The 115,343-nt window shown below is 39.4% G+C and carries 104 protein-coding genes, 1 other RNA gene and 1 pseudogene (2 of these 106 cut by a window edge); 39 read left to right on the forward strand and 67 right to left on the reverse strand.

Annotated features, from left to right (window positions below; translation table 11 throughout):
* From G7074_RS00255 to G7074_RS00265, 3 genes are all read left to right on the forward strand, one after another.
* Window positions 1-1,881, forward strand: partial view of a PQQ-dependent sugar dehydrogenase gene (locus G7074_RS00255; RefSeq protein ID WP_124558660.1) — the 3' portion only. It extends 822 nt beyond the left edge of the window; only the last 1,881 of its 2,703 coding nucleotides appear in the window; the start codon falls outside the window, past its left edge; its stop codon occupies window positions 1,879-1,881.
* 115 nt (window positions 1,882-1,996) lie between these two features.
* Window positions 1,997-2,632 (forward strand): HAD family phosphatase, encoded by a 636-nt coding sequence (locus G7074_RS00260; protein ID WP_124558661.1) that lies wholly within the window; start codon window positions 1,997-1,999, stop codon window positions 2,630-2,632.
* An 8-nt stretch (window positions 2,633-2,640) separates the two neighbouring features.
* Complete coding sequence (locus G7074_RS00265; RefSeq protein ID WP_124558662.1) at window positions 2,641-2,961, forward strand: DUF962 domain-containing protein; 321 nt, start codon at window positions 2,641-2,643, stop codon at window positions 2,959-2,961.
* Between the two features lie 199 nt (window positions 2,962-3,160).
* On the opposite strand, the gene G7074_RS00270 is transcribed toward G7074_RS00265, so the two are convergent.
* A complete protein-coding gene (locus G7074_RS00270; RefSeq protein ID WP_124558663.1) occupies window positions 3,161-4,345 on the reverse strand; it encodes a proline dehydrogenase family protein in 1,185 nt (394 codons plus the stop codon).
* A 94-nt stretch (window positions 4,346-4,439) separates the two neighbouring features.
* On the opposite strand from G7074_RS00270, the gene G7074_RS00275 reads away from it, so the two are divergent.
* The 10 genes from G7074_RS00275 to G7074_RS00320 all read left to right on the forward strand — a co-directional run bounded on the left by G7074_RS00275 (window position 4,440) and on the right by G7074_RS00320 (window position 14,063).
* The gene (locus tag G7074_RS00275; RefSeq protein ID WP_124558664.1) at window positions 4,440-4,646 is read left to right on the forward strand and encodes an RNA-binding S4 domain-containing protein; all 207 of its coding nucleotides are present in this window, start codon (window positions 4,440-4,442) and stop codon (window positions 4,644-4,646) included.
* The gene (aroB, locus tag G7074_RS00280) at window positions 4,646-5,701 is read left to right on the forward strand and encodes a 3-dehydroquinate synthase (protein ID WP_124558665.1); all 1,056 of its coding nucleotides are present in this window, start codon (window positions 4,646-4,648) and stop codon (window positions 5,699-5,701) included. The genes G7074_RS00275 and aroB overlap by 1 nt, the downstream gene beginning before the upstream one ends.
* Before the next feature lies 1 nt (window position 5,702).
* The gene (locus G7074_RS00285) at window positions 5,703-6,647 is read left to right on the forward strand and encodes a sterol desaturase family protein (RefSeq protein ID WP_124558666.1); all 945 of its coding nucleotides are present in this window, start codon (window positions 5,703-5,705) and stop codon (window positions 6,645-6,647) included.
* Window positions 6,648-6,723: 76 nt separating this feature from the next.
* The gene (locus G7074_RS00290; protein WP_124558667.1) at window positions 6,724-7,332 is read left to right on the forward strand and encodes a hypothetical protein; all 609 of its coding nucleotides are present in this window, start codon (window positions 6,724-6,726) and stop codon (window positions 7,330-7,332) included.
* A 364-nt stretch (window positions 7,333-7,696) separates the two neighbouring features.
* Window positions 7,697-8,530, forward strand: coding sequence for a prephenate dehydratase (locus tag G7074_RS00295; RefSeq protein WP_090771471.1), 834 nt, complete (start codon window positions 7,697-7,699; stop codon window positions 8,528-8,530).
* Between the two features lie 131 nt (window positions 8,531-8,661).
* Entirely contained in the window at window positions 8,662-9,801 is a 1,140-nt protein-coding gene (locus G7074_RS00300) for a chorismate mutase (RefSeq protein WP_124558668.1), read from the forward strand.
* Between the two features lie 213 nt (window positions 9,802-10,014).
* On the forward strand, window positions 10,015-11,304 hold the full coding sequence (aroA, locus tag G7074_RS00305) for a 3-phosphoshikimate 1-carboxyvinyltransferase (protein ID WP_124558669.1): 1,290 nt from the start codon (window positions 10,015-10,017) through the stop codon (window positions 11,302-11,304).
* A 165-nt stretch (window positions 11,305-11,469) separates the two neighbouring features.
* Window positions 11,470-12,567 (forward strand): chorismate synthase, encoded by a 1,098-nt coding sequence (gene aroC, locus G7074_RS00310; protein WP_124558670.1) that lies wholly within the window; start codon window positions 11,470-11,472, stop codon window positions 12,565-12,567.
* Window positions 12,568-12,571: 4 nt separating this feature from the next.
* Window positions 12,572-13,183, forward strand: coding sequence for a DUF1684 domain-containing protein (locus G7074_RS00315; protein WP_233603808.1), 612 nt, complete (start codon window positions 12,572-12,574; stop codon window positions 13,181-13,183).
* Between the two features lie 127 nt (window positions 13,184-13,310).
* Window positions 13,311-14,063: a LytTR family DNA-binding domain-containing protein gene (locus G7074_RS00320; protein WP_124558671.1), complete on the forward strand. Its 753-nt coding sequence runs from the start codon at window positions 13,311-13,313 to the stop codon at window positions 14,061-14,063.
* Here G7074_RS00320 and G7074_RS00325 read toward each other — a convergent pair whose 3' ends face one another.
* Together G7074_RS00325 and G7074_RS00330 are read right to left on the reverse strand one after the other, a co-directional pair.
* A complete protein-coding gene (locus G7074_RS00325; protein WP_158673987.1) occupies window positions 14,064-16,352 on the reverse strand; it encodes a tetratricopeptide repeat protein in 2,289 nt (762 codons plus the stop codon).
* Window positions 16,353-16,658: 306 nt separating this feature from the next.
* Entirely contained in the window at window positions 16,659-19,079 is a 2,421-nt protein-coding gene (locus tag G7074_RS00330; RefSeq protein ID WP_124558673.1) for a thiamine pyrophosphate-dependent enzyme, read from the reverse strand.
* Window positions 19,080-19,249: 170 nt separating this feature from the next.
* Between G7074_RS00330 and G7074_RS00335 the strand changes: the two genes are divergently transcribed.
* The 6 genes and pseudogenes from G7074_RS00335 (at window position 19,250) to G7074_RS00355 (ending at window position 23,451) form a co-directional block, all read left to right on the forward strand.
* Window positions 19,250-19,642: a DUF1573 domain-containing protein gene (locus G7074_RS00335; RefSeq protein ID WP_124558674.1), complete on the forward strand. Its 393-nt coding sequence runs from the start codon at window positions 19,250-19,252 to the stop codon at window positions 19,640-19,642.
* A 63-nt stretch (window positions 19,643-19,705) separates the two neighbouring features.
* Window positions 19,706-20,904 (forward strand): annotated as a pseudogene (locus G7074_RS00340) (pyridoxal phosphate-dependent aminotransferase).
* 121 nt (window positions 20,905-21,025) lie between these two features.
* Window positions 21,026-21,393: a transfer-messenger RNA gene (gene ssrA, locus G7074_RS00345) on the forward strand.
* Window positions 21,394-21,901: 508 nt separating this feature from the next.
* Window positions 21,902-22,297, forward strand: coding sequence for a phage integrase SAM-like domain-containing protein (locus G7074_RS26850; protein WP_240916421.1), 396 nt, complete (start codon window positions 21,902-21,904; stop codon window positions 22,295-22,297).
* 77 nt (window positions 22,298-22,374) lie between these two features.
* Entirely contained in the window at window positions 22,375-22,872 is a 498-nt protein-coding gene (locus G7074_RS26855) for a site-specific integrase (protein ID WP_240916422.1), read from the forward strand.
* 33 nt (window positions 22,873-22,905) lie between these two features.
* Window positions 22,906-23,451 (forward strand): ORF6N domain-containing protein, encoded by a 546-nt coding sequence (locus G7074_RS00355; RefSeq protein ID WP_166205979.1) that lies wholly within the window; start codon window positions 22,906-22,908, stop codon window positions 23,449-23,451.
* A gap of 66 nt (window positions 23,452-23,517) precedes the next feature.
* Here the strand turns inward: G7074_RS00355 and G7074_RS00360 are convergent, their stop codons facing one another.
* From G7074_RS00360 to G7074_RS00370, 3 genes are all read right to left on the reverse strand, one after another.
* Window positions 23,518-25,584 carry a hypothetical protein gene (locus G7074_RS00360; protein WP_166205982.1) on the reverse strand — a complete coding sequence of 689 codons (2,067 nt, stop codon included), beginning with the start codon at window positions 25,582-25,584 and terminating at the stop codon, window positions 23,518-23,520.
* Entirely contained in the window at window positions 25,485-26,630 is a 1,146-nt protein-coding gene (locus G7074_RS00365) for a hypothetical protein (RefSeq protein ID WP_166205985.1), read from the reverse strand. Before G7074_RS00365 ends, G7074_RS00360 begins: the two co-directional genes overlap by 100 nt.
* Window positions 26,631-26,948: 318 nt before the next feature.
* The gene (locus tag G7074_RS00370; RefSeq protein WP_166205925.1) at window positions 26,949-27,128 is read right to left on the reverse strand and encodes a hypothetical protein; all 180 of its coding nucleotides are present in this window, start codon (window positions 27,126-27,128) and stop codon (window positions 26,949-26,951) included.
* Here G7074_RS00370 and G7074_RS27770 point away from each other — a divergent pair.
* Window positions 27,093-27,590, forward strand: a complete 498-nt coding sequence (locus G7074_RS27770) for an outer membrane beta-barrel protein (RefSeq protein WP_370526632.1) — start codon at window positions 27,093-27,095, stop codon at window positions 27,588-27,590. The genes G7074_RS00370 and G7074_RS27770 overlap by 36 nt on opposite strands.
* 686 nt (window positions 27,591-28,276) lie before the next feature.
* On the opposite strand, the gene G7074_RS00380 is transcribed toward G7074_RS27770, so the two are convergent.
* Together G7074_RS00380 and G7074_RS00385 are read right to left on the reverse strand one after the other, a co-directional pair.
* Window positions 28,277-28,456: a histone H1 gene (locus G7074_RS00380; protein WP_086546878.1), complete on the reverse strand. Its 180-nt coding sequence runs from the start codon at window positions 28,454-28,456 to the stop codon at window positions 28,277-28,279.
* Window positions 28,457-28,559: 103 nt separating this feature from the next.
* Window positions 28,560-28,889: a hypothetical protein gene (locus G7074_RS00385; RefSeq protein WP_166205991.1), complete on the reverse strand. Its 330-nt coding sequence runs from the start codon at window positions 28,887-28,889 to the stop codon at window positions 28,560-28,562.
* A gap of 627 nt (window positions 28,890-29,516) precedes the next feature.
* Here G7074_RS00385 and G7074_RS00390 point away from each other — a divergent pair.
* Window positions 29,517-29,825, forward strand: a complete 309-nt coding sequence (locus G7074_RS00390; RefSeq protein ID WP_166205994.1) for a hypothetical protein — start codon at window positions 29,517-29,519, stop codon at window positions 29,823-29,825.
* Window positions 29,826-30,111: 286 nt separating this feature from the next.
* On the opposite strand, the gene G7074_RS27775 is transcribed toward G7074_RS00390, so the two are convergent.
* Window positions 30,112-30,234 carry a hypothetical protein gene (locus tag G7074_RS27775; protein WP_370526584.1) on the reverse strand — a complete coding sequence of 41 codons (123 nt, stop codon included), beginning with the start codon at window positions 30,232-30,234 and terminating at the stop codon, window positions 30,112-30,114.
* Window positions 30,235-30,457: 223 nt separating this feature from the next.
* Between G7074_RS27775 and G7074_RS00400 the strand changes: the two genes are divergently transcribed.
* Both G7074_RS00400 and G7074_RS00405 read left to right on the forward strand, forming a co-directional pair.
* A complete protein-coding gene (locus G7074_RS00400) occupies window positions 30,458-31,252 on the forward strand; it encodes a heparin lyase I family protein (RefSeq protein ID WP_166205997.1) in 795 nt (264 codons plus the stop codon).
* 520 nt (window positions 31,253-31,772) lie between these two features.
* Window positions 31,773-32,651, forward strand: coding sequence for an AraC family transcriptional regulator (locus G7074_RS00405; protein WP_166206000.1), 879 nt, complete (start codon window positions 31,773-31,775; stop codon window positions 32,649-32,651).
* 243 nt (window positions 32,652-32,894) lie between these two features.
* On the opposite strand, the gene G7074_RS00410 is transcribed toward G7074_RS00405, so the two are convergent.
* From G7074_RS00410 to G7074_RS00480, 17 genes are all read right to left on the reverse strand, one after another.
* Window positions 32,895-34,022, reverse strand: a complete 1,128-nt coding sequence (locus tag G7074_RS00410; RefSeq protein ID WP_166206003.1) for a glycoside hydrolase family 105 protein — start codon at window positions 34,020-34,022, stop codon at window positions 32,895-32,897.
* Between the two features lie 187 nt (window positions 34,023-34,209).
* Window positions 34,210-35,742, reverse strand: coding sequence for a DUF4955 domain-containing protein (locus G7074_RS00415; RefSeq protein WP_240916423.1), 1,533 nt, complete (start codon window positions 35,740-35,742; stop codon window positions 34,210-34,212).
* Between the two features lie 9 nt (window positions 35,743-35,751).
* Window positions 35,752-37,191, reverse strand: a complete 1,440-nt coding sequence (locus G7074_RS00420; RefSeq protein WP_166206006.1) for an alpha-L-fucosidase — start codon at window positions 37,189-37,191, stop codon at window positions 35,752-35,754.
* A 151-nt stretch (window positions 37,192-37,342) separates the two neighbouring features.
* Window positions 37,343-37,687, reverse strand: coding sequence for a cupin domain-containing protein (locus G7074_RS00425; protein WP_166206008.1), 345 nt, complete (start codon window positions 37,685-37,687; stop codon window positions 37,343-37,345).
* A gap of 52 nt (window positions 37,688-37,739) precedes the next feature.
* Window positions 37,740-39,233 carry a polysaccharide lyase 6 family protein gene (locus G7074_RS00430; RefSeq protein WP_166206011.1) on the reverse strand — a complete coding sequence of 498 codons (1,494 nt, stop codon included), beginning with the start codon at window positions 39,231-39,233 and terminating at the stop codon, window positions 37,740-37,742.
* Between the two features lie 72 nt (window positions 39,234-39,305).
* The gene (locus G7074_RS00435) at window positions 39,306-40,637 is read right to left on the reverse strand and encodes a polysaccharide lyase 6 family protein (protein ID WP_166206014.1); all 1,332 of its coding nucleotides are present in this window, start codon (window positions 40,635-40,637) and stop codon (window positions 39,306-39,308) included.
* A gap of 30 nt (window positions 40,638-40,667) precedes the next feature.
* Window positions 40,668-41,870, reverse strand: a complete 1,203-nt coding sequence (locus G7074_RS00440) for a glycoside hydrolase family 88 protein (RefSeq protein WP_205944129.1) — start codon at window positions 41,868-41,870, stop codon at window positions 40,668-40,670.
* On the reverse strand, window positions 41,870-43,741 hold the full coding sequence (locus G7074_RS00445) for an alpha-L-fucosidase (protein WP_166206017.1): 1,872 nt from the start codon (window positions 43,739-43,741) through the stop codon (window positions 41,870-41,872). Before G7074_RS00445 ends, G7074_RS00440 begins: the two co-directional genes overlap by 1 nt.
* Complete coding sequence (locus G7074_RS00450; RefSeq protein WP_240916424.1) at window positions 43,732-44,856, reverse strand: alginate lyase family protein; 1,125 nt, start codon at window positions 44,854-44,856, stop codon at window positions 43,732-43,734. The genes G7074_RS00445 and G7074_RS00450 overlap by 10 nt, the downstream gene beginning before the upstream one ends.
* 34 nt (window positions 44,857-44,890) lie before the next feature.
* A complete protein-coding gene (locus tag G7074_RS00455) occupies window positions 44,891-46,357 on the reverse strand; it encodes a TIM-barrel domain-containing protein (protein ID WP_240916425.1) in 1,467 nt (488 codons plus the stop codon).
* 17 nt (window positions 46,358-46,374) lie between these two features.
* Window positions 46,375-47,058 (reverse strand): hypothetical protein, encoded by a 684-nt coding sequence (locus G7074_RS26860; RefSeq protein ID WP_240916426.1) that lies wholly within the window; start codon window positions 47,056-47,058, stop codon window positions 46,375-46,377.
* A 125-nt stretch (window positions 47,059-47,183) separates the two neighbouring features.
* Window positions 47,184-47,969, reverse strand: a complete 786-nt coding sequence (locus G7074_RS00460; protein ID WP_166206023.1) for a hypothetical protein — start codon at window positions 47,967-47,969, stop codon at window positions 47,184-47,186.
* Between the two features lie 54 nt (window positions 47,970-48,023).
* Complete coding sequence (locus G7074_RS00465; protein ID WP_166206026.1) at window positions 48,024-49,583, reverse strand: RagB/SusD family nutrient uptake outer membrane protein; 1,560 nt, start codon at window positions 49,581-49,583, stop codon at window positions 48,024-48,026.
* A gap of 9 nt (window positions 49,584-49,592) precedes the next feature.
* Complete coding sequence (locus tag G7074_RS00470; protein WP_240916427.1) at window positions 49,593-52,655, reverse strand: SusC/RagA family TonB-linked outer membrane protein; 3,063 nt, start codon at window positions 52,653-52,655, stop codon at window positions 49,593-49,595.
* Between the two features lie 607 nt (window positions 52,656-53,262).
* Window positions 53,263-55,371, reverse strand: a complete 2,109-nt coding sequence (locus tag G7074_RS00475; RefSeq protein ID WP_255456761.1) for a glycoside hydrolase N-terminal domain-containing protein — start codon at window positions 55,369-55,371, stop codon at window positions 53,263-53,265.
* Complete coding sequence (locus G7074_RS27460) at window positions 55,353-55,667, reverse strand: glycoside hydrolase N-terminal domain-containing protein (protein WP_255456762.1); 315 nt, start codon at window positions 55,665-55,667, stop codon at window positions 55,353-55,355. Before G7074_RS27460 ends, G7074_RS00475 begins: the two co-directional genes overlap by 19 nt.
* Before the next feature lie 274 nt (window positions 55,668-55,941).
* Window positions 55,942-57,468: a sialate O-acetylesterase gene (locus tag G7074_RS00480; protein WP_166206032.1), complete on the reverse strand. Its 1,527-nt coding sequence runs from the start codon at window positions 57,466-57,468 to the stop codon at window positions 55,942-55,944.
* Window positions 57,469-58,268: 800 nt separating this feature from the next.
* Here G7074_RS00480 and G7074_RS00485 point away from each other — a divergent pair.
* The gene (locus tag G7074_RS00485; RefSeq protein ID WP_166206035.1) at window positions 58,269-58,607 is read left to right on the forward strand and encodes a hypothetical protein; all 339 of its coding nucleotides are present in this window, start codon (window positions 58,269-58,271) and stop codon (window positions 58,605-58,607) included.
* An 808-nt stretch (window positions 58,608-59,415) separates the two neighbouring features.
* Here G7074_RS00485 and G7074_RS00490 read toward each other — a convergent pair.
* From G7074_RS00490 to G7074_RS00500, 3 genes are all read right to left on the reverse strand, one after another.
* Complete coding sequence (locus G7074_RS00490) at window positions 59,416-59,937, reverse strand: hypothetical protein (RefSeq protein WP_166206038.1); 522 nt, start codon at window positions 59,935-59,937, stop codon at window positions 59,416-59,418.
* Window positions 59,938-60,308: 371 nt separating this feature from the next.
* Window positions 60,309-60,704, reverse strand: coding sequence for an FG-GAP repeat protein (locus tag G7074_RS00495; protein WP_166206040.1), 396 nt, complete (start codon window positions 60,702-60,704; stop codon window positions 60,309-60,311).
* A gap of 46 nt (window positions 60,705-60,750) precedes the next feature.
* A complete protein-coding gene (locus tag G7074_RS00500) occupies window positions 60,751-60,987 on the reverse strand; it encodes a hypothetical protein (protein ID WP_166206042.1) in 237 nt (78 codons plus the stop codon).
* 367 nt (window positions 60,988-61,354) lie between these two features.
* Between G7074_RS00500 and G7074_RS00505 the strand changes: the two genes are divergently transcribed.
* Complete coding sequence (locus tag G7074_RS00505; protein ID WP_166206044.1) at window positions 61,355-61,993, forward strand: response regulator transcription factor; 639 nt, start codon at window positions 61,355-61,357, stop codon at window positions 61,991-61,993.
* A 154-nt stretch (window positions 61,994-62,147) separates the two neighbouring features.
* On the forward strand, window positions 62,148-64,013 hold the full coding sequence (locus G7074_RS00510; protein WP_166206046.1) for a sensor histidine kinase: 1,866 nt from the start codon (window positions 62,148-62,150) through the stop codon (window positions 64,011-64,013).
* Window positions 64,014-64,581: 568 nt separating this feature from the next.
* Here G7074_RS00510 and G7074_RS00515 read toward each other — a convergent pair.
* The 6 genes from G7074_RS00515 to G7074_RS00540 form a co-directional block, all read right to left on the reverse strand.
* Window positions 64,582-65,595: a TlpA disulfide reductase family protein gene (locus tag G7074_RS00515; protein WP_205944130.1), complete on the reverse strand. Its 1,014-nt coding sequence runs from the start codon at window positions 65,593-65,595 to the stop codon at window positions 64,582-64,584.
* Between the two features lie 19 nt (window positions 65,596-65,614).
* Entirely contained in the window at window positions 65,615-66,766 is a 1,152-nt protein-coding gene (locus tag G7074_RS00520) for a TlpA disulfide reductase family protein (protein WP_166206048.1), read from the reverse strand.
* A 12-nt stretch (window positions 66,767-66,778) separates the two neighbouring features.
* Window positions 66,779-68,206, reverse strand: coding sequence for a RagB/SusD family nutrient uptake outer membrane protein (locus G7074_RS00525; RefSeq protein ID WP_166206050.1), 1,428 nt, complete (start codon window positions 68,204-68,206; stop codon window positions 66,779-66,781).
* Window positions 68,207-68,224: 18 nt separating this feature from the next.
* Complete coding sequence (locus G7074_RS00530) at window positions 68,225-71,704, reverse strand: TonB-dependent receptor (RefSeq protein ID WP_240916428.1); 3,480 nt, start codon at window positions 71,702-71,704, stop codon at window positions 68,225-68,227.
* A 295-nt stretch (window positions 71,705-71,999) separates the two neighbouring features.
* Window positions 72,000-72,623: a FecR family protein gene (locus G7074_RS00535; RefSeq protein ID WP_370526633.1), complete on the reverse strand. Its 624-nt coding sequence runs from the start codon at window positions 72,621-72,623 to the stop codon at window positions 72,000-72,002.
* A complete protein-coding gene (locus G7074_RS00540) occupies window positions 72,593-73,174 on the reverse strand; it encodes a hypothetical protein (protein ID WP_166206055.1) in 582 nt (193 codons plus the stop codon). The genes G7074_RS00535 and G7074_RS00540 overlap by 31 nt, the downstream gene beginning before the upstream one ends.
* A 114-nt stretch (window positions 73,175-73,288) precedes the next feature.
* Here G7074_RS00540 and G7074_RS00545 point away from each other — a divergent pair, with 114 nt between their 5' ends.
* Window positions 73,289-73,888, forward strand: a complete 600-nt coding sequence (locus tag G7074_RS00545; protein WP_166206058.1) for an RNA polymerase sigma factor — start codon at window positions 73,289-73,291, stop codon at window positions 73,886-73,888.
* A gap of 156 nt (window positions 73,889-74,044) precedes the next feature.
* Here the strand turns inward: G7074_RS00545 and G7074_RS00550 are convergent, their stop codons facing one another.
* The 3 genes from G7074_RS00550 to G7074_RS00560 form a co-directional block, all read right to left on the reverse strand.
* Complete coding sequence (locus G7074_RS00550) at window positions 74,045-74,686, reverse strand: hypothetical protein (protein ID WP_166206061.1); 642 nt, start codon at window positions 74,684-74,686, stop codon at window positions 74,045-74,047.
* A gap of 472 nt (window positions 74,687-75,158) precedes the next feature.
* The gene (locus tag G7074_RS00555) at window positions 75,159-75,347 is read right to left on the reverse strand and encodes a hypothetical protein (protein ID WP_166206064.1); all 189 of its coding nucleotides are present in this window, start codon (window positions 75,345-75,347) and stop codon (window positions 75,159-75,161) included.
* A gap of 3 nt (window positions 75,348-75,350) precedes the next feature.
* On the reverse strand, window positions 75,351-76,619 hold the full coding sequence (locus tag G7074_RS00560) for a glucose-1-phosphate adenylyltransferase (protein ID WP_166206067.1): 1,269 nt from the start codon (window positions 76,617-76,619) through the stop codon (window positions 75,351-75,353).
* Between the two features lie 658 nt (window positions 76,620-77,277).
* Between G7074_RS00560 and G7074_RS00565 the strand changes: the two genes are divergently transcribed.
* Window positions 77,278-77,919, forward strand: coding sequence for a TetR/AcrR family transcriptional regulator (locus tag G7074_RS00565; protein ID WP_166206070.1), 642 nt, complete (start codon window positions 77,278-77,280; stop codon window positions 77,917-77,919).
* A gap of 218 nt (window positions 77,920-78,137) precedes the next feature.
* Here G7074_RS00565 and G7074_RS00570 read toward each other — a convergent pair whose 3' ends face one another.
* On the reverse strand, window positions 78,138-78,335 hold the full coding sequence (locus G7074_RS00570; RefSeq protein WP_166206073.1) for a hypothetical protein: 198 nt from the start codon (window positions 78,333-78,335) through the stop codon (window positions 78,138-78,140).
* A gap of 278 nt (window positions 78,336-78,613) precedes the next feature.
* On the opposite strand from G7074_RS00570, the gene G7074_RS00575 reads away from it, so the two are divergent.
* Both G7074_RS00575 and G7074_RS00580 read left to right on the forward strand, forming a co-directional pair.
* Window positions 78,614-79,123, forward strand: coding sequence for a DUF2004 domain-containing protein (locus tag G7074_RS00575; protein ID WP_166206076.1), 510 nt, complete (start codon window positions 78,614-78,616; stop codon window positions 79,121-79,123).
* Window positions 79,124-79,204: 81 nt separating this feature from the next.
* On the forward strand, window positions 79,205-79,735 hold the full coding sequence (locus tag G7074_RS00580) for a hypothetical protein (protein ID WP_166206079.1): 531 nt from the start codon (window positions 79,205-79,207) through the stop codon (window positions 79,733-79,735).
* A 240-nt stretch (window positions 79,736-79,975) separates the two neighbouring features.
* Here the strand turns inward: G7074_RS00580 and G7074_RS00585 are convergent, their stop codons facing one another.
* From G7074_RS00585 to G7074_RS00640, 13 genes are all read right to left on the reverse strand, one after another.
* Window positions 79,976-80,968, reverse strand: coding sequence for a transglutaminase family protein (locus tag G7074_RS00585; protein WP_166206082.1), 993 nt, complete (start codon window positions 80,966-80,968; stop codon window positions 79,976-79,978).
* Between the two features lie 17 nt (window positions 80,969-80,985).
* A complete protein-coding gene (locus G7074_RS00590; protein WP_166206085.1) occupies window positions 80,986-81,921 on the reverse strand; it encodes an alpha-E domain-containing protein in 936 nt (311 codons plus the stop codon).
* Window positions 81,922-81,933: 12 nt separating this feature from the next.
* Entirely contained in the window at window positions 81,934-83,376 is a 1,443-nt protein-coding gene (locus G7074_RS00595) for a circularly permuted type 2 ATP-grasp protein (protein WP_166206088.1), read from the reverse strand.
* A 354-nt stretch (window positions 83,377-83,730) separates the two neighbouring features.
* A complete protein-coding gene (locus tag G7074_RS27780) occupies window positions 83,731-84,063 on the reverse strand; it encodes a LacI family DNA-binding transcriptional regulator (protein ID WP_166206091.1) in 333 nt (110 codons plus the stop codon).
* A gap of 142 nt (window positions 84,064-84,205) precedes the next feature.
* Window positions 84,206-84,715: a hypothetical protein gene (locus G7074_RS26440; protein ID WP_205944131.1), complete on the reverse strand. Its 510-nt coding sequence runs from the start codon at window positions 84,713-84,715 to the stop codon at window positions 84,206-84,208.
* Window positions 84,712-85,836: a family 16 glycosylhydrolase gene (locus G7074_RS00605; protein WP_205944132.1), complete on the reverse strand. Its 1,125-nt coding sequence runs from the start codon at window positions 85,834-85,836 to the stop codon at window positions 84,712-84,714. Before G7074_RS00605 ends, G7074_RS26440 begins: the two co-directional genes overlap by 4 nt.
* The gene (locus tag G7074_RS00610) at window positions 85,802-87,319 is read right to left on the reverse strand and encodes a RagB/SusD family nutrient uptake outer membrane protein (protein ID WP_240916430.1); all 1,518 of its coding nucleotides are present in this window, start codon (window positions 87,317-87,319) and stop codon (window positions 85,802-85,804) included. Before G7074_RS00610 ends, G7074_RS00605 begins: the two co-directional genes overlap by 35 nt.
* Window positions 87,320-87,335: 16 nt before the next feature.
* Entirely contained in the window at window positions 87,336-88,856 is a 1,521-nt protein-coding gene (locus tag G7074_RS00615) for a SusC/RagA family TonB-linked outer membrane protein (protein ID WP_166206094.1), read from the reverse strand.
* Window positions 88,853-89,845: a TonB-dependent receptor plug domain-containing protein gene (locus G7074_RS27465; protein WP_166206097.1), complete on the reverse strand. Its 993-nt coding sequence runs from the start codon at window positions 89,843-89,845 to the stop codon at window positions 88,853-88,855. The genes G7074_RS00615 and G7074_RS27465 overlap by 4 nt, the downstream gene beginning before the upstream one ends.
* A complete protein-coding gene (locus G7074_RS27470; protein WP_166206100.1) occupies window positions 89,842-90,813 on the reverse strand; it encodes a SusC/RagA family TonB-linked outer membrane protein in 972 nt (323 codons plus the stop codon). The genes G7074_RS27465 and G7074_RS27470 overlap by 4 nt, the downstream gene beginning before the upstream one ends.
* Window positions 90,814-90,997: 184 nt before the next feature.
* Window positions 90,998-92,149 (reverse strand): FecR family protein, encoded by a 1,152-nt coding sequence (locus tag G7074_RS00630; protein WP_166206103.1) that lies wholly within the window; start codon window positions 92,147-92,149, stop codon window positions 90,998-91,000.
* Window positions 92,150-92,234: 85 nt separating this feature from the next.
* Window positions 92,235-92,795, reverse strand: coding sequence for a sigma-70 family RNA polymerase sigma factor (locus G7074_RS00635; RefSeq protein ID WP_166206106.1), 561 nt, complete (start codon window positions 92,793-92,795; stop codon window positions 92,235-92,237).
* 555 nt (window positions 92,796-93,350) lie between these two features.
* Window positions 93,351-94,220, reverse strand: coding sequence for a pirin family protein (locus G7074_RS00640; RefSeq protein ID WP_166206109.1), 870 nt, complete (start codon window positions 94,218-94,220; stop codon window positions 93,351-93,353).
* Between the two features lie 178 nt (window positions 94,221-94,398).
* On the opposite strand from G7074_RS00640, the gene G7074_RS00645 reads away from it, so the two are divergent.
* From G7074_RS00645 to G7074_RS00655, 3 genes are read left to right on the forward strand one after another with little or no spacing between them, the layout of a single operon-like run.
* Window positions 94,399-95,004: an NADPH-dependent F420 reductase gene (locus tag G7074_RS00645; protein WP_124561123.1), complete on the forward strand. Its 606-nt coding sequence runs from the start codon at window positions 94,399-94,401 to the stop codon at window positions 95,002-95,004.
* Window positions 95,005-95,763, forward strand: coding sequence for an SDR family NAD(P)-dependent oxidoreductase (locus tag G7074_RS00650; protein WP_166206112.1), 759 nt, complete (start codon window positions 95,005-95,007; stop codon window positions 95,761-95,763).
* 12 nt (window positions 95,764-95,775) lie between these two features.
* Entirely contained in the window at window positions 95,776-96,321 is a 546-nt protein-coding gene (locus tag G7074_RS00655) for an ester cyclase (protein ID WP_166206114.1), read from the forward strand.
* A gap of 54 nt (window positions 96,322-96,375) precedes the next feature.
* Here G7074_RS00655 and G7074_RS00660 read toward each other — a convergent pair whose 3' ends face one another.
* Entirely contained in the window at window positions 96,376-96,960 is a 585-nt protein-coding gene (locus G7074_RS00660; protein ID WP_166206117.1) for a Crp/Fnr family transcriptional regulator, read from the reverse strand.
* A gap of 282 nt (window positions 96,961-97,242) precedes the next feature.
* Between G7074_RS00660 and G7074_RS00665 the strand changes: the two genes are divergently transcribed.
* Window positions 97,243-97,896, forward strand: a complete 654-nt coding sequence (locus tag G7074_RS00665) for a hydrolase (protein ID WP_166206120.1) — start codon at window positions 97,243-97,245, stop codon at window positions 97,894-97,896.
* Between the two features lie 61 nt (window positions 97,897-97,957).
* Here the strand turns inward: G7074_RS00665 and G7074_RS00670 are convergent, their stop codons facing one another.
* From G7074_RS00670 to G7074_RS00690, 5 genes are all read right to left on the reverse strand, one after another.
* Window positions 97,958-98,776, reverse strand: a complete 819-nt coding sequence (locus G7074_RS00670; RefSeq protein WP_166206123.1) for an AraC family transcriptional regulator — start codon at window positions 98,774-98,776, stop codon at window positions 97,958-97,960.
* A gap of 143 nt (window positions 98,777-98,919) precedes the next feature.
* Entirely contained in the window at window positions 98,920-99,648 is a 729-nt protein-coding gene (locus tag G7074_RS00675; RefSeq protein ID WP_166206126.1) for an SDR family NAD(P)-dependent oxidoreductase, read from the reverse strand.
* Window positions 99,649-99,658: 10 nt separating this feature from the next.
* Window positions 99,659-100,651, reverse strand: coding sequence for an SDR family NAD(P)-dependent oxidoreductase (locus tag G7074_RS00680; RefSeq protein WP_166206129.1), 993 nt, complete (start codon window positions 100,649-100,651; stop codon window positions 99,659-99,661).
* A 341-nt stretch (window positions 100,652-100,992) separates the two neighbouring features.
* The gene (locus G7074_RS00685) at window positions 100,993-101,511 is read right to left on the reverse strand and encodes a hypothetical protein (protein ID WP_166206131.1); all 519 of its coding nucleotides are present in this window, start codon (window positions 101,509-101,511) and stop codon (window positions 100,993-100,995) included.
* Between the two features lie 56 nt (window positions 101,512-101,567).
* Window positions 101,568-102,452, reverse strand: coding sequence for a hypothetical protein (locus G7074_RS00690; protein ID WP_166206134.1), 885 nt, complete (start codon window positions 102,450-102,452; stop codon window positions 101,568-101,570).
* A gap of 196 nt (window positions 102,453-102,648) precedes the next feature.
* Between G7074_RS00690 and G7074_RS00695 the strand changes: the two genes are divergently transcribed.
* Entirely contained in the window at window positions 102,649-102,879 is a 231-nt protein-coding gene (locus G7074_RS00695; protein ID WP_124561133.1) for a hypothetical protein, read from the forward strand.
* Between the two features lie 551 nt (window positions 102,880-103,430).
* Complete coding sequence (locus tag G7074_RS00700) at window positions 103,431-103,802, forward strand: response regulator (RefSeq protein WP_124561134.1); 372 nt, start codon at window positions 103,431-103,433, stop codon at window positions 103,800-103,802.
* Between the two features lie 294 nt (window positions 103,803-104,096).
* On the opposite strand, the gene G7074_RS00705 is transcribed toward G7074_RS00700, so the two are convergent.
* The 9 genes from G7074_RS00705 to G7074_RS00745 all read right to left on the reverse strand — a co-directional run bounded on the left by G7074_RS00705 (window position 104,097) and on the right by G7074_RS00745 (window position 112,525).
* Window positions 104,097-104,408, reverse strand: a complete 312-nt coding sequence (locus tag G7074_RS00705) for a hypothetical protein (RefSeq protein ID WP_124561135.1) — start codon at window positions 104,406-104,408, stop codon at window positions 104,097-104,099.
* Window positions 104,409-104,622: 214 nt separating this feature from the next.
* Window positions 104,623-104,838, reverse strand: coding sequence for a hypothetical protein (locus G7074_RS00710; RefSeq protein WP_124561136.1), 216 nt, complete (start codon window positions 104,836-104,838; stop codon window positions 104,623-104,625).
* Window positions 104,835-105,062 (reverse strand): hypothetical protein, encoded by a 228-nt coding sequence (locus G7074_RS00715; RefSeq protein ID WP_124561137.1) that lies wholly within the window; start codon window positions 105,060-105,062, stop codon window positions 104,835-104,837. Before G7074_RS00715 ends, G7074_RS00710 begins: the two co-directional genes overlap by 4 nt.
* Entirely contained in the window at window positions 105,037-106,368 is a 1,332-nt protein-coding gene (locus tag G7074_RS00720; RefSeq protein ID WP_166206136.1) for a hypothetical protein, read from the reverse strand. The genes G7074_RS00715 and G7074_RS00720 overlap by 26 nt, the downstream gene beginning before the upstream one ends.
* A 12-nt stretch (window positions 106,369-106,380) precedes the next feature.
* Entirely contained in the window at window positions 106,381-108,522 is a 2,142-nt protein-coding gene (locus tag G7074_RS00725) for a tetratricopeptide repeat protein (RefSeq protein ID WP_166206139.1), read from the reverse strand.
* Window positions 108,523-108,600: 78 nt separating this feature from the next.
* A complete protein-coding gene (locus G7074_RS00730; RefSeq protein ID WP_166206142.1) occupies window positions 108,601-109,977 on the reverse strand; it encodes a hypothetical protein in 1,377 nt (458 codons plus the stop codon).
* 195 nt (window positions 109,978-110,172) lie between these two features.
* A complete protein-coding gene (locus tag G7074_RS00735) occupies window positions 110,173-111,138 on the reverse strand; it encodes a hypothetical protein (RefSeq protein WP_166206145.1) in 966 nt (321 codons plus the stop codon).
* 60 nt (window positions 111,139-111,198) lie between these two features.
* Complete coding sequence (locus G7074_RS00740; RefSeq protein WP_166206148.1) at window positions 111,199-111,816, reverse strand: hypothetical protein; 618 nt, start codon at window positions 111,814-111,816, stop codon at window positions 111,199-111,201.
* Window positions 111,817-111,901: 85 nt separating this feature from the next.
* The gene (locus G7074_RS00745) at window positions 111,902-112,525 is read right to left on the reverse strand and encodes a hypothetical protein (RefSeq protein WP_166206150.1); all 624 of its coding nucleotides are present in this window, start codon (window positions 112,523-112,525) and stop codon (window positions 111,902-111,904) included.
* A gap of 289 nt (window positions 112,526-112,814) precedes the next feature.
* On the opposite strand from G7074_RS00745, the gene G7074_RS00750 reads away from it, so the two are divergent.
* The 3 genes in view from G7074_RS00750 to G7074_RS00760 are tightly spaced (at most 47 nt apart) and all read left to right on the forward strand, a layout consistent with a single transcriptional unit that may run on beyond the window.
* Window positions 112,815-113,267, forward strand: coding sequence for a hypothetical protein (locus G7074_RS00750; RefSeq protein ID WP_166206153.1), 453 nt, complete (start codon window positions 112,815-112,817; stop codon window positions 113,265-113,267).
* Window positions 113,268-113,314: 47 nt separating this feature from the next.
* A complete protein-coding gene (locus G7074_RS00755) occupies window positions 113,315-114,757 on the forward strand; it encodes a sensor histidine kinase (protein WP_166206155.1) in 1,443 nt (480 codons plus the stop codon).
* Window positions 114,758-114,763: 6 nt separating this feature from the next.
* A protein-coding gene (locus G7074_RS00760; protein WP_124561145.1) for a response regulator transcription factor crosses the window boundary here: on the forward strand, window positions 114,764-115,343 show its 5' portion. It continues 35 nt past the right edge of the window; 580 of the gene's 615 nt are visible here — the first part of the coding sequence; the start codon lies at window positions 114,764-114,766; its stop codon lies off the right edge, out of view.

Here is a 115,343-nt window from a genome sequence, read left to right on the forward strand (position 1 = left end):
CGCATTTCTGTTGATCAGAAAACCAACTTTTTATACTGGGGTGAAGTTGGTCCGGATGCCAGTGATGACGATGCATTAAGAGGCCCGAGAGGCTACGATGAAGTTAACCAGGCCCGTAAAGCCGGTAATTTTGGCTGGCCTTTATTTATTGGAAATAACTATGCATACAAAGCTTACGATTTTACCAATGGTGCAAACGGCGATGCTTTCAATCCTGCGACGCCGATTAACAATTCGCCAAACAATACAGGCTTAACCCAGCTTCCACCTACCCAACCAGCATTTATCTGGTATCCTTATGGCTTATCTAGCGAATTTCCGCAGGTTGGTGCCGGTGGGCGTACAGCTATGGCCGGTCCGGTTTATTATACTAAGCCCAATTCGCCTTATCCTGCTTATTACAACGGAAAATTGATTATTTACGAATGGGTACGTGGTTGGGTAAAAGCAGTAACCATGGATGCTGCCGGCAATTACATCAGTATGGAGCCTTTCTTGTCTAAAGTTTCGTTAGCTGCACCAATTGATATGGAACTGGGTCCGGATGGGAAACTGTATATCCTGGAATACGGAAAAGGCTGGTTCTCTAAAAACCCCGATGCAGCCATTACCCGTATAGATTACATGAAAGGAAACCGTCCGCCAAGTGTAGAAAGTTTAGATATAGCAAAAACAAGTGGTTTATTACCTTATAAATTAACAGCTACTGTTAAGGCTAAAGATCCGGATGGTGATGCGCTTAGCTACGTGTGGAACCTGGGTAAAGGAATTACTAAAACTACAACTACACCAACATTGCAATATACTTTTACCAAAGCTGGCGAATACCCGGTAAGCGTAACCGTTATGGATAAAAGTAAAGCTGCTGCCAAAAGCCAGGTTATCCCGGTTTTTGCAGGCAACGAGCATCCGGCTGTTGATATACTTTTAGCCGGAAACAAAAGTTTTTACTTCCCAAACAAAGTGATAGATTATAAAGTGCTGGTAAACGATAAAGGTGCAAAAGTTAATAATAGCCGTATTTACATCTCAAACACCTACACCCAGGGAACTGATATGGCTGGTGCGCAACTGGGTCACCAACAAGCCGCACAAACAGTAGTTGGAAAAGCATTGATGTTAAAGTCAGATTGCAGCACCTGCCATAAAGAATCGGCAGTTTCAATTGGCCCTGCCTTTGAAAGAGTTGCCGCAAAATATAAAAATGATAGTAAGGCCGTTGATTATCTGGCTTCGAAAGTAATTGGTGGCAGTCACGGTGTTTGGGGCGAGGTGCCTATGCCGGCACACAGTGCCATGAAAGAGGCTGAGGTTAAAAAGATTACCGAGTGGATTATGACTTTGGGCAACAAGGAAACGATTTCAGCCTCACTACCCACTTCTGGTAAGATTGTTCCTCCTGCTACCGTTGATAAAAAGAAATCGGTAATGACACTTAAAGCAAGTTATACTGATGCAGGTGCAAAAGGATTAAAGCCTTTAACCACTACCAACTTAATTAACCTGAGAAGCAGTGTAATTGATGCCGAGGACATTAAAGAAGTTAAAGGCTTTGAAAAGAAGGATATTTATGGTGGCGAAAAACTTGTCTTAACCCGCGATAATGGCTGGTTAGCTTTAAAAGACATCGATTTAACCGGTATTGCAAGTTTTGGTTTTTCATTTGCAAACTTAGCACCTGGCACCGAAGGTGAAATTGAAATCAGACTTGATAGTAAAGATGGGGCCGTAGTCGGGAAATCTACATTTACCAAAGCTGTACCTGTAAATCTGCTCACCGATGGAAAGCTTCACTCCCTTTATTTTATATTTAAGGGTGTAAAATCTGAAGATAAAAATAATAAGCTCGTTATTCAATCTGTAATAGTCGAGCCAAAATAAACAGCAAGCCCGGAACAACATCAAAAAGGTTTCGGGCTTTTTTATTGTAAAAAGATAGTCGTGTGTACACTTCTTTAACACAGCAATAATATCTTTGCAGCAAATTTGGTAGCACATGCAAAATATTAAAAACATCATTTTTGATTACGGCAACGTAATATTCGATATAGATTTTAGAATCGCACAGGCATCTTTCCAAAAACTGGGCATTACCGATGTAGAAACCTTTTTTGCACATAAGGCCCACAACAGTTTATTTGATGATTTTGAAACCGGAGCCATTTCTCCGGCCGAATTCAGAGCAGGTATCAGGGCGGCCGCCAACCAACCTCAACTTACCGACCAGCAGATTGATGATGCGTGGAACAGCTTATTGATTGGTACCATACAACAAAACCACGATTTACTGTTAGAGGTTAAATCAAAATACCGTACGTTTTTGCTAAGCAACAATAACGAAATCCACTACGATTGGATTATCAACTACCTGCAGGCTGCTTTTAAAATCAACAATTACGACGATTATTTCGAAAAGGCATATTTTTCGCAGCACATGAAACTGCGCAAGCCAAACACCAATATTTTCGAACAGGTATTAAAAGAGAACAACTTAAACCCAGCCGAAACCTTGTTTATAGATGATAGTCCGCAACATATTGAAGGCGCTAAAAAAGTAGGTTTAAATACTTTGTTAATGACCGAAAAACCAGCGCAATTAGCCTCGTTTCTAAAAACAAACGGAATTTTGTAAATTAGGTTATGGCAGAAAAAAAGTTTACATCGCTTAAAGAGTTCTACCCTTTTTACTTATCGGAGCATACCAACACTACTTCGCGTGTGCTGCATTTTATAGGTACCAGCTTAGTGGTATTGGCTTTCTTAGCAGGCTTTCTCTTTCACAACTGGCGTTTCTTCCTGTTAATGCCTTTAGTGGGCTATAGTTTTGCCTGGGTTGGTCATTTCTTTTTCGAGAAGAATAAACCGGCTACCTTTCAATATCCGGGGTATAGCCTGGCCAGTGATTTTATTCTTTTTTATGATCTGTTAACCGGACAACAATCTTTTGTGGTAAAGAAATAGTTTCAGTTGGCAATGTCTAAAACTGCACAAAACTGAAAACCATCAACTGCTAACCGTAAATTATTACATAAAAACTGCTAATTGTTGGCAATTTCCAGTTCAAAAAAAACAGTTGGCAATTTTCATCTGGAAGTGTGTAAAACCACCCAAAACTGAAAACTACCAACTGCTTGCTGTAAATTGTCAACCGAAAACTGAACTACAGTCTTCTTCTTTTTAATTCTCTTTCAATCAAGCCAAGCTCTCTACTGGTTTGGCCGGCAACAGATGTGTTTTCCTGAGCCCTTCTGAACAAATAAGGCATTACGGCTTTAATTGGCCCGTAAGGTACATATTTAGCTACATTGTAATCCGAATCGGCAAGGTTAAAACTTAAATTATCGCTCATGCCAAGCAATTGTGCAAAGTACACGTGCGGGTGGTTATGGGCGATATTTTTTTCTTCCAGTAAATAGGTTAACAAACGGCTGCTATCTTCGTTATGTGTTCCTGCAACAATGGCAATCTCCTCAATATGATCTACACAATAGCGTAACGATTCGTTATAATCATGGTCAGACGCGGCTTTATCTGGCTGTATCGGCGAAGCATAACCCATCTCGGCAGCGCGTTTGCGTTCTTTTTCCATATAGGCACCGCGCACCATTTTAACACCTAAAATAAAACCATCGGCTTTCGCAATTAAATGGTCGGCTTTCATATCAGCCAGTTTATCGTGGCGGTACATCTGATAAGTGTTATACACAATAATGCGTTCGCGATTAAATTTACGCATCATGTCCAATGCCAGTGCATCAATGGTATCCTGAATCCAGGTTTCTTCTGCATCAATCATAATTGGCACACCTTTCTCGAAAGCGGTTTTGCATATTTTTTCGCAGCGTACTTTTACCTTTTCATACTCAGCCTCTTCAGTTGCTGTAGGGGTTTCTTTTGCATCTAACTTTTGTAACAGGGCAAAACGACCAATCCCGGTAATCTTAAATACCGTAATTGGAATTTTAACATCACCATCGGCACGAACAATGGTACGGATAATTTCGGCACATGTTTCATCAAATACCAGCTCTTCTTCTTCACCTTCAACAGAGTAATCTAAAATAGTACCAACACCACCCTTATGTAACTGATCTATTGCTTTATCGCACTCGGCAATGGTTTCGCCACCACAAAACTGCTGAAAAATGGTTGCTTTAATCGCACCTTGAATGGGTAGTCCGATATTCAAAAAGAAATTGGTAATGGCCGGACCAACTTTGGTTAGAAAATTATTGGCGATGATTTTAAAAAGCCAGTATGCTTTTTTTAATTCTGTATTGCTTTTTTGACGGAACGCAACTTCCGTATTATCGAAATTTGGTTGCTTATTGGGGGATGAATCCATTTTTTATCTATAATTAAGTCAGATTGGTGCAAAATTATAAAAAGCATTGATTGTTAAAACTAAAAAGGTTTAAATAATCGTATTTTTGCAGAAAATGATACAATTCAAATTAGAAGGCGAATTTATTCCATTAATTCAGTTGTTAAAGGCTACCGGATTGGTTGGAAGCGGCGGCGATGCCCAGGCCGTTGTTACAGATGGTTTAGTAAAATGTAACGGAGAGGTAGATTACCGCAAACGTTATAAGGTTAGAGTTGGCGATATTATTACTTTTGGAGAAAATAAAATAGAAGTTATTTAATGGAACCACTAACCAGCGCAGGCCACTCCGTTTATTTCGAAAGTAATTTAGCTGCTTTAAAAGTACTTTTAGAAAGCAATAAATACAGCAAAGTTTTTGTACTTGCTGATGAACATACCAGTGAAATATGCTTACCGCTTTTTCAATCGCTTTTGGATTTTTCTGAATTTGACCTGATTGAAACTTCGGCAGGCGAAGAAAATAAAAACATCGATTTCTGTATCGGTATCTGGAAAACCCTATTGGATTTTGAAGCCGACCGCAAAAGTTTAATGATTAACCTTGGTGGTGGTGTAATTACCGATATGGGTGGTTTTATTGCCTCTACATACAAACGCGGAATCGATTTTGTTAATATTCCCACTACCCTACTTTCGCAGGTTGATGCCTCTGTAGGTGGTAAAACCGGCATCGATATCGACAATGTAAAAAACATGGTAGGTACCTTTACCCTGCCACAAATGGTTTTTATCGAAACCGGCTTTTTAAAAACGCTGCCACAACGCGAACTTTTATCGGGTTTTGCAGAAATGATTAAACATGGTTTAATTTACGATAAACCTTATTACGAAAAATTAAAAGGAAGCAATTATTTAACACCTGCTGCAGAAGACATTTACCGCTCGGTAGAAATTAAGAACGAGGTGGTAACCATCGATCCTCATGAAAAAAATCTGCGTAAGATTTTAAATTTTGGCCATACCATTGGTCATGCCATTGAGGGGTACTCACTCGCTAACGACGAAAATCCGTTAACTCACGGTGAGGCTATTGCCATTGGTTTTGTGTGCGAAGCTGCACTTTCGATTAATAACAGTACCCTTACCACAGAAGAGCTAGAAGATATTAGCAGATATATCTTATCGTTATACCCTAAATACCACATCAAAAAAGAAAGCTACGATACGCTTTTAGATCTAATGAAAAGTGATAAAAAGAACGAAGATGGCAATATTTTGTTCTCTTTACTGGAAACAACAGGCAAATGCGCGTTTAACTGCCGTGCTACCAAAGCCGATATTTTAAGCAGTTTAGATTATTATAACAGTTTATAGCATGAAATTTACCGGAAGTGATATTTCTGTCATCGGGCTTTTTGGTTTCGTAATCGTTTTAACCCTGGTTGAAATGTATTTCAGTTACCTGCACGACAGAAAATTATATACCAAACGCGATACCTGGACCAATATTTACCTGATGACAGCAGCTATTGTAATTAATTTAGCTACTAAAACGGGTACCTTTTTCTTATTGCAATATTGCTATCAGTTCCGTTTGTTCCAAATTAGTAATGTTTGGGTTTACTGGCTGGTGTTAATCCTGGCACAGGATTTCCTTTATTGGTTTCTGCATACAGTTGGCCATTATGTGCGCTTTTTCTGGGCCATGCACGTTACCCACCATTCATCAGAGCATTTTAACTTAACCACAGGTTTCCGTTCTACAGTTTTCGAACCTTTGTACCGGGTATTCTTTTATCTGCCACTGGCCTTTATGGGCTTTACAGCGGTCGATATTCTTTTTGCCTACCTGGTTACCCAAATTTACGGCAACCTGGTTCATACCCAATACAATATCAAATTCCCAAAATGGTACGAGTATATTTTCGTAACACCATCGCATCACCGGGTACACCACGCCAGCAATGTGCGTTACCTCGATAAAAATATGGGTATGGTTTTAATCCTTTGGGACAGATGGTTTGGAACCTTTCAGGCAGAATTACCAGAAGATGAGGTGAAATATGGCTTAACTACCCAACCTACTGATACAGGACCTGTAAACATCATTTTCCATGAGTTTATCGCCTTAACTGCTGATGTTAAAAAGGCACCAACCTTTGTGGATAAAGTGAAATACATTTTCAATCCGCCCGGATGGAGTCATGATGGAAGCACCAAAATTGCGAAAATTATGCAACAGGAGCTGCGCGATACAGAAGAATTTGAAAAATCTAAAAAATTAAAGTCAGAACAACCCGAATTAAGTTCTGCAATATAATTACTACTCAAACCCTGCATTTTTTTTAATCTGCAGGGTTTGTTATTTTTTAGCATATTAGCATAAATCTACGCTCATGAAAAAATATGCATTCTTACTCTTAGCAACTTTCTTTTCTCTTTGCCTATTTGCTCAGGAGCCAAAGTATTTCGATGTAAACCATAAAGAAATTAGTAAAGCTACTTTTGATGAAAAACGTTCGACCAATACTGTGCTTGATATCCCGGGCGATTCCATCAACCACCATAAACTGATTAACAGAGAGGAAAAGGGGAAAATAAATGATAGAACTCAGCTGTTATCCTTTTTAGAAACTGCTTCGAACAGAAAAATCGATCCTGCAAAACCAATTGTAATTATTTACTACCCTTGTCAGGACACCTGCAATTCTACAGGCAACCCGCAGTTCGTAATTGCCGCAAATAATACGTTAAAAAAAGATTTACAGAATCAAGTTAAAACAGTGCCACTCTATGTATATAAAACGGATACAGGCTTAGATAAATTCGGAAAAGCGATAAACTGGATTAAAGACCCTGAACAGATTGTTGAAAAGCATTTTTTTAAGCACCACTACCCTTGCGGCAGCTTTGTGGTTATATCAAAAAGTGGAGACTACATCAGCTACTTTGGAGAATACGCGAATAGTTACCTCGTTGAAGTTGCAAAAAAACTAAATGAATAAGTTTTACCGGATAGCAGGCCGGATTTAATGTATCTCCTTTCCTCATGCCATTCTATAGCTTCTATTGTTTATTAGCCAAACCAGCTTATCTAACGAATTTATACCATGTACCAAAACGGTCTAAAATCAAAAAAATTAAATTTTATTAAAAATATTTTCAATTTCCTATTGACAAATTAAATTTTGTTACTACATTTGGCTCAACGAAAAAAAAGAAATGAAGAATTTTAACACATATTACTTTGGTTACTTTTACTATTTTAGTGAGAGCCGGGGCTAATATGCAAAAAGATATATAAAAAATATTAAAATGTATAAAAAAGTCCCGGCAAACAGCCGGGACTTTTTTTGTTTAACGCAAAAAATGGAAACGACAAAACGAGTAGCAATTCAGGGTATTAAGGCCTCTTTTCATGAAGAAGCAGCCTACAAGTTCTTTGGTAAAAGCATTGAAACTGTAGAATGTAATTCATTTAAAGAAACCTGCGATAAGCTTGAAAAAAATGAAGCAGATTTCGTGGTTATGGCTATCGAAAACTCCATTGCAGGTAGTTTATTGCCAAATTACACTTTAATCCGCGATTATGGTTTCTCGGTTGTTGGCGAGGTTTACTTACCCATCCAATTGCACTTAATGGCCTTGCCGGGTGTAAAATTCGAAGATATTAAAGTGGTAACCTCACACCCTATCGCTATCCGTCAATGCATCGATTTCTTCTACGATTATCCACACATTAAAATTGTAGAAAGCAACGATACTGCTGCCTGTGCCAAACGCATCCAGGAAGAAAAACTGACAGATACAATGGCAATCGCAAATAACTTAGCTGCTGAACTTTACGGTTTAAACATTTTAGAGCGTCGTGTTGAATCGAACAAGAAAAACTACACCCGTTTTCTGATCCTGAAAAAAGATAAAACAGACGAAGGCAAAAAAATAAACAAAGCTTCTATCTGTTTCCAAGTTGGGCACAAAGCCGGCTCGCTGGCCACCGTGTTAAACATCTTTGCAGAACAGGATGTAAGCTTAACAAAAATACAATCTATGCCGGTGCTGGGCAAAAGAAACGAATATTACTTTTACGTCGATTTAGAATGGCCAAGCACCGATAAATACGATAAGGCAGTAAGGAAAGCCTTAAAATACACATCGAACTTTAATATTCTTGGCGAATACCAAAAGAACGATAAAGTATAAAAAGTCGGGAGTCCGAAGTCAGGAGCCCAAAGACAGAATAGCAGAACAGTAAAACTTGTAACAATAAAATAATTAAAATATAACTCCGGACTTCCGACAAGGGACCCCGGACTTTAAACACCCCCATCATCATGAAACTAAATTTAAACATCCAGCCATTAAACACCTGGTTAAACGTAAACAACGAACCGTTAATCATTTCTGGACCATGCAGTGCAGAAACTGAAGAGCAATTATTAACTACTGCACACTTACTGGCTGCAACTGGTAAAGTATCAGTTTTAAGGGCTGGTATCTGGAAGCCACGCACACGTCCGGGAGAATTTGAAGGTATTGGCAGCATTGGTTTAGAGTGGTTAAAACGTGCTAAAGCAGAAACTGGTTTACCAACAGCAGTTGAAGTTGCAAATGCAAAACACGTTGAAGAAGCTTTAGCTGCAGGTGTTGATATCCTTTGGATTGGTGCTCGTTCTACTGTAAACCCTTTCACCGTACAGGAAATTGCTGATGCTTTAAAAGGGCATGATGTTCCGGTATTGATTAAAAACCCGGTTAATCCTGATTTACAATTATGGATTGGTGCAATTGAGCGTATCAATGGCGCAGGTATTACTAAAATTGGTGCAATCCACCGTGGATTCTCTTCGTTCGAGAAAAGCTCTTTCCGTAACGAACCAATGTGGGAACTTGCTATCCAGTTAAAAACACTTTGCCCTGATTTACCAATCATCAACGATCCAAGCCACATTTGCGGTAACCGTGAGTTAATCCCTTACATCTCGCAAAAAGCATTAGATTTAGATATGCAAGGCTTAATGATCGAATCTCACGTTGATCCATCAGTAGCCTGGACAGATGCTAAACAACAAGTTACACCTGCTGCTTTATCAGAATTGGTAGACCGTTTAACCGTGCGCGAACCAGAAGTAGCAAACGAAGCTTCTGCTGATAAATTAGCTGAATTACGTAAATCGATCGATAAAATTGATGATATCTTATTGCAGAAATTAGGTGAGCGTATGGCTATTGTAGCTAAAATTGGTGAATTTAAACGCGATAACCAGGTAACTATTTTACAGGTTAACCGTTGGGATGCCATTATTCAAAAAGGTCAGGCATTTGCAAAAGCTTTAAAATTAGACTTAAACTTTACCGAAAAGTTCTTAGAATTGGTACACGGTGAGTCGATCCGTAAGCAAACTGAAATTATGAATGCTGGTAAAGCTGAGCAAGGTATAGCTGCAGAGCAACATACTGAAGTTAAAGCCTAAGAAAGGCCGAAGGTTGGAAGGCTGAAGGTGGAGGGATTAACCAAAACGGAAAGCTGAAAGACTAAAGCCAGAAGTCTGGCAATAATATCATAAAGTGCATGTTGGAGGGATTTACAATAACTTTCGACAAACAATATGATGTTAAGAAACAAATATAGTGTAGTGTCAGATGTTTCCATCTGACACTTACATTTGAGCATAAAACAGAATAAAATGTCAAAAAATGCCTTAGTTTCTTTTAAAGGAACCAAGAATATTAATACGGAAATCCAATTAACAGGCTCTAAAAGCGAATGCAACCGGGCGTTAATTATAAGCGCTTTAAGCAAAAAACTGGTTAAAGTAGAAAACTTATCTAACGCAGCTGATACAGTTACCTTAAATGGCATCCTGAATAAGTTGGGAGTTGAGAGTGGTGATTTGGGAGGAGACTCCAAACTGAAAACTGCAAACTCCGAACTGGTTGACGTTGGCCCTGCAGGAACTGCAATGCGTTTTCTTTCGGCCTATCTTTCGGCTAAAAACGGTAATTTCTTGCTAACCGGGACCGAGCGCATGAAACAACGCCCGATCGGTATTTTGGCAGAAGCATTAAAAACAATTGGTGCCGATATTTCTTATGCTGAAGCCGAAGGCTTTCCTCCTTTGAATATTGTTGGCCCGTTGAATCAAAAAGCAGCTGAAGTTAAAATTAAAGGCGATATCAGTAGTCAGTATATTTCTGCATTGTTGATGATTGCCCCTGTGTTACCACAAGGCTTAACTTTAGAAATTGAGGGCGAGCTTACTTCTAAGCCTTATGTAGATATGACTTTAGATATGCTTGCAGAAGTGGGTATAGCACACAGCTGGACAGGCAATTTGATTTCGATAAAACCACAGGCTTTTAAACCGGCTACACTCGTGGTAGAACCCGATTGGAGCGCAGCATCATACTGGTACAGCATTGCTGCATTAGCAGATGAGGCAGAAATCGGCTTACCAGCGTTAAAAGATAAAAGCTTACAAGGCGATAGTCAGATCCAGAAAATTATGAAGATTTTTGGCATCGCAACCAGCAAAACAGAAAAAGGGATTTCGATCAGTAACCTGGGTTTATCATTAGATACCAATCAGGTACTAGACCTTAAAACCTGCCCTGATTTAGCGCAAACTATTGTAGTTATTGCAGCTGCATTAGGCAAAAACATGTCTTTTACCGGACTAGAAACCTTAAAAATCAAAGAAACCGACCGCATTGCTGCTTTACAAAATGAATTGGCTAAAATTGGTGTTACTTTAACAGAAGATAACCTGGTTTATACCTTAAATACCGATAACCTTCATTTCCCTGATAAAATTACCATTGCAACCTACGAGGACCACCGTATGGCGATGGCTTTTGCTCCACTTGCCTTACTCATCAATGAAGTAGAGATTGAAGAAATGCAGGTAGTGGAAAAATCTTATCCATATTACTGGGAGGATTTGAAAAAAGCGGGGTTTGAGGTACAAGAGATTTAAGATACCAGATTTGAGACGTGAGATATGAGGCTATTAAAATTCTCACATTACAGATTTCAATTCAAACACCTAAAGTAAAATAATTAAACTTAAAAAACTGAAGCTTAGCTATGAGAACCGAAATATTTCTCAAATCTCATATCTAGCTTCTCACATCTAAAATATATGGCAGGTAACTCTTTCGGACAACTATTTCGTATTACTACTTTTGGCGAATCTCATGGCGTAGCCATTGGGGTAATTATCGATGGCTGTCCGGCGCAACTCAATATTGATATGGATTTTATCCAATCAGAACTGGATAAACGCAAACCAGGTCAATCGAAAATTACAACGCAAAGAAAGGAAAGCGATACTGTTCAGGTATTATCGGGTATTTTTGAGGGAAAAAGTACCGGAACGCCAATTGCCTTACTTATTCCAAACGAAGATCAGCGTTCTAAAGATTATGGTCACAATGTTGATGTGTACCGTCCGAGTCATGCTGATTATGTTTACGATGCCAAATACGGTATCCGCGATCACCGCGGTGGCGGCCGTTCATCGGCACGCGAAACTGCTGCCCGCGTAGCCGCAGGTGCAATTGCCAAATTGTTCTTAAAACAACAAGGGATTGAAATATTTGCTCACGTAACAGCTGTGGGTACAATTGAAGCACCAAACCTGGAAAGCAACGATTTATCAGCTTTACTTCAAATCAGAGAAGAAAATATTGTGCGCTGTGCCGATCCAGCGACGGCATACGAAATGATCGAATTTATTGATGCCATCCGCAAAGATGGAGATACCGTTGGTGGAAAAATTAGCTGTGTGGTAAAAGGATGTCCGGCTGGACTGGGCGAACCGGTTTTTGATAAACTGCATGCCGATTTAGGCAAAGCCATGCTGAGCATTAATGCTGTACATGGTTTCGAGTATGGTTCTGGCTTTGCTGGCAGCGAGTTAAGAGGTTCGCAGCACAACGATATCCCTCAGCCTAAAGCAGCTGATTCGAAAGTATTTAAAACCACTACCAATTATGCAGGTGGTATTTTAGGTGGTATTTCGAACGGAATGGATATTACTTTTAAAGTGGCTTTTAAACCGGTTGCTACCATTATGCACAATCAGCAAACGATTAATGCCGCGGGCGAAGCAGCTGAAATTAAAGGCAAGGGCCGCCACGATCCTTGTGTAGTGCCCCGTGCTGTAGTTATTGTAGAAGCGATGGCTGCACTGGTTTTAGCCGATCAGTTTTTGAGAAATAAAGTAAGTACCCTTTAATCCTATGATAAGATTCCTGCCTGTTCTGCTCGTTTTCATTAGCTTAAATGCCTTTGCTCAAAGTTATACCGAAAAAATTGCAAAGCACCGGGAAGCTTATAAACAGGATTTTATTACTGATAGCCGTTCTCCCCTAAAGAAAAAAGACCTGGAAAACCTCCATTTCTACGATGCCGATAGTAATTATAAAGTTCTAGCGGATGTGGCGCTGCTTCAAAACGAAAAAGTTTTTAAAATGCCTACCTACGATGGTACCAGCAGCGATTATTTTAGGTACGCACATGTCAGTTTCAGCTTAAAAGGTAAAAAACTGCAAATGACTTTATATAAAAGTGTTGCACTCTCAGCCAATCCGGTTTATAAAGACCATCTTTTTTTGCCTTTTACCGATGAAACCAACCGTAAAACCACTTATGGTGGAGGCAGGTATATTGATCTGGATACCAAAGCAATCGAGAACAATAAAATAGAAATAGACTTTAATAAGGCCTATAATCCTTATTGTGCCTACAGTGATGGCTACCGCTGTCCGGTGCCGCCCGAAGAAAATGACTTACAACTGGCTGTAGCCGCCGGCGAAAAGTTATATACAGGCGAAAAGAAACATCAAAAATAAAATTTACCACAGCAAATCATCTAAAATAATTGATGCTATTGTATGATAATCCACATTTTAGTGTAAATTACAAACTTTAAGCATCAATTTCTGTTCTTATAACCAAATACACTTAATCTATCCCTAAATGACGTACAACTGCTTAATTGTTGATGACAACGAAATAGAAAGAGATGCCATAGAAATGCACCTCAAAAAGATCCCTTCGTTAAACATATTAGCAGTTTGCAGTAACGGTATAGAGGCCTCACAAATTTTAACTTCAACAAAGGTTGATATTGTTTATTCGGATATTGATATGCCAGAACTTTCGGGCATGGATTTGCTAAAAAGCCTAAAAAAACAACCTTTATTTATATTTATTACTTCTTTTAGTGAGTATGCTGCCGAAAGTTTTAACCTGGATGCTTTAGATTTTATTGTAAAGCCAGCTACGTTTGAACGCATACTTAAAGCCACCAATAAGGCAATTGAATACCTCGAGCTTAAAAAATTGGTTGGAATGGACACTCTGCATGATGAGCAGCCGGCCAGTGAAGAAGACGATCACTTCTTTTTCAGAGAAACAAAAGGCATTACGAAATTAAAGTACGACGATGTGATTTACATCGAAAGTATGGGCGATTTTTCCAAGCTGTTTACTAGTATAGATAAACATGTGATTCTCGTTAGTTTAAAAAACTTGGAGAAACAATTGCCAGCTAAACTTTTTGCGCGCGTGCACAAGCAATACATCATCAACATTAACCATATTGCAACCCTAACCAACCATGAGGTACATTTAGACCACAATTTTACCGTGCCAATCAGTGCAACAAACAGGCAGGAATTGCTGGAGAAATCGATTGATAAGAAAATCCTTTCGCGTTTTTTAAAATAGTTATTTACCCAGTAAAATTTTAAAGAAACTTCCTCCTGTAGGATTGATACCAGCACTGATTTTCCCGTTCATGAGGGCAATAAACGTTCTGCAGAGTAGTAAACCCAGTCCTGTTCCTTTTTCTTTATTGGTACCCGGTGTACTTACCCCGCCGCCAAGATAACCAGGTTTATTAAAGTGGTCTATTTGAACCGGTGTTAAACCAATGCCATTATCGGTAATTTTAATCTCTAAATGATTGTTCCCATAGACCGAGCTAACCTCAATTGCACCACCGTTCGGTGTAAATTTAATGGCATTATTAACAATGTTGCGGATTACGAGGCTAAGCATGTTTGCATCGGCCATACAAGTGGTTTCGGCAGGGATTAAATTTTGTAAATTCAGTTCCTTTTGATTGGCCTGATCCTGTAGCGACCAAATTACTTCATTTACCAAACCTTGAATATCCAGTGCTTCTAAACAAGGATTAAAACCGTGCATTTGACTGGCAGCCCAGTTTAGGAGGTTTTCCATCATGGTAGAGGTATAGGTTAAATTATTCTTCAGCGATGCAGCATAACGGTTTAACTTTTGTTGTTCAATGTTTCCGCCTTCAAGCAATTGCATAAATGAAATAAGGGAATTAACTGGCGCACGCATGTCATGGCTTACCACACTAAAAATGCGGTCTTTTACCTTACTTAACTGCTCGAGTTCTCGTTTTTGGTTATTGATGATTTTGTTAAGCCGCGTTGTTTTGCGCTGGTTGAAAAAGATTACAACTGCAATAATCAGGATTAAAGTAAAGGCAATGGTTAGCAATAGTTTTACTCGCTCATCGAGCTTAATTTGTTGTCGCTGTTTGCTAATCTCCTTATCTTTTACCTCTGCAGCTATCTGTGCCTGAAACCTAACCTTTTCAAACTTACTCTCCTGTGCCAAACGCTGAATATCCAGATCGGCTTTTGCTTTTTGAAATGTAAGCAAATCTAGAGCCTTTTCTTTATCGCTCAGTGCCAGTTGCTGCCGTTTTAATACCAACTCTTGTTGCTGCCTTTTTAACTCCCCCTCTGTAATTTTTTGTTTGAGCAGGTAATCGCGTTCCTTAACTCCAAAATCGAGTTGCATCTGCCTTCTGGTAATTTCCTTTTCTTTTTCCTGGTCGAAAATTTTATCTCTTGCCCCAATATATTGCCTGTAATAAGCTAAGGCCTTATTGTAATCTTTCTGTTTTTCATACACAGCACTTAAACCTAAACAAGATTCTTTTTCTATATCCAGCAATCTATTTTCTTCGGCAATTTTTAAGCTGTGGTTAAGCAAAACAATGGCATTTCCTAAATCATTTTCCTTTTGGTAATAATTGCCAAGTGCGTATAAACTGGATGCATAACTTTCCTGATCTTCTCCATCTCTGCTCAGCTCAACCGATTTCTGGTAAGATTTTAAAGCCTGTTCCTGCTGCCCTATCGAACTGTATAAATCGGCCAGATTTCGTTTAACACTGGCTACTAAACCAACATCAGCAATTGTTTCTGATACCTTTAACGACTTATTGTAATATTCTAAGGCCAGTTTCACTTTTTGGCCAGGTAAAACCTTCATTTCCGTCAATTCGCGGTCTGATGCTTCGAAATAGTTTGTACCAATTAAACCATAAACAACAGCAACGCCACGCGAATTTTCACCTTCCTGCGCAAATACTTTTAGTGCCATTTTGAGGTATACCAGTGCCTGACTCTGATTGCCCAGACTTTGATAAATGCCCGAGATATTGGTATAACAGCTGGCCATATCGGTTTCATTACCGAGTTTTTCGTAAATGGCAATTGCCTTTTGGTTAACTTCTAAAGCTTTAACATAATCGGGAATACTGCCATATAGCGCGCCTAGATTAAGATAAGTACCAGCAGTCATATCCAAATTCCCAATGGACGCAAATTCGGTAACAGCAGTTAAATAATTTTCTTCTGCTTTTTGATAATTGGACTTACCATGATACATTAAGCCCCTGCGGTAGTAGGCCATGGCCGAAAACTTCTTCAGATTTTTTTCATGCGATAGCTGAATACTTTTGTTTAGAAACTCTTCTGCTTTATCTACATTTTTCATTCGCATGTACTGGCGGTACACTTCGGTCAGGATTTTTATTTTAGAAGAATCGGTCTTTAAATTTTTTTCGTTTAGGTTTAAAAGGCTATCGAGTTTTTTTTGCGAAACATTGGTTTGTGCAAAGCTTGTTAAGCCCAGAAATAAGAACAAAGTAAATGCAATACCTATCTTATACGAATAAGTTTTATTAATCAACCGATTGAAAACAAGACATTTACTCATCCTATAATAAAAACTGGTGATTATTTATTAAGGATAAACAAAAAACTTGCATCATGCAGCAATCTCCAATGGGGATGACTTGGGACATACTGAAATAACAAAAATAGGGTTTGGTATATAAATGTATATAAAAATCCGATCATTCAGTAATCGAATGCTTACTCCATACCTAAAAAAAACACCATATTTATTCCATACAGGAATACAATAAATGTAATAAAATGATTGCCAGCTATTTAATAAAAAACTAGAACCTTTAAAGCAATTCAATAAATAGCTTTAAAAAAGAGCCGGATATTTATTTGGATTGGCATCGTGCATCATCTGGTAAATGGTTTCAATTACATCATCAACCGAAGGTTTGCTAAAATAATCGCCATCTGAACCAAAAGGCGGACGATGTGCTTTTGCCGATAATGTTTTTGGCTGTCCATCCAGATGAAAATAACCCTTTTGTTCTTCGAGTACCTTTTGCAGGATATATGCTGAAGCACCTCCAGGTACATCCTCATCTACAACCAATAATTTACTGGTTTTAGCCAAAGAGTTAACACAAACATGGCTGATATCGAAAGGCAAAAGTGTTTGAGGGTCAATAATTTCGACAGAAATACCTAAAAGAGCCAATTCTTCGGCAGCTTCCTGCACAATTTTTAAAGATGAGCCGTAAGAAATTACGGTAATATCGGTACCCTCTTCAAGTACCTCTGCTTTACCTAGTGGCACAGTAAATTCGCCAACGTTAACAGGTAATTTCTCTTTTAAACGATAACCGTTCAAACATTCGATTACCACTGCAGGCTCGTCTGCCCTAAATAAAGTGTTATACATACCTGCAGCCTGCGTCATGTTGCGCGGTACGCAAAGGTGCAAACCTCTTAACGAGCCCAATAACATCCCAATCGGAGAACCGGAGTGCCAGATTCCTTCGAGCCTATGGCCACGGGTACGTACAATAACCGGGGCTTTTTGAATGCCTTTTGTACGGTAAGATAGCGATGCTAAATCATCACTCAATACATTTAAGGCAAATATTAAATAATCTAAATACTGTATTTCGGCAATTGGTTTTAAACCACGCAGTGCCAGGCCTATGCCCTGCCCCATAATGGTCATTTCCCTTATTCCGGTATCAGTAATCCTTAGCTCGCCATATTTGGCCTGCAAACCGGCAAAGCCTTGATTCACATCACCTATATTTCCCAAATCTTCACCAAAAGCCACCAAACGCTGGTCGCGGGCAAAGTTTTCGTTAAAGCAGGCATTCAGCACTTCCCTTCCATCAATCATTTTAGAAAACTCGTCATACATTGCATCCACTACAGGAATCATATCGGGACTTTCCATCCCATCGGTATGCAGTTTAGAGTTATAACGGTCGAAATTAAGTGGCTCCTGTTTCTTGTACCAGGTTAAAAGTTCATCTCGCTCCGGCGAATTAACTTTTGCTGATGAGCGGATTGCTTTACGTACGGCAGTAAAAACCTCTCTGCGCTGGGCATCGGCGGTTGCAGCTAATGTAGCCGCAACCTTAGCCAGTTCAGGTTGGTGTTTGGCCATTGCACTCACTAAATCTACCGCCTGTTTTTGTTCAGGCCTTATACTATCCAGGAACTCGTTCCAGGCTTCCTTTTGAGCATTGCGTACAAAAAGTTTGGCTTCTTTTTCAATTTCAAGAATTTCTTCTTCGGTAGCCACTGCCGAATCGAGCATCCAGCCACGCATCTTCAAAATGCAATCGTGTTCGGTTTCCCAGTCAAGACGTTCTTTCGATTTATACCTTTCATGCGAGCCAGAAGTAGAATGGCCCTGAGGTTGCGTAAGTTCTGTAACATGAATTAAAACCGGCACATGCTCGTCTCTGCAAACGTTAATGGCTTTTTCATAAACTTCGCAAAGGGCAGGATAATCCCAGCCTTTTACTTTATAAATTTCATATCCTGGTTTTTCAGTATCACGCTGAAAACCTTTTAAAACTTCAGAAATATCTTCTTTAGTGGTTTGATATTTTGCAGGAACGGAAATACCGTAGGCATCATCCCAGATAGAAATCGCCATGGGCACCTGTAGCACTCCCGCAGCATTAATGGCTTCAAAAAATACCCCTTCTGATGTAGAGGCATTGCCTATGGTACCAAAAGCTACTTCGTTTCCGTTAACAGAAAAGTGCTTTAAATAATCGAGTTCTTTATTCTCCCTGAATAATTTAGAGGCATAAGCTAAACCAACCAAACGGGCCATTTGGCCACCTGTTGGTGAAATATCTGAAGAACAATTTTTAATTTGAGTTAAATCATTCCAGGTGCCATCTTCGTTAATAGACTGGGTTGCAAAGTGACAATTCATTTGCCTGCCACCCGAAAAAGGATCGGCGCCATTAGCCGGATTAGCATAAAGCTGTGCAAAGAATTCTTTAATTGTTGAAATACCTGTAGCAAATGCAAAGGTTTGATCGCGGTAATAGCCCGAACGCCAATCTCCGTTCTTAAACGCTTTCGCCATCGCTACCTGCGGTACTTCCTTACCATCGCCAAAAATGCCAAATTTAGCCTTGCCAGTTAACACTTCCCTTCGTCCTAAAACACTGGCCTGCCTGCTTTCAACAGCTATCCTGTAGTCGTTTATCACGATTGATTTAAAATCGTTAAAACTTAATTCAGCAGCATCAATAGCATTGGTAATCAATTTTTCATTCTGCATAGTAATCAAAGATTGGTTGCGGCAAATATAGACAAAATTAAAAGTTTGCCTTTATCCTCTTATGTAAAATTATATATGGAATAGTAAAATATAATTGGAATAGTTTTTGTTTTAATTTGAAAACATTAAATTTGTTTTAGTAATTTAAAAATAAAATACACCCTCATAACATGAAAAAGATCTTAGTATTATTCGCTTTTGTTTTAGGTTTTGGTATTGCTGCTAATGCACAAACTAAACCTGCAGAATTTAAGTTTGAGTCAGAAACACATGATTTTGGTAAAATTGTTTTAAACAAACCAGTAACTTACGATTTTAAATATACCAACGTTGGTGAAGAACCATTAATTATCAGCAAAGCTGAAGCAAGTTGCGGCTGTACAGTTCCAAAATACACTTCTACTCCACTTAAGAAAGGTGAAACTGGTGTAATTTCGGTAACTTTCAATGCTGCCGCTGGTCCATCTACTTTCTCTAAAGCAGTAACCATTACTTCAAATGCAAAAACACCGGTTAAAGTACTTTACATTAAAGGCGAAACCGTTGCCCCAGCATCAAAGTAATTTTTTAAACGATATTATTTAAAAAAGTCCCGATTTTCATCGGGACTTTTTTATTTTTGTGCCATGCCAAAAATTTCACAAAAAGGCGTGCAGATGCCTGCATCGCCCATTAGAAAGTTAACACCATTTGCTGATAAAGCTAAAAAAGATGGTAAAAAGGTTTACCATTTAAATATTGGCCAGCCAGATATTGAAACACCGGAAGGGATGTTAAATGCCATTAAAAACATTGACTTTAATGTTTGGGCCTATACGCCATCAGAAGGTACCCTTGCTTACCGCTTAAAACTTACCGAATACTATAATAAACTGGGCTATAACATTAGCCCCGAAAATATACTGGTAACGGTTGGTGGCTCAGAAGCCATTACCATTGCCATGCAAACCTGTGTAAATGAAGGCGATGAAATTATTATCCCGAGCCTTTTTATGCCAATTACAATGGCTTTGCCTGCATGAGTAATGTGGTAGTAAAACCTATTTTATCGTATATTGAAAATGGTTTTGCTTTACCGCCAATTGCAGAATTTGAAAAGCTGATTACTGAAAAAACCAAAGCGATTATTATCTGCAATCCGAATAACCCAACCGGTTATTTATATTCGAGAGAAGAGCTTGAAGCTTTAAAAACGCTTTGTGTAAAATACGACCTATTCTTATTCTCAGACGAGGCTTACCGCGAATTCTGTTATGATGGAAGAGAATTTATTTCTCCGATGCATCTAGATGGTCTTGATGAAAATGTGGTGATTATGGATACTGTTTCTAAGCGTTACAGTGCCTGTGGTGCCCGTTTAGGCTGTTTAATTACGAAAAACAAAGCGGTAATTGCTTCGGGATTAAAATTTGCACAAGCGAGGTTAAGTCCGGGTATGGTAGAGCAAATTGCCGGCGCAGCTGCTGTTGATACACCTGACAGCTATTTTCAAAAAGTAAATACCGAATATACTTTACGCCGTAATACTTTGGTGAACCGTTTAAACAACATCGATGGTGTGTACTGTCCTAATCCGGGTGGCGCGTTTTATGTGGTGGCCAAGTTCCCGATTGATGATGCAGATCAATTCTGCCAGTGGATTTTAGAAGAATTTAGCCACAATAACCAAACGGTGATGATGGCGCCAGCTACAGGCTTCTATTCTACACCGGGATCGGGTAAAAATGAGGTGCGTATGGCCTATGTATTGAATACAGACGATTTAAATGCCGCAATGGATTGTTTAGAAATCGCCTTACAGCAATACCCTGGAAGACAAGCATAATCAAAAGGTTAACTGTTGTGTTGTTCCAACAATTAACCAATTTAAACAATTAACCAGTTAACCAATAAATTTGTATATTTGTAGTTCTATTCTGCAATTGATAATTGCAAAACTGAATACCGGGGCCGTTCTTGGATTTGACAGGGTGGCGAAGGTTATGTTAGCATGCAGTGCGTTGTTCGGAGAGCACTTAAAGTGAACGATCACATTTTAGTTGGCGAAAATACTTACGCCTTAGCTGCCTAGTTTAGAACTACGCTTAGCTTTTGTCCCTCTAACTGCTGCATTGTTGGGTTAGAATCTGGGGCATCGAAACAACAAAGCTGGCTTTAAGGAGATGCGACTTAAAGTGAGATAAAGTATCTAAGGATTTAAATAAGGTCGGTTTTCAGCCGGTTTATTTCCCGAAAATCAATTGAAAAATAAGCATGTAGAAGGTATAATTTATCTCACAACTGGACAAGGGTTCGACTCCCTTCGGCTCCACTGGAATCAGTATCAAAAACCACTGAAAAACACTAAAAGCCTGCAAACCAGCAATTTGCAGGCTTTTCTTTTTTAGTATTTAGTAGCTTTTTTGACCAAAAAACGCATATGCGAGGTGAGTCAAGCGGTGAGTCGGTCTACGAAAATTTCGGACTCACCGCTTTAGGGGTTAACACATTGTTAACCAACTAGTTTACCTGGTACACATCTTGACTTTTTTTGACTGCAATCTTAACTTTATTTCACCTTTTAAGATTACTTTTATGAAAAGAAATTTCAGTTTACTTTTCTTTCTGAAGAAAGGAAAAACGGATCAAGAGGGTACATCCTCCATCTACATGAGGATTACAATCGAAAAAAAAAACGCGTTGATCTTGCTACGGGCAAACAATGCCCGGATGCAGAGTGGCTCAATGGCAAGATAGTAGGATATTCCTCACAGGCTAAAATCATTAACCTGTACCTAAGACAGTTAGAATCTAAAATTCATGAATCCCACAGGAACCTGATCATGCTGGGAGAACAGGTAACGGCCAAAAGTCTTGCGGATGATTTTTTAGGTAAAGATCGAAAAATAAAAAAACTCACTGAAGTTTTCGAAGAACACAACAGGGAAATGGCAGCGCTTATCGATATTGAATTTGCACCAACGACACTGCTGCGCTACCAGACCGCCTTAAGACACTTGAAACAATACCTGAAAGAAAAACACAAAATTAAAGATATTGATATTAGAAAAATTGATCACAAATTTATAACCGACTATGAATTCTTTTTGAGGACCATTAGAAAATGTAACAACAACTCGGCAGTAAAATACATCAAAAATCTTAAAAAAGTAATCAAACGTTGCCTGGCAAACGGGTGGTTATTACGAGACCCTTCGCCAATTTCAAAATCAAACTAATCGAACGGCCTTGCCTCTCGGAAGAAGAGGTAACTTCTTTAGAAATCAGGGATTTTAATAACGAACGATTAAACCGGGTGAGGGACATATTCTTATTCAGTTGCTACACCGGACTTGCCTACATTGACATCTACCAATTGAAAAGATCTGAAATCATAGATAAAAATGGAGACGAGAAGTGGATAAGTATCAACAGGCAAAAAACCGGCACAGCAACCCGTGTACCCTTACTACCTAAAGCAATAGCATTACTCATAAAATACGAAAACCATCCGCAATGCATCGATCAGAACAAGGCTTTTCCAGTTAGCACCAATCAAAAGATGAATGCCTACCTTAAAGAAATTGCTGATATATGTGGCATCAAAATTCCACTATCCTACCACATTGCCAGGCATACTTTTGCCACAACGATTACTCTTCAAAACGGAGTACCTATTGAAACGGTAAGTAAAATGTTAGGGCATAAAGATATCAGAACGACACAGCATTACGCAAAGACACTGGATATAAAAGTTGGAAGAGATATGGCCGCTCTTCGAGAAAAAAATTGCCCCAACATCAGTGAAATCTAGCGTTATAACCTATAACTACACCATAACAAAATAATGAAAAATAATTCAGATAGCCAGATAATTACTGAGGAAACAGTAACTGGTAAAATATATCATATACGAGATCAAAAAGTGATGTTGGAAACTGACCTTGCTGAATTATACCAGGTAGATACCAAGCAATTGAAAAGACAAGTAAAAAGGAATCTGATTAGATTCCCTGAGGATTTCATGTTTGAACTTACGCTGGATGAACAAAAAGTTTTAAGGTGCCAATTTGGCACCTTAAAGCGTGGTCACCATTCAAAATATGGAATAATGGCTTTTACAGAACAAGGGGTTGCAATGCTTTCAAGTGTATTAAATAGTGAAACAGCAATCCTCGTTAACATTGAGATTATCAGAACTTTTACAAAGATCATACGTCGACTGTTGGAATCAAGCACATTGAAAGCTGAAATAGAAAGGATCAAAAATCGATTAAATGATCACGATAAAAACATTGAAATTGTTTTCAGCTATCTCGATGAACTCATTAACCCAGTTCCACCGGAGCCTCAAAAACGTAGGAGGATCGGGTTTAGACCTGATATTTTATAAAAAATACTGGGGAGTAGAATAAATTTCCACTCCCCAATTTTATCCCAATTGTCAGTAATTATACTATTAGACTTCCTTATGGAAAAATTCAAAGTCTAACTCAATTTTAGAACATTCAGACAGATCCAAGCCGTTATTATTCTCAAGGTTACCATCTACAGTAAGTTCCCAAACAGCGAATGGACTAATTTCCATATATGGTTGAACACCATCAATTTCATAACTTCCAACCATGTTGGAAAATTTCATTTTTTTTTCTTCACCAATAGTATAATAAAAAGTTTTCACCACGGGGTAATGACTAAAATTGATTTCATTTTTTGTATTTGCTTTGATAAACTTCGAGTTTCCCATGTGCTTTAATTTTAGAAACAGAAGGTTAGTATCTGTTTTAACGTTATCTAAACGTAGTTTGATCGTTTTCACAAAAACCTCGGAAAAGTCTGCCAGAAAGTTATTTTTCGTATCAATTCTGAAAATCAGGGTGTGCACTTTCTGGTCGTCCCCGTTAATAAATTTTTGAAATGAAATTTTATAATCTTCCTTTCTTATTTCAACAGGCTTCAAAGTTTCTTTAAGTTCCCTCCCATACCCTTCAGTGATTAAATAATCCAAAAGAAGGCTTGAATTCTTCATAATTCCATCGTTAAGGAATAACTCAAGATCCTTTTTATAATATTGAGAAAGAAACGGCCTATTGGTCAGCGTAAAATAGGATATTGATTTATTTTGGATATAAAGTAATTTTAGGAAATATAACTTTGCTGTAGAGTATGAATCAATTAGCAAGCTTTGGTCACTGTAAGAAAGCGAAGTCTGATCATCCATGAAATTAATCTTTTTCAGGATAAGATTGCTATCCTTCAATGACTGTATTTTGGAAATATTCAGACAGATATTTAAGAAGTATGAAGTATATTCTATTCTTTTCTGATTTGTAATATCGCAAAAATCAATGAATGATAAAACTTCATTCTGGTAAATCCTTGCTTCATCGAATTCCAAAACAAATGATTTCATCTGCTCCAAAAATTCCTTTTTATTGAATTCCTCTGCATTGTTTGCATCAAAATGTATTGATATCAATTCATCCTTTTTTTCAAGGCTATTGTATTGCCCCACCACATCAGATAATTTATTGATACTTGAGATAAAATCATTTCCCTTTCCCTGGATTCCCCTCACCCTATTTACAATTGAATTCTCTCCGCCATCATTAAAAACAGAATTCCAACTGTCAAGATCAAACCCAGGTTCATTTTCACCGATCAGGTCAGAAAAGTCAGATAATATTGATTTTGAATCAGAAAGAAGTGAAGTGAACGCTCCAACTGTCCCCACGCCGCTGTATATTGCAACCCCGATACTCACTAATTTGGTAACAGTATTTAACATATTGGCAAGATTACAATCATCTTTGGCAGATCTAACCGCCCTCTTGAAGAATTCTTCTTTTTCCAGTATGCTATTTCTATAAACTGAAATCCGGTTTTGCCTCTGCCCGATTTCTACATTTAATTTTTCAGCAGTTGAGATCAGTTCTGTATTTTCAACAATGAGTTTAATCCAGCTCTGTTCGTTAGAATTTATTATTTCTTGGGATTTGGCCTTAAATACTACTTTATCCTGGGTATTGCTTAGAATCTCATTTATTTTGTTTTTAAAATCCTTGAGAGGAACATATAACTTTTCTATTTCGTCCCCTATAAAGCTAGAACCAAGGATATTAATATGGTTACTTGTATATCCGAAGAAATCAAGGCTCTGGTTAATTTGGTTAAAATAAATCCTTGCCCTATCAAATAGTGGCAGATAGAACGTCTGGGGTTCCTGACGGAGATACCTTGAAATATCCATACAGTCCAGATACTGAAATCCTGATTTTTTTATTGTAGAACAAATTTCGATGATCCATTCTAAAATTTGTCTTGCCTGGTCAATGTTGTTATTGATATACTGGTACTCGGCTTCGAGCAACATAATCCTAAAGTAGGACGTAGGAAGTTTTGAAGCTATGGTAAGATTATCGTCATTTAAAACAAAAATTCCCGAAATTCCTTCGCTGCCGGTATTTCCATCACTCCCATATTCACCATATTCCTGTGACCTATCAATCCCTGAAGGATGCGGCATTTTCCTTCCTGGTCAAAGTTATCTGTTATGTAGTTTTTTATTTCTTCCGAATTCCTACATATATTATAATTGCCTTCATCAAAACTGTAACCTCCGCCCCAGGGATTTTTATATTCAAACTTACTCTTAACAATCCGCTCGAAATTAGTTAGGGTCATTTCCGCAGCAACAAACATAAAATACTTACTAACGCCACCTATACCTCCATGTGTCCGTCTGAAATTATTTGTTTTGTCATCAAGATACTTCCCTCCCTTTCCCCCTGTCCCACCTTTCCCAGGTTTACTTTCTATTACAATATCTGAAGATGAATGATTATAGACATCAATCCTGCCTCCATTTCCCCCATTGCCTCCATCAGCTCCTTTGCCACCATTACCCGGTCTAGTCCCGTCTTCTCCTTTGAATATGGAGAATCTAATATAATCCTTTACATAAGCGCCCCCAAACTCACCTTCTATGTACTGGCCTGAATACAATATTGATTGTTGTTCTAATTTTTTATAGGTTGGAAAGGATAGGGCGTTGCGTCCATCTAGACCGAAATCACCATTTTGTCCATCATTTCCATTTCCACCGTTTGTTATAATCTTAAGCTGACCGGAAATGTTTTCTGAATAGATTTCGACATTACCTCCATTTTGTCCATTTATATCATAAAGTATGCCATCAGGTCTTTTGTTATCTGCATCATCTCCATCCGGGTTGTCTCCATTTTTATCCTTCCGTGATCCTTTCTGTAGAGCCTTTTCCAAGGCATCATTACCTGAAGTATCTATTATCGCGTTATTATTTGCATAAATATTCCTACAAAAGATCAATAGATCAGCCCCATGAACCTGAAACGTTCCGTCGATATACAAATTATAACATAGGAAAACTATCTTCTGTTTAATTCCTTTTTTGATTGATTCAGCTTTCGTGGAAAGGTCGATATTGTTTAGCCTTAAATTAAATTCTTGAATCAATAGTTCGTTGTCAAGGAAGCTGTCAATTTGAATTTCTTCATTGTGTAGATAATCATCTGTCTTGATAATTGCTGGCATAGTCTTTTTGGTTAGAGTGTTAATAAATTGCAGACCAGATATTTGCGATGGTGGTCGGTAGATCACAACAAATACACTGTAGGTTTCTGGCCTATTTGCTTAATTAATATAAATATAATTTTTATTTTAAAAATCTGACCGAGAAGCCTTATTCAGCTCAAACTTTTTATTAGGATCCCTATTTAACCATTTAAGTGAGAAAGTCATTCAGGTAAACATGATATGATAATCATATACACCTCGGAGGCAGTTTGTCTCCAAGGTAAATATTAGGTGAACAAAAAATATTCCGTCAGTATCGAACATTAAAAATCATTGTTAAGTGAAGATTCTTCGACCAAGTTCAATAGCTGCCAGCACCACACTGGATCTTGCTGAACCGATGCCTTTAAACCTTGATAAGTCAGCATGTTTCATGCCAGCCAAACCTTTCAGGTCGGCCCCACTCGTTTTAAAGATCTCATTGCCAATCTTGTCTTCACGGGAAATTATAAGCATATAACAGATGCGATTTCAACTTTTGATACAACAAATGTAAGCAACGTACGTATCCGGACTTATCGCAATCTAGCCAGCCGAAACGATTATAACGGCAACCTATCTATAAATTTCTATCTTTTGCCGCGCTTTACTGTTCAGTTATTCACAAACCACATTTTTGGAGCATTTAAGGTTAGCGAAAAAAAATCCACAAGTGCTTACCGCTGGTCAAACGGGCTCACCCTGGGTTTTACACCCGTGCCGAATATCAGATTAGGCGCAAACTCGAGTATCAGCGGGGGTTCAAGTTTTCAATCCAAAACAAAAGCACAAATTAACACCGGTTTATCCGCTACCTACATTAAAAGCAAACTAAATTTCAGCCTATCCATTAATAACCTTCATCAACCTTATTTTAATAACTATAACTGGATATACGGATATGGCTACCAAACCTCCAGCCAAAGTAGGAGCAGGTGAATAGCAGGTAATTTAAGCATCAATTATAGCTTTGGTAAGCCAGCTAAAACAACTGGGGCTACAGGAAAGGAAATCAAAAAAGATGATATGTAAATGCCTGGTTATAGCGCGCTATTTAAAGGTCAACTACAGCCTTAATTTTTAGTATAAAGGCTCATTCAACCACGATAAAAATATCTACTCCAGCATTTTACCCATCTTGGGAGTGCCCTCAGTAAACTTCCAAATTATAAGTATCTGATGATACCTCTTATTCTTAAAAACCTATCGCTACATCTGTAACCCATTAACTGAAGGAATACTGATGAGAACGAAAAATAAAAGCTTACCGTTTATGTTTATTTGGTATTCGATTAATTCCATGTAGTAAAATTGGCGGATTCAATTTGGCAATAAATACCGGGAACTTATCAACCTAGGTTATGCGTGCCTGCTCTTATCTTCGCAACAGGGATAGCAGCGGATACCTGCTCTGTGGTTAAGGCCCGCCTGCGTATGGGCAGATAGCTCGGCAGTTGCCCAAACAATATAAAAAGCTACCATCAAAATTTAAATTAACCGTGCATCAATAAAAAACATATAAAGTTGCTGGGGGCTCCGCCCCAATATGATGAATAAAACAGTTTGTCAAATAAAAAAGCCACTGATTTCTACCAGTGGCTTAATTTCCCAAAACAGTCTCCTGTTTATTTTGCGCTGTTTTTTTTCTCGGTAACCTCAGCCCTGATCTCCTGGGCCAGGTTTTTAAGATCCTGCATCGCCTTACGTACGCGTGTACCAGCTGCTGCGTTTCCACCATCATAAAATTTCGTTACATCGGCTTCTACTGAAGCAATTACTTCTTTTACCTGTTTGAATTTGTCCATAACTGTTTTTTAAAGGTCCAAAAGACCTGGATATTAAATTATTTTATCTGGAAAAATCTTATTCCAGCCCCAAAACTAAACATTTCAGTGATAAAGCAAAGAACTATTGAAAATCCAGATACCCCGCATCACTGCTTACCCCTATCGCGTTTGCCCTCCAGAGGATAAAGCCCATCCTTCCACAGCATTCTGCAACAAAGTACTCGATATCTGCGGGCACGTCATTTACGATGCGGTAACGGATCTTGTATTTCGGGGTATAACTGATATAAACCACCAGGTCATCATCTGAAAACCCCCTCCCCGATAAAGCCTTAAAATGCACTTCCTGAAGATCCTTTGCAGTACGAACCAGTCGGTCGTTCATTACTTTAGCCAATGCTTTCTCGGGCTTAAAATCTGTCTCTAAAATCGCCAGTACAGTTACGGTCATAAGGCAAAAATATACTGAAAGGTGAAATTATCAAGCCCTGGAATATAAGCATCTGAAAATGAGTGACAATATTTTTCATGGTGCCTTTCCTTTGGATTACTTACCGCATTTTCAGCAGATCAACCCTATTTATTGTATAATCCTTTTAGCGACCCCAATGATTTCCCCGGTAAAAATTGACATCCTTTGGGACAACGGTCTACACTAAGCTATTCAATAGTATAAAATATCTAGTTTTATATTCAGCGTATTATTTAAGCAGTAATTATAAAAAGTGAAAACAACAAAAAACTAAACTGGCTAAAACATGAAAAAGTCCAATTAAAAACTTCATTAAAACATTATTTTCCAGCGCTAAAAACCTCGCGGGCTTTTTTACGTATTATATCCGGTAAGGATTGAGAGCCTTACATCAACAGTCAGTTGAGCGCATTAATTTGGGGATAATCATTAATTTGATTGTCCCTTTTTTTATCCTTAGAACTTATTTGGCTTCGGGAGCCTTTAACGAAGACTTCAACAAACGCTGCAAATCCTTCTTCCCGACAAAAAATTTAGACTGAGCTTGAGTGTTTGCTAAACGCCCTGAACTTTTTATATTTATCAAGTCTAAACTGACCTTTCAACATGAGAATAGAAGAATCGAGTGAATATGTTAAGGCAAGGGCTGTATTGCTTGCCGAATACTTTAGCCCGCGCGGCTGGGTGGTTACCGCGGGTAAGAATAATTGCATATTGATATATGTGCAAGATGAAAAACTATCCGAATGCAATTCCGATAAGCTAATGGAAATAATTGCCGAATCTGATTATTACGTCAAGTCGACGGTCTTGAGAACAAGCGGAGTTACCTACAGGTTTTATCTTAAAGGTGATTTCTTAAAAAGCCTGGACGTATTTCCAACCGGCAAGTTTGATGTTTATAATGATGACTAAGCCGGTCAAAATACCAATTACATAGAAGATGGTCTAAGGGAAAAAGCGGAAATCCTATCTCGAAATTCCGCTTTTTTCTTATTATGTGACCAAACAATTTGGTAGATGTATTCTATAGACAATTTTACTGTTGAAATGTTTTAAAAAAGTGCAGATTTGTCCGGAGCATCTCAATCCACTTCCTTTTTTGTGTTACCATCGGGATTATACGGTCAGCACTTGTTGGGTCTTGTGCTGATTACCGTTGGCTTCGTCTACCGCTTTCTACATTATTAAAAGGTTACGACTAAATGTATCCAGATAAGAACTGCAATACACATTGTAATGGCCCGTCATTGGTAATGACCGAAAAATTGGTTCCAGATTCAAAATTCCTTACGGATATCTTTACACATAGTACATTTCTCACATCTTCCGCTTTTTCAGCACAATGAAATCTGAAATTAGATAAAGTGTGATGACCTGATATTTAAATAGTGTGAAATTTCTTTTAAATTCCATTGTTCCTGGCCTGTTTTCCGTGTTCCGACAGATTGATGCTAATCCGGTTGATTATTTAGCCTATATCGCAGAATAATGACCTGATTTAAGCCCTTAAATTTAGTAAATCACTAACTAAATATAATAACTTCATGAAAACACTTAAACCAGTAATGCTCGCGCTTACCTGCGCCGCCGTAATGCAGTATAGCTGCAAAAAGCAAACAACAGCTGAAATCCCAACAGAGCTGATCAAAAATACCGGAAAGATGCAGAACACTGCCTCGGGTGGGGTACAGATCATGTCAGTGCTCTTTAATGGAGATGCTTCGAATGGGTCTGCAAACGTCTGGAAAGACATCAATATTGAAGGTACAGGAACCGTAACTACGGTGAATGACGAGACAGGAACCCTTACCTGGAAATTTCTGAAACCTGCAAATAGCCACAGAACCGAGGGACATGGAGCCAAGAACTATGAAGCCCAGGATGGAGATGAAATATACATTGGCTGGACCAGCAAAATCTATATGCCAACCAGTTTAAAAACAGAGGCCATATTTCAATGGAAATCATATCCCACAGCAGGATCGCTACAAAACCATCCTTTGATGCTCAGGACCAATGCGGGAAATCTGGAGCTCCAGCACTTTGATGATAACCACGTGGCGACCGTCCCATGGTCAACTACACTGGCAGTGAATACCTGGCTCAAATTCGTTATCCGGATGAAAGTATCCCGGGATCCTGCTGTCGGTTATATCGAATTCTGGTACAACGGGGTTAAACAGACCCTTTCAAATGGGAGTCAGCGGTTATATTGCAGAACCTTAGATGTAGACTACTGTGACCCGAAATGGGGTGTTTATGGTGGTGATGCTTCACAGGCTACCCATTTTGTCAAAAAAATACGGATAGCGACCAGCTATGCCGATGCGGCTCAATAAGGCCATAAGATAACCAACGACAAAATGTTAACAGCATCTTGTCATTGGTTATCATCTATCATTTTGGTGAACCCTTAAGGTTATACTAATCTTCACATAAAGAAAGAAGTAGATTCAGCAGGAATAATGGGAAGCCATGCATGATCAATTTCAGCTAAACATGCCGTAATTCGGCGTTAAGGCATCTATTACGGCTTTAATTAACCGTGATCGTATCCAGGTTAACCCCATACAGGACACCATAAAAATCAGAGATAAAGTTACAGGGACAATTGCAGTGATATATATTCTGAATATATGGGCTGGCTTTTCATTTTCCAATCTACACCAATTAATATCGGCATACCTCTCAGTCCCGGAGACTGTTTTTAAAGCTCACCATTGCTTAATCAACATAGAGAGGGGCATTTGCACATTTGATTTATTGGAAATTTAGATTATTCAACTATATTAACAGTATTTCAAATCAATATATTATTTTGCTGTATATTTAATTGACCAAATATATACGAATACTACTATGAAACCACAATTATTAAAAGTTTCAACTGGCCCTGCACAATCGTTTAGCGTAAGAAGAGACCTGGTCCCATATATGAATAATAAGTGGCATTATCATCCTGAGGTAGAACTTATACATCTCAAGAAAGGCGTAGGAACACAGTTTGTCGGAGACAGTATCAAAAGCTTTAGATCAGGAGACATTGTACTAGTTGGTGCCCACCTGGCACATTATTGGAGATTTGACGATGTTTACCTAAAAAACCCCTCGAAAGCCAGTGCCGACGTTAGGGTTGCACATTTTAGTGAAAACTTTTGGGGAGATCAGTTCCTCAACCTACCGGAGAACAAGCCTATTAAAACATTATTGGAAAGTAGCAGAAGGGGCATTCAGGTGAATGGTAAGATTAAAAAACACGTGGCTGACCTGCTTGAAGAAATGGTAACTTCGGAAAGTAACAACCGCATTATATTATTAATGGAAGCACTTAACCTGATCGCTAACTCCAATCAAACCGTCAAACTCTCCTCCATTGGTTTTAAACAGGCTTATAATGAGACCGAGAATATAAAGATCAACGCGATTTATGAATACACGTTGGAAAACTTCAGGAGAAAAATACAATTAGAGGAGATTGCAAATGTGGCTGTGATCAGTCCAAATTCCTTCTGCAGGTACTTTAAGTCAAAAACCGGCAAAACATATTCCAGGTTTTTAACTGAAATAAAGGTTGGCCACGCCTGTAGACTACTAATAGAAAACAAACTTAACATCAAACAGTTATGCTACGAAAGCGGCTTTAATAATATGGCAAGCTTCCATAAATATTTTAAGATGAACACAGGAAAAAGCCCATTAAGTTATCAGAAAGAGTTCATTACTCAACGTGCCAGTTAATCCATATTTTAGCCCCGGTTCCGGAATATATTTAGGGATTTCAGGGTCAACCCATAAGGATAAACTTATTACAGAGCTGATGGAGGCGGATCCCCTAAAAGTCTGGGGCTCTGCTTCCATTACTACCTTCAAGTTAAAAACCTGCATGATTGCTATAATTTTCATTAAAGAATATAGCATGAAGGCAAAGGGATGATTCATCCCCTTCAATTTAGTGCTGCTTTCATCACCTTCTATCGATCATCAGTCTATCAATGCGGCAGCTGTCCATAAAATTGGTGCCTGACCATGCAGATCCCCTATTACCCTTTTTCTATCCAGATAATACTGTTTATCATTTTTCTTATTTGTACCCTCACAAACGTCTTTTATATCCCCATTTACATCAAGATAAGCAACCAGGCCCAACCATGCTTTTCTTACAGCAGCCCCATATTTTTTTTCATCCAACCAACCTTTTTTAACGCCTACCACCATGGCATAGGTAAACATTCCTGTTGATGAGCTTTCCTCCCAGCAAGCAGGTTCATCTATCAATTGCCTCCATAAACCGGATGGCGCCTGGTATTTTAATAAAGAAGCCATCATTGTTTGGTAGCCTTTCATAATGCGGGAACGGTCTGGATTATTTTTTGGCAAGGATGATAACAATTCGGCCATACCGGCCGCCATCCATCCATTTCCTCTGGCCCAAAAGAAAGGAACATCTGGTGCGTGGAAAAACAAACCGTTCTGTTTCTGAAGTGAATCCAGGTACAGCACCATTTCCTTTGCAGCCCGATCGATATACTTTTTATCATTCGTTGCCCTATAAGCCTGGGTCTGCAAGGTGGTGATCATAAACATGTCATCTATCCACATACGGGTATGCCAGGTAAAACCATTGTTAAAGGCATTCAACTGTTCAGGTGTCACCTTTACATCCTCTCCTGGTTTCATCCACTGTTTATCAGCGATATCCTGACCTATCTCCTTATATTTTATCTGGCCGGTTTGTATATACAACTGAAGCGGTACAGAACCAAAAACTGCATAATCCACATTGGTAACCGGTGGAATCATAGCAGCTTCCTGCTTAAACATGGGCTCGAACCTTTTGATCAGATCACTTTCCAAACTACGGTTAGCGGATGCCTTTGCAAACTTCAACGCACCATACCAGGCACAACTTTCTGCGTAAGTAATTACCCTGGGAGGCGTTGGCTTATTGAAATTGGTGTGTGGAGTTGCTACAAACCTTGCAGCGACCCAGCTACCTATTTCTTCAGGTGAGCTGCCCTTTGGCCAATTCTTTAAGCTGGCAGACTGAGCAGAAGCTATTGCGGGGAAAGCCAATAGCAATCCTACGATTACAATTATATTTTTTTTCATTAGCATATATGTTTCTATTCACTTCATACCATAAACAGCATCTGATGATTTATACAGTTTACCTGCCTGGTGATCCAATCAGTTTTTTTGTTTCGGATATTCATTATTGTGCCCGGCTTATCTTCATTTGCCCTATAAGCAATATAAACACAGGCTACTTGCGTTCATCATAACCGACCTGAACAAGCTATTCAGCGACATTCCTGCCGGTTAAGCGCAATTGAAGCTGTGCTTCGAACAAAGACCGGGGCAATACTTCATGGCCTTGGGATTCATTTATTCCCACATTTTCAAAAGTTACTTTCCGATCAGATTGAAAACCTACTAAAAAAGGGAGTGCAATGGAATAATTCCTCCTTCTGGCCATATCCCAGAAATTATAATGTTGTTCATTCACAGATTGGTGCCTAAAATTCCATAGCACGAGATATTTAGCATGATGGGGATGCCCTGGTTCAGGTCCTCCCAGGTTATAAAAAACCCCTCCCTGGATATCATCGTACAAAGTTGCAAAAGGCTGTCCGGAGTGGATATCGATATTTTGATCTGTTCCCAAAGTGCATTGTGTAATTACCGTATTTACCGCACTATAACCCGTTCCGGCACCATGATGTTGTGCATTATTGAAATGACAGTTTTTGATCAAAACCCCGTAACCAGTACGGGCATGAACTGAAGCATGGCCTTTTTTTCCGGTAAAATCCACATTCAGTACACTGACCTGATACCCGGAACGGATGAATAAACCTTCGTTCCAATCCTGGAATTCACAATTGCGCACCCAGCTATTTTTCACATATTCCATTCCCACTGCTTCATAGGCATAATCGTGTACCGCGTTCTTATGGTGAACAAATTCCTCAGGGTAAGTTTTCCAGTTACTGGTAAATCTGATATCTTCTATGCCACATTCCTCTATCGCATTGTAATTTAAAAGCTCGAAAGCCGCACTCTTGACCAGGACAAGGTCAAAATGGATAGGATTTTTAAACTTCACCTTATTCCCTTGAATTTTTTCAATGGTATGGATTTCATAGATCAGCATTCCACCATTTTCACCTTGCAGCCTTGTCCATTCCTGCTTTAGCGGCAGCGGTGAAAAGTAAAGTTTTGTAAATTCTTCGCTCCGGTGTTTTAAGACCACATCCATTCCTACCTTTAAAGCACCAGCATTTGCTACTTCTACCCAAAAGCTTTCCCTTTCTGCGTTTTTTGTAATGGTTGTTAATCGGTTCTGGACATTATTGTCGGGTTTAAACAAAATCTGCCTACCATTGATCCTCATTTTATCCTGATAGATTTCTGTGCCGCCTAATGCGCTACCACTTCCCTTTAAGACAATATTACTCTTTGAAATCCTAATCTGTTTGGTACTGTCATTATCTTTCGCCAATAAAAATTTACCGGCGGGAAAGAAAACCACACCGCCTTCTTCATTTCTTTCGGCGGCATCTATAGCTTTTTGGATAGCATCGTCATCATATAGATTGTCATTGGGCTTAGCGCCAAAATCGAGCACATTAAATATCTTTTTAGCCGAAACAGATGGGATCTCCTTTTCCGAAAAATTATATCCGGCATAGGAAAAATCAGGTAGTATGGGCGTTTTTTTCTGAGCTTTGGCTGATACAAAGTCTTGCCATAACGGAGTTGTTTTTTGTGCTTTTAAGGACAAAAAAAATACAGTCGACAAAATTAAACAGCTTAGTTTCTTCATCATTATTAATTATTAGTCAATTGCGCCGGTTTTCATTTTCTCCTTACCAGATTCCTCGAACCAGGTTTTCATTTTACCTTTTACCTCAACCTTAATTACACTGGCAACCGGATCCGGAGCAGGCATCTGAAGTTTAAACGTAGTCTGATCAATTCTTTTTGCCCAACTGATCTTATTTCCGCTGCCAAGTAACTGCGCGGATAATACTTCTAAGGCTAAACCTTTGATGACAAGTTCGCCGTTTTTTGGCCAATCGAAAACAGAAAAATACAAGGTAGTATTTCCATTGTCATGATCTTTTCTGGTTACTCTTCCCCAGCTCTGAGCAGGAACAGGACTTGCCTGGGTTGCATAAATGGCCTCACTATAAACGCTCATCCAGGCTCCTAAATCTTTTAATCTTTCTACGCTTGTTTCGGGAAAGGAACCATCAGGTTTTGGACCAATATTCAACAGGTAATTCCCTCCTTTGGAGGCAATGTCGATGAGGTTACGGATCAGAACAGGTGATGATTTCCAGTTGACATCCGAATTCCTGAATCCCCAGGTACCATTCATTGTCATACAGGTTTCCCAATCTTTGCCATCCAGTTCGCTCAGATTAGGTATCTTTTGTTCCGGGGTCTTGGTATCCCCTTGGAAATTTGGCCTTTTTAGCCTGTCATTTGTAATAATATTGGGCTGCAGTTTTAATTGTTCCTGGAATTTTAACGCAGCTTCATCGGTCATATTGGTAGGCGTATCCCACCATAATACAGCGATATCCCCATAATTGGTCATCAATTCTTTCACCTGCGGTACAGCTACCCTATCGATATACTCGGCGAAGGTAGCTGTTTCTTGAACTGGGTCCCAATGGCCTTTATGTGCCAGGGTGTAAGCATTTATATGGGTACTATCCGGATTTGGCCAACCTTCTGCCATTAATTTTCTAGCCGCAGCCCCTCCCGGATTTCCCCAATCCTGGGCCTGGGAATAATAAAAACCTAATCTTATACCATACTTTTTACATGCAGCGGCTAAAGGTTTCAATAAATCCTTCTTATACGGTGTTGCATCCACGATATCCCAGTCGCTTGCTTTGGAGTCAAATAAAGCAAAGCCATCATGATGCTTAGCGGTAATAACGATGTATTTCATCCCGGCATCTTTTGCCATCCTCACCCATTCATCGGCATCAAATTTCATGGGATTAAATTGCCCGGCGATTGCCTTATACTCCGCAACTGGCACTTTCATTCTGTTCATAATCCACTCAGCACCTCCCCTGGCCTGTTGATGTCCATTATACTCACCGGCCATTTGTGCATACACGCCAAAATGTATAAACATTCCAAAGCGGGCATCCCGCCACCATTCCATTTTTTTCTCTTTTGGTAATGCCTGCTGAGATTTGGTAATAGAGGCAGAAAATGCAAATATCAAAAGCAAGCAGCTAAGTTTCTTTATCATATCATTAAGCAATAAAATTTAAAATTATTATTCTATGTATACTGGTGTTAAAGTACAAGTTACTAAAACGTTTCGTTCAAATATTTCAAAATTGACTAAACGAACATCATCAGGGCACCAGGCAAGTACCGGATCCTTTTATGTTAAGCAATTACCGGAAGAGAATAAAATCTTCTCTTAGCGGAGAAAAGCTATCTATCAGCCTTACTTTTTCGGTTAGCAGCTGGATGCCATGCAACCGATTAGAAGGGACGTAAAAGAGATCGCCTGCCTTAAGGTGTTCTGTTTGCTCCCCATCCATAAAAAACAAGATTTCGCCCGCTGCTACATAGGTGGTTTGTTCATGAACATGTGCGTGCATCGGGTCTGGTGCTGTTTGGGGGCCATTGCTAAAGTCAAGTACGGCAGTAAGCAGTTTATCCAGATAGACTAACCGTCTTTCTATTCCTGGTGCAGGATGCTGGATTTCGGCATCTTCATATTTTAATACAGGCATATTTTTTTTTATTAGGGGATATAGAATTAATTGGGGATATAGAATATACAGGTTAATTTTTGACAATCAGTACCGTTCCAAGATTGGTCATCCACAAAGGACCGATCCCATTTGCCTTCAATAATGATTTATGCAGGGCATCCAAGGCATTGGCGCCAATATTGTTGGATTGAAAAAATGTGTACGAACCTTTAAAGCCACCGGTTGCCGGACTATTTGCCGCAGGAAAATAGGTATTAAATCCATCGATGAGTTCCATTTTAGGATCAGTTTGCTGTATCCCAGCCGGCAATGCCAGAGTTTGCCCGCTGCCCATTCCAAAAGCAATATTTCCCTCATAGAAAAAATTTTGCGGCTGATCAGTATAAGCAACGGCAATGCCACTTTTCGATAAGATTAGGTTATTGGCAATAATACAATCTGCAGGTGGAACAGTCCGGTTATTGCCACCCTTACCCGCACCGACATCAAATGCCTGTACACAGTTTACGATGGTATTTCCAACAATCCTGGCATTTTTAACCTGAAAATAGCCACTAGGCTCTGAATTTGGCACTCCATCCAAAATAGCAATTGCACTGGTCTGCCCTGTTGTGGCTATCCCCTGCAGGTAGTTATTGTAAATTAAATGCCCCTCACCAATAGTCCGGATTCCTCCTGCATTTGAAACATTATTGCCAATGATATAATTCCCATAAACTTCGGAACTGTTTCCATGACGCAAACATAAAGTACCACGGCTTTCAAAAAATAAATTGTTGCGAATGGTATTCTTACTCATCTTATTGGATATGATTTCTGTTTCGCCATTGCAGTGCTCAAAAATATTTTCTTCGATAAGCACCTGGGCTTCATTAAGGTAATAATCGCTGGTCCCTACCCGGATCGTCTCTCCGCCATTGTTCCCCAGATCAGGTCTTTCCCCAAAGTAATTATGATCGATCCTATGGGCAAGTACTGAATTGGTGCCCCAGATAACCATAGTAGGCCCTTGATGGGCTTTCCCTTTCAGATAACAATGATCTATCCTGTTGTTTTTACCGTTAATGGAAATCCACCTATAGTCGACAGTTTGATCTATGGGATTATAATCGACGATAGAAGTGTTGGTAATCCTGCAGTTCCTTGAGCCCACGCTAAAATCGACGACATTTAATTTGGAGACCGCCAAGTTTCCATTATTGAAACTCAGGCCATCTACAACCAGCCATTGTCCATCGATAGCTATTGAAGAGGCACCTTTTAGATTTACATCACCTGCCTTTTCGGCTTTTAAAACGATTGGTTTATCTAAAGTACCTACACCTTTCAAAATCAGCCGTTGATTATCCCAGGTCCCGGATTTCAATATTATGGTATCTCCCGGCACTAAAGTCAGTGCAGAAAGTTCGGTGGCCGAGCTGATGACTTTACAGTTTGGACAAGTCACCTTATCGTTTTCTTTGGCACGCAGAACAACTGGTGTTTGCGTCTCCCCCTTTTTACAGCCATTTAAAGCGGCAGTTATCATCAGGAGTAAGGCTAATATTAAACTTCTTTCTATCATGTTTTCTGATATTGATTCCGATTAAATAAGGTTTACTACATCCTCAATTGTTTTATTGCTAAAAGACCGGGCTTATTTTATAGTTAAAGGCAAGGTTGCTTTAAACCAGTCTGGGCCGATATCTTTCGCTTTAAATATTGATTTATCCGCACTTATCCCTACATTCCCCTGTACAGTCCAAAAACCATCCTTCTTTTTAAATTTTGCATCAACCAGGCTAAAACCACGGTCAAGATTTTGCGGTGCGGACTTAGTTTCCAGGATATTTCCTTCAAAAACTACATCAGCGGCTTTATCTACCCAGCTTACAGGGTTGGTATCGCTCTTTATCAGGTTATGGGTAATCTGTATTTTTTGTGGGGAGAGTATCCGGTCTGCATTTTTTCCTGCACCCAAAGAAAAAACCTCTTTACAATCCACAATAACATTGGCGGTAATTTCAGCGTTTTTTACCTGCCAATGGCTGACCAAAATTGGATTAGGTAATCCATCCATGACCGATACAGCGGCTCTTAGGCCAGTGCCAGTCAAACCCTGCAGATAATTATTGTATACTCTATGGTTTTCACCAATAATGCGGATACCACCGGTATTTTCGATTTTATTTCCTATAAAAATGTTTCCGGACACCTGGTTATTGTTTCCATGACGCAGCGTTAAAGTGCCAACGCTTTCAAAAAACAGGTTATTGGAAATTGTATTCCTGCAAGATTTGACTGAAACAATTTCAGTTTCGCCATTACAATGCGCAAAAATATTGGCGTCAACTTTTGTAAATGAATCGTAAAACGACCAGGTACTTGTACCAATACGAATGGTTTCACCTCCATTCCCTCCAATATCTGGTCTTGGCCCGAAGTAATTATAATCTATCTGGTGATAATTGGGCTTATCCGATAGCCATACAACCAGAGTCGGCCCAATATTGGTTTTACCTTCAAAGTAACAGTGGTCTACCCTGTTATGATCCCCATATAGAGAGGTAAATGTGTATTCGGTAGCTTTATCAGGTGGGTTATAACCCACAATATGGGAATTTGTTAAGCGGCAGTTAGCTGACTTTTCGGAAAATGTGATCACATCTTCTCCTTTTGTAAAACCATTCCGAAAAGAGAATCCGTCTGTAACTAACCACTTCCCATCTATTTTGAGTGATGAAGTCCCCGTAAAAACCACAGATCCACCATGCTCCGCTTTTAGCACAATAGGTTTTTCACGTGTGCCTTGGCCCCTGAGTACAAGCTGCTGGTTTTTCCATTCCCCGTTTTTAACCGTTACCTGGTCGCCCGGCAACAATTTGAGGGTGGCCAGCTCCGCCGCCGAGCTTATTTTATAATCCTTTGTAAATCCGGAAATTGTGCAGGCGATAAATATCCCTGTCAGGCAGAATTTTAGTTTCATCATGTCGGTTTAATTTGGTTAGGGGTATCGCAATTAGCGGAGGACTGCCGTTTTATGTTTTTTACATCTTAACAGTGCTTCCAAATAATAATAATCAGCATAGCTTAATGGCACATCAACCTCGCTAACCGAGGGCTTTGAACCCGTACTGTGCAGTAAGATAAAACCTTTAGCATCGCCTACCTGTGCGGCGTAGTTAGTGCTTAAGCTTTTTAAAATCAGGTCGGCTTTGTTGTTATAATAATTCCCTTGACTGCTGTATTGACTTAATTCGTATAAACCTGAAGCGATAACGGCAGCAGCAGAGACATCTCTTGGCTCATTTGGAATTTGAGGAGCATTAAAGTCCCAATAAGGGACTATATCTTTAGGCATATTTGGATGATCAAGGATAAACTTTGCAATATTTTCTGCCTGCTTTAAATAAATCGGATTTTTGGTATAACGGTAACACATGGTATAGCCATATAAACCCCAGGCCTGCCCACGGGCCCAGGCGGAAGAGTTGCTGTACCCCTGATGAGTCGTTTTCTTAAGTACTGCACCGGTTTTAGGATCATAATCTACAACATGATAAGAGCTAAAATCAGGGCGAAAATGGTTTTTCATGGTTGTAGTGGCGTGGCTGACTGCTATTTTATAAAAAGAAGAGTCGCCGGTCAGCCTGGTCGCCTCAAACAAGAGTTCTAAATTCATCATATTATCAATGATGACCGGGTTAACCCATTTATCCCTGCTATGGTCCCAGGATAATATCACACCAGTTTTCGGATTAAAGCGGGTGGCTAAGGTTTTAGCTGCTTCAATGAGTACCTCTTTGTCGTGCGGATCTCCTGTTAACCGAAATGCATTACCCACGCTACAAAAGACCTTAAAGCCCATATCATGCGTGGTACCGTTGGATTTTTCCTTTTCTATAAATGTGGTAAACTTTCTTGCCTCTGCTTTCCACTGAGGGGTTTTATAGTATTCATCCAAATACCACAGTACTCCTGGAAAAAATCCACTTGTCCAATCTTTGCTTGCCACCAATTTAAGATTTCCGTTCTCCAATGTCCGGGGAGAAATCAGTTCTGGCCTGGCAGGGTCTTTGGATTTTTCGATCTCCTGCAGCATTACCCTGGTTTGGGCAGCGGCCTGTTGAAATGCTTTTTTAACATTTACCTGTTGTGCAAAACAACAGGTCTGCGCAACAAATAAGATAAGGGTGATAACGTATCTTGGTTTCTTCATCATTAATTTATGGGGATTAACTGAACTTCTAAGAGTTTCATCAGTCCGTTTTTTACAATTGTTTCTGGATTTATGCTAATTTGATGCAGGCCTTTGCCTAACTGTATTTCACCAATTTCCTGGGAGATGACTTTCTCCGTTATAAGTACATCCCGCTGAATTTTTTGTTGGTCGATTTTAAAGCTATAGCTTCCTCCATTGTCTCTATCGGCCAGATATTTGATATTGATTTTAAATTTTTGTGGCACTGATGTCCTAAAATCCCATTTTACGGATTTTTCTATTTTATCCCAGCCCTCGACATAAAAACGATCTGTTTTCCCATCTCCAAAACTAAATCCCTTGCTTAAATTGGCATCAAAAGCCAACAACCTTGTTAAAGCGGTATTGTTCGCTACATAACGTAAACTATCTGTTTTAATCTGTCCGTTTAAAGCCAGCACGACTACCGTGTTTGCGGTATCGGTCGCTTTTTTGGGTACATGGATAAAAAAATCCCCATCACCAATAGCCTGGATTAACAATTTAGTTTTTTTGGGGTCCGTTAAAAAGTAAGCGGTATCAATTTGGTTTTTTAAGCCACCTACATATAATTTACCGTCTTTCGGCCAATCAAATACATGTAAGTAGAGGTTATTTCCTTTTTGGGTAGTTACACCCCAGCTTTGGAAGGGCATTTTCGTTTTATGGGTCTGATAGATACTTGCTGCGTTTTTCCCCACCCATTTTTCAATTCCCGTTAATATCAGCGAATCTTTCGCATCAAAAGTGCCATCGCCTTTAGGACCAATATTTAAGAGTAGGTTGCCATTACGTGAAGCTGCGTTGGCTAAAAGCCTGATAAAAAAACCAGCAGGTTTATGTGAACTATCATATTTGCTATAACCATACGATTCATTTGTAGTAGGAATAGCTTCCCAGTCCCCATCAACAGGATAAAATTCGGCAGGTCTGTCTGCTGTATTTTTATAGTCTCCAAAATTACCGTTGGCATTTCTTACCAACCGGCCGTTGACGACAACATTTGGATCGGTCTCCCTGATGGCTTTTAAGATCCGTATGTTTTCTGAAAGCGGCAATTTTTGCGGGGTATCAAACCACAAAATATCAGGATGGTACCTGGTGATCAATTCTTTGATCTGTGGAATGGCCTTTTCATCAACATATTTAACAGCCTTTGGCAATAAATCGGGACGTTCAGCATACCAGTTAACCCCACCATACAGGGCTAAATCCCCACCAGGATTTTTATACTCCCAGTCGTTTCCTGGTGCATCGGGGTGCTCCCAGTCAAAGGCATGTGAATAGTAGAATCCAAACTTTATCCCATGCTTTTTAGCTGCCTCGGCCAGTTCCATCATGGGGTCTCTTTTAAATGGTGTTTGGACAGTGATATTGAAATCCGAAACTTTCGAAGGGTACATCGCAAAACCATCGTGATGTTTTGCTGTGATGATAAAATAATTCATTCCGGCTTTTTTTGCTCCCAAAATCCATTTTTCGGCATCAAAAAGAACTGGATTAAACAGATGGGCAACTTCCAAATACTCCTTTTTTGATATTTTCTCTTTGCGCATCAGATGTTCGGCATAGCCGTTTACTTTTTTGCCTTTCCATTCGCCGGCTGGCAGCGAATAGATCCCCCAATGCACAAACATTCCAAATTTGGCATCCTGCCACCATTTGATGCGTTGACCATGTGTTTTCATCGAAGCAGTATACCAGGTATCGATCGCTTCCTCAATTGCTTTTTTATCACGTTCTTTGGATGGATTAAACATCTGTTTATCCTCGTCTCCTATTACCTGACCAAAGGCAAGAAGGCGAATGGATAACAGAACCGGAAGAACAAATAGTTTCTTTATTACATCCATATTAATGGGTTTCTAATGGGTAGGTTTCTGATTACCTCTTCAACTTTTGGCTGATGATCTAATTTCTCCCAGGTTCCAAACCAGGCCTGATTGTGAAAGTGTTTTGCTCCAAACAGTAAAAAAGGCTGTGCTACAGGCCAGTTGTCCCAGTGCATTACATCTTTTGGAAAAGGCCAAAGTACCTTATTGGCCACAAAAGGAAACAAATAGGCTATCCCCTTTTCTATTGTCCGTCCATCAGCCAACCTGAAGCTCCACAAATCATTTTCTTTATCTGACAGTATCTGGCAGAGCATAGTCATTGCATCTAAGTTAAACAGCGAGTACCCATAAGGCTTTGTACGTTTAAGTTCCCTGGGAAAACTGCCATCTGTTGCCATTTGATTGGGCAAGAGCACCGTTTTAAAGCGTACCCTACAAAAATCGAGCATATCCTCATTTCCTGTAAGCCTGGCAAATGAGGCCACCTGCATTGTCCAGCATGTCCCATGGTTATTTTCCGCATTCATTTCATCTTTACCATATTGGTGGGTGGTTAACCATATTAGATAATCTGCAAACCATTTTTTTATTGTTATTAACGCCGCTTTATCTGTTTGTTTCGAGTCCTGCATGACCAAAATACCCTGGGCCACTTCCATTAGCTGAATTGTATCGATAATACCGATTCCTCTTCCTGTAAACCTTCCCTGTATCGCCTGCGCAAATAAGAGATTGGGATTCATCAAAGTCCCCGGGTTTACAAACCAGGCTTTAAGATGTAGATATGCGTGTTTGACATATTTTTCATCTGCAGTAATCTTATAGGCTGATGCCAGTGCTCCAATAATTTTACTGAAACGAATCATGGCCAGGCGGTGTGCCGTGAAATTATCCGGATTGGTCAGTCCATCTTTTTGGATATAAGGACCTGTCGGATTTTTTGGATCGGGCCACCAGTAATCGCCTTCCGAAAAGAAATCGTGCCTATCCCCCGCGCTCCGGCTAGACGTTTCGGCAGTAACTGTTACAGGCATCTGTGACAACGCCCATTCTCCTTCAGCCAATAGCTGTTTTCTGAGTACTTTTATTACTTGAGCTGTGTATCTATCGTTTCCTTTTTGCGCTTTTGCCATAAAGACAAAGACCAAACATAAAAACAATGAAATTTTAATTTTTAGGCTCATCTTCTTTGGTCATAAATGTAAAACTAACTTTACCGATAGTATTTGGCATTCCTTTTTCCGGGGCAGAGATACTTCCCTTTAACTGTCCATTCTCAAGCCGTTCGACTTTAATTTTCCTCCAGGCTAACTGCCCCCTTTCAAAGTCAAAGGTTTCGCCATCATCATCATATAAATTATAGGCACTGTTTTTTTCTCCATAATGGCGGATTTCAAGGTTTACTTTTTCACCGGGTTTTGGCGCATGGAGCAAAGGGGGCATCATTGGGATAATTCCACCGTCTTTAACATAGACTGGTATCTTGTCTAATCCTGGCGTAACGGTAATCACCCGACCATCCCCGACAAAGGCACCGGTATAAAAATCGTACCATTTACCTTTTGGCAAAATCACTTTCCGTTGCACCTGTCCAGTAAACATGGGGGCAACAAGTAAGTACTCGCCGGCCATGTACTGATCTTTAATTTCTTTGGCTATAGCTTCAGCGTAAGGATTTTCTTCTAAATTAACATTGGCCTGTTCCTCTATTTTCAATTCTTGTTTGAAGCCGTCTTCCAGATTCATTGCCCTAAACGGGGGTGTGCCTTCAAAATGATATTTTGCAAATTCGGTATACCAATAAGGCATCATCCTCATTCTTAATAAAGCATATTCTTTTACCTGTCTTTCTACATCGGGATAAGTCCATGGCTTAGTACCGCTAGCCCAGGCATTGATCATTGCCATGGGTGAAAAAACGTTAGACTGGAATCTTCTTAACCACTCTTCTCCTGTTTTGGACGCCCTTACTTCAGGCGTCCATAAAACACCTGCAAAACCACTGTTGATCAGCGCGGTGATGAAATCTTCGTGATTATAATAATCGTTATAGATTACGTATGGGAATGAGGTGCCCCCGCCATTGCTTGCCCTGACCAGACCAAATGTACGTTTATTCCTGTTTTTGAACATTTCTGCAGAGTAGCGCTGCATTAGCAGACCATAAGTTTGGCGCATCTGTTCTGCACTCGTCCCTGAGGGAAAAGTGGCTAAATCCGGCCATAAATAATGATCATAGCCATCTACTTCATCGATTTTATAGCCGCTTATGCCAATATCTACCTGATCCTGCTGCAATTGGCGAAAGAAAAGGTTTTGCGCTTTTGGTAAGGTAAAATCCGGGACTGCGCCCAACCAAACAGTGTGTGAGGCTGTCAAAGGCTTAATATCATCATAAAACGATGCTTCAGGGGAAACATAAGGATTGATCCAAAGATTTAACCTAATGCCTTTGGCTAACATACTTTTTACAAAACCAGCTGGTTGGGAAAACCTGTTCTTATCCCATGTAAATGTTCCAGGATAGGCCTTACTTTGCCAACCTGGTTCCAAGCCCACAAAATCCAATGGATAGCCTTTTTCTTTAAAGCTATTGACTTCTTTTTCTACATCTGCTGCAGTGGAGTGTGTCATTACCCTTTGAGTAAAACCTAAACCCCATCGCGGGGCAAATAACCACCTCCATTAAATAAATTATATCTTTTAACAGCATCCAAAGGCCTCGGCCCGCCAAAAACATAAATTTCTACACCAGGTGCGGGGACTAAAATTTCTACTTCATCGCCGTTGTTGCGCGAGGACCAGCCTTTATCAGAATTTCTATCTTTTGGTACTGGAAAATTTTTACTGTCTTTTCTCATAGTGGTACCTGCCCAAACCTTAATGTACCTAGCCGAATTGATAAAGACTCCATAGCCATTGGATGAAATATAAAAAGGGGTCGGTGCATGTGTACGTCCGTTATCCTTACCACCATAATGATCTACATGCAATTCTAATATCTTACCACGTTGATGCACGGTCTGGAAATTCAAGCCGAAACCATATAGCTGTTCCGTCTTATCCAGCGGAATCCGTAAGTATGTTTTGCCATCACTAACCTGTGCTATCACCGGCTGATTTGCAAAAGGAAATACCGTTGTGCCTAGTCTGTTTAATGATCCATGATTAGGTTTGGCGCCTGAAGCTTTTAAAAGATCGTAAGGTTCCGGCGTACCAAATACACCTTTCCATACACCTTGTTCAACTTCTTTCCATATTATTTCCTGTGCTTTCAGGTTAAAATGAAGGCTAAGCAGAAAGGCTGTAAAAAGTGACAGTTTTATTAACTTCATAAGAATATAGTTGACAGGCAGGAACTGGAGAAATTAAGCATAGGCATATTCTTTGGCCGTGCAGGCAGTGAAATAGCAATAGGGTAACTGACCGGACGCACTAGCTCCGGTCAGTTACGGAAAGTCTAGAATGAGGGGGCAAGCGCTGCTCCAAAAACATGAACAATTCCATTTGTAGCGACATAACCCGCGCTTCTATCGTTTGTTCTATTGTTATGTACAATTGGCGCCTGGTCACTATTGTTCAATATTTTTAGATAGAAAATTCCATTTTCATCAAAGCCTTTGCCATTATTAAAATACCCCAGCATTGATGATTTAGACAGGACAGTGTTTGCAGGCAAAAGTGATTTTACAGCTACGTTATCGGCATTGAGGTTATCGAAATTATATTTCCCCTGACCGATCAGGTAGAGGAAATAATTCTTAACGTCTTCTTTGGGATAATCGCTCCATTTGGTTGCAGGCTTAGTTATCGGCAAGCCCGTAGTAGGATTAACACCTGTAACTATTGGGTAATCGAACCAAAGACCTGCTGTCGGAATGTTACTGGTCGTCACAGTTACACCATTGGTTACTTTAGTTGGCAGTACCCGAACGCCAACATTATGCAAGAACAGAAAGGTACGATCACTTTTTTCATATTCTGCAAGGTCTATACCAGCATATTCCAGGCCGAGCTTCATGTATTTAAAAACTGTATCGGTAGGGTCGCTAGCCATGCCGGTACCCGTAGCCCGGTCTTCCAAAAACTTGCGGGCCGATACGCCAATATTGGGATCAAGTGTTTTTTTGACATAATCATAGTCTTTCTGACGTTCCAGGCCGAACATTTTTCCACAGCCGCTTTGGCTGATTGCGATCAAAGACAATAAGATCGAAGGCAGTATTCTATTTTTAAAAACTTTCATTTTCATATTATTTTAAACCTGCAATATTGTGCAGGCCGGTATAAAAATCAATTATTACTCACCATAACCAGGATTCTGAACCAATTTCCTATTGGAGTTCATAACTGCCCTGCTCAGTGGCCAATAGGAACGGCGAGTATCCGTAAAGCCCACAATATCTGTATTTCCATTTCTCAGCTGGCGGTCTTTGAGTACGGGATCCATAATTTCTTTCACTTTGTCTGTTCTCACCAAATCAAACCAGCGTTTACCTTCGCCAATGAGTTCATATTGACGTTCCTCCAAGATGGTATTTTCCATTGCTGCGCGAGAATTTACCTTAGTATCTGTTACCAAATACTGGTCTACATTGGCTCTTTTTCTCACGAAGTTCAAATACTTGAGGGCATTGGGCAGATCATTGTTCCCATTAAGTGCTTCTGCGTACAGCAAATAGATGTCCGAGAGTCTATACATCGGCAAGTACACGGCTGTATTCTGATTGTAATATAAATTTAATTCTGCAGTTGGTATTGCTGCAGTCTGGTTTGCCGGACTGGGATAGAATTTTAAGAAACGGTCCCTATTGTTGAGGGCAGGATTTGCAACAGCATAAACATCCAATGTTTGTTTCGGTCTGATATCGTTGGTATGTACCGCCTGAGTCTGTGGCAGGAAGTATTTTGCATACAATAAAGGATCAACCTGAAATATTTTATTATTTGGTGCATAAGATACAATTGTACAAGCACAACCATTTTTAGCAAAATCCCAATGCAATGACCAAATACTTTCTATGCTTGACGCTGGGGAAGTAAATATACTTTTCCAACTCGCTGTTGGTTCTAAGTTTATATCAGATGCTCCGGCATAAAGTGCTCCTTTTGCATTCCTTGCTTTAAATAAGTTGGTTATCCAAACAATTGCATTTGTGTAATCTTTTTTCCACATATAGGCATCGGCCAAGGTTGCACATATAGCGGCTTCATTAATATAATAAACTGATGCACTCTGATTTTTAACGGTCAGATCATAAGCCGTTTTTAAATCTTTAATGATCACATCGTCCAAAATCTGTGAAGCTTTAGCCCTTTCCTTCTCAGCGGCTACCTGACTATCCTCATAGGGCTCCAGCCAAACAGGAGCATCACCCCAAACCCTAACCAGATAAAAGTAGCACATTGCCCGCATAGCATAACATTGTGCCAGATTTGCATTGACCAAAGCCGGGGTTACATTATTATCCAAAGCCGTTACCCCTGGGATATATTTAATATTGTAGTTCGCTCTTGAAATGACTGTATAGAGTCTCGACCAATCTGCAAATGGATTATCTGTGGTCAGCGCATTCATTGCTACCTCTGTTGAATAGGTGTTGGTATAAGATATAAAACGGTCAAAATTATCTGACCGAAAATCCCCCCAATAGTGATAACGGTCATTAAACTGTGTTTCACCAACCATTGTTAACTGAAAAGCGGAATACATACCGGCCATGGCCGCGTCAATATCATATTTAGATTTATAGAATTTATCTGTTGGCACCTGTGAGGCAGGCTCTTCGGTAAGAAATTTTTTGCAACTTCCCAGGGTAAGGAGTAGCATGAAAATGCAGGTATATTTTATTGTTTTCATAATTACTTATTATAAACTGATGTTTAAGCCAAAACCGAATTCTCTTCTTTTTGGATATTTCCCTGTATCATCTCCAGGGGTTAAAGGATTAGAAGTACTAAATTCCGGATCATATCCTTTATAGTTTGTCCATGTCAGTAAATTCGTTCCGTACACAAATGCCATTACCCCCTTGAGATAAACTCTTTTTGCCAAAGCCGGATCCATATTATAAGATAGCCTGGTACTGGCAAGCCTGATAAAAGAACGGCTTTCCAAGTAAGCACTATTGCCATTTGCTTTTAAATTCCCGCGGGATGGCCGGTTTGGATAAAATGGATATTTTGCAATATCTCCCTGTTTTTGCCAGGAGTTGTATAGTACATCCGGGTTACCAGGACCAGTATTTGATGGATTGTTTGCATTGTATAACAAGGTATTGTATACCTCTCCACCAATTGATGCATTGAAGAAAACATTCAATGAAAATCTTTTGTAGGTAAAGGTATTACCAAATCCCAGGTTAAACTTAGGCTGTGCATTACCAATTACATGACGGTCTCCATCATCTATTAAGCTATCTCGTTTCACGTTAGCCCATTCGGTATCCCCTCCAACAAATTTTCCTGAAGGATCATACATATTGTGAATGGTACCACTGTAAGGTTGTCCATTGAAGGTATATTGGGGTTTTCCATTTACGTATAAAGGCTTATTGTCTGCTCCCAATACAACGGTCAATTTATCCCAATTGTCATTATAGGCATTTGATTCATTCCATTGATAAACACCTAAGTTTTTCCATCCGTAAAAATCCCCAATTTTTCCACCTTCCTGAACATACCATTTATTACCGGCGATAAATGGAACCCCACCTGCAAGTTCTTTAATGGTACCTCTTTCAAAATAAATGTTTGCATCAACATTCCATGAAAAATTCTTTTTAGCTATCGGTGTAGCCGAAACGGTAAATTCGACCCCTTTATTAACAATAGAGCCTAAATTAACAATAACTGTTGAAAAACCCGTTTCTTTAACCAGCTGCCGCTGATATAGCAGGTCTTTCGATTCTTTTTCATAAAGTTCGCCTGTAAAATTCAATCTTCCCTTAAAGAAGACAAGGTCCAAACCTAAGTTTTTTTGGATTCCGGTTTCCCATTTGATAAGGTTATTCCCGATGGTGGCATTGTAGGATGCCCCACCTACCCCATTATAATTTCCGTCGAACTGTACTTTTGTGATGGCACCATAATCATCGATCTGATCATTACCTACACGGCCATAACTTGCACGGATTTTTGCATCATCAAGAAAAGGCTTAGACCAGTTCATAAATTTTTCTGCAGAAAAACGCCAGGCCATTGAACCAGAATAAAAGGATCCGCGCTTGTTCTCCGGGCCGAACCTTGACGAACCATCATTGCGATACACTGCACTTGCATAGTACCTGCTTTTATAATCGTAGTTTGCCCTTGCAAAAATAGCCTGATTGGTATTTGCAGTACCGGTTGTATAGGATTTTGAAGAAGTAAGGTAAGCCGGTAATGTAACCATAATCTCCTCGCTTGCCGTATTCAGATACTCAAGATGAAATAAATCCTGTGTTCTGCGAATGGCATTTGCCCCTAATGTTGCACTTACATTGTGATCTTTAAATGTTTGGCTGTAGTTAAAATAGGTTTGGGCCTCATACCTGAATTTCTTTTCCAATTCATTTATACCACTATTGGTGTCACGGCCGGCACTTACATATCTCGGCGCAAAAAAGGTATATTGAGGGGTTTCATAAGCTAAATTAAAAAGCGTAGTCCATCTAATGTGCTTGGTAATATCAAAATCCAATTGATTGTTAACCTGTGCAGAAAAAGTTTCCGTTTTGTTCGTTTCATACAATGCATTTGCAACAGGATTTCTTTTTGAGCCGATGTAACTTGTTAATGCACCATCCGGATAATAGATCAAGGAGAATGCGGGTCTGTCAAAAATAACGTTTACGGTTCTGGCGATTGGTATTTCGTTCTTGTTTTGATAATACAAGGAAATGTTGGTTGTGTATTTAAGGGTTGGCAACGCCTGATAAGAGATATTTAGTCTTGTTTGAAGCGATTTGGCAAAACTATTGATTACAATAGACTTATCATCAATGTAGTTTACGCTGGAATAATAATTGAATGTTTTAGATGCCCCTGCCAAACTCGCATTTATCTGATTGCGCTGCCCCGTATTTCCCAACAGTAAATCTTGCAGATCATTATCGGAATTAAAAGAAACGTTTAATGAATCTGTATTTGAGCCAGCAGTTGCTGTGCCTCCGGCTTGTAACCTTCTAAATGCCCGAACTTCCTGAGAATTACTTTGTGGGAGCTTATGTGCCAGTCTACCAAAAAGGTGTGTGTACTGGAGATCAATCCTAGGTTTACCTTCAATACCTTTTTTTGTTGTAATCAAAATTACACCATTTGCTGCCTGAGCACCATATATGGAAGCAGAAGCCGCGTCTTTTAAGACCTCAATGCCTGCAATATCCAGGGGATTGATATTTCTGCCATTGTCCGTAATCACTCCATCAACTACGTATAATGGACCTGCGCCGCCATTTAACGTAGTTACCCCTCTAATCTGAATGGTTCCCTCAGCACCTGGACCGCCATCGGTTGTAACTGTTACCCCAGATGCTTTGCCCTGTAATGCACTCAACAAATCTGTGGGCTGTCTCTCCTGAATATCTTTCGCCGAAACGGATGATACTGCAGAGCTGAGATCACTTCGTTTAACTTTACCACCAAAACCGATTACAACGACTTCATCCAAGGCACTTGAAGTTTCTTCGAGGACGACATTTATCGTTCCTGTTACGGCCTTCTTTTCAACGGTAGTATAACCGATCAGATTAAACTGCAGAATGGCATCAGTAGCTACCGAAATGGCGTATTTCCCTTCATTGTCCGTTGATACTCCCCCGGTCTGATTTTTTACCCTGACTGTTACACCTGGCAGGGCTGACCCGGTACGGTCTTTTACAGTCCCGGAAACCTTTGCCTGTGCAGAAACCTTACCAATGCTAATCAAAGTCAGTAGACATACAATTATCATAGTACTTAGGATAACCGGATGTACGGAAAAATTTTTTGTAAATTTTCTTTTCATATCTATTAACTAAAAGTTATTTGAAAGTGGACTAGATAGAGATTCCCATCTATTGGATGGGCTGCGTTCAACAGATTGTTTGTAAAACGCCAACGGTCCTTGGACCTAGGGTAATTTTGTCTACTCATACGATTTAGTTTTCTATTTGGTTAATGCAATTAAAGGATAAAGCAAGGATTAGTTGGTATAAAAATTGGCGAAACATTCAACTATTTTGGCAAATTCTTAAGTGAGATTTCGAAATATCTTTCTGGTGGATAAAGATTGTGATTACCGCTGCCAGCTATTGGCAGTACGGAAGTCGGCGGTCAAGAGCGGTGTAAATCAAAAATTCCCGGCTGGGTAACCATGACAAAATAGCTTTTCAATAGCCGGATTATAATGCTAAACCCAGCCATTGAAAAGCTTCTTTTTAAAAAAGTCCTAGAACTAGACGGTGTGCCCCGATGGTTGAAGGCTGTAAAGCTGACCTTTAGCACAGCTGTATCCAGTGGTAAACCCATTGGATATGAAAAGACATTGACATGTCTAGGCAGCCTGCTGCAATAATTCTTTATTTATCAACACCAGAAATCAAATAGGTTTTACCTTTTCTAACTTCCAGGCTGTAAAGGTAGGATTGTTTTAGGTTTAGGGGCTGCAGCCCGGTTTTGGCATGATCAAGGTAATCTGTTTGTACTATAGGAGATAAACTACTATTTTTCAGCCCTGCATTGGCATTGCTGATTTTGATTTTATTAAATGTCCTAATGGTACACTTTCCGCTCCTATTCGCCTTAATGGAAGCAGTTTTGAGTTTACCATTTACCCATTGTATCTCTACGCGATAATCTCCCCTTGCCTTAATTCCTGCTATCCTTCCTGAGGGCCATGCATCTGGAAGTGCAGGGAGTAGCACCAGTTCTCCGTAGTGGCTCTGCAATAACATTTCTGTTATGCCTGCGGTTGCGCCGAAGTTACCGTCAATCTGAAAAGGGGGATGTGCATCAAAAAGATTTGGATAGGCACCGCCGCCACTCATCTGTCCTTTAGGAGAGAGCGGATCGATATAATTTAGTGCAGAAAGCAGTACCTGATGAGCATGATTGCCATCCTGAAGGCGAGCCCACCAATTGGTTTTCCATGCCATAGACCAACCGGTACTTACATCACCACGGTGAATTAAGGACTGTTTTGCGGCAGAAGAAAGTGCCGGGTTCTGGTAAACATTGATCTGACTGGCAGGATAAAGACCATAGAGTTGTGAAATATGTCTATGCTGATCATTAGGGTCATCCCAATCCTGAAACCATTCCTGTAGTTGCCCATATTGACCGATTTGGTAAGGATATAAGCTTGCTTTGGCTTGTTGGAGCCGCTCCACAAAGTCACTATCTTTCTTTAGAACTTTTGCTGCTTGTATGCACTGCTCAAAAAGTTCGCGGATAATGGACATATCCATGGTAGAGGCAATGCTCAATTGATATTCTTTACCGTTGATCTTCGCTGTATTTTCCGGGGAAGTAGATGGATTGGTAACCAAATAGCCCGTTTTAGCATCTTTAACTAACCATTCCAACATAAATTCGGCAGCACCTTTCATTAAGGGATATCCCGTCTTTTCCAAAAAAAGTGTATCATTGGTATACAGGTAATGTTCAAACAGATGGGTACTGAGCCAGCCCCCTGCCATTGGCCAGCAGGTCTTTCTGGGCATTTCCCGCTCATCCTTATCAAAAGCGCCGACCGGCGAGGTTTTAGCCCAGATGTCCGAATTGTGATGTGCCACCCAGCCTTTACCGATATCGTAGTTTATTTTGGCTGTTAACGCCCCATTGACCGAAAGGTTTTTGATCAGCTTAAACAAAGGCTGGTGGCATTCGGAAAGATTCGTGTTTTCAGCCAGCCAATAGTTCATTTCAGTATTTATATTTGTAGTATAGTTACTACCCCATGGAGGTTGCACCAGATCATTCCATAGTCCCTGCAGGTTTGTCGCCTGTCCTCCTTCCCTCGAACTGGAGATTAACAGGTATCGCCCATATTGATAATAGAGCGCCAGTAAATTCTGATCAGTAAGCTGGTTATTTTTAAACCGCCGCAAGCGTTCGTTGGTAGGCAATTGATCTAATTTTGGATTTTGGCCACCAAGCTCAAATTTTACCCTGTTAAAAAGGTGCTGGTAATCTTTCAGGTGATTCTTATAGATCAGGATATCTCCTTTTTTAACGGCTTTCTCCATACAGGCAATTGTTTGTATAGCAGTCTTTTTCCCTTCCAGGCCTGGAGACTTATTAAATCCATTAAAGCTTGTTGCACCAGTCAGATAGATGGCCACAGAGGTTGCCTTTGTTACGATTAAATTTGAATCTGTAGTTTTTACTATTCCGCCAACATTTACCGCTTTTACGCGAATCTGAAAGTCCATTCCTTCTTTTTCATCGTAAACAACCTGTTGCGGAAAATAATCCCTGGCAGCGACATACTTCGGGGCTTTACCGTTTAGAACGAGTTGTTGCTGGTCAGAACGTGAAACGTTAAATTTCAGTCTACTGGTCAAACCAGCACTAAAACTAATCGAATTTGCCTTACTGGCTGTTAATTTCACCACCAGGACCTGATCGGGATAGCTTATATAGGTTTGCCTGGTATAGTTGACACCCTTTACGGTATACCTGACCAAAGAGACCGCTGTGGCAAGATCAAGCTCCCTATGATAATTGGTGAAGGGGTATTGTTATGATCAAATTCAAGAAATAGGTCACCCATGGGAAGGTACCTTGCCGAGTAAGGTCCCTGCATTTTGCTCCAGAGCGCCGTTGCCAACAAATAATCTCCTTCCGACATCGCTTTTCTAACCTGAGGGAGCAGGGCCGGTCCTTCTGGATTGTTTCCTGCATCGGGGTACCCTGACCAGAGGGTACTTTCATTTAACTGTAAACGTTCCCGATGTACATTTCCGAATACCATGGCCCCCATTTTCCCGTTCCCTAATGGCAGTGCCTCCTCCCAAACTCCCGCTGGCTGATTGTAGCATAGTTTTAAAGGGGCGAAATTGTTTTCTGGGCACTGCTAGCTAAAGTTCCAAAACATATCAGGCACAAGGCCAGTTTAAAGGTTAAAAAAGTTCTTTTTTTACTTGTCGTCATCATTTGAGGTTTTAATATAACAACTTATTTAGCTACAGGATATATTTTTGCACCGAAACGGACTGCTGATTTTCTGCAATATCATTTTTGAACTATCTAAAGGATCAGAGGACATTTTTATTTAATAGCTGCTTTTGCAGTCCGGAATCCGTTCTAAACGGCGAAGCAGGCAAACCAGCGGCATTGAAAAGATTAGGCCTGCAATAATTTTCCCAGGCAAATCGGACTGCTACCGGTTTTTTGATAAGCTTGCTGAAAACCCAGATTTCATCCCCTTTAATCACGGCCTCAGCGGGAAGGAAAGAATGGTTACTACCTGCAATAGTAAATGCGGCAAGTTTATCGGAGTCCTTAACCACGAGCCCTTCAGCATATTTAAAACGCAGGATGATGGTATCGGCATTGATTTTCATTGACCGGTATATTGGACCTGAAAAATTTGGTCCCGACAGATGATAAGTTTTGGACAGGGCAGCAAGTCCAAGTCTTCTACCTGGCACCTCTTTATTCCTGGGATGAATATCCAATGAATCACTCACATCGGTAATCACCGCCATTGCGGTTCTTGGTACGGAGCGTAAGGTGAGCAGTTGGGCCTCCCTTATTTCCGGAAGCTGTTTATAGTGCATGGCAATCTGAACAAAATAAAAAGGGAATTTGGATTTGCGGTCCTTTCTCCACGAACGGATCAACTCAGGAAATAATTTCCTGTACTGATAGGCCCTGTTGGTATTGGCTTCTCCCTGGTACCAGATTACGCCCTTGATGGTGAAAGGTATAAGTGGTGCAATCATGCCATTGTAAAGCTTCGTTGCCGATTTTTGACTCTGAGCAGGCTCTATCGGCTTTTTCGGTACTGCAATAGCTGTATCTGCCTGCCGTTTCCACTGTGTTAATGTCTTCTCATAGACCTCCAATTTATTTTTATACTGATCTACTTCTTTGTTATAATCAGTTAAAATAGCTGAAAGATCAGCATTATTTTCCAATGTTTGCTTTTTGACCCATGATTCGGCCGGTGTGGCTCCCCATGAAGAATGGATCAAACCGATTGGACAGTTCAATTTTTTGGTCAATGTGACCGCAAAATAATAGGCAACTGCGGAAAAATTACCTGCTGTTGCCGGATTACAACTTTCCCAGTTTCCTGTTACGTTTTTCTGCGGGCTTTGCGCTACGGTTTGGGTTACTGTAAACATCCTGATCTGGGGGTAATTGGCTTTGATGATTTCGTTTTCATAATCTAAGACCCCAGTTTTCCATGCTGTCTTTTTTTGTAGCGGAAATTCCATGTTTGACTGACCGGAGCAAAGCCAGACTTCTCCTATAAGCACATTTTTGATTTCCAACTGATTTTTTCCATTGATAGTTAATCGGTAAGGTCCACCAGCCTTAGGTGTTTTAAGCAAAACCAGCCATTCTCCTTTACTATCCGCTTTGACCCTGAGTTGTCTATGGTCCCAGCTACCATTAACGTGCACAATTTCTCCTGGATCAGCCCAGCCCCATATCGATACGGCTTTTTGTTGTTGAAGCACCATTTGATCGGCAATTATAGCAGGTAGTTTAACATTTGCGTGAACGATGACAGGCAACAAAAACAAGAGCGGGATTAAAGAGTTGGTTTTCATAATGGTTAAACTTGATTAAGATCTTTATATTCACTAATATATTATCCAACAGGCAGACAGCGCTATCAATTGTAATCTAAGGACCAAATGTTCAGGGCGGAGGATCATTTGCTTTGTGGTTCCTACGGCTATTGTCCATCTGACTGCCCAAAAGCGCTTCTTTGTCTTAAACGGGTTTGGGTATTCGTCTTAAAGGTTATTAAATCCAATAGATCGGTTACTATATTATTTAATTTGCAACTAAGTGATAATCCTTTGAGATTTACTCTCCTGAATTACCCATTTAGTCAACAAAATTGACATTGGGGATATTTTCTTCACGCATTGGATTACCTGTCCAGGCTTCCTTTCCCATCCTACAGCAAAAGGGTATAGTCGTGGCTAAAACTAAGCCAATAATGTTTAATATCCTGCATATATGATTGACTAATGAGCATCTATTTAATCCTAATTTGTACTAGCCATTTATAATTAAGATTGGCTTGAAACCCAATTCTGCTAAAGCGGGTTATGAGATTGTATTCGTTTTTTCCAATAATCGTTTTCCTGTTTTACCAGAGTGAAATGAAGGCCGCAACGAAACGGGTGTTTCCTCAAAAATGCAGGAACAGCATTAAACTGGACATTAAGGTTTACTCTTTTGCAGCCTTTCGTAAAGCAAGAACAGGGTTGAATGAATTACAGGCAGAGGGTGGCCAAACAAGAGAGCGAATCATACACCTTCGTGTGTTTTAAGACCAATAGCAGCAAGGGTGATAATCCCACTAATTAAAAAATAAGACATAAACATTTTTTCTACAATGACTAAAATGCTGAATTTAATCCGGATTACTACATTTACTACGATGCCAAATGGCCGAAAGCTGCAACGCGGCGACAAGATCAGATTTGAGTACTGTATCAAAAACATTAGTGATGCCGTCATCAGCAATATCTGTATCAACAATGAGTGGGATGGATCACAGGTTGAAGGAATAACCATCGATCCAGGATATTGCCAAACAATAACCGTGACCTATTTCCTGACCAAAGAGGATGAACAAACAGGGATCATTCGAAACACTTCAATTGTTTCCGGCAGAACCCCGACAGGAGAAATTATTACAGAAACCTTAACAGGACTGAATATCATTAATTAAGTCCTTGCAAGGGAGCGAGAAATTCCTTTAACATTGTGATCAATAGAGCCAGCATCGAGTTTTACATTCCTTATCCACTTATTGCCGATATTGACTTTGGAAGTTAACATAAATAAGGCCGCCAAACCAAAGGCGGCCTTCCAAACTAACCACAATCAACTAACCCAACCTGTATTTTGGATTAAATTAAAGTTTCTTTCTATTTATATCGCCAGGGCCTGGCTTTGCATATAATTTTTCTTTCAAGCTAACAGGTATAAACACTCATCCCCTATCCACTTCACTTCATTATCCTTACCACCTAGCCCTCATCCCACATCGGGCATATCCATCAAGGTAAAATCTATTGGTCTGTAATACTTTCCCGTGGGCATCGCCTTAGTAAATACAATTCCTGTATAAACAACACTCAGGTTTTTCAACATTACGTTCCAAAATTATGGCTTTAATCGTTATCAAGGGATAAAATCCTAAATAAATAGGTGTAAAAATCTTAATTAAAATTTAAGACATGGCTACTCCACAGCAAACGACTGGGCGCATCAGACTAGTCTTATAATAAGAAGGCTTTAAGATATGTCCGGTCAGGGCTACGAAGCGGATTATTTCAATCATATAATGAACTCAGTCCGCATGTTATTATCTTGGACTACCATAAAAGAACCGTTGCTAGCTGTAGAGAAATCTATTTTAAGAGACCATCATTCAAAATTAATAGCTCAACCTTTTGGCTACCAAACAGGTATGCGTAGTTTATCGATTAATCCAGCCTAAGTTTTTTTTTGCGCTAAAAGACAAATTTACAGAATCATTTCTCCGTATTAAGTTTAAAATAATTGTCCCACTTATTTTGTCCCACGTTGTCAAAACCATAGTTTGATTCAACATCATATTTTCTATTTTCCAAAGTCATTTGCATTAGAATTGAATCAAATATCTTTTTCATTTCTACGGTGAAATCCTTCTTATAGTAAACATGCTTTTGAAGAGTATGCTGCAATTTATTAGCATAAATAAATCCAATATCAGCATGCCCTTGTTCATGATTTAACAACCTCAAATTTTTATACTTAGTATTGAAATCAAAGTAAGATTCTGCTGTATCTAAAAAAAGCCTAACATCAAAGTCTAATTTAATTCTATTCTTAACAACCCCTCTTACCCTATAGTAGTAATTGAGATGATACCAAGTTTTAGCATCAAACTTAGCGCTTAATGGTTTATCATTTTTAAACGCATCCCAGGTTAAATGTATCTGTTTAACCTTATTTTGTCCATATGATGTCTTACAAACAAATAGAGTTAAGAACAGTAAAATAAAATTTCTCAAATGACAAATAGTTAAAGTTAACTTTTGGTTAATTTCTCCCCCCTTTCAACCACAATTAAAGCTGTAGAGCCAGTTGATCCGGCATCAACAAAGGAGTTCAAAATCGAAAAAAATTGTTTTGACAAATGCTGAATTAAAAGATGTAATTATTTTCTGCATTATGCCTGGGCAAAACAACAGAAGCACCTTCTATATTTGTTGTAAGTCGACTATTTTATTAAATTATCTAAAAGCTCGCTCTTGAACTTTCCGAGTTCAATATTACAGAATTTATTTAAGATCAATTTCGATGAGAAATTTTTGTCAAGCCACGCATCTAACCTTTTCATTTTTTCTTCGGTGTTGAAGTATTTTTTTCCATAGCCAATGCACTATGCACTATGCAAAATGAGCTCTTCCTTTTTGTGCTCGATCTTATACCTGCTCAATTCACGTGACAACAGTTTAACAACATTTCTTTTTAATTCTTCTTGTCTGGTATTACATGTATTGGTATTATACCATCGATAAGACAGGTGGTATGATGGTAAATTTGCGAGTTTGGTTATTTGTGCAAATCTGCACCAAAGGTCGTAATCATCTGTATAAATATAGCCTTGCCTGTACTTTAGCCGTTTCGCCAATTCTGTGTGCATAGTAACCGATGGATGTGCAAATTGATTTCTAAACCGTAAGCCCAATTGTATTAAATCATTTGACTCAAAAGTTTCAGCCAAACATACAATATCATCGTAGCCATCGCCATTAATATCTCCGACTCTGATCATCTCAATACTATATTTATTCAAGTCCTCATCTATGTAGAGTAAAGACCTACAAAGGTGATTTCAAATGTACCTCTCCTATTGTATCCAATAATGGCCTTATACCATAATGCTCTCTTATTGTATCTAATAGTTCGGTCATACCATAGTATTCGATAGCGGTAATAATATCAATACGGGTTAGCAAATCTTCCGTTTCTACCCCTTCAATATCAACATCTAAATGATTTGCTTGCGAGGCTGGAGTAATATTGACAATTTTGGCATTTTTTATAATCAAACGCATTTTATAAAAAAATTAAGTCTTTTTTTTCATAAAGGTAATACTGCATCAATACAGTAACATATATATTCTATCATTATAGCAACATTATGCTATAACATCCCATTTTATAACAATAATTTGCTATACAACTTAAGAGAATAATCTTATGGAAATTCCAGATCACAAAAAACCTAAATACTCAACGGCTTTGATATAAAGATCAAAAGATGCATTTCATTAGCCGGACACCTATTTAACTTCCACCTAAACTTATCAGATAATGAAATATCCGTAACAGCATTAAGCGGCTTTTTATATGTACTTACTAAGTATTCATGTATATTTAGTACAAATGTAACCCTATACTTTTACTACTTTGGACGAATTTATGGAGAAAACCAACGCGATTGCTATTGTCTTTGATGACCACCTTCTGTTTGCTGATTCTTTTTCGGCGCTAATAGAACGATTGGGATTTTTTAGTACCGTTAACAACCTTAATGATAAAAAAGAACTAACACATTTTCTGATAAAACGTTCGGATATTGATGTACCCATTTATTTGTTTTTGGATTATTATCTGAAAAATGAAAATTGCCTTACGCTCATCAATGAGATAAAACGTTTGAACAAACGGGTTATTATTATTGTAATAAGTTCAACTATAAGTCCAACAACGGTAACCAATATCCTTGACTATAAGCCGCAGGGATTTGTTTCCAAATCATCAGGGTTTAATACGATACTCCAATGTATGACCACTATCGCTTGTGGTAACCAATATATTTGCCCGGTAATTAGCGAAATTGTTGGGAATATCCGGTATATGAGAAAAGTACCTTTTACAGAGCGGGAACTAGAAATTTTACAATATTTTGCGCATGGATCATCTATTGCACAAACCGCAGAGAAAGTGCATCTTAGCAAACACACCATTGTAGCACATCGACGCAATATGATGTCAAAGGTAAATGTCAATTCCATTACGGAGTTATTGTCGTATGCTCGCGAACGGGAATTAATCTAACCATCACCTGAAAAAGATATAATTAAATACCTGATTAAAAATCAGATTTTGCTTTTTTTCAATCAAGTACAACCCCTAACTACACCTTGCTTCCTTGTAATCATTCAAAGAAAAAACGGTTACTATCAACTACTCAGGCAAAAAAAAGTAAAACTTGCGCAAAAAACACACCATGCAGATATTTGTTTTCACCTCGATCATGCAACGGATAAAACCTGCATATTGCTTACTCATAGGCCTATTGTTTTGCCTTTGTAATAACATTGCCAAAGGCCAGATTCAGCCAATTGAGCGAGAAGTACAAGGACTAGCTTTCATCAAGGATAGTGTTAAGATGGTTAACAGTTTAAACCAACTAGGAACACTTTACCGTAGCAGAAACGTTGACAGCTGTTTTTACTATGGAGTAAAGGCCAAGCGTATGGCAACTAATTTACATTACCAGAAAGGGCAAACAGATGCAGACCAATTGATTGCCTATGTTTTTTTTAAACGAGGATTATATGCAGAATCACTAAGATTATTAGGTAAAACATTACCACATTATCAAGCACTCGATGATACCGAAAAAATTATTAGGGTGTATTTAGATATGGTCGAAGTTCTGAATAAGGGTATTTCCGATAGGCAAAAAATTAAATCGCTTTTGCAAAAGGCCATCCAAACTGGGAAAAAGCTAGAGAAGGATAGCATTATGACTGAGGTATATATGAGCTATTGTAACCTGAATTCTAAACTTTCTACAGATAGTATCGATTACTATTTAAACAAATCCAGAGAAATTGCACGTAAGTATAAAGATGATCGAATGCTAATTTACATTCGGCTATGGGAGGCGCGCTTATTGATTTTAAATAAAAAAAAGCAGGTAGCACTACCGCTTATAAAGCAATTAATATCAGATTCAAGGCGTATTAACAACCCAACTTTAGAAATCAATTCGCTCTTTTTAATGACAGGATATTACGACGACCAGCCTAAAATAGCACTTGATTATTTTTATCAGGCTTACAAGGTGGCACAAAAAAGTGGAAACAGATCTATAGAAATCTATGTCTTAAATAATGCTTTAGAAGTTGCAAATCAATTAGGAGACAAAGACGAGATCATCAATGTTCATCTCGATTTGGAAAAGGCAATGTCAGCAGACTGGGAAAGATCTAAAAAATTCATCAGTGATTATGTACGGTATAATGCCATAGAGGACGACAACAAACTATTAAATGCTAAAAATGCACGACGAGCTTTGTGGTTGCTGATTGTCTCCTCTTGCGCAGCCATCATTGTGCTTATCATCTATCTAATCATGCTCCGCAAGGATAAGAAATCGAAAGCTCAGGTAGATGCGCTTAACAACGCTGCAAATATGCAAATTATCGCTATGGAGGAAGCTAAACACCAGGCCGTTAGGGAAGAACAACAGCGGCTTGGACAAGACCTTCATGATGGTCTTGCCTCTTCTATTGCTGCTATCAGGCACCAATTAGAGGTATTATTGATGGATACGCATGACATTGCTTTAAAAAATAAGTTGGGTGTACTCTTGAGGGAAACAGAAAATGCCTACAAAGCAGCCCGAAACAAAAGCCACGAATGGTTCAGTTCTACTAACGACCAACAAGAACAACTTTTTGAAGAACAAATTAAACTACTTACAGATAATTTCTTGCCCGAAAGTCGCTACAATAAGGATATTCATATTGACGGTAGTTCATTAATAGGCGTTGATTTGGATACACGAATTGCATTACTACGTATCATTCAAGAGGCGATCACCAATATTATCAAACATGCCAGGGCTAACCATGTAGGAATCTTAATTTATGAGGAAGAAGGTAATCTCATTTTAACGATCAATGATGACGGGATAGGGTTAAATGAAAAAAAATCCAGCAATGAAAAATCAACTATAGGCTTGCAATCCATCCGTCGCCGGGTTCAATCCTTAAATGGTGAAACTAAAATACATTCAGATTCGAAAGGCACTGAAATAATCGTGTCTATCCCATTAGTATTATGATAATGCCGTACTGAGCTTATTTCTATTGGTTACTGCTAATTTAGGCTAAGTAATACTCAAGTACCAGTTCTTTTGCAAATAGCGTAAGGTGACGAACAAATAAAAATATTGAAATCAGAAAAAGGATCTTTGAAACTTTTCTACAGAAGTAATGAATGTCGATTTAAAAATTAATTCATTTATTATAAAATGCATTTGACTATAAAAAATGCTAAGCTTGTACATGTTGATCAATCAGTTTTTACCAATAAACAGTTTGTCGCTTTTTAATGCCAGAAATTAAAAAAGATTAGGGATGTCCATATTACCATAAATGGAATTATCCCGAAGTTGGCCTTATGTTTTCATCCTAAGTATCACTTCGGGGATAATTCCAGTACAAAAAATGAGAACCTCCTCTTGCTGAAAAATTTTTAACCAGAATTAGCTCAATGACCGTAGCCCAAAATCATCAGATGGTTGACGAACAACCAAAAGACTTAACAGCCTAAAACAAATTTTATTAATCAATGTATAAAGATCTCCTCGAGTTTCTTGATCAATGCTTCCCCTCTCAAATCCTTGGCGATTATTTTTCCTTCCGGATCGACCAACAGTGAACTGGGTATCCCATAACTCCATAATAGGCTGCAATTTCATTTTTGCTACCCTTCAAATCGGAAAGTTGTGTCCAGGGAATATTATCTTCTTCTATTGCCTTTTTCCACTTTTCCTCATTATCGTCAAGCGAAATGCCCACTATAGTGAATTTTTTGTCTTTATATTTATTATAGGCTTTTAATACGTTTGGATTTTCTGCCCTGCAGGGTCCACACCAACTTGCCCAAAAATCAATGAATACATATTTACCCTTGAACTCAGAAAATGTAACCTGTTTCCCGGTATTGTCGCTCTGGGTAAAATTCAATACAGGACTGCCGATTTCACTGCGTTTGAGTATAGCTAACCGCTTGGATAAACGCTGGCCTTCCTGGCTAGCTTTTATATCCTCTCCTAACTGACTGTATACCTTTAGTATATCTTTGTATTCACCCAATGTCGCCAAATCTGTTACCAGGGTTAAACTAAATGCACTTTGGGGATGTGCTGTTATATAACTGTCGGCGATAGCTTGCCTTTGCATATTCAACTCCTGAATCCTTTGTTCCAATGCCAATTGTTCCTGCTTATCCACGTTGCCATATTTTTCAAATAAGCGCTTTGCCTGAGATAATATTGGTTCAAGCAATTTATTATAAGCTTCTGCTTCATCCTGGATTTTTGAGCCTTCGAGCCGGATATTGCTTAGTGAATCGATATGGCCATCAAGCTGCATATTTCCGGGTTCTACATAAACCCAAACTTTCCTTTTTGGAAAAGTGATCATAATTCTCTGGGCTTCGCTGACATTCCCCTTCCAGGTAAATTGATCAGCTTCCGCTTTAAGCTTGCTGATTTTAGCTTCTTTACCTTCATAATAGCTAATACTCAAATCGGCATCCCGTAAACCCCTAATGTTACCTTTTAGTTGCGCTGTTTGTCCATAGGCGATACTGACAAAACCGAATAGCCCTACGATGGCCAGAATTTTATTTATTTTCATAACAATACTCGTTTAATGGTTAATTAAATATTTCAGCTAGTTTTTTATCCATTGCCCCATCATCCTCTCCATTACCACCATAACGGCCGATGATCATTCCATTTTTATCGATCAGTATTTTGGTAGGCAAACTATGGATACCGTAACCAGATGAAATGTCATCAGATGTATCATAACCACTGGGTGTTCTTTTGAGTCCTCTTAAAACATGTCTCCAAACGGCAATATTATCCTGAGCAACAGCTTTCTTCCAGGCCTCTGGGCTTCCATCGTCATCAGATACCCCAATAATTTCCAAACCTTTTGTTTGATATTTATTATAGAGGCTAAGTAAGTGCGGATTTCCCTTCCTGCAAGGCACGCACCACGAAGCCCAGAAATCTACAAGAACATATTTTTTCCCTTTAAAATCTGCAAGGCTCAACTGCTCACCATTAATATCGCTTTTGGCAAATACTTTAGCCATACTTCCAGGTGAACCACTTTCGAGTTCAAGAATTTCCCGGTATATCTCTTTCCCAGATTTGCTTTCCTTGATCTTTTCCGTCCATTTATTGTAAATAGCTTTAGCCTGCAAAACTGGAAATGCATTCATTTTAAAACGCATGAGGTATGGTGAAAGGTAAGAATCAGGATGCGAACTGATAAATGCCTGGTCTATTTTATCCATCCGGGCATTAAAAGGTTCAAATTGCTCTCGTATCGCCGCCGCCTTTTCATGGTCTTTTTCTTTTTTGTACGCAGCAAGTACAGGTTCCATCTCTTTCTTTATAAATGCCTTTTGCTGGTTCAAGGCTTCATATTCATCATTACTGACAGAACCTTTTAAAACCATTTGCTTAAAAGCACCATGGCTAATGGTCATCTCCATTGTAGCCGGTGTAATAAAAGCACTTGCTATATTGGGATCATCGATGCTGTTAATATTTTTAGAAGCGGCAAAACTCGCTATAACAGGTTCTGTTAATTTGCCTTTAAACAGAAAGTATCCATTGTGGATGGCAGCACTATCTATTTTGTAAGCTTCACCTACTGGATAAAAGAGGTAGATGTAGCCTGTTTTTTTATTGATGATTTTTCCCTTGATACTGAAATCCAAAGGTTTGCTTTCCTGGGCAAAGCCAGGCAAACTTAAGAATGCTGCCAGGCCATATAATAATAACTTCTTCATATCTTAGCTTGCTTAATTTTTACTGTATCCCGGATTCTGATCGGCTTTATCATTGTTCCTGAACTCGCTAGCTGGAAGAGGGAATATCAGTGAATTTGCAGATTTAATTATTGGTCTGATAGACTGAATCACAGGTAATGGCAGTCTTCTAAGAGCCAGCCAGTCCAATCCGTTCTCACCTACAAAATTTTTCATCGTTTCTTTAATAATTAACAGCTGTAGATCGGTTGGATTAGATGCTGCGTCAACAGCCGCAAAATCGGTGATACCTGCATGGCCCATAACAGTTTTCAGAAGTGTTTTTGCAGGAGCCAGATCAGCACCAGACAAGGTGATGGCCTCTGCCTGTAATAAATATGCTTCAGTTAAGCGAAATGCATAAGAATTAACAGATAAAGGGGTGAGCGCAATTGTGGCAGTATTACCTGAATAATATTTGGTAAACATATTCACTGTTGCCCCGCTTTTGGTAACAGGTTTAAAAGTCCACGCCAGTCTCGGATCATTTTGCATCATGCCAGCCAGACTTGGTGTTGCAACGTATTGAGCATAAAACTGATACTGGGTATATTTAAAGCTTTCAGTCGGAAAAGGCTGAACGGCTAACATTACTTCCTTGCTTTGAAAACCTTTTACCAAGAAAATATCCCTTGTCAGTCCTTCGAGTACAAACGGACCGTTTTTAATCACATCATCAGTCAAACTGATTACACTGGCATAGTCATTACCAATCCCACGATTAAGCAGTACCCGTGCTTTCAGCAGTTTTGCTACCCACACATTTGCATAACTTAATTTCGTATTTAATGTCGGTAAATCAGCAATCGCAATATCCAAATCGGCAATTATAGCGTCATAAGTTTGCTTAACGTTTGAACGTGCAAGGCTAATGTTGTCCGAATTCACAAAATCATTCCGAAGGATAATGCCATATGCACTGTTGACATCGCGGTATTGACCATAATGAAAAAGCAGTTCGGCATTTGCAAATGCCCTTAAAAACCTCGCCTCAGCCTGCAATTGTTTTTTAACATTCGCAGTAATGGTAATTACCGGTTCAATATTTTTTAGAAAACCGTTGGCAGCATTGACCAGATTATAACCATAGGTCCATTTTTCGCCAGTAGCAGCAGAACCGGGAGTAAAGGTAAAATCATTCAGTCCATCATTGTTCCGATTGGCCAGCAAACCACTTAGCTCAGAGGGGACAGTTTCGAAAGTGCGCATCCATTTTATCGATGGAATCTGGTTATTGTCCGTTCCTGAATTCGCAAAACGATAATAAACCCCATTGAGTACCGTAGCTGCACTTTTCGCATCAATGATCACATTCCCGTCTACCTGCCTGTCAGTGGGAAACACATTCAGTTCCTTTTTACAGCCAATAATCATACTGGCTGGCAGAACTAATAATATTATTTTTTTTACTAGAAATTTCATATAAAAATGCTTTAAATATTAGAAACCAAGTTTAAGACCTAATGAAAATGTCTTTACAGTTGGGTAATTGCTTACATCAAAATATCCACCGCCAACACTATAGGTATCATTAGTAGTTTCCGGATCATTTCCAGGGTATTTTGTGATCGTGAACAAATTGGTTGCTGATGCAAACAACGACACATTCAGTAATCCTGCTCTTTGCATCCATTTGGATTTATCAAAGCGGTAATTGAATGAAACTGTTCTTAACTTGATGTAAGAGGAACTGAAAACATTCAGATTGGATATAGGAGCAAGACCATCTCCATACAACAAACGCGGTTGATTCTCTTGAGTGTTACCCGAATGGTATCTGTTCAACATTACCGCATTTGCGTTAGACGAGCCCGAAAACTGCATACTGCCGATATGGTCTCCCCATAAAAGACTTCCGCCCTGCGAGAAAGTGAAATACAGCTGAAGGTCCAGGTTCTTATAACTCAGCCCCTGACTGAAACCGCCATAATATTTTGGAGCAGCCTGGGCAATGATCTCATTGGTTTTAGGCAACGCACTATCCAAATCCTTGAATTCTTCGTAATCCAGTTCATACATAGGATCTCCGATATTGGTATATGGATAAACCAATGATCCGATAAAGCCCATTTCTTTTTTATAGGCGTCCAATTGTTCCTTGGTCCGGATAATTCCTGTAAACTTATAACCTGTAATCAGGCCAAGCGGTTTACCCTCAACCAGGGTTGTATTACCGAGTTCCAGGCCTGTCAAACTTCCTATCTGTCTAAGATCCGCGCCTGCATCTAATTTAGTCACCAGAGATTTATTCCAGGTAACATTTAAAGATGCATTCCAACGAAAGTTTTTAGTACGGATGATATCACCTTGTAAGGAGACTTCTAGTCCAGTATTCTTAATATCAGCGGTATTTCTCAATAATGAGGTGTAGGAACTGCTGGGGGCAACTGGCAAGGCAAGTAAAACGCCATTAGTCTGTTTATTATAATAATCTACAGTAGCCTGCAAGCGGTTATTGAATAAAGAAATATCTAAGCCTGCATCTGCCTCACGGGTACTTTCCCACTTAATCCCTTCATTTCCCAACTGGGTAGGTATGAGCGCATTAGCACCAGAATAAGAAAATGGGCTATATAAAGTCCTGTACATCTGATCGCCAATATTCTGCGTACCTGTCAAACCATAACTTCCCCTGAGTTTGATATCATCAATCCATTTTACATTCTTAAGAAAGTTTTCCTTAGATATTCTCCAGGCAGCAGCTCCGGAAGGAAAATAACCAAATTTATTATTAGGGCCAAACTTTGAAGAACCATCAGCCCTCCCTGTAAAAGTAAACAGGTATTTGTCCAACAGGGAATAATTTGCCCTAAGGTAAAACGACAACAGATAGCTTTGCGGCTTGCCAGGGTCATCTCCCCTAATAAATAGCGGGGTCGAGGCTGAGGAAAGATTATTTAAGACTTTATCATCCGGATAACCCGTAGCTGTTGCGCTGAAATAACTGTTTTTAATCGTTTCGTATGATGTACCTCCAAGTAAAGTGACCTCGTGTATATCATTAAATATTTTATTGTAAGTCAATGTGTTCTCAACAAACCAATTGGTCAGTCTGCTATTTGAATTACTACCAATACCTCCATTATTAGCCACATTGCCATAAAAACTGCCTATATCCAAAAAACTAGGAATGTAATTATGCTGATTATAAGTCTGCATATTTAAGGAGACCGTACTTTTGAATTTTAGGGACTTATCAATATCATAAAGGCCTGAAATTGATCCCATCAAACTAAAAGTCTTCGCATTGTTTGTTGCCTGAAGCAATCCAGCAGGATTTTGAAATCCCATATAACTATAACCAACACCAGCAAAATTTGTCGGATTACCGTTTAGATCATAGGGTTCAAGATCCGGCCTTGACCTTAATGCCTGCCCATAAGCACCATCTCCAATGTTTTGATCGGTATAGCCGATGAGCATATTTGTGATAAACCGGAATCTTTTACCAATTTCGTTTTCAAGGTTTAGTTTACCGGTAACACGCTGGTAATCGGTACTTCTGATTACCCCTGGGGTATTATTGAAAGAAATCGAACTAAAATACTTGGAAGCCGCACCACCACCTTGTACAGATAGGTCTGCATTATGTGAAATGGTATTACGGGTAACCTCATCAATCCAGTTGGTATTCGCTTTTCCAAAAAAGGTTTCAGGTCTATTAATAATTGCATCTACCTCGGTAGGCATGTAATCGGCAGCTTTAGTATGCTCATCAAAATCATTCCTTGCCGCCTCGGTAATCAGCTGCCTGTATTGGTCAGCGTTGAGTAACTTCGGGGTGATGGCCCGTGTAGCAGTACTATAATAACTCGCAACAATCTGTGGTTTCATGTCCTTTTTCCCGCTTTTGGTAGTAATGATAACCACACCATTAGCGGCTTTAGAGCCATAAATCGCAGTAGAGGAAGCATCTTTAAGAATACTGATAGACTCTATGTCATTGATATTTAATCCGCCAACACTATTTAAACCATTTACAAAGGAAGATGAAAGACCGGCACTCACCCCACCAGAATTGTTGATATCGTTACCAACAGGTGTCCCTACATCAAAGCCAGTGTTGATGAAATTGCTACGTACCTGAACAGGAACACCATCGATAACATACAATGGATCGTTCCCTCCCAGAAGCGAACTTGAACCCCGGACTCTGATGCGTACAGCCCCTCCAGGAGATCCGTCAGCCTTGGTTACCTGAACACCGGCAGCTTTGCCCGCAATTGAATTGTCTATAGTAGCAAAGGGTATATCCTGAACATCAGTTGCATTTATGGTTGATACAGATCCAGTCAAGTCTTTCTTTTTGGTACTACCATAGCCTACTACTACAACCTGATCAAGGTCTGAGGCATTGGCTTCCAATTGCACTGTAATGTTATTTTGATCCCCGGTTTTTATCTCTCTGGACTTATAACCGATATAAGAAACCACAAGAACAGCCCCCTTCTCAGGGACTGAGATAGAAAAACTCCCATCTTCGGACGATCTGGTATTAGATCCCGGTAATCCTTTTATGCTAATTGATGCACCTGGGAGTGGCCGGCCTGACTCATCTACCACCCTGCCCTTGATTACTTCAGAGTAGAAATAGTCCCGGATTGCCCTCATCCAGGTATTTTGCTTTTCCTTGACCACAATCGTTTTATCATCGATTGCATAAGTTAAAGGTAACCCGTCAAGGCACTTACTCATCACCTCATTTAAAGGGCTTTGATTAAACTCTACATGAACCCTTTTATTGATACTGATCTTTTTTACAGAAAGCAGGATGTTGTAACCAGTTTGTTTTCTTACCTCTTTAAATACCGCTTCAAGAGGAACGCTTTTCCCACTGAAAGTAACTGTCTGTGCAGATCCTGTAGCACTAACCTGAAGAATAGTGGCGATCATTAATATGGTAGTCAGGTTGATTTTCATGATCAATTTTCTCTTATCAATACCACTGAAAGCATAAAGCCCGGCATTCAGAAGTAATCGCAAAAATTTGGATATACGGCGGCTAAGCCAACACATCGCTTTAGTATATATTTTATACATTTGTTAGTCTGGTTTAATTTGTTGAAAAATTGCAAGCTCAAGTTTTACGGTTTACCAGATTATAAGGGCTTCGATCACGACTCGAAGTCCTTTTTTTTTGCAAACCGCCTCAGCGAAATCTAAGGATCGTTCCAATATCCTGTCATAGTTGTTTGGTTAGTTTTATTGGTTTTTATTATTTCATCACAATTATTTTATTATCCTCTACCCGAAACCTGACCTCTCCTGTCATTTCAAGTATCTTGAGAATACCAGAAATATTCTTAGCCCTACTGATGGTGCCCCAAAACACGTCATTTTTCACTTCTTCGTTCTTAAACACTACTTCAACATTGTACCATTTTGATATTTTTTGCATGATACTTTCAAGAGGTTCGCTTTTAAACATAAAATAGCCATTCTTCCAAGCAATAGCATCATTTACATCAATTTTATTAATGCTAAAAACTTCATTGGAATTTAAGATAGATTGTTCTCCCGGGCTCAGTTTTACAGGTTTATCATTTAAGGTCTTTAAGTTTTGTTTGTTCACCAGACTTAATAATACTGCCCCTTCCAACAAGGTTGTTTTGATATTTTGACCATCCCTGTAAGCTTCTATATTAAAATGCGTGCCTAAGACTTCAAGCTCCTGGTTTCGGCTCTGTACTATAAAAGGAGTTAGCGGGCTTTTTTTTACCACTTCAAAATATGCTTCCCCGTTTAAAACAACTTTTCGCGCAGCCCGATCCACAAATCTTGTAGGAAAAGTAAGCGACGAAAAAGCATTCAGCCATACGTTTGTACCATCCGGTAGAATAACTTTATACTGCCCCCCTTAGGTGTTTCAATAGTGTTATACCTGATGGTATCTAGATCAGATCCAACATTGGAAATTTTATACTCCAGGCTGCCTTCTCCCGTATTCAAAATTGTCACGCCACTTTGTTCGGCAACGGTACTAGCTTTCCCCCCTATAAGACTGATCTTTTTCCCATCCGGCAAAGTAAGTATCGCCCTATTTCCTCCTGCAATAATATCTTCTTTTGCAGAAAGGGAGTCAACATTGCTTCTGGACTTATAATAATTATATATCAGTAAAGTACAGCCAGTCAAAACCAATACGGCAACTATTTTATAGATTGGACCGAACCAGAATGACCTGGATTTTGTTATATAATTCTGGTTAAATTCGGAAAACATCCTTTTTTTAACAACCTCCTCTCCCCCTCCGGCAATTAGCCAGTCCCCAAAGTTCAATTCATTATGATTTACTTTATGGAACCAGTCATCCAGTTCCATGGACTCATCTTCTGTACAATCCCCTTCCTGATTTTTTTTCAATAAAATATGTAATCTTTCTTTATTCATATAGCAGGCTTTATACCTATATAATGCACTTCTTGCCGCCAACCGTTACTTCATGTGAAAATATTTTTTCAACTTCTATCAGGCTACTGAATAAATTATTACTTTCACCGATATATGATTAGGAATCTTATCATTGATTATAACAACTATACCGAACAGGAACTCATCGAACTCTGGAAAATGGGCAATGATGATGTTTTTGAATTATTTTACAATAAACATGTTATAAAGCTATTAAACATTGCCAGGCTAAAAACCGGCAATATGGCCGTTGCGCAAGAATTGGTGCAGGATACCTTTTTAAGCCTTCACAAAAAGAAACTAGAAATACAGCAGCAAACAAACCTAATTGCATATCTATATATTGCTTTAAAAAAAAACATACTGAATTACTATCGGAAGGAAAGTGTGCACAAAAAATATGAAACATATATACAGAGCCATAGTTCAGAATTGGACAACAGCACGGAATGGAGCATCAACACCAAAGAGCTGGAACTTCAGATCATTGAAGAAATAGAAAAACTTCCGCCACAATGCAGTAAAGTGTTTAAATTGAGTCGGATAGATGGCATGAGCGACAAAGAAATTGCAGCAACACTCAATATATCCGTAAATACGGTGGAACAGCACAAAAGGAAAGCATTGAGAATCTTAAGGACTGCCTTTAAAGAGTATCTTGGAACTGCGTTGGTTATGTATTTATTAAGGTAATTACTTGTAGACAACAATTCCCTATAACTCGTTCAATCCGAAGAAAAGTGCAATAGTTTGCATCCAATACTGCTACTTTTGTAATATGTCATTTTGAACAAAACAATATCATGTAAGCTTCATGGCTTTTTTCTTTCAAAGATGATTGAGACTCCTTCATAAAACTATCGACAGTGTTTTCATTCGTTGCGTTACAGCCTCAAAGTTATGCTGTTGGGTTACCTGTATCAACTGCATTAGTTTTGATACTGAATCCACATAAGTTTCCAGTTCGCCCACAAAACTACCTACCTTTATCCGATCAGTCCGATCTAAGGAAACATCTTCCAAAAGTCCCAGCTGTGTGCTATCTTCATCGAACTGCGGAACGAGGTAAACATACGAAGCTATTTTTTTTGCCTGAGCGGACAGTCTATCCAAAAGCCTGCCATTTACCTTAAAGGTATCTCTATCCTGAAAGTTATCATTATCCTGAAAAAAATACTTCAAATTTGAAGCATTCCCACTGATCATTTCCTGTAAATGGGTAACCGAAATCAGCGCCTTCCTGATAAAAACTGTATTATGGAGGTGTGGCCAGTTTCCAAGTAAGCTAAAACAAAAAAAACTTATTTCTATCCTTTTAACGCACAATGAAGCATGAAAAGCAAGTATTTCTTCCCATCCGCATAGATCAAAGTATCTATTCAGCACTCCCCGGCTTGCGCCGAGTCCCCGGATAATCTTTTTTTTGTTATTTATCCTCAGGAGTATAATATTTAATTGATCAACCATCGAAGAATACTCGTTTTCGGACATAGGTTATATTCGGTTAAAATTTAGGCAGATGTTAAGTTTAATTTACTGTCCATTACTTGACTAGCTATTGATATACTTAACAGTTGACTGACAGCAAAAGTCTTCTACTCTTATTAGTAGCAATCGGCCAATCATCAATAAAGCCTAAAAAAGAGAAAATTGGAGAACCCTGCAAAGCTAATTGAGGGCTTTTATCTCTCTTAGTTTCTTCATTGCAGGTGGGACAATATAGTCATTAAAAGCAATAGTCGCTGAAATCGTTGGACGTGAAGCAACAAGATTTAAGGACTTAAAAAACAAATATCACCAAAATGTGATATTTATACAAAAAAAATATTATTTTTATAATACAGTTTACAGTTTAAGGAAAACTTCCGCTAACATTAGAAAGTGAAAGAAGGCATGCCAGGATTGGTATGCCTCTACTTTCTAAAAGATAATTTAGGTCAACGTTGCAAATGATGACTTTTTGTTAGAGTGCTATAAAGAGATATCCAGTTATAATGATATTTTTACTAAAAAAGGTATTGATAGAATAAGCCCCTGCTCGACCCTCTTCTTTTTTCCATCTTATTAAATAGCATTCCACTTCACACAAAAATTCAAACTCCATCAATCCAAGAAAGGAAGCACCAGGAATCTCCTCACTCCATTTCTCCATAGGTTAGATTATGGTTCCACTAGGTAAAATCGCTCCTTTTTTTATCACAACAATTCCGTCTTTCACTGTATAGAGTTCAAAATCCCCATCTTTTAAATGAGGGCCTCCGTTTATTTTCACATCATTTCCGATCCGACAGTTCTTGTCAATAATTGCATTATGGATGTAACACCTATCACCGATACCAATCAGCGAATTCCCGGCATTTACCTCCTGCTGAATCTCAATTAGTGTTTGATAGCGGTCACTCCCCATGATGTAGGTATTTGCAATTACTGAATGTTTACCAATTCTTGCCCTTATGCCCACTACTGAATGTTCAATCCGGCTAGCTTCAATGATGCAACCTTCAGCGATGATTGTTTTCTCTAAAGTTGTAGATCGGATTTTTGATGGTGGGAGCATCCTTGCCCTGGTAAAAATAGTATGGAAATTATCAAACAGATCAAATTTTGGGATATCATCGGTTAACGCAAGATTTGCCTCAAAAAATGAAGAGATATTGCCTATATCGGTCCAGTATCCTTCATACTGATAGCTTAATACACGACTTCTGTTAATCGCCTTGGGCAGGATCTCCTTGCCAAAATCCTTTTCATCCAGATTCTCATTTAGAATGCTGATGAGGTATTCTCTATTGAACACGTAAATCCCCATTGAGGCTAGAAAATTACGCCCTTCGGCCTGCATTTCAGGACCTGTATCGGAGATCCACTCATCTAATCCTGTTTTAGGTTTTTCGACAAAAGAAGTAATCATATTTTCCTGGTCCGCTTTTAAAATGCCGAATTCTGTTGCCTCATTGCCAGTTACCGGAATCGTCGCAATGGTAATTTCCGCATTGGCTTCAATATGCGCTTCGATCATTTTACTAAAATCCATCTGATAAAGCTGATCACCAGAAAGAATCAGAATGTAATCAAATTCATGCAAACAAATGTGGTGCATAGATTGCCTCACCGCATCAGCTGTTCCCTGAAACCAATCCGAATTATGCACGGTTTGTTCAGCAGCCAATATGTCGACAAAAGCTTTACTAAAATGACTAAAGTGATAAGTATTTTTAATGTGTTTATTTAAGGAGGCAGAATTGAACTGCGTCAGTACAAACATACGATGGACGCCAGAGTTGATACAATTGGATATTGGAATGTCAACTAAACGGTACTTTCCTGCAATTGGCACTGCCGGTTTAGAACGGGTTTGTGTTAGCGGCGATAATCTGGAGCCCTGGCCACCGCCCAGGATAACTCCTAAAACTTTGTCAGTCATATTTTTTTTATATTTGGTATTCTACTAATAGACGTTTCAGAATAAATAATTCTGTTTTGTTGACCTGGTTTATCTTATCTGCAATCAACCAAAATTTTCGCTGTGCCTACAATTGCTGTAAATGGATAAGTTCTGCAAAAAAGTGACTTTTTATTCTTCTTTTTCTTCCGCTTTTTTATAACCGACGGGATATACTTACATTCACAATAGCCTAGCAGATATATAGTTTAAATTATTAAATAAAAAACATTTTTTCACCTTTTTGTGACTTTTATTTTCTGATTGAAACTACATACACAAAACCAACTGATTCACTGTGAATTAACAACAAAAAAACATCAAGAAAACTACAGAAAAGCGTAGACTATCGTACTTTGCTACTACTTTTTTTATGATAAAATGGTAAAATAAAATCTGAAAACAGAAATGGACACGCAATCCTTCAGCAGTCATCGTATTGTTAAAGATATTCCTAAGTTATCCTATCCAGGAACGACCCACAATTTCTATTCAATTCAGAAGTGCGATTTCTATTCAAGAATCTCAACAACATTAAAATGTCATTATTTAAGGTGAGTAAATATCTATGATAGCTTTTTCATCATATTTGATTTAGTAATCTAACCATACCACTATATTAAAGCCGATACTGAAGACTATGCCAAGAAAAAGTTATGATGGTGTTATCCGTAATAAGGAACGAACAAAAAACAAATTGCTCGATGCAGTAGGGCAAATCATTAGAAAAGAGGGATATACTGGTCTAAAGCTAAAAAAAATCGTCGATCTTGCCGGAGTTGACAGAAAAATTTTATACACTTATTTTGGCTCAATAGAGAATTTAGTTGAGACCTATATCCGTCAAAGGGATTATTACATGGGCTTTGCTGATCAAGCAAAAAAGCTAGTAAAGGAGCATGAAGGAAAAAACGGCAAAGAATTGGTGCAGAAGCTACTGGTAGAACAACTGGAACACTTTTCTATAGATGAGGATATGCAACAGATATTAATTTGGCATATCAGCGAAGGGAATCCCATATTATCAGGGATTAGTGAGGAAAGAGAAAGGATTGGCAGTATTTTCCTACGGCTTTTGGATCGCCATTTTGAGCATTCGAATGTCGATGTGCGTGCCCGTCTTGCCTTGATTATTTCTGGAATCTATTTTTTAGTCCTCTATGCTAAAAAGACAAAAGGACTATTTTGCGAAATTGACTTAAATACCACAGATGGTATCGAACGAATTAAAAGAGCTATACAGGACCTTATAGAAGAAACTTTTGAATTAGATAAAAACTAGAAGAGTCCACTAAAATATTAGTTTGGATGGGCTATCTCGTAAATCTGCAATGATCATTAGCTAATAAATATAATAGGATGGCGATAATGGCTACTCACAAAAGAAAATGGAACATATAGAAATAGGAAAATCACGCCTCCTTTCTTATGTTTCCATAGTTGTCATCAAAAAAAAGATCACTAAAAGCTAATATTATTAAAATGAATGTTTCCATCGGTTTATCTTTTCCTGAGTGCTTCGATTTTTTTCGTAAGTAATTCCAGTATTGGTTGGCGGGCAATCAGATTAAAGCTCCAGATATCATCTGTAATAAAAATATAGTTACCTTCAAAACTGTAGATAAAATCCCCTCCTTCAATTCCTATAATCCAATTTTCTTTTTTTAGGTCTGCATAAGGCGTAACACCATCCAGCAATATTCCCTGATTTCTTCTTCCCCAAAGCTATCTAGCATAGGTAAAATACTAGGTTCTTTACTCAGTCCATACATGGACAACATTTCATCAATTTCATTTTGCATATCGAATTAGGAAGCTTTTAATAATCAGAATTTATACCCATACATTACCAAATTACAAATTTTGATCTATAGCTGGATTTATCAACCCCATTAGTATTTGCATAATTTTTGAGATTTGGCTGTTAATTTAATATTTTGTCATCCTATATCACCAACATTGAAAAGCATTAAACCATGGACTACACCTTACCTTATTTCGGGAATCTCGATCTAAACGCCCTAAATGAAGATTATTATTCTGCTATACAGACACCAAAGAATAATATCGCTATTGAGCTTAGTTTTGAAAATAAATCTATTGAGCAGAAAATAGCTGATGGTATCCGTATTTTCCTTGAGAATATCGAAAAGTTAGACGAGAAAAACAAAATTACTATAGCAAAAGATTTTGAAGAAGAAGGCAGTGAAACTTCTAATTATATTAATTTCTACTTGACAGAATTTGATGAAGCCGAGTTATTGGATATTATAGGTAAGAAAACAGAAAAAACGAAGATGGCAGACCAGCTATTGGATAAACTTGAATTAACCCGGATAGCACTATATCCTGATGGAAGGTACGGTTTAACTTACTATGCGATGTTCGATTATACCATTTATCTTAATGGATTTCCCTGTGATCAGCTACTAGTACTCTTTACTGATCAACAGGGGAGTTTAGAAGATATAGGCTGGGATAGTTAAGTTTATTGTCAATCCAAACATTTACTCTAGGGATTAGCTTAACAAAGAATTGGAATTCGTTTAAAGTTTAGCAAATCATAAATGGGTTTTGTAGTTTTGATTATTATGGTTTTAAATAAAAGAATGATAGATCGTAGGCAATTAATAGAAAAAATTGAAGCTATCAGGTTAATAAAACAGCAATATATTTATCATACCTATTTAGAAGAATTGGCTGGCAAAAATTGTGAGCTCTGCGCACTTCCCCTGAATCCTTATGGTATCTATTTAAATAACAAACAGGCCATCTGCATCCAATGCTTTAACGATTATATAAATACAAAAGATTATTTAGACAACTTAGAAATATTTGAAACCAGGGTTTCACGGACAAATAAACTGGCAGATAATTTTTCAGCTTCACTAAAAACCTATGGCCAAAATATTGACATAGATCTGATAAACAAACTTTTCAAAGACCTGTCTTTAGCTGAAATAGAACAAATGGTAGGATTTCCAAAAAGCTTCGGCAGTTTTGATTACGGGATTGAAGCCGGTCGTTGGAAATTGGAAAATCTACTGGTTGAAATTTGGTTTAAAAAGCAGGTTTGTACTAAGGTAACATTAATTTAAAGAGCAAGGGATAAATACTGAAAACACTACCGGATTTCACGATCTCCCTTGCTCCACTTGAGGGCAAATATTTCCTCCATTTTCGAACCATACCTCGACACCATACTCGTTTTTGATTTGTGTACTTGAGAACAAGTGACTCCTTCCACTATTCTTTATCACACTTAAAACGAAAACTTTTAAGGCTGGAGTGTGACCTTCGTAGCCCTTAAAAGCTTTCTTATACTTAAAATCACATGATTATTGTTGCTGCTGTTGTTGCTGTTGCTGCTGAATGACGGCATCCATATAACGCTGATAACTATTCTTTACAGGCTGATTAAGGCTTGATTTGCTATAGTTGATTTCTTTTGGCTGAAAGTAATTTTCTATTTCCATGTTTTCATCGTCATCTTGACCAACAGAAACCGTTACCTCCAGTGAATGGCCAGAAGTACCTTTAAAAACGCCCTTTACCGGAGAGCAGTCGCAAAAGTTCCTTCCAACCGCTAATCTTACATGGTTATCGTTGGCGATGCAGTTATTGGTAGGGTCGAGGCCCAACCATCCATAACCCGGGAGGTAAGCTTCCGCCCATGCATGGGTCGCCCCCTCCCCTCGCATCCCATCCCTGTTCGGACAGATGTATCCGCTTACATATCGTGCAGGAATCTGTATAAACCTAAGCATGGTGGTTAAGATATGTGCAAAATCCTGACAGACACCCGCCTTTAATCTTAATATTTCATCTATTGTTGTATCAACCGTAGTTAAGCCCTTAATGTATTCGAAATTCGTAAAGACATGATTACAAAACTTCACCGCTGTTTGATAAGGGGTATCATTTTGATCCCTGAGGCCCATTGCTGTCTGTTTTAACATCTCAGCATTCTCAAAATATTCCTGCTTAAGATAATCTATGAATGGAACATCATATTTAATCTCCTCTAGCGTATCCCATTGTTTACTGGCAAAAATATCATCCTGAGGAAGTGGTCTCGCAATGGTCTCCACAGAAATTTTAGAGAATATTTTCAATTGGTTGTGCGGTTCACTTTGGGTAAAAATACCTACTTCATTCCCATAATAGTCGATAAAAATATCTACATCCGGACTTCCCGAAATATTAAGGTCATGCTTGACCACTTTTTGGTATTCATCTTTAATCGGGAACAATATAATTTGATTTGCACTGTCCCGAACAAGAGATTCATACTTGTAGTTGGTAATGTGTTTTATTTTGAAGATAGGCATATCGTATTTTTTAAAAATTAAGAGTTGGCGAAATAATATTCATTTAAAAGATTCCCTATACCGAAAAGTTCACTCCTAACTTTGACCAGATAATTGTGCAAGCCTTCTTCCTTCATACTGTAAACAGAGCTGTAGGTGATATTGCTGTTTAACCTTCCGATGTTAAAGGAGAGGCTGCTGTAATGTTCCAGGTTTTTCTCGCTTTTCAGTCGCTCAAAATACCGCTGTATGTTATTCACCGAATAAATGGCAGACCTTGGAAAATCATGGTTCAACATAACCAGTTCCAGTACATTTTCAGCACCAAATCCCTCTCGGTAGGATTTCAGGTAAAGTTCGTAACCTCCCAGGGATAACAGCAGGTGCTTCCAATAAGAAGTATCTGTGAGAAGATCCGGATTGTTGGAGATGGATATAAATTTGATATCCAGGATATCGACAGACTGGATACTTCTTTCCAGGTATTTCCCGATATTCATGAAACTCCTGATCTCACCTCTTTCCATGGTGCTCTCCGCGGTACCATAATACAACATTACCTGTTTAATCAGTATATCCAGTGCAGTAATGGGATCCCCCTTCTGAACATGCCATAGCAGCTTAGGATCCTTAACCGTATGGTAATATTCATTCAGGCATTGCCATAAATCTTTGGCAATATGTTCCTGTACACTTCTGGCATTTTCTCGTGCCAGAGTGATTATGTTCAGGATAGAATTTGGATTTTCCCGGTCAAAGAGAAGATATTCGACTACTGCACGACTATCGTTTTTCATCGCAGAAATCTCTTCCTCATCCCCTCCTGATGAGATCCGGATCACAGGGTCCCATGTAAATTCATGAATGGTATCCTGTGAAGAAGCATAATTTATTTTTAGCATCCTTAAGATTCCATCACTACGCTCCACATACCTGCTTAACCAATATAAACTTGATGCTACTCTACTTAACATAAGGCTGATAATTTAAGATGATAAAACCCAGGTATCTTTACTGCCACCTCCTTGCGAACTATTTACAACCAGTGAACCTTCTTTCAAAGCAACCCTTGTCAGCCCTCCCGGAACTATGGATATTCCCTCCGGTCCATACAGTGCATAAGGCCTTAAATCTACCCGCCTTGGCTGTAAAATACCATCCATGTAACATGGAGCGGTTGACAGGCTGATCGTTGGCTGGGCAATAAAATTTCTCGGGTCTTTTAATATTTCCTTTTTATAGGCTTCTATTTCCTGTTCAGAGGCAGCATGTCCCATTAACATGCCATAACCACCACTTTCATTGGTCTTTTTAATCACCATTTTGTGCATGTTTTCAAAAACATACTCCTTTTCATCAGGGTTGCCCAAGCTAAAAGTAGGAACGTTTTTTAAAAGGGGCTCCTCGTTGAGATAATACCGGATCATATCAGGCACATAACTGTAAACTGCCTTATCGTCTGCTACCCCATTTCCAACTGCATTGATAATGGCTACATTTCCTTTTCGGTAAGCACTCATTAGTCCTGCCACACCCAATACGCTGTTTGGATTAAATACCAATGGATCTATGTAATCATCATCTACCCTGCGGTAAATCACATCAACCTGCTGTAACCCCGTGGTGGTTTTCATAAATACCTTTTGGTCACGGATAACCAGATCCCGGCCTTCAACCAGTTCAACTCCCATTAACCTGGCCAATGTGGTATGCTCATAATAGGCCGAGTTATACATCCCCGGACTTAATAATACTATGGTTGGATTGGAAACAGGGCGAGGAGATAAAGCCTGTAGATTCTTATACAAAATAGAAGGATATTCAGTAACACTACGCACCTTACATTGTGGAATAAGATCTGGGAATAGCCTTTTGGTGATTTCCCTATTCTCCAGCATATAGCTTACTCCAGAAGGCGTCCTAAGGTTATCTTCCAGCACATAAAATGTTCCATCGTAATCTCTGATCAGGTCAATACCAGCAATGTGGATATAAATGTCATGAGGGACATTTAGCTGATACATTTCCCTCAAAAAATGTGGGCAGGAATAGATAAGGGCTGGAGGTATAACTTTATCCTTAATAATAAATTGATTGCTATACACATCTTTAAGAAAGAGGTTCAGTGCTCTTAAACGTTGTTTAATACCTTTTTCTATAAACAGCCATTCCGAAGAGGTGATTACCCGTGGAATGATGTCAAAAGGAAAGATCTTTTCTATACCCTCACCACTATCATAGACCGTGAAGGTAATGCCCTGGCTCATAAAGAGCCGTTTTGCCAATTCTTCTTTTTTATTGAGATCACTTATCGATTCTCTTCCAAGATAACTGATGATTTTATGGTACTGAGTCCTAAGGTTATCATCAGAAATATACATCTCATCCCATGTATTTGACACATTTTGGTAATTATTAAGATTAATCATAACTAAACCCCCTCAAATTATCCCTAATAATAAGACATTAAGCAATAAAAATCAAAACAAAACACAATAAATATTAAATTTTATCTAAAATTTCACACAAAAACATAAAAAAAACACAAACAAACAGCATTCACCCTAATAAAAACCAAACAAACCTACAAACAACAGACCATAAACACACAAAAACCAGAACTAAAAACATTTATAAACAAAAATGATAATTCGTAATTTAAAGCGGCTAGAATAATCAAAAATCTACGAGCCCCCTGATGAGGCTTTTTTAGCAGTGCCATTCAAACAAAGGCTGGTATGTTGCGATTTGCTGATAGAAGTTTGAATAGACCTATAAGTGAATCATCTCCATTTCTGTATTTTCGCTATCTTGGGACTGGAACACCACAGCGGTATACCCACTTTGATGCACTGTGCAATGTACCGCCTCAATAAGCCTTGAAAAAAGATCTCTTTAAAATCCGGAGCAATAAGTCCAGGGATAGAGGTATTTCCCTTTTTGAAGGCGCGGGCTACAGGGCTTGGCCAATATCCCATTTTTTCTGCGAGGTCCTTAACTCTGAAACGCGTTTTTAAAGAAATAGACTTATGGTCAGTTAAAGAGCGAGAGACTGCACTTATTGAGGTTCCAAGTATATATGCCAATATTTTTAAAGTTATAGGTTCTACCGCCATATTTAGATATTTTTACGATTGAAATCAGATTTATCGGGCAAAAAAGTTGTTGTTAAATCCTCAGGTTGTCTCATCCTCTTTAAAGCTTAAAAAGCTTAAACCGACAGCCGTCATCGTAAAAATCGACTTTAACATACCAACATCAAAAGGATTTTTCTATGGTAATATCATCAAGGATTGCAGGGATATGGCCTGTGTTTTCAAAAACGAGTTTTATCGTTTTTTTATTGGCGTTATATTCCTTTCCCGTCTTAAAAGGAATGGATTTTTTCAGAAACTCTTTTTGCCCGGAAGATTCCTGCGCAAGAACCTCTTCCAGATCTCCTGTTACCATTTCTACATTAAAAATATTTACACGGATTCCTTTCCCTCCCAGTAACCAATAGGCAAGGGTATATTCCCTGTCATTATCAAGGTATATATATTGTTCCACTTTTTGTCCTGGACCAAGTTCAAGCCCTATACTGTTATCCCTTCCTAACCTGTTAGCCAGTTTACCCGTCCCTTCCCACGGCAATAAACTTCCACTATCTTCAAAACCAGGATTTGGGAGTTCATTACCAGCTTTCAAGGGCCAGTTGTACGCACGGATATAGTCTACTTCCATATTTACATTCCCCTTATCACCATAACTCCCCAGAAATACATTCATAAAATGATTGGGGAGAATATCCTCTGTTTATCACTATACTCTTTGATAAGATTACCGTTAATATAGTGCTTGATGCTATTCGGCGTCCAAAGTATACCGTGAGTAACCCACTGGTTAACATGATCATATCCTTGAGCAATGTGGGTAGCGATATTGTGCTTAAACTTCCCCTGTTGATCGACATGCCCATGGAGGACAAACTGGGCATTCAAGTTTTCAAAAACATCAATCTCAAAGACCTGTTCCTTTGGCCTGATCCCCTCAACACCATCAACCTTTGTACCTTGCTCAAGATAATAACGTAGATCCGGCCCTGGTGAATCGAACCAGAAAGCAGTATTCAGGCCTTTTGGGTTACCGGTACTGTTTCTTTTGACCTTTACTTCAAAATAGCCTCCCCTGCTATTGTCCAGCAGATTCTCCCCCGTTCTCCAGTCGTAAGTCTGGATTGAAGAGATTTTCTGATTGCCTTTTTTGGAAAACAGTCTGTTAGGCAATGAATCCGACACAAAAATATCAATCGTCTTGCCGTTCAGCCGATAGGCTGGCTGGGGCAAACGGTCCTCAAGCATTTCATTTCTGGAGTCTGGATCCATATAATTAAAGGAAGAAAAATAATTGGTTGTCCACTTATTACGGTTCAACAACGAGTCATTGAATTCATCATGCCAGTAGAGCTGCATGCCTTTTGGCACGGACGCCGAACTTGGTACCTCGGTTAGCTCGGCAAGTTCTGCTGAATCCAGTTTCCACGTTTTTGAAGTCGTTGCTTCCCCTTTCAGAATTTTACTGACACCAGATCCGTTATAAGCCTCAATCCATATATGATAATCGGTCTGGGGCTTCACATCCTGAATGTAGTAGCATGTAGTATTGCTGCTGAGAACCGCACATGGGTCAGCGGGCCTTTGTTTATCAGATGACCAATAAATACGGTATCCGGCTTCATTTATGGCATTATCTTTCCATTGAAGCTTTATCCAGCTTCTTGTTCCCAATACTGTGAGCTCAGAAGGAGCAGCAGGGGTCTCACCGAGGACCCCTGAGCTAAAAATTGAGAGCAAAATAACAAAAAAATTCTTCATCCTAATTGTATCCTGGATTCTGTTTGATAATTCCATTGCTCTGGTTTACCGCTGCACGTGGTAGCGGATAAAGTGCTTTGAAAGGCTCAGCTGTGGTCGATCCATCATCTGCGGCACGTTTGGTAAACAGGTTCCAGCGGATCAGATCATCTCTTCTCCATCCTTCAGCCCATAGCTCAAAAAGGCGCTCATCCTGGATTTTTGTGAGGAACTGGGCCTTATTCAATCCTGTTGCCAATGCCGCAAGTCCTGCTCTGGCCCTAACCTGATTCACCGCATCATAGGCCTCGGCATTTGGGCCACCATTTGCTTCATTTATGCTTTCAGCCAACATCAATAATACATCCGCATAGCGGTATATCGGAAAATCTACTGCACTGTTCTGCGAGTTCGCTTTCGAAGGATCTGGTGCGAATTTCATTGGAACAGCCCCAAGCTGCCCTGAAGTCCTGGCATTCTGGTAGATAATGTTACCGGATGCATCTTTACCGACTGGATATTTTTCCAACAATACGCCTAGTCTTTTATCACTGGGATTAAACTTATCATAGCTTGTCCAACGCATTTTATAGCCACCCCATGCTGTTAGATTGATGCCCGATGGATCCTTGTAATCCGTTGGAAGGGAATGGGCTAGCCACATGTTAGTATATTGGTCAGTTCCTGTTGCTGTACACACGACGGCCAGGATGACCTCGGCAGACGCACCACTCTTGTTGGCCACACTAAAAACATCTTCATATTTAGGCTGAAGTGAATAACCTAAAGATTTGATCTTGGTACCTGTCTCCACAGCTTTGCTCCACTGCTTTTCATGCATATAAAGTTTCATCAATCCGGTTAGGGCAGCAGCTTTGGAGAAACGGCCATAATTGCTTCCTGTAAATTTTGTTGGAAGTACTTCAGCTGCTTCCAAATAGTCCTTTTCAATTTGCTTTACCATCTCCTCACTTGTTGGTCTTGGAACCGGGGAAGCATTTGGATCAGCAGCAATCTTTGCATCGGTTATAATTGTCAGAGGGCCATATGCAAAATATAGCAACTGGGCATAATGTGCGCGAAGCGCCTTCAGTTCTGCAGTTAACCTGCTTTTTAAATTTGCATCCATATCCACATTCTGCATATCGGCCAAGGTTATGGCGATACGGGAGATGAAAGGAAGATATCTCGTGTAGTTGTGGGTTACCCAATCGAAATCCGGCGTAAAGTTCAGGGTATGCATCTTGTTCCAGTCATTTCCCCAGGCGCAAACACCCTCATCGGTAGTCATCATCGCCTGGGTTCTCCAGGCATAGGTTCCCGCATCCCAGCCCCCCTGCCAATCAGATCCACCTGCCAGTCCGGTGTAAGCAGTACTTACCGCAGCTGTCACCCCTTCCGGGGTCTTAATCACGGTATTGAGATCACCGTAGCTTTTGTAATCCAATCCTTTTTCGCAGGAGTTCAAAAACAGTAAGCCTATGCAGAGAAAGCCAGTATAAACCGATCTATGAAGCATTGTTCTTATATTTATTTTCATGTCTGTATGGATTTAGTTAAAATGTAGCATTGATACCGAATACGTAGCTTTTTACCAAAGGATAAAAATTACTGGTACTCAATTCTGGGTCAAGGCCTGGATATTTGGTTATGGTAAACAGATTTTGAGCATCAAATGATACCCTCACCGAAGAAAATAGTTTTTGTTTGGCCAGAACGCCTGTAGGAACAGTATAACCTAAGGTTATATTACGGGCACGCAGATAGCTTGCGTCTACCAGCCAGTACGTGGACGGATTCTGATAAGCATTATAAGTCCCATCATTCAATGCGGTAGGTAAGGTTCCCGAAGTATTCTGAATACTCCACCTTTGTCCGTCCGTTGGCATGGCATTAAATCCGAATGCATCCATTCCACTCTCACTTACCCTTCCATCGGCAATAGGTGACCATCTTTTCTGTTTAACCCCTGATAGATAGATATTGAGATCGAAACCACCATAGCGGAAAGTATTACCAAATCCGAAATTATATTGCGGATCGTTGTTTCCTATATAGGTTTTATCCGCATCGGTAATTTTACCATCCGGGCCAATAAGATTTCCGTTAGCATCATAGCCATGGATATCACTTATAATGAGGCCTCCTGGAAGCATATTTGGCATATGAGCAGGCGCCGTACCGCTTCTTCCGGTGAATAATCCATCCGCAACATACCCGAATATCGGACTGAACAGCGCTTTTTTTCCACTAGGCACTTCATATTTTGCCAAAACTTTAAGCGCGGCATCTGATCTTTGTACCCAATAGTTCAGGTAATGTGAAAAATTGATATTAGTGGACCAGCTGAATCCATTAGGTGAATTAGCACGGATATTCTTTGACTCCAGGCTAAACTCGTAGCCTGTTGACCTGGTCTTGCCGGCATTCCCATACACTCCATTAATGATAAATCCGGAAGGATAAGGCACAAATGCGATTAGATTGCGGATTGTCTTATTGTAATAATCGAAAGATCCCGATAAACGATTGTTAAACAGGGCAAAATCGACACCTGCATTGATTTCTCCGGCTGTTTCCCAAGTCAGGTCAGGGTTGGCTGCCCGGGAGAGTACCAATCCAGAGCTGATATTGTTGGTTCCAAAATACGCACTCATGCTTGAACTGTATAACGCAAAGGCAGCAGACTGGAACGAGCTGTTTCCTGTTTCTCCATAACCTGCACGAACCTTGAAGAAAGAGATTGGCTTGATCGACTTCATCCAGGACTCATCCGAAAGCACCCAGCCAGCAGAAACTGCCGGAAAGTACCCCCATTTCTTGTTATCGGCAAAAATAGAAGACCCGTCCCTTCTCACAGATGCCTGAAGGGTGATGTTTCCATTGTAGGTATAAATGGCACGGGCAAAATAGGAAGCCCAGGTCGTCTGGCTTTTGCTTGAGCCTACGGTAGGCTTATCGGCTTGTCCTGATTGTATAGAATAATACAGCGTTGCATCAGAAAGGAAATTCTGGTTACCGGCATTAAAGCCTTCCCAATCAGACTGTTGGTAAGTGTAACCCGCGATCGCGTTCAAATGGTGTCTTTCCCCAGGGACTTATCATAGTTAAGGGTATACTCAAAGAGTTTAGATTGGGATTCTGACTGTATAATGGCAGCAGATCCATTCGACTGATTACCGTAAAGGAATGTCCTTGGAAAATAGGTCGATCTTTTAGAGTTCGACTGATCATAACTAAAACTTCCCTTAGCCTTTAAACCATCAACTATTTTCCACTCACCATAGGCAGTAGTCAGTAAGCGGTTGGACTTGGTCAAATCACTAACCGTACCATACGACAATGGATTGGGAATATTCGGATAATAAGGGCTCAAAGGGTAACTTCCATCAGCTGCGAGAAGGGGGATATTAGGTGCCCAATAAATCGCCGCTGTTACGATACCGCCATTTTCCAGGGTACCATTGGTTATGGTATTATTGGCAAGGGAATTCGAAACTACGATATTTGCACCGATCTTGATTTTCTCAGAAAGGGACTGGTCAATATTAAGCCTTCCGTTATAACGTTTATAATCCGTTCCAATCAATACTCCTTTCTGATCAAAATAATTTCCAGAGGCGAAGTAGCGTGTTTTGTTATTTCCTCCAGAAAGGGAAATATTGTGTTGTTGGGTATATCCAGCGCGGGTAATGGCATCAGTTGCTGATTGATCTTCTGAGGCCTGGTCGATTTGCTGCTGGGTATAAACAGGAATATAAGGTGAGACTGTTGATGCATCTACGTTGCCGTAGTAAGGTGCTATGTGATTGGTTTTGTACCATTTCTCTTCCCGGATCTGGTTACGCTGCTGCATATACTCTTTGGCGCCATATACCGGATACATCTTATCAACGTCCTGGACACCATAATTGCCACTGTATTGCAGAGTTGACTTTCCTTCAGCCCCCTTCTTTGTGGTCACCAATACCACACCTGCGCCTGCCCTAGCACCATAAATTGATGCAGCACTTGCATCTTTCAGGAATTGTATGGATTCAATATCGTTTGGGTTTATAAAATTCAATGGGGATTTATCCACCCCCCGGCACCGTATTTGGAGCCAACTCCCCCACCCAGATCAGGCTGTCCTGAATTGTCATTCACCGGAACGCCATCAATCACATATAGCACACCAGCATTTGCAAAAGAAGGGTTACTGCGTATCTGCACAGTCACACCCGCTCCCGGCTGCCCGGTTGACTGGATAACCTGCACGCCGGCCGCCTTGCCCTGAAGGCTCTGCTGAAAACTTGAGGCTACACTTGTGTTGAGGTCTTTGGCATCAATTTTAGTGATGGCACCGGTCACATTCTTTTGCTTAATTGCCCCATAACCAATTACAACAACCGTAGAAAGTTCTTTACTAATCCCATTCAATCTGATTTCGATGGCCTTTTGTCCCCTATAGGTGAATTCCTGTGTTTCATAGCTGATATGGCTAAATACAAGGATATCCCCATCGGTGAGATCCAATATAAACTTTCCATCAGAATCGGATTGCACTGTTTTATCGTTTCCCCTAATCTTGATAAGTACGCCGGGAACGGGTGTCCCGCTTTCGTCCTTTATCTGACCAGATACTGATTTATTCCTAATTTTGGATTCTGAAGGTAATTCCTCTGCTGCCCCTGCTTTTTTGACGATCACGGTATTACCCTTGATCTCATAGCTTAAAGGTTGTCCCTTAAATAAATGCCTAAGCGCTTCTTCAAGCGAAACATTTTTTAGATTGAAACTGACCGGAACGGTATTTTCCAGGTAGGTGGCCACATAAAAAAACTCATAGCCACTTTTTGATCGGAGGTTCTCCACAGCCTGTTTAAATGGAGTATTCTTTTCCCGAAGGGTAATTTTCTGAGCTTTTGCCGTAGCGCTCATTTGTAAGAGAAATGTAAGCAGCAGAACCCCGATCATCCGTTTCGGTAATCGTATCCACAGATTTCTGCGGAACTCAAAGGGCATAGCAATCTTCTTGAATTTAGTTAAATTCATAATTTTGGTTTGAATGGATTATTGGTCTTGTTGTTTGATAATTAGCGCTGTTAGCAGGAGTTAGATGTCCCCAAAGGCTTTCATTGCTAGTAATAGCTTAGAGATTACAGCAGTCTTCAGTTTTGGATCAGCTTGGTAGCATATTTTTTCTCATCATACTGTTCATTAAAGTTTATAATTTGGTTTAGAATTTCTTGATGTATATTTTTTTCCCTATCATCCTGATTTTTAACAGTCCAGTGGAACCGATAACATCCAAGATCTTGGATATAGCCTGTTTTTTTGAAAAACGCCCCTTCATTTTATCAAGAGGGATCTTTCCTTGATAGATCACCTCAATGTCATACCACCTGGAAAGTCTCCTCATGATCTCGAACACATTTTCATTGTCAAAATCAAAGTTCCCATTTCTCCAGGACGCTGATAGGAAAGGATCGACCTTTACAGCAGTTATCTTGCCTGTTTTATCGAGCTGAGACTGGTATCCGGGATGTAGTACCAATCTTTCGCTTATGCTGATCGATCCTTCCAACAGCGTTGTTTTCACAAGTGAATCATCGTGATAATTATTGACGTTAAAATGTGTTCCGAGTACTTTTACATCCTGTCCATTTGAATGAACGATAAATGGCTTATGGGCGTCTTTGGCCACCTCAAAGTAAGCTTCTCCCTCTAACTCTACCCTACGTTCACCAAGGCCAGTGAAATTGACGGGAAACCTGATAGAGGAAGCTGCGTTTAACCAAACATGCGTACCATCCGGAAGGTTCAGCTGATATTGACGGGCTTTGGAAGTCGATAACGTATTTACCATCAGCTTACCTGCTGTGTTTACAGGGCTACGTCCTGATTTTCCCGTCAGAACAGCATATACCAGGGCATCACCTGAAGTTTTGGAGGCCATTATCCCTACCTGTTCGGAAATCGGCCCATTTACTCGATTATCCAGGGCTATTATCTTACCAGTTGAGAGTTTGAGCGTCGCAATATTAAAACCGGCAGGTATGTTATGCCTCAACATCGAGATATCTGTTGGGGTGTGCTTCGAAAAGTTCCAGCCTCCAGGCAAAAGGGCACGTACCACAAAGAAAGCTATTATTATAGCTGCAGCAATCCCTGAACAGCTATAAGTAACTTTCAGTAGCGATTTTCTACTAATCTCTTTGTTGATTTGCTGAAACATCGCTTTGCGGGTGAATTCAAAATCAGGAAGCGTATTTTCTTTTCCTCCCTGTAAGGAATTGCACCAGTGGTTATAGATATGCAGATCATAGTCAGTTGGACTGCCTGATGCGATACGTTCTATTGCGCTGTTCAATTCTTGGTTCTGGTTCATCGCCGACTTTAAGAAGCTTTTTAATTGATGCTTTTAAACCATAGGGACATGAAGGCCTACCTACCCCTAAGTCCTTTGAATTTTTTTATAAAAAAACTATCCAGAACGACATTTTGCCCAGAAAGACTTTTAATTTTTTAAGAGAAATGGTGATCTGGGCCTCAACGGTTTTTTCAGAAATACCCAGTCTTGCTGCAATTTCCTTGTTGGATAAATATTCCCCACGGCTCATTTGGTATATCTCCCTGGCCTTGGGTGGCAAGATGAGGACAAACTCTGCTATGGCATTGCGGAGTTCCTTGATTTCAAGGTTATCATCGTCATATACCAAATCAGTTTTAATGGAGCCTGCAAGAATTTCATCCCTGCGTTTACTCGATACAATTACCCGGGTAAGTTTAAACTTGACAGCAGCCATTAGATATCCTTTGAGATTGGATATATTCAGTTTCCTGCGGTTTTCCCAAAGCCAAATAAATATATCCTGTACTGCATCCATACATTCATCCTGATCCTTCAAGATATTTAACCCAAACCTAAAAAGTGTATCCGAATAACGGGAATAGATTGCATTGAAAGCAGGCCTGCTCCCTTCCTTTAGGCCCTGGATCAATACACTGTCTTCTACTTTTTCCCAATCGATCATTAGTTATGTTTGAAGTTATTCCTTGATATTATTTGGTTCAGAGGGAAACCGCTTAAGAGAATACCAATAACCAGCCAGTGGGTAGAATATGGCCATAGGATCATTCAGATAAACATCTGATTGGTTTTCTCTTCCGTAGTAACAAGGATCACACAATGTTATAAATAAAAATCAAACCGCACAACAGTTAATCTGCACAAACGTTTGACAAAAAATTCACTACTCAAAAACCAGTCGCTGCTCCAGATAAAAATATCTAGAGCCTTTTTCAGTAATTCAACTTCAAAATTCTTACATATTTGGTTTATAATGGAGATTTCGGGCGCCTTGACCAAGTCATTCTGTTACAGATTGACTACCAACAAAAAACTGCACATTTGAAACATATTTATAATCAATAATTTGAATCGGTCATTTTTTAACGAAACCAACTGACTCTACTTTCCGAAATGATATTGTCACTCCTTCCGAAATCTCCACCAACACCTTTATTTCGAGAAAATGCTTTACACAAGCCGATATATTTGTATCAAATGTTGAAATATTTGAATTTGTCTAGAGATAATCAATACATCCATAAGCACCAGTAAAAAAGTCCTTATATGCATCGGCAATGCCGGCATCACTATTCATAACAAATGGTCCTTCAACCACAATAGGCTCCTTATAGGGTTTACCCCCAAAAACAAAAATATCCGCTACGCTGATCTTATCGTTTTGAAAAACAATCTCTCTGACATTTTCCTCCAGCACCAGCATTTTACTGTTTCCTAGCACAATGTCATTTATAACTACCTCTGAAGACGGGACAAATGCAGCCACTTCATCACCCTGGCGTGGCAAAAATGAAAACCTGGAATTAGGATTCAAACGGATGTGATAAATAAATTCAGAATTAAAGGTCGGCAAAGATGATTTCCATACCCCGAATTCACCCAACAAGATCCTGATGATTCCACCATGATCCGGCAACTGAACTTCAGGAACATCCTCCGACTGTATAGCAGCATATTCAGGGTCTTCTTTTTTATGGATACCAGGCAGGTTAACCCAGAACTGAAGTGAATGGAAGATAGGCCTATCTTTTTCCCTGGTGAAAGGCTTCTCATCATGCATAATCCCATTTCCTGACTTCATCCATTGCAGCCCACCAGCATTTACAATATCATGATACCCCCTGCTATCATAATGCGAAAGACTACCGCTTAGTACATAATTTAAAGTAGCAATACCACGGTGCGGGTGGGCAAAGTCCCCAGAGGGAAGCGGTGAATGATCATACCGGAGATCTACGGGATAAAGATGCTCTAAAAAAACGATGCTGCCCACGGATTGAAGTCGTCTGGAAGGTAGCAGACAATTGACCAGGAATTTACCAGTCTTCGAATTGATACCCCTGTAGAATAAGGCTTTATTGCTTTCCATTGTGAAATTACGTAAATGATTATAGCACAAATCTCCCTCAATATTGCTACGATCAGAATAACCTATATTATCAAAACCACTTGATATAGGTCAATCGACTTTAGTGACCTGCGTCAATGGCCGATGCGTCTGTTTCTATCTAATTTTGGTTTATCAAAACATTTAAAACCATATCATTATGAAAAAGTCAATTGGAATAATCGGAGCTGGAAACATAGGAAAAGCTGTTGCCGGACATTTTACAAAAGCAGGTTTCCCTGTATTGATCAGCAATAGTCAGGCTCCAGAATCGCTAGCAGCCACCACAGCCTTTTTAGGACAGGGTGTAAAAGCCGTAACACCTGCAGAAGCCGCAAAGGCGGATATTGTTATACTGGCACTTCCCTGGTCAGAAGTACTTGGACTTTCCGGGCTGACCGACTGGGATGGACGTATCGTAGTTGACGCAACCAATCACTTCATTACTTATGCTCCTGACTTCCAGGTAGCCTATCTCGATGGCCTTGCTTCCAGCGAAGTTGTTCAACAGCATTTGTCTGGTGCCCGTATCGTAAAGGCTTTCAATACCATCTTCTTTAAAATCCTGGAACAGGATCCCCACGTCGAAAATGGCAACAGGGTTTTGTTTGTATCAGGCGATGACCAGCAAGCCAAAGAGATTGTTTCACAGGCCATTTCAGAAATTGGCTTTGCTCCTATTGATCTGGGCTCATTAGCAGTAGGCAGCAAATTTCAGCAGGCCAAAGGGGCGCTGGCAACTTTAAACTTAGTAAAGATCAGCTAAATGAAACGGTTAGAAAATAAGGTAGCCATCATCACCGGTGCTGCCGGTGGTATGGGAGCGGCAGAAGCGATATTGTTTGCCGCCGAGGGTGCAAAGGTATTCATTACCGATGTCCAGGAAGCAAAACTGAAGGCTGTGGCAGAGGAGATAAAACGCCAGGGAGGCATTGCCGAATATGCAGTTCAGGATGTCAGTTCAGAGCAGAGCTGGATTGATATGGCCGAAAAAACAGAACTGCTCTATGGCAGAATTGATATTCTGGTAAATAACGCACGCATCACCGGAAACCTCCTTGGTCCAATCGAAGACCGCAGCGTTGAGGAATTCAACAAGGTAATTGGTGTGAACCTGTTGAGCCAGTTTCTTGGGGTAAAGACTGTGGTACCCTATATGAGAAAGCACCAATCAGGATCCATCATCAATATCTCCTCAATCGGTGGCATTATAGGCTCAGCCAATGCAACAGCTTATACCGCATCTAAAGGCGGATCGAGAAGCTTTACCAAAGGAGCTGCAGCAGAATTTGCCAAAGATAACATCAGGGTAAATTCCGTTCATCCAGGTTATGTGGCCACACCGATGACCAAAGAGATGAATGGGGCGTCTGATTTTGAGCAAATGGCCGTCGGAGCAACACCACTCAACAGGGAAGCCAATCCAAATGAAGTAGCCTACGGGGTGCTGTACTTAGCTTCGGATGAATCGACCTTTACCACTGGTTCAGAATTAATCATTGACGGCGGTGCCACGGCACTTTAAAAACAAAAAATCATGAAAACTTTAGAAAACAATAATTTGAAATCAACCAAAGGGAAAACATGGAAAAAAGTCACCATTGCAGCTCTAGCCGTTACAGGCCTCCTGGTGGCTTCCTGTTCACAGGAAAAAAAGCATTCTGATGGAACTGAACAAACCCACAACAAGCAACAGGCCCAAAAATGGTACAAGGCATTCAATACCAAGGATTCAACATTACTGCAAAGCCTGCTTGATGAGCAGTGGCAGGACTTTCCAGCTGATCCAAACCATCCGGTTGGAAAAAAAGAAGTTGGCGGCCTGCTTAATCACCTGACTACGGTATTCACTGATTTTAAGTGTGAGATTAAAGATATCCTTCAAGATGGGAATAAAGTAATCGTACGCTCGGTGCTCAGCGGAAAACAACAAGCTAATTTTAGGGGCTTTGCATCAAAAGGCCAAACGATGAGCATTCAGGCTGTTGACATTCACGAATTCCAGAACGGAAAAATAATACGCACCTGGCACACCGAAGACTGGCTTAGCGGATTGGGCCAATTGGGCCATATACCAGATTAAAGCCCTAATAAATTCAAATAAAGGAAACCTTTTAAGCTTACTTCAGACAATATATTATTTTAATAGGATTTGCTTTCTCACCCTGCTCAATGTCTCCGGGCTAAGTCCAAGATAAGATGCCAACATGTTCTGCGGAAACCGCCTGATAAACTCAGGATAGGTTTTCATGAGCTGCTGAAACTTTTCCTCTGCCGTAAAGCTTATATTTGCCTGTATCCGGTTTTGGTTAGCAATATAATGGTTTTCATCAAGTACGTGCGCCATCTTCAAAAAATGTAACGACTGATCCTTCAGGTTGGTGATCTTTTCCTTAGTGGTAGCCAAAATCTCACAATCTTCCAGGGCATCGATGTTATATATCGAGGGAGCGAGCATACTAAAACTCTCCCGGTCACTCATCCACCAGTTCTCAATTGCGAACCGCACAATATGTTCTACACCACGGTCATCGATTGTATACTGGCGCATAGCCCCTTTTACAATAAATACCATGTGCTGGCAGACACTTCCCTCATGTGAAAGGAACTGCTTCTTTTTGATCATCCTGGGTGTAAATGCCGCCTCCACGATTTTGAATTCCTCATCAGGGATTTTCAGTCCCGTTTTACCATCTATAAAAGTTCTTAATGCCTGGTACATACCATCTGATTGATAAAATTAGTGAATAAGGGCGGCCAACACCTGCCAAACCAACCATCCTGCCTGATGATTAAAGGTACTTAGAAATTTCAAATGATCGTAGTAAAACTAAATGCCTATAGTTAAATGATTTTCCTTGCAAAACGGGCAGCAAAAGATCGCGGCTTGGATTGACATAAGTCAATCCGATTTCATGACCTGCCTCATTTGTATCCCCACAGCAAATGGGCAACTTTATGTAAATAAAATCACCATCAAATCATAAACTTAAAAACAAATAAAATGACTACAGAAAACAACAAAACAGGTCTTAATGCTTTATTGACACCTGACAATTGTGCAATGCTTTTGATTGACCACCAGCCCTTCCAGTTTGCCGGACTGCGCAGCCACGACAGCCAGACGATTATCAACAATGTAGTGGGGCTCGCAAAGGCAGCAAAGGCCTTTAATGTACCCACGCTCCTCTCCACAGTTCTGGAAGAACGCGGTGGCCTGTTATTAAAGCAACTGCAAGATGTATTTCCTGAGCAAAAACCGATCAACAGAACTTTCATCAATACCTGGGAAGACCAGCGGGTTGTGGATTGGGTAAAAGCAACAGGTAAAAAGAAAATCGTTATGGCAGCCCTGTGGACTGAAATCTGTCTTGCCATGCCAGTGATCCAGGCCTTAGGTGAAGGATATGAAGTTTACATCGTTACAGACGCATCAGGAGGCGTAAGCCTTGAAGCACACGAAATGGCTGTTCTGAGAATGATACAGGCTGGTGCAGTGCCTATTACCTGGGGCGTTTTTTCAGCAGAACTTCAAAGGGACTGGGCACGTACAGAAAGTGTGCCAGCACTTGCGGAAATCCTGTTTGACCACTCCGGCAACGTAGGAACAAGTCTTACCTGGGAACTGCAGTTACTGGCCACTCCTGTCCAACCTTAACAAACAGTTGTCCAGGTATCCAATAAGTCAATCATTCAATAAATTGTAAAGCTGCAAGCCATCAATGGCTTGCAGCTTGGTTGATCAAATAGCTAGGTGCAAAACCAAACTGTTTCTTAAAGGCAAAGGAAAAATGAGATAGATTTTCAAAACCTACCTCGTAGCAGACATCCAAAGGTCTTTTCTGTTTTTCCCTAAGCTGGTAATAGGCCAGTTCTAACCGCTTTTGTGTCAACCAGCGTTGTGGGGTCATGCTAAAAGCCTTCTTAAAATCCCGTTTAAAAGTAGTCAGACTTCTGCCCGTTAGATAGCCAAACTTTTCCATTGGCAGATTGAACATGAAGTTCTTTTCCATATAATCGGTCAGGTTGATCTTACCCGGTTCTTCGAAATTCGCTAATACATGATCAATTTCTTTGTCCACCGTCCTGAGGATACTGATTGCTTCCAATATCTTAATGGAAGCAATATCTTCCGGTATATCCTTCATCTCAAAATACGGGATGAGTGATGCCAGGCAACTTTCCAGCAAGGGATGATTCTTAAAACTGTAGATTTTCTGTGCTGTGGGAGGCTTGGAACTCACGTTTTTACCTGCATAAAAATCCCTGAGCCGATCAGGTGATAAATGCATCACAACTGTTTGATGTGGCTGACCATCTTTAGGGTAGTTGATAATCGTAGCCAACTGGTTTCTTGGGATCAGGAAAATATCCCCTTTTCCGAAAAAATAGGTCGCATCTGCCTGCACAATCTTGGTTTCACCTGAAAGGAACCATACCAGCATATGTTGGTCAAACATAATATCAGATTTGAAAAATTTGTCCTCATAACTCGAGAGTTTAATGTCCTGGGTAATATATCTGGCTTTGTATTCCATACATTTATTTTTAAGAAAGAATGCAATTGTGTAAAAATAGTAAATGGCTGATATTTTACTTTGTTTTAAAGACCATTATTACAAGAAAGGAAGCTAAAATAGCTATCATTCACCTTCCTTTCCTGTTTACGGCATCTCGGAGACTAAATAGACTGCCCTCCATCGACCAAAAAATTAGCGCCGGTTAAAAAAGAAGCCTCTTTGCTGGCCAAATAATGGATCATGTCCGCTACCTCATCCGCCGTCCCCATTCTTCCAACAGGAACACTTTGTACCAATTGATTTTCCAAAGTTTCATCCAGCCCGATTTTATTCATAATCTCGGTGGCTATCGGTCCGGGACTTACCGCATTGACACGGATTTTCCGGGAGGCCAGTTCAAGGGCTGCAATTTTCACAACCGCATTTAAAGCCGCTTTACTTGCCGCATATACTGAGGCGCTTGGCGGGGATATTGTAGCAGATGTCGAAGAAAGCATAATTACCGATGCACCATCATTGAGCAAAGGAATAAAGCGGCTCAAGGTAAAATAAGCCCCTTTGAAATTTACATCCATCATTTCATCAAACTGACTTTCTGCTATCAGTTCAATCGTGGAGAACTTGGTAATCCCCGCATTGACCAGCAGGATGTCAACTTTACCAAATTGTGCTTTGACCTGCGCGGCAAGATTTTCAATGTCTGTTAGCCTAGACTGATCGGCGATTAGGCCCGTTACCTTCAGTTCTCTTGCTGCTTTTTCTACCGCTTCTTTTCTTCTTCCCGTGATAATGACATTCGCTCCCTTTTCCTTTAGTTTTTTTGCGGCTGCATATCCAATACCGCTATTACCACCAGTAATTACGGCAACTTTATCTTTTAAATTTTTCATAGCAGTATGGTTATGGATTAAATTTAAGGCCAGTCATTTCTTCGGTCAGTACCCATAATTTTTTAGCGCTGGTTTCATCGAGTGAATAAGGGTTTACGCCTTTGGGAGAAGCGCTATCTGAACATAGCACCGTAATGTCCGCGTCTTCACAATATACCCCACCGATATGATTTAGTAATGGACTGGTTGCGCACCAAACCGTGGTAGCAGCACCTTGCGGAATTGTCTTTAAAGATGATGCTACTTCAGGCAGCATCTTTCCTGCTGCATCTACAAAGCCCATTTGCTGAAACAATTCCAATGGCGCCTCCCTTCCCAGTTCAGTACCACCGATAGAACCGGGATGTACCGAATAAACGCTGACTCCGGATGACTGCCCCCGATTATCCAGCTCCATCGAAAAGAGGTTGACAGCCGTTTTGGATTGTCCGTACCCCTGTAAGGTTTCGTAATCCCTGTTCAGAAAATTGGGGTCATCAAAATTGAAAGGAGCGAATTGATGTCCATGTGAAGAAACATTGACCACCCTTGCACCTTTTGCTTTTTTAAGAGCAGGCCACAATTTCGCCGTAAGCTGGAACTGCGCTAGATAGTTGGTTGCCAATTGTGATTCTATGCCACGGTTATCTCTCCGCAAGGGCACCCACATAATGCCTGCATTGTTGATTAGCAAGTGTAGTGGTCTTCCTGATGCAAGAAAACTTTCTGCAAATGCATCAATGGATACAGGAAACATTAAGTCCATTTCCGCGATCTCCACATTAGCAATTCCCTGAAGGTTTTTCTTTGCTTTTTCAATATCCCGAGCGGGTACAATAACCCTTGCCCCTGCTGCTGCAAGAACCTGGGTAGTTTCCAATCCGATGCCAGTATTCCCGCCGGTTACAATAGCGATCTTACCTGTAAGGTCAATGCCTTTGATTACTTCTTTAGTTGTCGATTTTGCATTGAAGCCCGAACCGATTGCTTGTTGCAAGGCTCCCTGATAATTGTTTTGTTTCATTTTTATCTCGTTTTTGTTGAAACAAATTTAGGGTGCCTTAAAATCACTGACTTTGTTTAAAAGTCCTATTTTACTTTGTTTAAAAGGTCAGCATGTTTTTTTTTATAATATGATAGCTCTTTAAAGCAAAAACACCTGATTTTAATCCTACAGCTTTCGATTTGCATTCCTAATTGCATTTGGATTAGATTTTATGAGTAATTTTACCATTAAAGCCTTCAAACAATCTGGATTGTAGAGATTGCACCTAATTACTTTTGCCTTTCTCATCTTGTATTTTGGCTTGAAATATTGGGGACTGGATTTACACAAGCATGAAATTAACAATGAGGTACCTTAGCTTAAAAATCAGTGATTTCGAGGGCTTTTTTAGTAAATTTCAAATAAGTAACAATAACTTTCGATCCAATTTTGTAACGGTAATAATCCCCTGGCTTAACTTCAATTCTAATTTTTTCATTTTTTAATGGCCCGGAAAAAGTAAGGTATTCTGCATGCTCTGTTTTGTCCCGGTGAATCACCATACTCGTTAATTTGTTTTTTCCGTTTAATTTATCCTTCTTCCAGTTATACCTGAAATACTGAACGCAAAGCCAGGCAAAGAAATAGCAAAAACCGAAAAATAAGACTCCAATACACAAAAAAGCAAAATAATCCTCATAACCCAGCTCCTGCAAAGTCTCCCTTTTTACAGCAAAAGCACCAATTAACCCCATAATGGCCATACTAACAACTATGGTAATCGCAACAACCCTTATTATCACCTGATTCCCCTGTTCCATTTCCTTGATCTCCTCCTCTGATAAGGGAATATTTTCCTGCAAGTATATTTGCGAACTGTCAATTTGATGATTTTCCATTTATCCCTTGAATCATTAAAACATTAAACAATTGTGCTGGACTTTCCATATCCGTTTTATGGAGCTGTAGCCACCCTGACCATACAACTCATGTGACTTCTAAACTTATCCTTATCCACTGCCGGTACTTCAACTTTAATCGTTACAGGAAATCTTTCAACCATTTTCACATAATTTCCGCTTTGGTTATTCGGAGAACTTAAAGGAGATTCATTTTTTAATTTGCCAATCTCTGGAACTGCACCAGAAAGGTTAATTTCAGGAAAATCATCTATTACAATTCTAGCGGATTGCCCCTTAAGCAGATGTTCCACCTGATTTGATTTAAAATTAGCCACAATATAAAATTCACTGGCTCCGTTTACCTCTTTAACATCAAGATAAGCATCATCCGTAAGTTCAAAATTCCCATCTTTTGATGAAGTTATACGACTGCTTAGCAAAATTTTAGACCATTGTTTTAAAAAATCAACCGGAAATTTTGTTGTTTTCATTGAAACAAGCACAGTATGCCTGCAGGTCTTGCCATCTATAATGTAAATAAGGGTAGAAACAGGTGTTTGCTCGGATTTAAGCGTCCTGTTTTCCAGGCTGATTAATCTAAAAGGATGAGCCCCGTTTTTATTTTCCGCCAGGAGCGCAAAACGAATGCCTTTGTCTTTTAATAAATCATGGGATACATCAATGCTATCCAGGGGCTTAGTACTTTTTGTGATATCATCATTTAATATCATCACCACTTTTTGCCAGCCCTTCTGCTTATCATCTTTAACATCCCACTTATGATGACGACGCGAAAAATCCGTTTGGACAGATAATTTTTCATCAAGTTTCCAGCCTTCAGCCTTCGGCCACTGGATTTCTATATCCTCCCGGTTAGATTGCGCCTTAGCCAATCCAAACATGAATACTAGAACAATGATAACAACAATGTTTTTCATTTGTATTTTTCAGTAATGTAGATGCATTAAAGTTAGCAATTTAAGCAAGGTATAAAAGCGTATTAAAATCCAGAAAAACCAATGCCCCCTTAATCTTCCTTAATGCCGAGTATGTGTAAAACCTTTCTACAATAAATAATGTCTTTTGACTATCTGTGACACAATAAAAACACAAGTTTAACGCTATGTTTGCAATATGAGTTTACCCATGCGCATCACCTTTGAGGAAAATGATTACACCTACACCGTTGTAACGAAAGGAATTACTAAAGAAACCAGCTCAATTCAGATTAACCTGAACGATAAGCAATATGAACTTGCCCGCAATTTGAAAGGCGATTGGGATGCTGCTGATGCAACGGTTAACGATATACCTGGTTTGCTTAAGGCAATAGGAAGAAATATTAAGCTTAGGTACCGGTTGTAGGATCCAGTTGGGATGCCCAATAATGCCAGATGGAATTCCCTGTTTGTTTTGTATACTGATACAAATGGAAGTACCTCTATAAACTTGCGCTAAGCTACTCAATTCCCAATAACAGATTTTCTTTCTAAATCATAAATATCGGTAATATTTTCTCGACTTTAAACTTATCCTCCTGAATCACCATTTAATGAATCCCCTTTCATCACCACAAAATTGCTATCCTGGCGGTTACTACCAAAATTGCTTGGCTAATGCGAAACGGTACAATGATCGCAGAAAGATATTAAGGCTTAAATTGATTTTTATGGTAAACCCTTCAGCGATAAACTGTGACAAATTCAACCACGATATTATTGATAAAAAACGTAACTTTAATTGCACAAAAAACTTTGGTCAGACAAATATTGACTAATTTATGAAACCCTGGACTTGGTTCATTTTTTGCGCGAATTGTTTAGATATAAGTTATTTGGCTTTCATTGGCGTAGCAGGTCATGTAAAAGTGACGTGTGTCTATTATTATCTACTTAGATATTTAATAACTACTCCCAATGAAAACCATAATCGTACAAGATACCGATGCTGCAGTTTTGGATGTAATGACATTAGCTTTGCAGGCTGAGGGATTTGAGGTATATCCTATCCAAGGCTATGAAATTGATTTTCTTTCATTAATAAATGAGAGAAGACCACATGTAGTGATTTTAGACTACCGTCTGAAAGGCGATACCTGCAAGGAAATCTGCTTCCAGATCAAACAGAAATATCCTCATCTGCCTGTGATTGCTACAAGCTGTAACTACAATATTGACCGTTTGTACGGAGTAAACGGCTTCGACGCTTACATCCGCAAACCCTTTGATCTAGATTTATTGTACGGAATATTAAATCAATACGTTAAATTAAAAAAAGTGTTGAGTTAAAATTAAGGGTTGAACCTCTATCTTTAAATAAATATAACTACTAAAACTCCATTTATACCCAAGAGCCACAATTGTGGCTCTTTTACATTCAATTTATAATCGCCTGCCGCTAATATTTCAAACTGTCAAACACACCTAAAGCCCGGTTACAATTAACAGGGCACTGATTAGGGTGAATATCTTTTGATAGGTTTATTTTTTAAAATTATCAGATAGTCTTTGAGCGCTAAACTAATTATTAGCCGATGCAGCCGATAATTAGTTTAACCATCCAGAGTTTACCCTTTGGTAAACTTATTGGTTTTTATTTTCGGGCTTGATAGCCGTTTTATTTGAATCAGGAACTACAGATGGTATGGTATCTGCAAGTTTCTTGTTTTTCTTTTTAAACAAGTTGTTCAATTTTTCCCCTGCTTTGTTTATTGCCTTGTCCGTAGCATTGTCGACGGTTTTGTTTACAGCTTTATCCACTACCTTATCAGTAGAGCGGTCAACTGAACTGCCTACTGCTGCTTTTGCTTTTTCTTTGAGTTTACTCAAAAACTGAGCTTGCGCCATCCCTCCTGCCCCAAGGGCAAGGAAAACAATAAAAATTACTTTTTTCATGATCTTGATTTTCTAATAAAAATAGCGCGGCTAGCGGTGCAGGTCAATCATTAAAAAAGATGATTTTTTTTATTAAATGGCAATTATATTCCTATCTGTAAACCATTTACCGTAATCAACCCCATAATCACCATAGCTATCTGTTCCTGAATAATATTTAAAAAGGTCAGCAAATTGCTTTGATATTGTTTTGGATTGGTCATCAATACCACACTTACTGTTTGTCCGTTACTTGTTGCGGCGAGTATAATGTTGCCATGCCTGTATTTGCTCCATCAGTATAGTTCGCACCACCGGAAATTACGTCCCATCCATTTTCTTTTGTGGGCATCCCCATGGAGAGTTCAGTATTTACCTGCACAGTGCTTTTTAACAATTTGTTCCAGCAGGCAGCAAAATCTTCATGAGTAGATGCAGTTGCTTTGCTCATAACTGCTTTGCATAGGCACCGTTTTTTTTATCTGTAATGGATAATTGAATACCGACCTCATTTTTCAATTCTTGCCAGCCCTTGAGTACGGAAATGAAACCACGTCGAAAGTTTGTTTTTGAGCGAGGCTTGTACAGCTCATCGCTACTATCATATTGAATAGCAAAAATATTTTTATATGTTTCATTACCTAACGAATTATTGTAACAGCTTCCTAAACTCATCCAGGTTAAGTTGATCAATAAAAGATTCTTTTACGCCCATTAAAAAAATATAATTTGGCTTGAAACGATACATTACATCGATCAATGCTGGTTTGGTGCCATTGGGCGGATATTTTTTCAGGTATTCCGGGTTGATCTGGTACAGATTGAAACCTTCGCTGCCGGTATAAAATTCGGTGAAATAAAAATTTCCATATATTTCTTTTGAATCGATGTTGCGGTTATAAGGGACAGTAAAAGATTTATTATCAGGTTGGACAACTGCATGTTGGTTCAGCCATTTTTCATCCTTGGATTGCAGCAATCTGGTAACAGCTTGTTTTTTCTGCTCATTTACAGCAAGTATATCCCGGGCACTTTGCTCCTGCAATACCTGTTTGTTTTTTTGATCCTGTAAATAACGGCTTTGCACTTTCTCGGATTCTATGATTGTTTTTGCCAGGTTCTTTATTCTGTCCTGCATATTTGCTACCAGCTCAGGCTTTTCCCTGTCATAATATTCCAGCATATCTTGTAAAAATTTCTTCCTTGTAATGGGAATAAAAAAAGGAATATCGCTGTGCGTAATAAATGCATGGCGATATACAAAATCGTTATTTACAGTAACGAAACCAGAATTAGGAAAGTTAATGCCGTACCCTTTGCCTGGTTTATTCTCAATTACCGGATAAGGACTGAGATTGCCTGCTTGTTCACTATTCAGATCAATAAAACCATCTCCCTTGTTGATGGCATTTACAACCCTGCTGTTTGCAAAACCATAGTAATTAAATATGGCAATAAAAGGAGCATTTACCTGCGGTGAATTTGCCGGAATTTTATAGGCATCGGCATTTCCCTGGAAAGAATTAAACGCTTTTTGAAACGATGGATTTCCATTTACCCTAAGCACTCCCTGGTATTCATCTACAATGGCCAGCTTATGTGTTTGCACATTACATACAAATGCATGAAAGCCCAGGTTGTAGGTATAGCTACAGGCAGAAAACTGATTATAATATATTTTAGAATTTAGCCCAAAGCTGGCTTTGGCCAGCCCACCTGTAAACTGTAGCTTTGGTTTGGTTATGTTTTCAAATGCCTCCATCATTTTTTTTGCATTGGCTATCTCCGTTGAAGAAATACCTTCTTTGCCCCCACCAGTTACGCCGCCAATATGAGCATCCCAAAACCTTCCGGGTTCTTTTAATACACTTTCTGCGGTACAATTATCTTTATTGATTTGCACCTCCCATGCTTTAAAACTGGTTTGTGACTGAGCAACAAACCCACAAAATAACAAGCTGATAAAAAATATTTTTTTCATGTTATGTCTGTTTTATTTTCCAAAAATACCTGTTCCCTGTACCGAGCCGGCTCCTGTATTCAGGCTTATTCTTCCTTCCATGCCTGCTGATGCTGTTACAGGATTGCCAATTTGCCCCGGTTCTGGCATACCGGGAGTAGGCAGACTTGCTTCAGCTTCAACACTACCCTTTATAACTACATCTTTAACACCCGTTCTGTCTATTTCTACATCAACGCCACCCCCCACTTTCGCACTGGCTTCTACAGGGCCCATACGAACATCAACGCCCGTTTTTGGCCCGATACTTACCGTACAACTTTTAAACGAATCACCAAAACCTGCATGATCTAAATCCTGATTCAGTTTTACGCCAATTATAAGTGCATTAAATTCTGTAGTAAGCCCGCTACAATCTAATTTCATTTTAAAGCCCAGGTTTGCTAGTCCCAAAGTCTGACTAAACTCGCTATTGATATTACAGTTGGGATCTTTAAATGTTGTAAGTTTGCCGCCCTTAATTTCACCGGGGTCTGCACAGCCATAACTTACCCCAAGCACTTCTGCTTGTAAGGAAAGATCCTTCAGCCATTGTTTTTTCAAGCCTGCATTGATGCCCGGAAGCAACGCAGGATAGGTAGTATAAAGCGATAAATAAGAAAATTCATTCAGGTATTGCTTTTGCGTGGTTAGATATTCCAGGTACAGTTCCTCGTACTTTGTATTGAATGCAGCAAGGTAAGTATCTACAGCTTTTACAGATTCGTTACAGAGCGCATCATTATTTTCTGTTCCACCTTGCCCAACGTTTTTCCATCTTTCATTAATTTTTTTCATTGTTGCCTCATATTCTTTTTTGTATATGGCGCCATCTCCTTTTACGAAGGCCGCTATTTTTTGCAACACCGCATTTTTTTTATTTTGGAGATTTTCCAATACCATTTTTTCTTTGGCATTCATTTTTTCTGCAAACATAGGAACTGCCACGATCTGCATAGCGCTGCTTTGACTAATAGAGCCTGGATTGGCAATCACCTTGCTCTGGGCATTCATAAATTGTTTTTGCTGCTCTTCTAATTGCTTTACTGTTTGTTTGTTTGATTCTTCGGTGATTTTTTGCAATGGTTTCATTGTTTTATCAATTTCAGCCAAAAATTGTTTCCGTTGCTGCTCATAAATTTTCATGGCTGCATACGATTTGGGAAATTCCATCGGAAAAAAGTTACCAAGGTTCAGCAAGTCATCACTTTTATTAGCCGGTGGAAAATTATTGTAATCGCCTGCGCCCGGTGCATAGCCGAATTGATTTAATTTATCTTTTCGTGCAACTGTATTTCCCTGTTTAAATGCAGCTTTGGCATGGGCAACGGCTGCAGTTTTATCGCCTTTGTTTTCGGCAATAAGGCAGAGGGTTTCGTGTGCTTGCGTATGCGCAGCGGCGATGAGCAATGTACTGTCTAAATATTTTTTCGATTTGTCCATATCGCCCAAAGCAAACCATGCCTGGCCGAGGTTGTTGAGGATGGTGCTGTTCTTTTTAAATTTTGCTTTGAGCTGATTTAAAATAGGGATAGCCATTTCGGGTGCCCCCATCATAGTGAGCATAGATGCATAGTTATTCAGGTTATCGGTATTAGCAGCATCATCTTTACATACCTGCGCCATCAGGCTAAGTGCAATTTGTATGCGCCCCTGCATCCACAACACTGTTGCGGCTTTGCCCATTTCATCTGTATTAGTTCCCTTTTCTTTTAATGCTTTATAAATTTCGTTGGCTTTATTTTTTGCAGCAGGTAATACTGCCGAAAAAGTACGGCCACTTATATTGCCAACGAAGGCACCCATACCAGCTGATGAAGGCGTAACTGCAATAGCCGCTATTGCTTTTGCATCTTTCACAGGAACAATCCGATTGGAAGCACTAGCGCTTGTTGTTGTTTTACTGCTGTTTACCTGTTTTATGGCATTGTCCATCTTTTGCCCTATACCATATTTATTGAGCAAACTGTCGTAGCCCTTTTTCGCCCTGGGATCCATGTTGGAGATCTTTTCATTTAGTTTTTGCATGGCCTCAGCCAATCGCTTCTTATCTGCCTCCATTTGCTCTTTAGAAGGCCTTTGGGCAAAAGAAATGCTGCTAATGAGCATCAGCATAACTGCGATTAAATATTTCATACCTTGGTTTTGTTTTTATCCGGTTAAGGAAGAATTAATTTTTTATTGCTGCTTTCCTGCTTTAAATTGGCATAGGAATTAAATCTTTTGAAAAGAGAGTACTGTTTCTATTTTGTTTTGATCATAATCTCCCTTATACAAACTCATTAAATTTCTCCATTCATTATTACCATATTTCTTGGAATAAAATCTAATGAAGTATTTACTTCCTGCACCTGAACTCGTTTTTCTTTCCAGTACATTTCCTTTAAAAGCAAACACCCCCTCACCCTTAAATTGTTTGCTTTTAATTAGGTCATTGTAATAGTCATAACCTACTGTGTAAGAAGATTGTATTAACACATAATATTTTCCATCTGCATTGTAACTGGTAGCCGTATTTAAACTATTACCATACAACCCACTGCCTGAAACCCACGTACCTGTCAGCTGTTTTTTATAATCCACATTTTTTTCAGCAACCCCATTTATTTTTAAAGTGAATAAAAGAAAATTCAAGGCCATCTCCATCTCGCTGCCCAGTATGTTATCAGCTGAATTAATAATGGCTAGGTTTGCGCCTACCTGTATAACCAGCACGGTACCTTTTATAACCTCACCCCCAGGTTTAGTGATGCTATTGCTTAACATATAATAAGGCAGCCCCTGGCTGGTAACTCCTTTTTCATGATCACCTTTTTCGAATAACTGGTTGTTAGAACCGTTATACAGACTCCAACCATCAAAAACGTCAAAGAAAATATGTTCCATATCTTTTTCTAAACTGCCAGATGATTTTACCATGCTCATGAACTCAATAATTCTTTTTCCGGTATTCGTCGTTTTTTCTAAGGTTAAACTATTTTGCCCCGCATTTAAACTCCAGGTGGGCGGAACAGTAATTGAATAAATATTTTTGCTACCTGAACCATTTGTATAGCTTGTGGGCGAAGCCGGATTTTCATTAACAGGTTTTTCAGTTGCCGTTTCGTTTAGGTTGAGGTTTTTTATAAAATCCAATAGTTGATTTTTATATTTATCGGTATTGGTCATGATGACCACATTGGCCATTTTGCCATTTCCTGTAGCGGTTATCAGCGTTACCCATCCTTTACCAGTACCATCGGTATAATTGGCTTGTCCCGAAATAACGCTCCATCCTTTTTCAGTAGCAGGCGCCTGCATGATTGGTTCCCCGGAAACAGACACGGTAGCTTTTACCAGTTTTTCCCAGCTGGTAGTAAAGTTTTCGCTTGCCGGGGCTGTGCTTGCTGCCGAACGTAGAATAACAGCAGTTGCATAGTTTCCTTTACCATCATTTTTGGTGGACAGTTGAATGCCATTTGCCATTTCTGTTTTATCCCAACCACTGGGTATGGTATAGTTTACTGCATCAAAAGTTTGCTTTTGGGCAAAACAAGTATAACTTACCATCAATAGCAGGTTAAACAGGAGCATATTTTTTATGGGTTTCATCTTTTTAAGGTTTTCATTTCTCAAAATCATTTCAAAATGCCGGCAGTTATACATTAGTGAAGTAAATAGTTATACCCGCTTTTATTATTTGTATTGTTGCCATCGGTAAAACCAGATCCGGTTATTTGAATGTTGAACTTGTAAAGTACATTTTTGGGCAAAGTGGAGAAATTAGCACCTCCAGCTACTCTCGCATCATAGAAAAGTTCTTTTACGTTTCCCGGGTAAAGGGAATTTCACCTGCGTCCAAAGTATTTCCCCGGTAGCCTGCCCGCAACAGGCAGTTTCCAGAAAAGTACTTGGATCATTATCTGTATCTTCAACTCTGCTTTGTAGGCTTAACGAGGCAGTTGATGGAATGGCTGTTTCACCAATATTTTTTAAGGTATAATAAATCCTGACGAATGATGCTGTATCCAATGGGCTCTTTTCTATTTTGGTAATGATAACTTCTATATCTGCCGGGGCTGGTGGCGGCGGTGGAATGGTAAACGAAGATTGAATCGCATTATTTGTAAAATTCAATTCAGAAAATTGCTGCCCAACCCATGTTTGGGAAGCGGTGCCAACATTTGATCTCATTCCATTTACACAGAGTTCAAATGAGTATGCATTGCCCACTATAATACCATTAGTGCCAAATGTATTTCTGCTACTCATAGATTCTCCGGGATTTAGCAATTGATTTATTTCGCTTGTCAGGCTGGTAGAATTGCCACCTCCCATGGCGCCACCATTTATGTAGCCTTGAACTGATAACAGACCTTTTTTTACAGCAGCAGTGCCCACATTTTTTAAGGTATAATTTACGGCGTAGGTATTACCTGTATTGGGAGAAAAGCTAATATTGGTAATCACTATGTCAGGAAGGGCCGCTGGTGTAGTCGTTGGATTCGTTGTAGTGGTGGGCTGATTTGGCGTTTGCGTTGTGCCTGATGGAGGCGTGTATAACATACCTGTTGCCGTTTGCTTCGGCGGAACTATTGATACATTTGTAGTTGGTGTAGTATTCGTCTGTTGCGGTGTCGACGTAATGATTTGTCCTTTAACCTTAGCGTTAATAACCGGTTTAACCAACCCACTTGAATCAATTTTTTTTACTTGTGCATTGCTGCCGATTGCAGCTGCGATGAATAAGAATAAGGTAAGTATTTTTTTCATGGATTTTAGATTTTATGAGATACCTTGTTCATTGGTTAGGTTTTATTATTGAAGATTATATTAAAAATTAGTCCAGGCTGTTCCTTTAACTACATCCCAACCCGACTTGTCGGTTGATCTTAACTTTCCATCTACACCCCAGTTATTATATATCCAGCCGATGCGGTTGGCTTTAAATTTTATTTTGCTGGTACCACTGGCAATATCATCGGTACAGCTCTCCACATTTACATCTTCCAATATGATTTGCCGGGTCAAAATCGGCACCTGATTATTGGTTCTACTCGTTATCGAAATATCTATCCTTGATATGGGAAAAACGGCTGATAGCGGTGCGGTTATCGTTTTTGCAGGTATGGCTGCTAATGCTGTGGCTGCAGATTTCAGATTTATTGTGGTAGCAGCTTTTACAGCCACAATTTGCGTTGGTGCTGTATTCATCATGTTCCTAAACGTACCTACATAACCGCTTGTTGGTACCTCGAGCTCTATCAAAGCAGTATGGTCTACCCCACCTGCTAAATTTGTAATGATGAGTTGGTCTTCATATCCACGGTAGGTAGATGTTCCCTTTACACGGATTCCATCGCTTTTGGTAACTTTCCCGTAAATCGTTGTGGTTTGTGCAAACAAACTTGTGGTAAAAAGGACAGCTAAGAGCAGAAAGGTTGTTTTCATTTTATTATATTTTAAATTCAAAATTTCATATTGTAACAGTACCTGGACAGATCAGTGGATTCTAGCATTAAAAGCCTATGCTGGATTATTCCCTCTTGGTAATAAAAGTTGGAAGCGTATTAAAATAGGCATCGGTTTTACAGAATAAATGCCATTTCATAAAATCGAGGTACATGTCAGAACCTGTAAAATAAATTGTTTTTGAAGGCATAGTTGGGTGCGGGTTTCCGTTTTTATCTTTAAACTCCAGGGTAGCGCTTACTTCATCAATTTTCCAGGCATCCAATCCAAAAAAAGGCCCATTACCTTGTGTATTGTAGAGTATATCTACCATAACACCGGTTTGCCTGTAATGGGCAAGGCTGTTAAAAGCCTGATCGAAACCTGGTGCCTGGGGCAAGGTAAATTCTTTTGTACTCCATACCTTTAGCTCCGGCATGTAATTCTCCATCATGTATCCTTTTTGATAATTATCCGTACCTGATGTTGGATAAACTCTTACAATTAATTTGGAGTTAAGTTCCTTATTATCCTTCCCGGTTTTAACCGTAACTTTTGCAACGGCCAAGAAATAATCGGCATCATTAATGGCAACAAGCGTTGAGGAAGCTTGTTGGATATTCCCACTGCCTTTAACAGGTTTTAAAATTTGTGCATGCAACACAGTTAAAAAACAAATACAAATGATGGTAATAGATAGCTTTTTCATTTTTGTAAAATTTATTAATGTAAAATTAGATTGAGCAACAAGAGCGGACAATCATTAAAAAAGATGATTTTTCATCTATTGGAAGATGAGATAAAATTTCAATCAACAAAGCGGAACCGATTCTATTGCTTAGTTAATATTTTAACTAACTTTAGTTGAAACAGAGAAATAGCAAACCTAAATCAATCAGGCATACTACGCTAAAAGATGGTTTTTAGTTAAGTAACGCTAAAAAAATCATTAAAAAAGACGATAAAAAACAAAAACTGCTATACCTAATTTGCGCTCAATGAAAAAACTACTGACAAGCTTGTTTATACTATTGTGTTTTCTTAATAGCCATGGCCAGGACCTACAAAAAATTGATAGCCTTAAAAGGTTATTGAATAGATCGAAAGAAGATACCAGTAAGGTAAAACTACTCTTTGCCCTTACTTTGGAATATGAAGACCACGACATGAAAAAGGCGATGAGCTATACCAAAGAAGGTGGTCGCCTTAGCAATAGGCTAAACTATACTGCAGGCAAACTGAAGTACAATAAAAGGATGATGTACTTATTTGCAACCCTTACACAGCACGATTCGGCTATATGGTATGGCAAACAGATTCTCAAAATTGCTACCGAAACTAAGGATTCCTTAACCATGGGTATTGCTTACTTTACTTTGGGTGAACGCTATAATTTCAAATCGGATTATGAAACAGGGATAGCCTATAGTTTGAAGGGGTACGTATTATAGAAAGACTGGACACTTCATCCAAAACCAGGGGCACTTTAAATGCCAGTATGGCTGCAAACTATCTGATGATAAAAGACTATAAAAAATCCATTGAATTTGGCAAAAAAGCAGAAATCCTCAATAGAAAAAACAAGAATTACAAAGAGCTGACTTCTACATTACTAAATCAAGGTAATGCCTACGATGCACTGGGACAGGACATCAAAGCAATTGAGGCGTATAAAGAAAGTCTATCGCTATGTGACAAATACAACTTTCCAAGTTTTGTTGCCATGAATTGTGAAGGGATGGTAGAAATTATGGATAGGCAAAACAAATTAGACCAAGTGAAATATTATGCAGAAAAAGGACTGGCAACAGCCATTAAAATAGCAGACAACTTCAATATTATGTCCTGTTATCAAAATTTGTCGGTTTATTACCTAAAAACAAATCAACACACTAAAGCCAAAGAACTACTTTTTAAGGCCCTTGATATCAGCAAGGCCAATGACTATAAGGAAGCAAGGGGAACAATATTACAAAGTCTCTCTAATGTGCTCTACGCAGAGCATAATTATACTCTAGCTTCTCAACATCAAAGAGAAGCTACAAAAATCAGGGAAGATATTTTTACAGAATCGATGGCTCAAAAACATGCCAACGAAGAAGTAAAATTTGAAACAGAAAAAAAAGAAAGCCAAATAAAGTTACAGGCAGCAGAAATACGGCAAAAAAATATCCTTAATTACTTGTTAATAGCCGGGACCATTGCTTTTTTTGCCATTTCTATATTAAGTTACCGCAATTACAGCCACCGCCGGAAATTGCAGCAGGCAAAAATTGACGAACTGGAAACCGAAAAACAGCTCACCGCTACAGAAGCGGTACTAAAAGGTGAAGAACAGGAGCGTACACGTTTAGCTAAAGACCTGCACGATGGATTAGGAGGCATGTTAAGCGGTATAAAATTCTCATTGGGCAACATAAAAGAAAATTTAATCATGACCCCAGACAATGTCCATGCCTTTGAACGAAGTATTGATATGCTGGACAGCTCAATTCAGGAAATGCGCCGGGTGGCACATAACATGATGCCAGAAATGCTCGTAAAATACGGGCTCGATACTGCGCTGAAAGAATTTTGTACCGAAATGGACCGAAGTGGCATGATCCATATCAGCTATCAGTCTGTGGGAATGCAAAACACTGAGATCGCACAAACAACCTCAGTTACCATTTACCGCATCATACAGGAACTGGTCAACAATAGCATCAAACATGCCCAGGCCAAAAATGTACTGGTACAATTGCATCAGTCCCATCAGGAAAAGTTATTGGCCATAACAGTAGAAGACGATGGAAAAGGTTTCAACACTGATCAGCTGAAACAAGCTAATGGAATGGGCTGGCTGAATATCCAAAACCGTGTTGAGTTTTTAAAAGGAAAAATTGATCTGCAGTCCGCACCTGGCAAGGGAACCTCGGTAATGATCGAAATTAATATTTGATAAATAATGAAAGCAGGTATTTTTGTAGTAGACGACCATTACATGGTCATAGAGGGCATCCATTCCCTATTACAGCATGAAAAAACACTGGACTGGATGGGTCATGCCACCAATGCCGAGTCCTGCCATAGTTTTCTAAAATTGCACCAGCCAGAGGTGATACTCATGGATGTAAACCTGCCCGATAAAAGCGGGATAGAGTTATGTAAAGAAGTTAAACAGCTGTATCCGACAATAGCAGTGCTTGGCCTGAGCACATTTAACCAGCAGGCCATTATCCGCAATATGATGGATAACGGTGCATCAGGCTATGTGTTAAAAAACGCGACCAAAGAAGAACTCCTGGAAGCCATAAACACCGTGTTAAAAGGCAAAGTGTATTATAGCCAGGAAGCTTTCAGTTCACTAAGAAAACCTGAGCCCAATCAGCTCCTGATTACCCGAAGGGAAAAAGAAGTTTTATTGTTAATCGCAGAAGGATTGACCAATGCAGCAATTGCAGAAAAACTTTTCATCAGCATCCCAACCGTAAATACCCATCGCAAAAGCCTCCTGGAAAAATTCGAAGTAAAAAATACAGCAATGC

It is taken from the genome of Pedobacter sp. HDW13, assembly GCF_011303555.1.
Lineage (GTDB): Bacteria > Bacteroidota > Bacteroidia > Sphingobacteriales > Sphingobacteriaceae > Pedobacter.

Excerpts from the sequence above, each read along its gene's own strand:
- G7074_RS00610 (WP_240916430.1), bottom strand. The coding sequence starts at position 87,319 with ATGAAAATAAATATAAGAACAATGCTTCATAGATCGGTTTATACTGGC.
- G7074_RS00580 (WP_166206079.1), top strand. The coding sequence starts at position 79,205 with ATGGGTTTTGTAGTTTTGATTATTATGGTTTTAAATAAAAGAATGATA.
- G7074_RS00655 (WP_166206114.1), top strand. The coding sequence starts at position 95,776 with ATGAAAACTTTAGAAAACAATAATTTGAAATCAACCAAAGGGAAAACA.
- G7074_RS00590 (WP_166206085.1), bottom strand. The coding sequence starts at position 81,921 with ATGTTAAGTAGAGTAGCATCAAGTTTATATTGGTTAAGCAGGTATGTG.
- G7074_RS00300 (WP_124558668.1), top strand. The coding sequence starts at position 8,662 with ATGAAACTAAATTTAAACATCCAGCCATTAAACACCTGGTTAAACGTA.
- G7074_RS00495 (WP_166206040.1), bottom strand. The coding sequence starts at position 60,704 with ATGATCAGAGTCGGAGATATTAATGGCGATGGCTACGATGATATTGTA.
- G7074_RS00445 (WP_166206017.1), bottom strand. The coding sequence starts at position 43,741 with ATGGATGTAATAAAGAAACTATTTGTTCTTCCGGTTCTGTTATCCATT.
- G7074_RS00270 (WP_124558663.1), bottom strand. The coding sequence starts at position 4,345 with ATGGATTCATCCCCCAATAAGCAACCAAATTTCGATAATACGGAAGTT.
- G7074_RS00405 (WP_166206000.1), top strand. The coding sequence starts at position 31,773 with ATGAAACCACAATTATTAAAAGTTTCAACTGGCCCTGCACAATCGTTT.
- aroC (WP_124558670.1), top strand. The coding sequence starts at position 11,470 with ATGGCAGGTAACTCTTTCGGACAACTATTTCGTATTACTACTTTTGGC.
- G7074_RS00505 (WP_166206044.1), top strand. The coding sequence starts at position 61,355 with ATGGAGAAAACCAACGCGATTGCTATTGTCTTTGATGACCACCTTCTG.
- G7074_RS00440 (WP_205944129.1), bottom strand. The coding sequence starts at position 41,870 with ATGATGAAGAAACCAAGATACGTTATCACCCTTATCTTATTTGTTGCG.
- G7074_RS00575 (WP_166206076.1), top strand. The coding sequence starts at position 78,614 with ATGGACTACACCTTACCTTATTTCGGGAATCTCGATCTAAACGCCCTA.
- G7074_RS00315 (WP_233603808.1), top strand. The coding sequence starts at position 12,572 with ATGATAAGATTCCTGCCTGTTCTGCTCGTTTTCATTAGCTTAAATGCC.
- G7074_RS00750 (WP_166206153.1), top strand. The coding sequence starts at position 112,815 with ATGAAAAAACTACTGACAAGCTTGTTTATACTATTGTGTTTTCTTAAT.
- G7074_RS00685 (WP_166206131.1), bottom strand. The coding sequence starts at position 101,511 with ATGGAAAATCATCAAATTGACAGTTCGCAAATATACTTGCAGGAAAAT.
- G7074_RS00460 (WP_166206023.1), bottom strand. The coding sequence starts at position 47,969 with ATGAAAGTTTTTAAAAATAGAATACTGCCTTCGATCTTATTGTCTTTG.
- G7074_RS27780 (WP_166206091.1), bottom strand. The coding sequence starts at position 84,063 with ATGGCGGTAGAACCTATAACTTTAAAAATATTGGCATATATACTTGGA.
- G7074_RS00605 (WP_205944132.1), bottom strand. The coding sequence starts at position 85,836 with ATGGAATTATCAAACAGAATCCAGGATACAATTAGGATGAAGAATTTT.
- G7074_RS00675 (WP_166206126.1), bottom strand. The coding sequence starts at position 99,648 with ATGAAAAATTTAAAAGATAAAGTTGCCGTAATTACTGGTGGTAATAGC.
- G7074_RS00360 (WP_166205982.1), bottom strand. The coding sequence starts at position 25,584 with ATGCCGCATCCTTCAGGGATTGATAGGTCACAGGAATATGGTGAATAT.
- G7074_RS26850 (WP_240916421.1), top strand. The coding sequence starts at position 21,902 with ATGCTGGGAGAACAGGTAACGGCCAAAAGTCTTGCGGATGATTTTTTA.
- G7074_RS00500 (WP_166206042.1), bottom strand. The coding sequence starts at position 60,987 with ATGCGTTTGATTATAAAAAATGCCAAAATTGTCAATATTACTCCAGCC.
- G7074_RS00745 (WP_166206150.1), bottom strand. The coding sequence starts at position 112,525 with ATGAAAAAGCTATCTATTACCATCATTTGTATTTGTTTTTTAACTGTG.
- G7074_RS00635 (WP_166206106.1), bottom strand. The coding sequence starts at position 92,795 with ATGATCGATTGGGAAAAAGTAGAAGACAGTGTATTGATCCAGGGCCTA.
- G7074_RS00335 (WP_124558674.1), top strand. The coding sequence starts at position 19,250 with ATGAAAAAGATCTTAGTATTATTCGCTTTTGTTTTAGGTTTTGGTATT.
- G7074_RS00640 (WP_166206109.1), bottom strand. The coding sequence starts at position 94,220 with ATGGAAAGCAATAAAGCCTTATTCTACAGGGGTATCAATTCGAAGACT.
- G7074_RS00480 (WP_166206032.1), bottom strand. The coding sequence starts at position 57,468 with ATGAAAACCAACTCTTTAATCCCGCTCTTGTTTTTGTTGCCTGTCATC.
- G7074_RS00425 (WP_166206008.1), bottom strand. The coding sequence starts at position 37,687 with ATGCCTGTATTAAAATATGAAGATGCCGAAATCCAGCATCCTGCACCA.
- G7074_RS27460 (WP_255456762.1), bottom strand. The coding sequence starts at position 55,667 with ATGGGGGCCATGGTATTCGGAAATGTACATCGGGAACGTTTACAGTTA.
- G7074_RS00715 (WP_124561137.1), bottom strand. The coding sequence starts at position 105,062 with ATGAGTTTAGGAAGCTGTTACAATAATTCGTTAGGTAATGAAACATAT.
- G7074_RS00650 (WP_166206112.1), top strand. The coding sequence starts at position 95,005 with ATGAAACGGTTAGAAAATAAGGTAGCCATCATCACCGGTGCTGCCGGT.
- G7074_RS00465 (WP_166206026.1), bottom strand. The coding sequence starts at position 49,583 with ATGAAAACAATAAAATATACCTGCATTTTCATGCTACTCCTTACCCTG.
- G7074_RS00515 (WP_205944130.1), bottom strand. The coding sequence starts at position 65,595 with ATGAAAATAAATAAAATTCTGGCCATCGTAGGGCTATTCGGTTTTGTC.
- G7074_RS00645 (WP_124561123.1), top strand. The coding sequence starts at position 94,399 with ATGAAAAAGTCAATTGGAATAATCGGAGCTGGAAACATAGGAAAAGCT.
- G7074_RS00695 (WP_124561133.1), top strand. The coding sequence starts at position 102,649 with ATGAGTTTACCCATGCGCATCACCTTTGAGGAAAATGATTACACCTAC.
- G7074_RS00330 (WP_124558673.1), bottom strand. The coding sequence starts at position 19,079 with ATGCAGAATGAAAAATTGATTACCAATGCTATTGATGCTGCTGAATTA.
- G7074_RS27470 (WP_166206100.1), bottom strand. The coding sequence starts at position 90,813 with ATGAATTTAACTAAATTCAAGAAGATTGCTATGCCCTTTGAGTTCCGC.
- G7074_RS00275 (WP_124558664.1), top strand. The coding sequence starts at position 4,440 with ATGATACAATTCAAATTAGAAGGCGAATTTATTCCATTAATTCAGTTG.
- G7074_RS00585 (WP_166206082.1), bottom strand. The coding sequence starts at position 80,968 with ATGCCTATCTTCAAAATAAAACACATTACCAACTACAAGTATGAATCT.
- G7074_RS00550 (WP_166206061.1), bottom strand. The coding sequence starts at position 74,686 with ATGTCCGAAAACGAGTATTCTTCGATGGTTGATCAATTAAATATTATA.
- G7074_RS00430 (WP_166206011.1), bottom strand. The coding sequence starts at position 39,233 with ATGATAGAAAGAAGTTTAATATTAGCCTTACTCCTGATGATAACTGCC.
- G7074_RS00660 (WP_166206117.1), bottom strand. The coding sequence starts at position 96,960 with ATGTACCAGGCATTAAGAACTTTTATAGATGGTAAAACGGGACTGAAA.
- G7074_RS00700 (WP_124561134.1), top strand. The coding sequence starts at position 103,431 with ATGAAAACCATAATCGTACAAGATACCGATGCTGCAGTTTTGGATGTA.
- G7074_RS26440 (WP_205944131.1), bottom strand. The coding sequence starts at position 84,715 with ATGAATGTATTTCTGGGGAGTTATGGTGATAAGGGGAATGTAAATATG.
- G7074_RS00595 (WP_166206088.1), bottom strand. The coding sequence starts at position 83,376 with ATGATTAATCTTAATAATTACCAAAATGTGTCAAATACATGGGATGAG.
- G7074_RS00705 (WP_124561135.1), bottom strand. The coding sequence starts at position 104,408 with ATGAAAAAAGTAATTTTTATTGTTTTCCTTGCCCTTGGGGCAGGAGGG.
- G7074_RS00470 (WP_240916427.1), bottom strand. The coding sequence starts at position 52,655 with ATGATAATTGTATGTCTACTGACTTTGATTAGCATTGGTAAGGTTTCT.
- aroA (WP_124558669.1), top strand. The coding sequence starts at position 10,015 with ATGTCAAAAAATGCCTTAGTTTCTTTTAAAGGAACCAAGAATATTAAT.
- G7074_RS00670 (WP_166206123.1), bottom strand. The coding sequence starts at position 98,776 with ATGGAATACAAAGCCAGATATATTACCCAGGACATTAAACTCTCGAGT.
- G7074_RS00285 (WP_124558666.1), top strand. The coding sequence starts at position 5,703 with ATGAAATTTACCGGAAGTGATATTTCTGTCATCGGGCTTTTTGGTTTC.
- G7074_RS00265 (WP_124558662.1), top strand. The coding sequence starts at position 2,641 with ATGGCAGAAAAAAAGTTTACATCGCTTAAAGAGTTCTACCCTTTTTAC.
- G7074_RS26860 (WP_240916426.1), bottom strand. The coding sequence starts at position 47,058 with ATGAAGTTAATAAAACTGTCACTTTTTACAGCCTTTCTGCTTAGCCTT.
- G7074_RS00690 (WP_166206134.1), bottom strand. The coding sequence starts at position 102,452 with ATGAAAAACATTGTTGTTATCATTGTTCTAGTATTCATGTTTGGATTG.
- G7074_RS00680 (WP_166206129.1), bottom strand. The coding sequence starts at position 100,651 with ATGAAACAAAACAATTATCAGGGAGCCTTGCAACAAGCAATCGGTTCG.
- G7074_RS00530 (WP_240916428.1), bottom strand. The coding sequence starts at position 71,704 with ATGAAAATCAACCTGACTACCATATTAATGATCGCCACTATTCTTCAG.
- G7074_RS00435 (WP_166206014.1), bottom strand. The coding sequence starts at position 40,637 with ATGATGAAACTAAAATTCTGCCTGACAGGGATATTTATCGCCTGCACA.
- G7074_RS00410 (WP_166206003.1), bottom strand. The coding sequence starts at position 34,022 with ATGAAAAAAAATATAATTGTAATCGTAGGATTGCTATTGGCTTTCCCC.
- G7074_RS00565 (WP_166206070.1), top strand. The coding sequence starts at position 77,278 with ATGCCAAGAAAAAGTTATGATGGTGTTATCCGTAATAAGGAACGAACA.
- G7074_RS00560 (WP_166206067.1), bottom strand. The coding sequence starts at position 76,619 with ATGACTGACAAAGTTTTAGGAGTTATCCTGGGCGGTGGCCAGGGCTCC.
- G7074_RS00630 (WP_166206103.1), bottom strand. The coding sequence starts at position 92,149 with ATGAACCAGAACCAAGAATTGAACAGCGCAATAGAACGTATCGCATCA.
- G7074_RS00730 (WP_166206142.1), bottom strand. The coding sequence starts at position 109,977 with ATGAAACCCATAAAAAATATGCTCCTGTTTAACCTGCTATTGATGGTA.
- G7074_RS00555 (WP_166206064.1), bottom strand. The coding sequence starts at position 75,347 with ATGGAGAAATGGAGTGAGGAGATTCCTGGTGCTTCCTTTCTTGGATTG.
- G7074_RS00720 (WP_166206136.1), bottom strand. The coding sequence starts at position 106,368 with ATGAAAAAAATATTTTTTATCAGCTTGTTATTTTGTGGGTTTGTTGCT.
- G7074_RS00295 (WP_090771471.1), top strand. The coding sequence starts at position 7,697 with ATGGAAACGACAAAACGAGTAGCAATTCAGGGTATTAAGGCCTCTTTT.
- G7074_RS00485 (WP_166206035.1), top strand. The coding sequence starts at position 58,269 with ATGACTAAAATGCTGAATTTAATCCGGATTACTACATTTACTACGATG.
- G7074_RS00290 (WP_124558667.1), top strand. The coding sequence starts at position 6,724 with ATGAAAAAATATGCATTCTTACTCTTAGCAACTTTCTTTTCTCTTTGC.
- G7074_RS00260 (WP_124558661.1), top strand. The coding sequence starts at position 1,997 with ATGCAAAATATTAAAAACATCATTTTTGATTACGGCAACGTAATATTC.
- G7074_RS00540 (WP_166206055.1), bottom strand. The coding sequence starts at position 73,174 with ATGAATAAAGAAAGATTACATATTTTATTGAAAAAAAATCAGGAAGGG.
- aroB (WP_124558665.1), top strand. The coding sequence starts at position 4,646 with ATGGAACCACTAACCAGCGCAGGCCACTCCGTTTATTTCGAAAGTAAT.
- G7074_RS00545 (WP_166206058.1), top strand. The coding sequence starts at position 73,289 with ATGATTAGGAATCTTATCATTGATTATAACAACTATACCGAACAGGAA.
- G7074_RS00370 (WP_166205925.1), bottom strand. The coding sequence starts at position 27,128 with ATGCTTATAATTTCCCGTGAAGACAAGATTGGCAATGAGATCTTTAAA.
- G7074_RS00420 (WP_166206006.1), bottom strand. The coding sequence starts at position 37,191 with ATGATAAAGAAACTTAGCTGCTTGCTTTTGATATTTGCATTTTCTGCC.
- G7074_RS00380 (WP_086546878.1), bottom strand. The coding sequence starts at position 28,456 with ATGGACAAATTCAAACAGGTAAAAGAAGTAATTGCTTCAGTAGAAGCC.
- G7074_RS00735 (WP_166206145.1), bottom strand. The coding sequence starts at position 111,138 with ATGAAAAAAATACTTACCTTATTCTTATTCATCGCAGCTGCAATCGGC.
- G7074_RS00365 (WP_166205985.1), bottom strand. The coding sequence starts at position 26,630 with ATGCCAGCAATTATCAAGACAGATGATTATCTACACAATGAAGAAATT.
- G7074_RS00665 (WP_166206120.1), top strand. The coding sequence starts at position 97,243 with ATGACTACAGAAAACAACAAAACAGGTCTTAATGCTTTATTGACACCT.
- G7074_RS00740 (WP_166206148.1), bottom strand. The coding sequence starts at position 111,816 with ATGAAAACAACCTTTCTGCTCTTAGCTGTCCTTTTTACCACAAGTTTG.
- G7074_RS00415 (WP_240916423.1), bottom strand. The coding sequence starts at position 35,742 with ATGATGAAGAAACTAAGCTGTTTAATTTTGTCGACTGTATTTTTTTTG.
- G7074_RS00725 (WP_166206139.1), bottom strand. The coding sequence starts at position 108,522 with ATGAAATATTTAATCGCAGTTATGCTGATGCTCATTAGCAGCATTTCT.
- G7074_RS00390 (WP_166205994.1), top strand. The coding sequence starts at position 29,517 with ATGAGAATAGAAGAATCGAGTGAATATGTTAAGGCAAGGGCTGTATTG.
- G7074_RS00455 (WP_240916425.1), bottom strand. The coding sequence starts at position 46,357 with ATGACACACTCCACTGCAGCAGATGTAGAAAAAGAAGTCAATAGCTTT.
- G7074_RS00755 (WP_166206155.1), top strand. The coding sequence starts at position 113,315 with ATGGCTGCAAACTATCTGATGATAAAAGACTATAAAAAATCCATTGAA.
- G7074_RS00710 (WP_124561136.1), bottom strand. The coding sequence starts at position 104,838 with ATGAGCAAAGCAACTGCATCTACTCATGAAGATTTTGCTGCCTGCTGG.
- G7074_RS00400 (WP_166205997.1), top strand. The coding sequence starts at position 30,458 with ATGAAAACACTTAAACCAGTAATGCTCGCGCTTACCTGCGCCGCCGTA.
- G7074_RS00320 (WP_124558671.1), top strand. The coding sequence starts at position 13,311 with ATGACGTACAACTGCTTAATTGTTGATGACAACGAAATAGAAAGAGAT.
- G7074_RS00385 (WP_166205991.1), bottom strand. The coding sequence starts at position 28,889 with ATGACCGTAACTGTACTGGCGATTTTAGAGACAGATTTTAAGCCCGAG.
- G7074_RS00520 (WP_166206048.1), bottom strand. The coding sequence starts at position 66,766 with ATGAAGAAGTTATTATTATATGGCCTGGCAGCATTCTTAAGTTTGCCT.
- G7074_RS00355 (WP_166205979.1), top strand. The coding sequence starts at position 22,906 with ATGAAAAATAATTCAGATAGCCAGATAATTACTGAGGAAACAGTAACT.
- G7074_RS00450 (WP_240916424.1), bottom strand. The coding sequence starts at position 44,856 with ATGGCAAAAGCGCAAAAAGGAAACGATAGATACACAGCTCAAGTAATA.
- G7074_RS00525 (WP_166206050.1), bottom strand. The coding sequence starts at position 68,206 with ATGAAATTTCTAGTAAAAAAAATAATATTATTAGTTCTGCCAGCCAGT.